The organism is Rothia sp. LK2588 (assembly GCF_040946465.1).
In the GTDB taxonomy this organism is placed as follows: domain Bacteria; phylum Actinomycetota; class Actinomycetes; order Actinomycetales; family Micrococcaceae; genus Rothia.
Genome location: NZ_JAYWLS010000001.1, coordinates 634387 through 747620, shown reverse-complemented (window position 1 = coordinate 747620; position 113234 = coordinate 634387). Strand labels below are relative to the sequence as shown.

The window sequence follows — 113234 nt, the reverse complement described above, 5'->3', positions numbered from 1 at the left end:
GGCCTGGCGGGGCCGCAGGTGGGCGTATCTAAGCGCATTTTTACCTTTGGCAATATCGATGGCCGTGAGGGCCACGTGATCAACCCGGTGCTCGAAGTTGGCGACGAGGATCAAGAGGGCGGCGAGGGGTGCCTGTCGGTACCCGGTCTGTCGTCGGAGACCCCGCGCAAGAAATGGGCGCGGGTGCGCGGCGTGGATTACAATAACCAGCCCATCGTGCTGGAGGGCGAGGGGCTCTTCGCTCGCATGCTTCAGCATGAAACCGACCACCTCTATGGCCACCTGTTCATCGACCGTGTCGTCGGTGAAGACAAAAAGCGCATTATGCGCGCCATCCGCGCCGCCGACTATGAGCGCATCTCCTCGGCGACGCGTACTGAGCGTGCGGGTGCGGTTTCTTCCGCCTTTGGTGCAGGCGCCTCATTCGGTGGGGGCTCGTTAGGTGCCGGTTCGTTCGGTGGCTCGTCCCAGGGACAGGGTGCAGCTTTTGGAGGTCGACGATGACGTTTAAGGTTCTCTATGCCGGCACCCCCGAGATCGCGGTCGCCCCGCTGAACGGGTTGATCGAGGCCGGTTACGAGGTTGTGGGTGTGCTGACCCGCGAGGACGCCCCGGTCGGCCGCAAGCGCCGCCTCACACCGTCCCCGGTGGCGGCTCGGGCTGAGGAGCTGGGAATTCCCGTGGTCAAGGCGAACCGCTGGTCGGAGCACATTGCCGAGGCCGTGGATGCGCTCAACGCAGACGTGGCGGCCGTAGTGGCCTATGGGGCCATCTTGCCGCAATCGGCCCTGGACCTGTTGTCCCATGGGTGGATCAACCTGCACTTTTCGCAACTCCCGAAGTGGCGCGGTGCCGCGCCCGTGCAACGGGCCCTGATGGCCGGAGAGACCGAGATTTTCTCCACCACCTTCCAGATCGAGGCGGGGCTGGATTCCGGTCCGGTCTTCCTCTCGGAGTCAACCCTGGTTGCAGAGGAAGACACCGCCGGTGATATTTTGCAGCGTCTGGCGGATACCGGCGGATTGTTGCTGGCTCGCACTTTCGAGCTCATCGCCGCCGGCAAACCCGGTACCGAACAGGCCGGTGAACCCACCCATGCGCCGAAGCTCACCATCGATGATGCTCGACTGAATTTCGCCGACACGACGGCCGCGATCCTGGCAAAGGTACGCGGGGTCACCCCCGAGCCGGGGGCTTGGTGCACATTCAACGGCAATCGCTTCAAGGTGGGTATGCTGGCCCCCAGTTCGGCTACCGCCGAGGGAGAACCCGGTACGGTGCGCCTGGTGGCGAAGAAACCGGTGGTTACCTGTGCCGACGGTTGTCTCGAACTGACGCTGGTGCAACCTGCCGGCAAAAAAATGATGGACGCCGCCGCCTGGGCGCGCGGCCTAGGTCAAGAGTTGGCCGAGAACAAGGTGGTATTGGCATGAGTCAACAGAATCACGAGGGCCCTGGAGCGAATGGCGCTCGTTCGCAGCGCAGAACGTCGCGCGGCAGGGGAGACCGGACTGAGCGCGAGGGCGGGCAGAAGAATATCCGCCGAGATGCGCGGGGTCGCCAACGCAACCGCCGCACGATGGACGAGCGCCAAAAGTCTCAGCTGGCGCCGGGTCAACGCCGCCGTACTGCCGATCCCGCGCGACTCTGCGCGTTTGAGGTGATCAACGCCGTCAGCACCGACGACGCATACGCCAACCTCGTGTTGCCCAAGGCGATCCGGCAGCATCACCTGAACCATCGGGATGCCGCGTTCGCTACCGAACTGACCTACGGCACCTTGCGCCACCAAGGCACCTACGACGCCATCCTTGCCCGGTGCATGGATCGCCCGCTGGCCAAAACTGACGTGCAGGTGGTCAGCGCCCTGCGATTGGGCACTCACCAACTGTTAGGAATGCGCGTTCCGGCCCACGCGGCGCTCAATTCCACCGTTGCCCTGGCCCGCGCCGAGATCGGGGCGGGACCGGCGTCCTTCATCAACGCTGTCTTGCGCCGGGTATCCGAGCGAAGCGAGGCCCAGTGGCGCACGGAGATCACCGAGGGCGCCAGCGACGAGAACGAACGCTTGGGTCTTGAGTATTCGCATCCGGGGTGGATCGTGCGCGCGATGAAACAGGCCCTTTCCGCCCACGGCCGTGACCCAGAGGAATTGGTCGACCTGTTGCAGGCCGACAACGTGGCGCCCGCGGTGAACTTGGTGGCGCTGCCCGGGCTGGGGGATCTGGGCGAGGCCGTTGCCCAGGGCGCCCGAGAGGGTGACCTGGTCGAAGGTTCCGCCTACTATTCGGCAGGCGACCTCTCCCGCCTGGAGTCGGTGCGTTCCGGTACCGTGCGCGCCCAGGACGCAGGCTCCCAGCTGGTGGCGCGTGCTCTGGCTCAGGCTCCCCTGCAGGGGCCGGATCGTGCGTGGCTCGATCTCTGCGCTGGCCCCGGTGGTAAGGCGGCCCTCTTGGGCGCCCTGGCCGTTCAGCGCGGGGGATCGTTGCTGGCGAACGAGTCGTCAAAACACCGCGCCAAACTGGTGGAATCCTCGCTCAAGCCCCTACCGCAGAACAGCTTCAAAGTAGTCACCGCCGACGGTCGAAAGATCGCCGAGACCACCGCCAAAGCATCACTGTTGCCCGAGGGCATGGAGGCGGGACAGCTCTTCGACCGCGTCATGGTGGACGTCCCGTGTTCGGGACTCGGCGCGTTGCGTCGTCGCCCCGAGGCGAGATGGCGTAAGACTCCGCGCGATATCGCCGAGTTGTTGCCCCTGCAAAAGGAGCTCTTTGAGGCGGCCGTCCAGGTGACCCGTCCCGGTGGCCTGATCGCCTACGTGACCTGTTCGCCGCACATGGCGGAGACGCAAAACATCGTTATGGACATCCTTCGCAGCAACGAGGTGCAACTGCTCGACTCGGGTGCGGCGCTGCGCGCTGCGGGTCGGGTCGTTGACGGGGAGTCGGTACTTTCCGGCCGGCGCGACCCCTCCCGCCCGCTGCCGGACGCCGGTGCCGAGGCGATGACCGCTCAGCTGTGGCCGCACGTCCATGGCACCGACGCCATGTTCTTTGCGCTCTTCCGTAAAAAGTAACAAAAGGGTTTCAAAACAACGGCCCCTATTGTGCTCTGTATCACTAGAAGTAGGATATAAACCATAGTCACCTCGGGCCGCCGATACTGTCCCGGCGGCCCCCGAACCAAGGAGCAACTATGGCTTACGCAACCACCAACCCCTACACCGGCGAAGTCGTCAAAGAATTCGACACCGCCACCGAAGAGCAGATCGAGCAGGCCATCACCACCGCTCACGAAGCCTTCTTGAAGTGGAAAGAGACCACGTTCGAAGAACGCGCCGAAATCCTAGCGGCCGCGGCCTCGATTCTTCGATCCAAGAAGCGTCAGTACGCCGAAATCCTCACCATGGAGATGGGCAAGGTCATCGGCGAGGCGGAGCTCGAAGTCGAGCTCTGTGCCCAGATGCTCGACTACTACGTCAAGTTCGGTGCTGAACACCTCACCCCGCGATACATCCGCGCCCGCGGGTTCAACGACACCGACGTCAAGCTGGTTCCCGAGCCGCTGGGCGTACTCTACGCGGTAGAACCCTGGAACTTTCCCTTCTACCAGGTCATCCGCATCTCGGCACCCCAGCTAACCGCCGGCAACACCATCGTGCTCAAGCACGCCTCCAATGTGCCCCAATCGGCGCTGGCCATGGTCGACCTTCTGCACGAGGCCGGCGCACCGGAGGGTCTGCTCGTCAACGTCTTCGCCTCTCACGACGCCTCCGAACAGATTCTCGGTGATGATCGCGTGCGCGGCGTCGCGCTGACTGGCTCGGAGAAGGCAGGCGCCGCCATCGCCCAGATAGCCGCGAAGAACCTGAAGAAGTCCACCCTCGAACTCGGCGGCGCAGACGCGTTCGTGGTACTCGCCGACGCCGAGGTCGAAAAAGCCGCCAAGTGGGCCGCCTTCGGCCGTCACTGGAACGCCGGCCAGGTCTGCGTCTCCTCCAAGCGCATCATTGTCGAAGACTCCGTCTACGATCGCTTCCTCGAGGTCTACCGCGAAGAAGTCAAGAAGCTGAAGATGGGCGACCCCATGGACTCGACCACAACGCTGGCCCCGCTCTCCTCACAAGCAGCGTTGGAGGTTCTGCAAGAACAGTTGCGTCTGGCTGAGGCAGAGGGCATCTCCATGGAAGAGATTGAACTGGACATGCCCGCGACCGGAGCCTTCCACCGCCCGGTGATCCTCACCGACATCCCCGACGACTCGAAGACCAGCCAGATCGAATTCTTCGGACCGGTTTCTTCGATCTACCGCGCTCGCGACGAAGCCGACGCGATCCGTCTGGCCAACAACACCCCCTTCGGCCTGGGCGGTTCCGTCTTTTCCACTGACATCGATAAGGCCCAGCGTTTGGCGCGTCAGATCGATACCGGAATGGTCTTCATTAACCAGCCCACCGGCGCCAAGGCGGACATCCCCTTCGGTGGCGTGAAGCGCTCGGGTTACGGCCACGAGCTGACCGATCTGGGCATCAAGGAATTCGTTAACGAGAAGGTCATCGTGGTCACCGACATTGACGGTGATTTCTAGGCCATAACCCCACCAAGGCTGGGGGTTGCCTCCGCTCTGGCATACAGTAGATGCTAATACCGTCGCCTACGTCAGAGCAGGAGGCTCCCTATGCCGTGCGAACACCACATTCATCCCTCGATCCTGAGCGCCGATTTCTCCCAGCTCGCCTCCGAGCTGAACGCGATTTCCACGGCAGACGCCGCCCACATCGACGTGATGGATAACCATTTCGTACCCAACCTCACCTGGGGACTGCCCGTGGTTAAGCGCTTGCGTGAGGTTTCCCCCGTGCCGTTCGACGTGCACCTGATGATTGAGGACGCCGACCGTTGGGCCCCGCAGTACGCTGAGGCCGGGTGCGAGTCGGTGACCTTCCACGCCGAGGCCGCGATCGCCCCCATCAAACTGGCCCGCACACTGCGGGAATCGGGCACCAAAGCGGGTATGGCGCTCCGTCCTGCCACCGCCGTGGAACCGTATCTGGACATGCTCAGCGAACTGGACATGCTGTTGATCATGACGGTGGAGCCCGGGTTCGGTGGCCAAAAATTCTTAGAAGTTACTCTGCCGAAGATCCGACGGGCCGCCCAGGCGATCTCCGGTTCGGAGCTTTCATTGCGTCTGCAAGTCGATGGCGGCATCACCGAGCAGACCATTCTCGCCGCGGCAGAAGCCGGAGCGGATACCTTCGTGGCCGGCTCCTCGGTGTACGGGGCCGACGACATCGAGGCGGCAATCGCAGGTTTACGAGGCGCGGCCGAAAAAGGGTCTGCCGCACATCGTTGAGGCCGAGGTAGCGGACGAGTAAGGTAAGAGCATTACAGCGCAGAGATCCAGGCCCTGAAGGAGGTACTATGCCGGCTCACCAACGAGCAGCTCACACACCCTTAGGGCACGCCTGGGAAACCTTCGAGCGGGCCAAGACGATCTTCGAGATGGGCCGCTGGACGGCCAGCATCCCCGTCTTCGAGAAAGCCCAAGAGCTCTTCCGGGAGTCCTTCGAAGAAGAGGGCCAGACCATGTGCCACGCCGCCATTGCGGCGGCGCTGAACAACGCCGGGCAACCGCAGGCCGCCCTCGAGCATGCGCTGGCCGCCTTAGAGTTTTACGAACGCTACGACTTGCACCTGCAGTTGGCGGAGCAGCGACAGAATATCGCGCTGATGTACGCCGCCCTTGGCAATACCCACGAAGCCCGACGCTTCCACGCCTTGGCCGGCGATAGTTACGCCGCCGCAGGCGAATTCGAGCAGGCGGGGCAGAACAAGCACAGCGCGGCGTCCATCTTCGCGCAGGAACGCCTGATCAACGATGCTCGCGAGAATTTCACCGACGCGATCTCGCACTTCACCCAGGCCGTGGCAAACACTGCCGCGCCCTCGGCCCTGCGAGCCAAGGCCACCGCGCTGATGCAACTGGCCTATCTCGAGAAGTTAGATCATGTGAACGACGGCGCCCGGTTGATGTACCAGGAGGCCCTGGAGATTTTCACCGAGCTACAGGCTTTCTGGGAAATCGGAACGTGCCTGGAGGGGCTGGCCGCGATCGAGTTCGACGATCGCAACGTCGAGCGGGCGGTTCCGCTGGCCAAACAGGCCCTCGACACCTTCCAGGCCCACGGTTACCGCCGCGATGCCCTGCGCGCCAAAGCCAACTATCGGGCCACCTTGCTCGCGGCAGCCACCGCCCCAAGCACCGAAGAAGACCGCCCCTGAGCATCCCGCTCTAGGACCCAATCAACCGGCGGCGCGAAGCACCGGCTCACCTCAGCCGATGAGAATGTGTCATAATCGAGAAGTAAACGTGCTCCGGGGTCGGTGAAATTCCGAACCGGCGGTGATAGTCCGCGAACCGTAGGCTTCCTAGCGGAGCCCCGGCCGATCCGGTGAAATTCCGGGACCGACAGTACAGTCTGGATGGTAGGAAGCACGTGCATTCGGCGGTTAACTGCGCCCGCTGTGCCGTAACGGTAGCGTGCGCCCCCGTGTGTCCTCCCCGGAGCCTGAGAGCGAAGGGTAGAGATGAAAACAGCCGAGCAGATCTTGGCTCAGCGGGGCACGGCAGTGACCGATGAAGCCGCCATGGATCTCGCCCTTGCCGCCGCCCGCCTGGGAATCCGCGGGGCTAATCCGCTCGTGGGCGCGGTGATTACCGATCTGCACAACCGGGTTCTGCACATCGGTTGGCATCGTGGAGCCGGCACCGCACACGCTGAAGCTGACGCCATCGCCCAGGCCCGCCACGCGGGATGCGACCTCACCGGCGCCCGTATGTTCGTGACGCTGGAACCCTGCAATCACACCGGTCGTACCGGGCCCTGCTCACACGCTATTGCCGAAGCCGGGATCACCGACGTCCGTTACGCCTACGCAGATCAGACCGATGCGGCAGCCGGGGGAGCCGCATACCTGCGTTCCCGCGGAATCCGCGCAGAACAAGGGTTGCGGGAGACAGAATCGTTTCAACTCAACAACCGCTGGTTCGCCGCGGCCGCCGCCGGCCGCCCCTGGGTGACCCTCAAAATCGCCTCAACCATGGACGGCTACATCGCCGCCTCCGACGGCACCAGCCAGTGGATCACCGGCCCGCAGGCTCGCGCTGACGGCCACAGCATCCGCGCCCGCGCCGACGCGATCCTGGTGGGCACCGGCACCGTCTACGCCGATAACCCCTCGTTGACCGCACGCACCCCCGAAGGGCACCTGCAACCGCGCCAGCCGTTGCCGGTGATCATGGGGCAACGCCCGGTGCCCGAGGGCTCCAAGCTGGCTGCCGACGGACGATACCTGCACCTGCGGACCCGCGACCCCCAGAAGGCGCTGGATGAGTTGCACCGCCGCGGGATTTCTCACCTCATGATCGAGGGCGGGCCGAGCGTCGCCACCGCCTTTCTTCACGCGGGGTTCGTGGATGAGATCTTTCTGTACCAGGCTCCGATGTTCCTAGGATCCGGTCGCCGCGCCGTCGGAGACCTAGAGATTGCAACTCTCACTCAGGCCCTCCACTTCAGCCTCGATGACCTCGGCCTCAGCCCCGCCGTGCGAAGGCTGGGGCAGGACGTCGCGCTCCACCTGGCCGCCGGATACGAATCGGCAGACCCCTCGCCCTAGGCCACGAAATAAATCTTCATCTCCACCGGTTATCACACTGTCAGACCAACAAACGAGGAAACATGTTCACAGGTATCGTCGGCGCAATCGGCACCGTCACCCACGTAGAAATGACTACCAACGCCTCCGGGCACGCCGAATCGGCCGTCATCACTATCGACGCCGGTGAGATCATCTCCGACCTCGAACACGGTGGCTCCCTCTCGGTCAACGGCGTTTGCTTGACCGCCACCGACAGCCAGGAGTCGGCACCGGGGATCTTCGTCGCAGACGTCATGGGCGAGACGCTGCGGCGCACCAACCTCGGCTCGGCGCAGGCCGGTACCCGCGTCAACCTTGAACGGTGTATGCCCGCCGGCGGACGCTTCGACGGGCACGTGGTACAGGGCCACGTGGATGGCCTCGGCACGGTGGAGGCCGTGACCGATCACGAATCCTGGCGGACGCTGCGCATCCGCACCCCGCGCGAACTCACCTCGCACCTGGTGGAGAAGGGCTCGATTACCGTCTCGGGGGCGTCCCTGACCATCACCGCCGTCTCTCATCCCACCGCCGCCCACAGCTGGTTCGAGGTCGGGCTGATCCCGGCCACCTTGGCCGCCACCATCCTGGGTGAACTTACGGTCGGCGACACCGTCAACCTAGAAACCGATGCACTAGCCAAATACGTTCAGCGCATCATGGAGGTCTCCGCCTACGCTCCCACCGCGGCAACCCCCAGCACCTATGCCGAGCAGTCGCAAACCCGCCGCGGTCTCGACAGCATCGAAACGGCCGTCGCAGCCATCGCCGCGGGACGAGCCGTGGTCGTGGTCGACGACGAAGACCGCGAAAACGAAGGCGATATCATCTTCGCCGCCGAACGCTCCACCCCCGAACTCATGGGGTTCACGATCCGTTACAGCTCCGGGGTCATCTGTGCCCCGATGACCAACGAGATCGCCGACTCTCTCGAGTTGCCCCCGATGGTGGCCTCTAACCAAGACCCCAAAAACACCGCCTACACGGTCTCCTGCGATGCTACCGCGGTGGAATCAACCGGTATCTCCGCCCACGACCGTAGCCTGACGCTGAACGTGCTCGGGGATAAAAGCTCCACCCCGGCCGAGCTCACCCGCCCCGGCCACGTCTTCCCGCTGCGCGCCGTCGACGGGGGAGTCATCGAACGGCAGGGCCACACCGAAGCCGGCGTAGAACTGTGCCGCCTGGCCGGGCTCACCCCGGTGGCCGCCATCGCCGAAGTGGTGCACGACGACGGCACCATGATGCGTTTCGACGCACTCAAGGCCTTTGCCACCCAACACAACATGCCCATGATCGCGATCGCGGACCTCGTCGACTACATCCAGGAACGTGCATGAACCCAGTTCCCCTGCACGAGAACGAACCCACCGCGCCCCTGCCGCATCCCAACCCGCAGCTCATCGACTCCTCGGCGCCGGTCATCATACCCACCCCACACGGCAAATTCGAGATGCGGGCGTGGGCATTCGCCGACGGCACCGAACACATGTCCCTACGCGCCGTGAACGATGAAGGTGAGCCGATCGGTGCCCAGGGTGAGGTGCCGGCGGTACGTGTGCACTCCGAATGCGCCACGGGTGACCTCTTCGGCTCGTTCCGTTGCGATTGCGGCCCGCAACTCGCCCAGGGCCTCGACATCATTCAGAGCATCGGCGGTTACCTCATCTACGCACGCAACCACGAAGGACGCGGCATCGGACTCGTGAACAAGCTGCGGGCCTACGCCCTGCAAGACGAGGGGCTCGACACCTTCGATGCGAACCTGCACCTGGGGCTGGAACCAGAAATGCGTGACTACCGTCAGGTGGCCGTGATCCTGCACCAACTCGGTGTGGACCGCATCAGCCTCGTCAGCAACAACCCCGATAAGGCCGAAGGACTACGGCTGGCCGGGATCGAAGTGACCGAACTGGTGCCCGACCAGGTGCCCCCGCGGCCCGAGAACCTCCGCTATCTACAGACCAAACAGAGTCGCATGCACCATCACCTGCACTTCGACATCTAGAATTTTATTCACCATCCCAACCACCTCAGGAGAACCCCATGTCCGGCGCCGGAGCAGCACCTACCCACCTCAACCCCGAGACCATGAGCGACATGAAGCTGGCGATCGTCGCCGCCAGCTGGCACACCCAGGTCATGGACGGCCTGCTGGACGGCGCTCGCCGCGCAGCCGCCGCGGCCGGCATTGCCGAACCCACCGTCCTGCGGGTACCCGGCACCTTCGAACTGCCCGTAGCCGCCGCGAAACTTGCCGAACACTTCGACGCCGTCGTAGCCCTGGGCGTGGTCATTCGAGGCGGCACCCCGCACTTTGAATACGTCTGCGACGCGGCTACCACCGGTTTGACCCAGGTTTCGGTTCAGACCCAAACCCCGGTCGGCTTCGGCGTGCTGACCTGCGACAATGAAGCGCAGGCGATCGATCGTGCGGGGTTGGAGGGCTCCTCTGAAGACAAGGGATTTGAGGCCACTTCGGCCGCCCTGGAGACCGCGCTCACGCTGCGCCAGTTCTCTGCATAGCCCACCATTTTCTCCCCGGGGACTGTGAGGAATCTTCAAATCTGCACAGTCCCCGAGTGCTGAGCGGCCATATCGTGCCACGCGTAATAGTCTTACTTTTATGGCCACTCAACAGGACACCTACGATTTCCTCTTCCTGCTCGGCGACGCCCTCATCAAATCCGGGGCCTCCGCCGCGTCCTCGACCAAAACGCTCTTGGCGGTCGCCGACAAGTGCGGGTTGCAGAACGTCACCATCTCCATCACGATGGGGCAACTCGTCATCTCCGATTCGCGCGGGGATGATCAGATTCCCTACACCGACATTCACGAACTCGAACCCGGTGTGCTCGATATCAGCTGGCGCGCCAGTGCCGAAGAAATCATCGAAGACTTTCTGATGGGCAACATCACCGCCGAGCAGGCCACTGCCCGGTTGCGTCGCGAAAACAAAGAACAGAAGAAACCCAGCTGGATTCTGAACGTTATCGGGTTCGCGATGATCGGCATGGGCTTCAGCCAGATCGTCGGTGCCGGCTGGGTGATCATGGTGGGTGCGACTATCACCTCGCTATTGGTCAGCACCACCCTGATGTTCATGAAGAACGCGCGCACCCCCGGCATCTTCAAGTTCGCGCTCGGCGGTTTTCTCGCCGTTCATATCTCAGCACTGTTCTGCATCCTCACCCACAGCAACGACGTCGTGGTCTGTATCGTCTCCGCGCTGGCGTCCTACCTCGCGGGCGCGGCCGCGTACGGGGCAGTTCAGGATGCTGTGATGGGGTGGTACCTTTCGTCGATCGGCAAATTCCTCGACGCCCTGATCTGCACCGCGGGTCTGATCACCGGTGTCTCGGTGGGCGTCGCCGTGGCGAAGCTCTACGCTCCCGAGGAACTGCGGTTCGTGGAGACGTTGCAGGTCGATTCGAAGACGTGGGTGGATCCCTTGCTCGGCGCCGCCGTGCTGACCGCCGGGTTCGCTCTGGCCTGCGGTGGACGCTCGTGGCGCCTGCTATCGCTCACCCTGGTGGGTGTGGGCGGAGAATTCCTGTACCTGTTCCTCGACGAACTTCATGTTGGCGCTTTCGCTTCCACCGCGGTCACCGCTGCGGTAGTCGGCGGCGTGTGCGTGGTGCTCTCCAAACCACTACACCTCACCTCGAACGCTATCATGGTGGTGTCGTTGTTGGCGCTGTTCCCCGGGATGATGATCTACCAGAGCATGCTGGGGTTGTTAGGCAAACAATCGGGCGCCGCCGAGCTGGCCGTTGAGGCGCTGGTGACCACCTACTGCCTGTCGGTCGGGGGAACCGCCGGGCAGTTCATCGTCTCCGAATTGCTGTGGTTGTTGCGCAAAGCGCAGTTCCGCAAGGAGTTTCCCGACCAGGAATTCTCCAAGAACATGGTGGATGAACATAACGCTCAAGACATCATGTTGCCGGTGTTCAGCCGACCTTTCAGCAAGTCCAGTTCCTCCTGATCGGGCTCCCACTATCTGAAACTTCGGCGTCATCCTTGTCAGAGACAGGTCACAGCTAGGTAGAGTAGGGAGCGTGAAAACATTCGACTCTTTGTACGCTGAACTGTCTGAGAAGGCCGCCACCCGCCCCGCCGGGTCTGGCACCGTCGCTGAGCTGGACACCGGCGTCCACGGCATTGGCAAGAAAATCGTTGAAGAGGCAGCCGAGGTCTGGATGGCCGCCGAGTATCAGTCGAAGGCCGAGTTCGCCGAAGAGGCGTCGCAACTGATCTACCATTTGCAGGTCATGATGATAGCCAAGGGACTGACTCCCGAAGACATCTACTCATACCTCTAGTCTTAGGATCATTCATGTTGCGTGTAGCCGTACCGAATAAGGGCGCCCTGTCAGAGGCCGCCACCGCGATGTTCAAAGAAGCTGGGTATCTGCAACGGCGTGACTCGCGGGAGCTCGTGTTAGTAGACGCCGATAACGAGATCGAATTCTTCTACCTGCGCCCCCGCGATATCGCGGTGTATGTGGGTCAAGGTACGTTGGACGTCGGGATCACCGGCCGCGACCTATTGCAGGATTCGCAGGCCCCGGCGGAGGAGATTTTGGGCTTGGACTTCGCCAAGTCCACCTTCCGCTTCGCTGGCCCGGCCGGCCAGTTCGACGCGGTTGAACAACTCGCAGGAAAGCGCATCGCCACTTCATACTCCAAACTGGTGCGGGCCTACCTGCAGGAGCGCGGTATCGAGGCCACGGTCACGCGGCTGGATGGCGCGATCGAGTCGTCGATCCGGTTAGGAGTGGCGGACGCTATCGCGGACGTCGTCGAGACCGGAAACACCATGCGTGCCGCGGGGTTGGAACCCTTCGGTGAGCCGCTCATGCACAGCGAGGCGTTGCTGATTAAGCGCGCGGATATCGCGCCTGTCGAGAGGGCCGGGATGGAGCGCTTGGTGCGGCGCCTGCAGGGTGTTTTGATCGCCCGCCAATACGTGATGCTCGACTACGATGTCGCTGAATCCCTGTTGCCCCAGGCCACGGCGGTAACACCCGGTTTTGAGGCGCCCACGGTTTCTCCGCTCGACCGCGAAGGTTGGGTGGCGGTGCGTGCCATGGTCAAGCGTCAGAAGGTGAACCGGGTGATGGATGACCTCTACGAAATTGGCGCCCGCGCCATCCTGGTTTCGCCTATCCAGGCCGTTCGACTCTGATCGCGGCGAAGCACGGAGAAGGAGCTGAACATGACGGTGGCAGTGCGCGTGATCGCCTGTTTAGACGTGGACCGCGGTCGGGTGGTCAAAGGGGTCAATTTCGCAAACCTGCACGATGCAGGGGATCCCGTGGAATTGGGTCGGCGCTATAACGATGAAGGCATTGACGAGCTGACGTTTTTGGACGTTACCGCGTCTTCTTCCGATCGCGAGACCACCTACGAGATGGTGGGGCAGACCGCCGAGACGGTGTTCATCCCGTTGACGGTGGGCGGGGGAGTGCGCACCGTCGAGGACGTCGCCCGATTGCTGAAGACCGGGGCAGACAAGGCCTCGATCAACACCGCCGCGATCAAGAACCCCCAGGTCATCAACGAGATCGTGGAGCGCTTCGGCTCTCAGGTACTCGTTCTCTCCGTGGACGCCCGACGATCGCCCCACACCGCCTCGGGGTTCGAGGTCACCACGCACGGCGGACGAGAATTGACCGGCATCGACGCTCTCGAGTGGGTTCGCGAGGCACAAGAACGGGGAGTGGGGGAGATCCTGCTGAACTCGATCGATGCCGACGGCACCAAGTCGGGGTTTGATCTCGAGATGATTTCTGCCGTGCGTGCCGTGACGAACCTTCCGCTGATCGCCTCCGGTGGGGCGGGGGCCGCCGAACATTTTCCGCCGGCCATCGCCGCGGGGGCGGACGCCGTGTTGGCGGCTTCGATTTTCCATTTTGGTGAGGCTTCGGTGCAGCAGGTAAAAGATGCCATCCGTGGCGCTGGATACCCGGTGCGCTAGACAAACCTTCTCAGCGGAGACTCAAAAGGGGCCCGCCCCGTCGCGATTCGTCATCGAATTGCGACGGGGCGGGCCCGTTGCTCTCAGCAAGTGTGGGTTTTAGACCAGCGAGGGAGTCTTGATGAGAGAGAAGAGGTCCTTGGGATCCTCGGGATCAGCGACCAGGTCGATGAATACCTGCAGTTCGGTGTTCGCGGTGGCGTCTTTGGCGTAGCGCAGTGCAGCGAAGTCGGAGATCGCGAATCCCACGGAGTCGAACAGGGTGATCTGGTCGTCGGAGGTGCGGCCTTCTGCTGCACCGGTCAGAACCTGCCAGAACTCGGTAACAGGGAAGTCCGGGTCCATCTGCTGGATTTCGCCCTCGATGCGGGTCTGGGGCGGGAATTCCACGAAGACGGTGGAGCGCTTGAGGATGTCGGCTTCCAGCTCGGTCTTGCCGGGGCAGTCGCCACCGACGGCGTTGATGTGCACACCGGGCTTGACCTGGGCGTCCGAGAGGATCTTGTTCTGTGCCTTGTCTGCGGTGCAGGTGGTGATGATGTCGACGTTGGCCACTGCCTCGTCTACGGAGGAAGTGCGGTGAACCTTGATGCCCAAGGGCTCCATGTTACGGCAGTACTTGTCCATAGCGGCCTCATCCACATCGTAGATGTAGACCTCTTCGATGCCCAGCACGCCACGGAAGCCCAGCGTCTGGAATTCAGCCTGGCAACCGGTGCCGATCAGAGCCATGGTCTTGGAATCCTTGCGGGCCAGCTGCTTGGCGACCATAGCCGAGGTGGCAGCGGTACGCAGAGCGGTCAGCAGGGTCATCTCAGCCAAGAAGGTGGGGTAGCCGTTGTCCACGTCGGCCAGCACGCCGAAAGCGGTCACGGTCTGGAAGCCGCGAGCGGGGTTCGAGGGGTGACCGTTGACGTACTTGAACGAGTAGATCTCGTTGTCGGAGGTCGGCATGAGCTCAATCACCCCGAACGGAGTGTGGCTTGCCACGCGCGGGATCTTGTCGAACTTCTCCCAACGCTTGAAATCACGCTCGAGGTATTCGACCATGCCGGTGATGATGTTCTCAACACCGTCTTTCTGAATCCAACGAGCCATGTTTGCAACATCAACGAACTGGGGCAAAGGAGCCTCCTTGTGTAGATAGTGGTGATGGGCACTACATCCAATAACAGCCCTATCTTAAGGGGCAATATGAACACCGCGTAGGGGTGCATCTGTAGCGATTCGCCCTGAAATTGTGCAATCTGATGCGCTCAATTTATCATTTTGCTATGCCTCGTCTCACAGAACTTGAAAGCTCCCTGCTCGCGCAGCTCCGCGTGGATGGCAGGGCTCCGGTGTCGGTCTTAGCCCAGCGGCTCAAGGTCTCCCGAACGACCGTCACCCGTCTCATGTCGAAGCTCGAGGCCTCGGGGGTCATCCTCGGGTATACGGTCCGCACGCATGAAGATACCGAGCCTGGAATCATTCACGCGTTATCGAACCTTGAAGTGGAACGGAATTCCACCCGGAAAGTCTCGCTACGTCTCGGCGGAATCCCCGAGATTCAGACCATTCACACCACCAACGGGGAGTGGGATTTGATCTTAGAACTGCGTTGTGCGAACCTCGCCGATTTCGATCGGGTGTTAGGCAAAATCCGCTCCGTGCCCGGAGTGGTGAATTCCCAGACCAACCTTCTGCTGACCACCGTCGCACGCTGAGCGGATTATTTGACATAGAACGACCCCCGCGTGGGCCACCTTCTCAGGGGCAACGCGGGGGTCGATGTTTGAGGCAGACGTCCGGTTAGTGTTCGTCGCGGTCTACCCGCACGTGACGGATGACGTTGGGACGGTCGCGGGTTGAGTCCACACCGGGGCGGTGGGCCAACGTCGGGAACTGACCGGTGTAGCCTTCGCGCACACGAGCCAACTCTTCAACGCGGTCACGCACACGCGTCCAACCCCATATCAGTAGCGGGATCACGATGAGCACGGTGAAGCCGAGGGTGTAGGTACCCACAGGGTAGTCCAGAGCCATCAGGACGACGACCACCGCGATGAAGATCAGCACGGCCCAGTCGCTGAACACGCCACCCGGGGCACGGTATCCTGGGCGCGAGTAGAGACCCTGCTTGGCCAGTTTGAGGAACTTCAGGTGCGACAGGGAGATCGCGGCCCAGCTGACCATGGTGCCTATCGAGGCGATGTTGAGCACGATCTCGAAGGCCTGTTCGGGAACCACAGCGTTCAGGGCCACGCCAAAGAGCGCCACCACGGTAGTCATCAAGATACCGGCCACGGGAACGCCAGACTTTGACAGCTTCGACGCGAAGCGCGGTGCGGAACCAGCCACCGACATCGAGTGCAGAATACGGCCGGTGGAGTACATGCCAGCGTTCATCGACGAGGCGGCGGCGGTGATCACGACCAGCTGCATGATCGGTGCAGCGTAGTCCACGCCGATCGAGTTGAAGAAGGTCACGAAGGGCGATTCGGTGTCGGTGTAGGTGGTGTAGGGCAACAACAAGCACAGCAGGATCACGGCACCCACGTAGAATACGGCGATACGCAGGATCACGGTGTTGATGGCCTTGGGGATGATCTTCTCGGCGTTGCGGGTCTCACCCGAGGTGGTACCGACCAGCTCGATACCAGCGTACGCGAAGACAACACCCTGCACCACGAGCATGGCGGGGAAGACACCCATCGGGAAGAACCCGCCGTTTTCGTTGAACATGGTGAAACCGACCGGGCTACCACTGGGGTGGCCGGTGATCAGCAACCAGATGCCGACCACCATGAAGATCAACAGGGCGAGAACCTTAATGAATGCAAACCAGAATTCCAGCTCGCCGAAGACCTTCACGGAGATCAGGTTCATAGAAACCACAATCAGCACGACCACTAGGGCGGTCAGCCACTGCGGAATGTTCGCAATGAACGGTGAGTACTGACCGAACCAGGCAATGTAGATCGCGATGGCGGTCGCGTCGGCCACTGCGGTCATCGCCCAGTTGAGCCAGTACAACCAGCCGGCGAAGTAGGCGGACTTTTCGCCGTAGAACTCACGCGTGTACGAGACGAAGGAACCGGAAGAGGGGCGGTGGACGATGAGCTCACCCAGCGCACGCAGAATCAGGTAACCGAAGAAACCACAGATCGCGTAGATGATCGCCAGTGAGGGACCCGCAATGGCCAGGCGGCCACCGGTGCCCAAGAACAAACCGGTACCGATGGCGGAACCGATTGCGATCATCTGCAGCTGGCGGGCGCCGAGGCCCTTATGAAAACCGTCTTGCTCGTGCGCGAAGGCGTCTTCATTGACACCCTCGGCCGAGGCAACCGATTGCGTTGAAAGGTCAACGTCGCCAGGGCGACGGTGAGAAAGGTCTGACATATAAGAACCTTTGGTTGAGGGGGAAACAGACGTTTCCCGCGATGATGTACAGCACCGGAAAACCGGCGCTTGGTTCAACTAAGGGATGTAGCAATGGTTCAGTATAGACCCGCACCACACTGAGGTGTAATTTGAAACACTCAAATTTTTTTTATCCCCGCTTGAGGGGCTCAAGGCTCAGACCATCGTTATAAACCTAATCACAGGCCACCCCGTCGCGGTCTCCGTCCAAGCCAGGCCGGTATCCGGGTTCACCGGAGTGGATCGGGGCGGCGGAAGCCTGACGGGCCGCAGCACAATTGGGGTAATACACTTCATTCGCGGCGGTATCAGTCGCGGCGGAGGCAGAAGCTTGAGGCTGACTCGATGCACTAGCTGAATCGGAAGGGTTCTCGGCGGCGGGCGTGGAGGTCGTGGGGGACGAGCCGGCAGAGCTCGACGATCCGGCAACGCCCTCCGCATTGGTCGGCCCGGCAGGGCCGGCCGGATCAGAAGCGCAATTCTTCAACGTCGATGCGATGGCGTCCTTCTCCGCCTGAGTCACCCACAAGTGATACTTCGCCTTCACATCCACCTGTTTCGAGACATAGGTGCACCGGAACTCCTTACGCGGCGGCAACCACGTCGCGGCGTCCGAATCGCCCTTACCCTGGTTCGTCGGACCGTCCACCGCCAACAAATTCATCGGATCGTTGGCCAATTTCTCGCGCTGCGAGGCGCTCAAATCCTGCGCGCCCTTCTGCCATGCATCCGACAACGCGACCACGTGGTCAATCTGAATCGCATCGGAACTCTTCGGGCCGCGCACAAAATTAATCGTCGACCCCATATACGGGTCATGCAACACCCCGGTCAACACCGAACACCCGTCCTTGACATGCGTCGACGTCAAATCCCGCCGCAAAATATCATTACGGGTATCGCAGTGGTTGTGGTCGACGTCCGCCCAGGCCTGCCCGAACTGGTCACGGCTGTACCCGGTCTTCGGCGCGCGGCCCTTGACCTGCAGGGTGTTCAGCTTGTCCAGGGCCTCCTGCGCCGAGGCGCTGACGTGCCGGTTACCCCACGCCGAACACCCCGTCAGCACCACCATCAGCATGACAGCGAACAGGCAGATGACGGTGGCGAAACGGTTTCTCATGGGCCTTTAGGGGAAGTAAACGACGGGCAGAACGTAGCGAGCTTACTCCCTCAGGCTGTGAGAAGGCCAAACGCACTACAGAAGATTACTGCACCTTGACCTCGGCGACCTCGGTGCGGCCGAAGAGGTAGAGCACCAGTTCCTCGGGCGCACCCGAAAGCACCGTGGCCACCGCGCCGTCGCGTGCTGCGCGCACGGTGTGGGCCACCGGCGTCATGCCGGCAGACTCCAGGACGAGCCCGTCGGGGTAGTCGCGACCGGCCAGCGGGCGAGCGGCAGCCCGAAGCGCCTTCCAGATCTGCTGCCGCCCCTCAGGCGAGAACTGCGAGCGTTCGTGACCGGGCTGGGCGCGGCGCACGTCTTCGGCGTGCACCACGTACTCCAGCAAATTCATCGCCTGGTCAATCTTCGGGGCGCGGGTGCGCATCTGAGCGTAACCGCGCAGGCCCGCGAAGCGGGCAATCTCCTCGGAGTAGGCCCGCTGATCGCTCAGGCGCTGGGCAAGCTCATCGGTCTTGCGCTCCGTGCGAGCGCCCAACGGGCCGCCCAGCACCCCGGCGGCGGTCAGCGGGGAAGTCTCGCGCAGTACGAGGTGGGCCACCATGTGGCGAGCCTGCCATCCTTCACAGAGGGTGGGATCGGTGGGCTGAGCCTCGAGCAGTGCCTGCACGAGCAATTCGCGCGCCTCGGCGATCGCCTCGGTGCCGGCGACCACCTCGATACCGTGTGCAGTGCCGTTGTCGAGGGCGTCGGATGTATCGGAAGTATGCTGTGTGTTTGTCATGTCTTTATCGTCTCACGTTCACGGTGTGAACACGGGCCAGGGCACGAACCCTCGCGGTGGTTTACAGTAGAAAGAAGCTCGTTTCCCGGTCTACGAAAGGCCCCCACGCCATGACGCTCCCGGCATCTCTGGCCGACCGCCTCAAACGCGACTCCAACGGTCTGATCGCCGCCATCATCCAAGACTCGGCCACCCTGCAGGTGCTCATGCTCGGCTACATGGACGACGAAGCGCTGCACCGCACACTCACCGAAGGCCGCGTGACCTTCTGGTCCCGCTCCCGTCAGGAATACTGGCGCAAGGGCGACACCTCCGGGAACATCCAACTCGTCCAAGAAGTCAGCATCGACTGCGACGGTGACGCCCTGCTCGTTCTCGTCGACCAGGTAGGCCCCGCCTGCCACACCGGAACCAGAACCTGTTTCGAAGCCGGCGGCCACCTGCCCGCCCACGTCCTAGAGTCATAGGAAGGCACCCATGCAGAACCTCGGAATCATCGAACCCACCCGCGCCGAATTCCGCGCACTCGCCCGCGACCGCCGCGTCATCCCCGTGCGCGTGAAGGTGCTCGCCGACGCCCACACCCCGATCGGCATCTACCGCAACCTGGTCACCCGCGGCGGACAACCCGCCCCCGGCACCTTCCTGCTCGAATCCGCAGCCGAAGGCGCCCAATGGTCGCGCTACTCCTTCATCGGTGCCAACTCCCGCGCCACCCTCACCACCCACGACGGGCAGATCCTCTGGCAGGGCGAGACCCCCGCCGGCGCACCCACCACCGGCGACCCCGTCGAAGCGATCCGCGACACCCTGGCCATGCTGCACACCGAGCCCCTGCCCGGCCTGCCCCCGCTGACCTCCGGGCTCGTCGGATACCTCGGCTGGGACGTCGTGCGCCACTGGGAGAAACTGCCGCACCGACCCGCCGACGACGTCAACCTCCCCGAATTCGCGCTGAACCTGGTCACCGACATGGCCATCCACGACAACACCGACTCCACCGTCACCCTCGTGGCCAACGCGGTGAACTTCAACGGCACCGACGAAAACATCGACGAGGCCTACGACGACGCCGTCGCCCGCGTGCACGCCATGCTCGACAAACTCGCCCACCCCATCGCCGACGACACCGTCGCCACCCTCTCCGGCGTCGAGGACATCCCTGAGCGCATCGCCCACGACGTCCATCACACCTGGGACGAACAGGGCTTCCTCAACGCCATCGACCTGGCCAAAAAGAACATCATCGACGGCGACGTCTTCCAGATCGTCATCTCCCGACGCTTCGAAACCGAGGCCCGCGCCAGCGCCTTCGACACCTACCGCGTCCTGCGCCAGGCCAACCCCTCGCCCTACATGTACCTCTACAACTTCGCCACCGCAGACGGCGAACCCTTCCACATCGTCGGCTCCTCGCCCGAGGCGTTGGTGACCCTCACCGATGGCACCGCCACCACCCACCCCATCGCCGGTTCCCGACCGCGCGGGACCACCCGCTCCGAAGATCAGGCGCTGGCCGAAGAGCTGCTGGCCGACGAGAAGGAACGCTCCGAGCACCTCATGCTCGTCGACCTCGCCCGCAACGACATCTCCCGCATCGCGGTGCCCGGCACCGTCGACGTCAGCCAGTTCATGGAGATCGAGCGGTTCAGCCACATCATGCACATCTCCTCCACCGTCACCGCCCAGCTGCGCGAAGGCCACACTGCCTACGATGTGCTGCGCGTGGCGTTCCCCGCCGGTACCCTCTCCGGCGCGCCCAAACCGCGCGCCATGCAGCTGCTGGACGAATACGAACCCTGCGCTCGCGGAGTCTACGGGGGAGTCTGCGGCTACTTCGATTTCGCCGGAAACATGGACATGGCCATCGCCATCCGCACAGCAGTCCTCAAAAACAACACCGCATACGTGCAAGCCGGCGCAGGCATCGTCATGGACTCCGACCCAGCCTCCGAAGCCCAAGAAACCATCAACAAATCAGCCGCACCCCTGAGAGCCGTCATTACCGCCAATGGACTCACACCCCTGGCAACAACTACCGTAGATATCGATGAATAAGTACACCCAACCCGGCCGGGTCATGCTCATGGCCCTCACCCCGGCGGCCCTCGCCTTCGGATCCTCCCTCACCACCTGGATCACCGTGCAGGCACACACCTCCATCAACAACTCCCAGGTCAAGGTCACCGGGGCGGACGCCGCACCCGCCGTGACCTCTCTGGCGCTCGTGGCGCTCGCCGCCACACTGGCACTGCGCATCGCAGGTCCCAAGGTGCGGTGGCTCATCTGCGCAATGATGGCCGTTACCGGTGTAGCGCTGGCCTGGGCTGCGTTGGCGGTCGTGACAGACCCCGCCGCGGCGTCCATGACCGAAGTCGGCAAAGCCACCGGGGTAGTAGGCCCCGGTGCCGATTACCACCTCAGCGCATGGCCCTGGTTCGCAGCCGCTTGCGGTGTGCTGTATCTCTTGGCAGCCCTCTGGGCGGTCTACGCCAGCCGCGGCTGGGCGACGCGCACCAAGTACGAACGCCACGTCGTGACCGATCACGAAGATATGGACGAGATCGACACCTGGGACTCCCTGACCGCCGGTCACGACCCCACCCGCTAAAATTTGGGGTTAAAGTGGGCATCGATGATGTGACATGCCCCTGAAGTGACCTAGAATAAAAGAGAATACGTCACTAGGTTTTGACTGATAGGAAACTCGAGGAGAGTAATGGCTGAAAAGCACGTGGAGCTTCTGTCTCCCACCCCGTACCCCAACCACGGCAACACCGTCGCCGCTTGGGTGCTCGTATCGTTGGTCTGCTTGGGCGTGATCGTCGGGGCCGTTGGCTTTTCGATCTTCAGCCAGACCCTGCTCATTCTGGGTCTAGTGATTGTTGTGCTCGGCATCGTCGCCGGTATTGCGATGCGCGCTGCTGGCTTTGGCCAGGGCGGTGCACGCACCAAGTATAAGCATCACTAATACCGTTCTGTGAGACGGCCTCAAGCGCCCCGCTGGTTTCGCGGGGCGCTTCTTTATACTGGTAACGAGATATTCGACGAGGTAAGAAGGTAACGATGCCCACCGTTTTGGATAGCATCATCGAAGGCGTGGTCGAAGATATGCGGCAGCGCCAGGAACAGGTATCCCTGGCTGAGCTTAAAGAGCGTGCGACCGCGCAGCCGCCCGCCATCGACGCTTTCGCCCGTCTCTCCGGTGCCACGGACGACACGGTTCAGCTCATCTGCGAGGTCAAGCGGTCTTCGCCCTCCAAGGGCGAACTGGCGGCCATCGCCGACCCCGCGGAGCTGGCTGCCCGGTACGAATCCGGAGGTGCTACCGCTATCTCCGTGCTGACCGAACAACGTCGCTTCAAAGGTTCACTGGCCGATCTGACCGCCGTGCGCCAGCGAGTATCTATCCCGGTGCTCCGCAAAGACTTCACGGTCGACGAATATCAAATTTGGGAGGCCCGCGCCTATGGGGCAGACCTCGTGTTGCTCATCGTCGCGGCCCTCGATGACGACACGCTCAAGCGTTTTCTCGAGCTGACCCACGAACTCGGTATGAACGCGCTCGTGGAGACCCACACCGTCGAAGAGGTAGAACGCGCTCGCACCGCCGGTGCACGCATCATCGGTGTCAACGTGCGCAACCTGAAGACCCTCGACGTGGACAACTCCCACTTCGCTCGTCTCGCCGAGCACCTGCCCAGCGGCGTCATTATCGTGGCGGAGTCGGGGGTGGCCGGCCCGCAGGACGTCGCCGATTATGCCAGCCACGGTGCGCAGGCAGTGCTCGTGGGCGAGGCGCTGGTGACGTCCGGCGATCCCACCGCCGCGGTGAACTCATTCGCGCAGGCAGGGGGCGCCGCCCGACAGAAATACCTCAGCCGCTCCCAATCTTAGATTTCCCCAACTCATCCCTATCCACGACAAAGGCAGGCATCATGACTGACAACCTGGCAGATAAATTCCTGGGGCAACAGCCCGAATCGCTGAAGAACGCCCCGGGCCCGTACTTCGGTGAGTACGGCGGGCAATGGATGCCTGAGTCGCTCATGGCGGCAATGGAGGAGCTCGAGGAGACCTTCAACAAGGCCAAAGAAGACGAAGAGTTCATGGATGAGTTCCGTCGACTGTCTTCCGAGTACTCCAATCGTCCCTCTCTGTTGACCGAGATTCCTCGTTTTTCTGAACACGCCGGGGGAGTGCGCTTCTTCTTGAAGCGTGAAGACCTCAACCACACCGGATCCCACAAGATCAACAACGTGATCGGGCAGGCCCTGCTGGCGCGCCGCATGGGCAAGACTCGTCTGATTGCCGAGACCGGCGCAGGTCAGCACGGCGTGGCTACTGCTACGGCTGCCGCGCTGTTCGGCATGGAATGCGTGGTCTACATGGGTGAAGAAGACACCAATCGCCAAGCGCTCAACGTGGCCCGCATGCAGTTGTTGGGGGCCAAGGTGATCGCGGTACAAACCGGATCCCGCACTCTCAAAGACGCGATCAACGAGGCATTGCGCGACTGGGTGGCCAACGTCGATACCACCCACTACCTGTTGGGAACCGCCGCCGGCGCCCATCCTTTCCCCGCCATGGTGCGTTTCTTCCACGACGCCATCGGTACCGAGGCCCGGGAGCAGATCCTCGAAGCAACCGGTCGGTTGCCTGACGGCATCGCCGCCTGCGTGGGCGGTGGCTCCAACGCGATCGGTATGTTCCACGCGTTCCTCGACGATAGCAACGTGAAGATCTACGGATTCGAAGCCGGTGGCGACGGCGTGGAGACCGGCCGTCACGCGGCCACCATCAAGTTGGGCCGCCCTGGAATGTTGCACGGCGCCGTGACGTATCTGATGCAGGACGACGACGGGCAGATCATCGAATCCCATTCGATTTCTGCCGGCCTGGATTACCCCGGCGTCGGCCCCGAACACTCCTACCTCAACGACATCGGCCGCGTCAGCTATCAGCCGGTCACCGATACCGAGGCGATGGAGGCGTTGCGTCTGCTCTGCCGCACCGAAGGAATAATCCCGGCGCTGGAGTCTGCTCACGCTCTGGCCGGCGCGCAGCGGGTGGCCCTCGAATGGGCACAAGAAGACCCTGAAGGGGCACGCGAGAAGATTATGATCGTTTGCCTCTCCGGTCGAGGGGACAAAGACATGACCACCGCCCTGAACTGGTTCGGCCTGGGCAAGGCGATCCCGTCGTCCACCCTGTCTACCGGTAATACCGAAGAAACCAACGAACGCGTGCAGGCCGCCGCCGAAGGAGACCAGAAGTAATGACGTACCAAGACAAGATCTCGGGACTCTCACCCTACTCCGTCATCGACAAGAAGTTCCCGCCGCGCAACCCGGATTCCCCGCTGGCGCAACGCCTGCAGCGGTGCCGCGATGAAGGCCGGAGCGCGCTGATCGGTTATCTGCCGGTTGGATACCCCTCGGTGGACGAATCAATTGCCGCCGCTATCGAGCTGGGAAACAACGGTGCCGACATCATTGAGCTCGGCGTGCCCTACTCCGATCCTGTCATGGACGGACCGGTGATTCAGAAGGCGACCGCCGCGGCCATCGAGAATGGTTTCCGCCTGCGTGATACCTTCCGCGCTGTCCGAGAGATCACCGCGGCTACCGACGCCGTCGTGGTGGTGATGACCTATTGGAATCCCATTCTCCGCTACGGTGTGGAGAACTTCGCGCGGGACCTTGCCGAAGCGGGCGGCGCCGGAATGATCACCCCCGACCTCATCCCCGACGAAGCCTCGGCCTGGTTTACAGCCTCCGCGAAATATGGTCTTGACCGCATCTTCCTGGCGGCCATCTCGAGCTCCACCGAGCGTTTAAATCTTGTCTCCCAGGCCTCCTCGGGATTTGTCTACGCTGTCTCGGTCATGGGAGTGACCGGGGCGCGTTCCTCGGTGAATTCCGCCGCGCAGACGTTGGTCGAGAACCTTCGCACTGCGGGTGCCCCGAACGTGTGCGTTGGCCTGGGTGTTTCTCGCCGCGAACACGTCGAAGAAATCGGCGCGTATGCTGACGGCGTGATCGTGGGCACCGCGCTGGTCAAGGCTCTGCAAGACGGTGGGCCGGAGGCTGTGGGCAAGCTGACCGCCGAACTGGCAGGACGCACCGCGTGAGCGCAGCGCTGAGCGCGGGGGTCTCCCAGGGGTTAGTTGTTGCGTCGATCCCTTCGCCGTCGCTGAGCGGTTTCGATGTGGGGCCACTTCGCATCCACTTCTACGCGCTGTGCATTCTGGCTGGTATCGCGATCTGTCTGTGGTTGACCACCCGTCGCTGGGAACGCATGGGGCAAGACCCTGAGGCTGTGTGGGATATCGCCCTGTGGGCTATTCCCTTCGGCCTGGTTGGTGCCCGCGCGTACCACGTCCTGATCACCGACCCCGCGTCCTATTTCGGCCCGGGCGCTGATCCCTGGGGCTGGGCCAAAATCTGGGAGGGTGGCATCGGCATCATGGGTGCCATCACCGTGGGAGCGCTCGGTGCATTTATCGCCTGTCGCCGTCTGGGCGTCTCGCTGACCAGGTTTGCGGACGCCGCGGCCCCGGGGATTCTCATCGCCCAGGCCTGCGGGCGGTGGGGAAACTGGTTCAACCAGGAGCTCTTTGGAAAACCCACCGACCTGCCCTGGGGTCTGGAGATCAGCCAGAATTCGGTGAATTTTCCCTCCCAGTATCCGCCGGGTACACTCTTTCACCCCACATTCCTTTATGAGTCGCTGTGGAACCTGCTGGGGGCCATGGTGTTGCTCTTTGTGGGCCGTCGCTGGGCGCTGAAACTGGGGCAGACCTTCTGGCTGTATGTGCTCTGGTACGGAGTGGGGCGCTTCATGATCGAGATGTTTCTACGCATCGACGCAGCCCAAACTCTCGGAGGGTTGCGCATCCATATCTGGACATCTGGGGCGCTGATCCTCTTGGGCCTGCTGGGATTCCTGATCGCAGGAGCCAGAAAAAGAAAGAGTGTAGCGGTCCGCGAGGGGGAGTAGTCCCCGTCAACCACAGCTCTGTTGCTCGGCCTCGCCGGGGTGACGTTTTCAGTCACCGCCGGCGGGGCCGGGTTTGTTTTATGTGTGAAAGACGTTCACATACTGAGCAAATTTATGTTTCTCATTGAGATTGTGTGCTCTGGTGTGGCAAAACAGAGAACAATGAAATGTTAACCACCCCAACCCCTCGGAGAGGAATCGGTTCTCGATGACAGAATCCCCACATACCGATCGTCTGGACAACGAGAACTCGCGCGAGGCGCCGTCCCCGTTCGAAACCTTCGCCGATCTCCCCGAGCAGACAGGTCTCTACCACCCAGAGAACGAGAAGGACGCCTGTGGTCTGGCGATGATCGCCACCCTGACCGGCGAGGCGCACCACGACATCGTCGATCACGCGCTGGTGGCCTTGCGACGGTTGGAACACCGAGGAGCTGTGGGTGCGGATGAAGGCACCGGAGACGGCGCGGGCATCCTCGTGCAAATACCCGATGAATTCTTCCGCGCGGTCGTAGATTTTGAGCTTCCCGCCGCCGGTAAGTATGCCGTCGGTACCGCTTTTCTGCCCACGGACACCAAAGACGAACAAGAACTCTTGCAGTCGCTCGAAGCGATCGCCCGCGCCGAGGGACTGACCGTCTTGGGTTGGCGCGAGGTGCCGATCGTCCCGGAACTTGTGGGTGCCTCTGCCCGCCGTGTGATGCCGCACTTCATGCAGATGTTCATCACCGAGGCTTCGGTTGCCGAACACGACGCCGTCGCCGCGCCGTTCACCGGGCACATCCCCGTCATCGATTTGGATGAGGACGCCGAACGCCTGCAGCTAGATCAGAAGGCATTCCGCGTACGCAAACGCGCGCAACACAAGTTGGGGGTTTACTTCCCCTCCTTCTCCTCGCGAACCATCGTGTATAAGGGCATGCTGACCACCGCCCAGTTGGAACCGTTTTATCCGGACCTCTCGGACGAGCGATTCGCCACGAAGCTGGCCATCGTGCACTCCCGATTCTCGACCAACACCTTTCCCTCGTGGCCGCTGGCTCAACCCTTCCGCACGATCGCACACAACGGTGAGATCAATACCGTCAAGGGCAATCGCAACTGGATGCGAGCCCGGCAATCACAGCTAAAGTCGCCCCTTCTGGGGCGTAACCCCGAAGAGCTCTTTCCCATCTGTTCGGTAGGAGCCAGCGATTCTCAGTCATTTGACGAAGTGGCCGAGTTGTTGTTGCTCTCGGGACGCTCAGCCCCGCACGTCATGATGATGATGGTGCCCGAGGCCTGGGAAAATCACGAGACCATGGACGAGGACCGGCGGGCATTCTATGCCTACCACGCTACGTTGATGGAACCCTGGGACGGACCTGCGGCTATTGCTTTCACGGATGGTGACCGCGTGGGATCGATCCTGGACCGTAACGGACTGCGCCCGGCCCGTTACTGGGTGACCGACGACGGTTTGGTGGTGCTGGGTTCAGAGGTCGGCATCATCGATGTCGAGGAGGAGCACATCGTGCAGAAGGGCCGGGTCAGCCCCGGCAAGATGTTCTTCGTCGATACTGCCAAAGGCAAGATCATCTCGGATGAACAAATCAAAGCCGAGGTGGCTGCCGCCCGTCCGTGGCGTCAGTGGCTACGGGAGTCCACGACCCAATTGTCCGAACTGCCCGAACGCGAGCATATCCGCTACCCGCGTTCTTCGATGACGCTCCGTCAACAGACCTTCGGCTATACGAGAGAGGAACTCAAAAAGATCCTCGGACCTATGGCCGAAACCGGTGCTGAGCCCATTTACGCAATGGGAACCGACACCCCCATCGCGGTGCTGGCCAACCGGCCACGCCTGCTCTTTGACTACTTCGTCCAGTCCTTCGCGCAGGTCACGAACCCGCCCTTGGATTCCATCCGAGAAGAACTGGTAACCTCTCTGCGCACCTCCATCGGCCCCGAGGGCAACGTGTTGCGCAACGGTCAGGTGCGTACCTCGCAGATCGTGATCGACTTCCCGGTGATCGACAATGATCAGTTGGATAAGATCGCTCACGTCACCGACGAAGACGGCATGGACGTGGCGCTGAAGGTGCGCGGCCTCTACGACCCCTCCGGCGGCGAGGAGGCCTTACGGGCGCGACTGTCAGAAATTTGTGAGAAGGTCTCCGCGGCGGTCAACCGCGGAGTGCACCACATCATCCTCTCGGACCGTCACTCGAACGGTAAATGGGCACCGATCCCGTCGCTTCTGCTGACCGCCGCCGTGCACCACCATCTGCTGCGCTCGGCAACGCGCACCAAGGCGTCCCTGATCGTTGAGGCCGGAGACGTGCGCGAGGTGCACCATGTCGCTTGCCTCATCGGTTACGGCGCTTCGGCAGTGAACCCGTACCTGGCGATGGAGTCCGTCGAGCAGCTGGTGCGCGAGGGCGAGTTGACCGGAGTGACCGAATCCGAGGCCGTGCACAACCTCATCAAGGCGTTGGGCAAGGGCCTGCAGAAGATCATGTCCAAGATGGGCATTTCGACGGTCTCCTCCTACACCGGTGCGCAAACCTTCGAGGCCCTGGGCCTCTCCCAGCGGGTCTGCAACGAATTCTTCACGGGAACCCAGTCCCAGATGGACGGGGTGGGGCTGGACGTCATCGCCGAAGAGGTGCACCTGCGTCACCAACGGGCCTACCCGGACGACGGTGTCTCGGTGCCGCACCGCGAACTGGAGTCCGGCGGTGAGTACGACTGGCGTCGGGACGGCACCCCGCACCTGTTCAACCCGGCCACCATCTTCCGGCTTCAGCACTCGACGAAGACTCGCCGCTATGACATCTTCAAGTCCTACACCAAGCTGGTGGATGACCAGTCGAAGGACCTCATGACCTTGCGCGGGTTGTTGTCTTTCGACAGCGACCGAACCCCGGTCCCGTTGGATGAAGTCGAGCCGGTCTCCAAGATCGTCAAGCGGTTCTCGACGGGCGCGATGTCTTACGGGTCAATCTCCCGTGAGGCCCACGAAACCCTGGCTATCGCGATGAATCAGCTGGGTGCCAAGTCGAACACGGGTGAGGGTGGCGAAGACGTCGATCGCCTGCTTGACCCGCAGCGTCGCTCGGCCATCAAACAGGTGGCTTCTGGCCGGTTCGGCGTAACCAGCCTGTACCTGGCCAACGCCGACGATATCCAGATCAAGATGGCCCAGGGTGCTAAGCCCGGCGAGGGCGGGCAGCTGATGAGCCAAAAGGTTTACCCCTGGGTGGCTCGAACCCGTCATTCGACCCCCGGCGTGACCCTCATTTCGCCACCGCCGCACCACGATATCTACTCCATCGAGGATCTCGCCCAGCTCATCTACGACCTCAAGCGGGCCAATCCCCAAGCACGTATTCACGTGAAGCTGGTTTCGGAGCTGGGGATCGGTACGGTGGCCTCGGGTGTGACGAAGGCCAAGGCGGACGTCGTACTCATCTCGGGGCACGACGGCGGCACCGGTGCGGCCCCGCTCAATTCGCTCAAGCACGCCGGCGCACCGTGGGAGCTCGGACTGGCGGAGGCGCAACAGACCCTATTGCTCAACGGCTTGCGGGATCGTGTGGTTATCCAGGCCGACGGCCAGTTGAAGACCGGTCGTGACGTGGTCATTGCGGCTCTCTTGGGCGCCGAGGAATATGGTTTCGCCACCGCGCCGCTGGTGGTTGAGGGGTGCATCATGATGCGCAAGTGCCACCTGGACACCTGCCCGGTGGGTGTGGCCACCCAGAACCCCACCCTGCGTGAGCGCTTCACGGGTCAGGCCGAGCACGTGGTGAACTTTTTCGAGTTCATCGCGGAAGAGGTCCGTGAGTACCTGGCACAACTGGGTTTCCGTAGCCTGGACGAGGCCATCGGCCACGTCGAGGTTCTAGACTCCTCGCGCGCGATCTCACACTGGAAAGCGGACGGTCTGGATCTGACGAACATGCTCAAACCCATCGGGGGAGTTGATCAGAACACAAGTTTGCGCAATCGTCAGCGGCAGGATCACCAGCTCGAAGCACACTTCGATAACCGGCTCATTGAGCAGGCCGCGGACGCCCTGAACTTCGGACAACGCGTCAGCATCGATGCCTCGGTGGTCAACACCGACCGCGCTGTGGGCACCATGCTGGGGTACCACGTCACCACGAAATACGGTGTTGAGACGCTACCGGATGACATGATCGAGGTGAACTTGACCGGCCACGCAGGCCAATCGCTGGGTGCTTTCATCCCGGCGGGTGTCACCATCCGGCTTACCGGCGACTCCAATGACTACACGGCCAAGGGCCTCTCGGGCGGCCGAGTCATCGTGCGACCCGACGAGTGCGCCGCCTTTGACGCCGAACATAACGTGGTCGCCGGTAACGTCATCGGTTACGGTGCAACCAGCGGAGAGATCTATCTGCGCGGCACCGTGGGAGAACGTTTCTTGGTACGCAACTCCGGGGCGACCGCCGTGGTCGAAGGCATCGGTGATCACGGGTGTGAGTACATGACGGGCGGACGAGCCCTCATCATCGGTGAAACCGGGCGTAACTTCGGCGCCGCGATGTCTGGGGGATACGCCTTTGTACTCGACCTGGATATGAAGCGGGTCAACAAGCAATCCCGAGAATCGGGGGAGCTGACTTTCGTAGAGCTGGGTGCGGACGACCGCGCAGAGGTGCAAGAACTGCTGGAAACCCATCTGCGTGAGACGGGCTCCCAGCGAGCGAAAGAATTACTCGACGACTTCGAGAACAGCAGTAGGCGTTTGACCAAGGTGCTACCTCGCGATTTCGCGAGGGTTCAGCAGATCCGCGGTGAGGCCCACGACGAGGGGCAAGACCCGGACTCAATGCACGTGTGGAACAAGATTGTGGAGGCAACCCGTGGCTGATCCCCGTGGATTTCTCAAAGTAACTCATCGGCAAGACCGCCCCAAGCGACCTGTTTCGGTGCGCATCCTGGATTTCGACGAAGTTCAGGTGGGTCAAAACGAGGCGGTGTTGAAGAACCAGGCCTCCCGGTGTATGGACTGCGGCGTGCCGTTCTGCCACTCCGGTTGCCCGCTGGGCAATCTCATACCCGAATGGAATGATCTGATCTGGCGTGGTCAAACCGCCGAAGCGGTGGTGCGCATGCACGCGACCAATAATTTTCCCGAGTTTACCGGTCGCGTGTGCCCGGCGCCGTGTGAGTCGTCTTGCGTGTTGGGAATCAACCAAGAGCCGGTCACGATTAAGCAGATCGAGTACGCCATTGGTGAGGCCGCGTTCGACGAGAACCTCATCGAACCCATCATGCCCGAGCGCATGTTAGACAAAACGGTGGCCGTCGTGGGGTCGGGTCCGGCGGGTCTGGCCGCCGCCCAGCAACTCACTCAGGCGGGGTTCACCGTGGTGGTCTATGAACGCGACGATCGCATCGGTGGGTTGCTGCGCTACGGCATTCCGGATTTCAAATTCGAGAAGCGGATTCTCGATCGACGGTTAGCCGTGATGGAAGCAGAGGGCACCCGTTTCCGTCCCGGTGTGAACATCGGTGAAGACATCACCTGGAACGATCTCAAGAAGCGTTTTGATGCGGTGATCGTGGCTACCGGAGCCACCGCGCCGCGACCGCTGGACATCCCAGGGGCCGATCTGCACGGTGTGCACTTCGCCATGTCCTATCTCACGGAGTCGAATCGTGTTCAGGCGGGCCTCAAAGATTCCCCGGCTATCGATGCCTCCGGCAAGAACGTGATTGTGCTCGGCGGCGGCGATACCGGATCGGACTGCATCGGCACCGCCGTGCGCCAGGGGGCGGCGTCCATCACGACCTTGGCGATCGGCCAGCAACCGCCGAAGGACCGCGCCGATCACGAACCCTGGCCGATGTTCCCGAAAATCTTCGAGGTGTCGTCTTCCCACGAAGAGGGCGGCGAGCGGCACTATCTAGCCTCGACCGTGGAATTCGTGGGGGAGAACGGTCAGTTGACCGGTTTGAAAGTCGCGGAGACCGAATATCGGGACGACGGCAGCAGGGCTCCGAAGCAGGGGACCGAACGGGTGATTCCCGCCGATATGGTGTTCATGGCCTTGGGCTTTGTGGGGCAAGATTCCAGCTCGATCACTGAGCAACTTGGAGTCGACCTCGACGCCCGCCGCAATGTGGCACGCGATGAGAGTTATATGACGAACGTGCCCGGTGTGTTTTCCTGCGGCGACGCAGGTCGTGGGCAGTCGCTGGTGGTGTGGGCCATCGCCGAAGGACGCGCCTGCGCGGCGGCCACCGAGCGGTACCTGACGGGGAAGACCAACCTTCCGGAACCGGTGGCACCCACCGATCGCGCTATAGATCTTTCGGTGTAAAAAACCATCGGGCGAGAATCTTGCAGGACTCCCGCCCGATGGCGTATTGAGGCGGTGGCGCGAATTATTTAGCGATCAACCGCTTAACCTCGGTGACCAGGGGTGCGATGGCTTGACGATCGCTATAATCCACGGATTGCTTCTCGAAGCTCTCGAGCATCTGGCGATTGGCCGTGTTCTTCTGCGGAATGGCCTTGATAGCCGTACGGATACCCACCATCGCCGCCTTGTGTTTGAAGCTCAACTGGGTGTGGTCGAGGGCCCCGCGGTAGTGGTAGGCGGGGCACCCTTCCGCAAGTTCGCCGAAGTTCTTGGCGACCACCCCGTCGAGTTTTTCTTGGGTTGCGCCGTCCAGGCCGGAGAACGACACCGTGAAGAAGACGCGAGGGGTGTTTCTGAGCGCCGATGCCAGGTCGGTGAGCCGATCAGCGCCGGTTAGCGACCCGCCGTAGTCGCTGGCGCCGATGATGATCGCGTCCGCTGCGGTGACGGACTCCGGTGAGACGGCATCGATGGCGATGGCCTCAGCTGTGATGTCCACGGCGCCTGCCGAAAGGTCCTGAACGATCCATTCGGCATAGCGACGGGTGGAACCGTACTGGGACCCATAGAGGATCACAACGTGCTTGCTCATCATTGACCCCTTTCGTTCCTAGTCTTCGAGGGCCTTCGCGATGTCTTGCACCAGCGGGGCGATATCGTCGCGGTTGGTGAAGTCACCGCCCCCGTTTTCATAGGACTCGATCATCTGTTTGTCGTATTGGTTGGCGTGGGGCTTGAGTTTGTAGGCGGTTTTCACGCCGGCCAATACTGTCTTATGGGTCTTGGTCATCTGCGAGAGATCAAGGCCACCGCGGAAGTGATAGGTGGGGCAACCGCCAGCCACGTCCTCCTTATAAGACTTCATCACGCGCTGGTCGAGGTATTCGCGCGGGTACACGGCGAGACCGTTGAAGCACACGGTGTAGAACATGCGGTGAGTCACGGAGAGTATGGCTTCGCGCTTTTTGCGGAGCGTGGGCGCCCCGGTGAGGAACCCGCCGAGGTAGCTGGCTCCCACTACGAGGACGTCCGCGGAGGCGATGAGCTCGTCGGTGGCCTCGGCGATGGAACTCAGTTTGACCTCGGGGGAGGAGGGCAGGGCACGGACGTCTTCTGCGATCCAGTTTGCATACCGTTCGGTAAAGCCGTAGTTGGAGCCGTAGAGAATGACTACATTGGGGTTGCTCATGATGAAGGTTGACTCCTTGCAGAAGGATTGCTCAATGTGCTCACCACTGTACGCATTGCTCGGTGAGCATTCCAATTAATTATGCTATGACCGCCGACGACGATGGGGAAGCTGGCACCCCACACGGGGATGTGTGTTTTTGTTGGTTAACATTTGTTCAGGTTTTGGATTGGCCAAAACCCCTACGAAAAACACAGAAATTGGCCTATACTAGGGGTAAAGCTGTTGGAATCTGACTGTTAATCTGGATTCGATTGGGCTTGATACATAACCACCCTTCATCCCTGATGTCAGGGACAGTCGGGATTGAGCAGTCGGTACCCCTTCCAGCAGCACCGCTGAACTGACTAAGGTTTGATGCATGAGACGCGCTAAAATTGTTTGTACTATCGGCCCGGCTATCTCGTCTCCCGAGAAGATCGCGGAGGCCATCGAAGCGGGCATGAACGTTGCTCGTTTGAATATGAGCCACGGAGATCACGACGTCCACTCGCAGTCGTACACCAACATTCGCGAGCAGAGCAAGAACCTCGGCCGCAACGTAGCAATCTTGGCCGACTTGCAGGGCCCTAAGATTCGCCTCGAAACGTTCAAGAACGGCTCCGAGGTGCTAAGCCCCGGTGACACTTTCACCATTACTACCCGCGACGTCGAAGGTACCCAAGAGATCTGTGGCACCACCTTCAAGAACATGCCCGGTGATGTGAAGGAGGGTGACACTCTCCTCATTGATGATGGTAAGATCCGTCTCGAAGCAATCTCCGTGACTGACACCGATATCACCACGCGCGTGGTGGTCGGCGGTCCGGTCTCGGATCACAAGGGCATCAACCTGCCCGGCGTGGCGGTCTCCATCCCGGCTCTCACTGAAAAGGACGAGCGCGACCTGCGCTTCGCCTTGAACCTAGGCGTCGACATCATTGCGCTGTCCTTCGTGCGCTCCGGCGAAGACATCCTGCGCGTTCACGAGATCATGGAAGAAGAGGGCATTCACCTGCCCGTTATCGCCAAGGTCGAGAAGCCGCAGGCCGTGGAAAACCTGCAAGACATCGTCGACAAGTTCGACGGCATCATGGTGGCCCGTGGTGACCTGGGCGTGGAGTTCCCCCTCGAGGAAGTTCCGCTGGTGCAGAAACGAGCCATTGAACTCGCTCGTCGCTGGGCCAAGCCCGTGATCGTGGCGACCCAGGTGCTCGAGACCATGATCAACAACCCCACCCCGACCCGCGCCGAGGCCTCGGACTGCGCTAACGCTATCCTCGATGGTGCTGACGCCGTGATGCTCTCCGGTGAAACCTCGGTGGGTAAGTACCCGATCATCACGATCCAGACCATGGCTCGCATCGTGAAGTCCACCGAGGAGCGCGGCCTGTACCGCGTCGCTCCGCTGGGAACCACTCCGAAGACCCGCGGTGGCGCCATCACCCGTGCTGCTGTGGCCATCTCGGAACAGCTCAACGTCGACTACATCACCGCCTTCACCCAGTCCGGTGACACCGTGCGACGTCTGGCCCGACTGCGTCCTTCCAAGCCCGTTATCGCCTTCACTCCGGACCCGAAGGTGCGCGCGTTCTTGGCACTGCTTTGGGGTGTGCAGACCGTACAGACTGAGTTTGCTGCATCGACCGATGAGATGACCGGTCTGGTCGATAAGTTCTTGCTGACCCGTGGCATCGCCCAGCCCAACGACCTGATCGTGATGGCGGCCGGTTCGCCTCCGGGCGTGGCAGGATCCACCAACCTCCTCAAGGTTCACCGCGTGGGAGACTTGGACGACGCCGGTGCGGTGTTGCCCGAAGAGCGCGAAAAGCTCGGCCCGTGGCGCGACGGCCTGGACGAAGTCTAAGCCCTCTCAAGTCGGCGGGGTATGACCCGCCTTGACCTCGATGAGGCTCCCGACCCTGGCACAGTCCTGGGCCGGGAGCCTCCGGCCTTTAAGGCTGATTTTTATCTGTGGCTCCAGCGGTGTATACTAGACAAAGTGTTTTCACGCTTGAGCGGTTAAATCCGTTGGCGTCAAAACTAGCCCAAGTGGCGGAATTGGCAGACGCGCCGCACTCAAAATGCGGTTCTTAGGAGTGTGGGTTCGAGTCCCACCTTGGGCACAAAAAAGCCCCTGACTAGATGAAACAAAACTAGTCAGGGGCTATACTTTTACCCCCACAAAACCCACCTGCACACCTCCTTGCACACCTCCTGCACCACTTAAACAAAAAAGGCGCCCCTCCCACCCACCAAAAAGCGGATGAAAGGGGCAACCAACTAATCTACACGACCAACGTGCGGGCCTCACTCACTCCGCACGCCAGGATCCAACACATCAGCACCCGACGCGCCCGAAACCGGTGCTATCGGTGAAGGTCGCCAATCAGCCACCCTCTTAGCAACCTTCGACGCCACCTCATCAACAGACGGCACTTGAGCAGTCGGGGCAACCTGCGCGACCTCTTGGGCGACCTCAACAGCCGAAGGTACCTCCACCACCGGGGAAGCCTCCACCACCTTGTCAGCAACTTCAGCAGCCGAAGGGATCCGCGCCTGCACACGAGTAGCGACCTCATTGGCCAACGCACTCGAATGGGTATTCATCGCCGCGATAGGGAACCCCAAAGCGGCACCGGCGAAAGCGACCCACAACGGGGCCTTATCGGCGGTCACGATACCGTAGGCGACTAGCAACGGGATACCGGCGGCGGCCACCACATACCCCCACCGACGCACACCAGCCCAATCCACCTTTTTCATCACTTACCCCCGTCCAACTTGTCCAGGCGGGCCAGGATCTCCGATTGGTTCTTCTCCACCCGGGCCAGGGCCTGGATGATAGCGGTCGCCGAGTTGAACAGGCGCTTGAAGTTATCCGCCAGGTAGGACACCTCAAGGCCGAGGGAGGTGGTCTCACCCTTCGGCTGCGTCACGCCCTGCTTCAAAATCTTCTGGTTGAAAACCTCCAAGCGGATGTTGCTGATGCCCTCCATCAGCCGCTGGAAGTTCTTCGGCAGCCAACCGACCTCAGTACGGGTCGTGGTCCACCCACCGGTCAGCTGGTTCTTGATCTTCTCATCCAACATTGCTGTGTTCTCGCTTTCTGTGCTTGCTACCTGCGCCGGGGTGTTCCCGGTCAGGATGTCGTTGATCTCGTTACGGAAAGTGTCCATGTTCCAGTACGCGGGGTCGATCTTCCCCTCATAGCTGTATTCCTTATGCCCTACCTGGTAGTAGATCCCGCCGCCGGAATACGCCTCATCCAGGGCGGCTCCCAGGTAGGGGGCTACGCGGCGCTGGGCCTCGGTCCAGTCGTCATAGGTCCCGGCGGATTCCATCTCGATACCAATCAGGTAGTAGTTGCCCATGTTCTCGTAGGCACCGTCGATAGAACCGCGACCGGCATGATTGGCCTGCCCTGCTGCCACTACGTACACCTCGCCTCCACGCCCGAAGACGATGTTCGCCAGGGGGCCGGGGAGATCGGAGCGGCCGTTCATGCACATGCTCAGGGTGGGGGCGCCGCTGGTCATGGTTGAGACGGAGGCGGTGGCGGTGTGGTGCCAGAGCACCCCGACGTTGCCGGCCATGCCGTTGCTGTCCCAGGTGCGGTTTTTCCACCCGTCGGTTTCGATGACGGTGAGTTTGGACCCGTCGGGGGCTGTGTAGGCGCGGAGGTTGTCCACAAGGTCGGTGAGGTACAAGGGTTTCTCCTCTGATGGTTAGGGCCCCGGCCAGGTGTGGCCCGGGGTAAAAGAAAAGAGGGCCTCTCAGCCCTCGGTGTTTTCGCGGTGATCTTCGAGATCACACTCGATCTTCATCACGCGTTGCTCCAGCCCCGCCTTCTGCCGGATGTGATCGTTAAGTTCCTGCCGTACCGCCCGGGTTTCCTCACGGTCAGCGATCAGGGTCTTGTTGATGTTCCCTAGCTCCGCGTCCGTTCGCTCCTGGTACCTCACCATCGTGTGAGTGACCTGATCCAATCTCTTCAAGACTTCGGTGTGCTTGGCGTCCAAGTCGTCACGGAGGTTAGGGTTAGGGGCCCCGGCGTGGTTGTTCTCGGTGTGAGCCCGGGCGACAGCTGAGTTTTCTGCTGCGCGGTTGGCGCTGGCGAGGATCACGTCGATCTTTGGTTTGAGGAAGACCCGGTATGCGGTGGTGACTGCGACGATTACGACAACCGCGCAGACGGCCACGTCGATGGTCATGTCTAGCCAGACAACGCCGGTTCTGGAGTAGTCCAGCGGGGATCCGTTGGGGATGAGAACAGGCGTGGGCTTGGGGGTTGGAGGAATACTTTCCATGCTCTCTCGTCCATTGTTTTAGAAGTTTTAGGCTTTAGCGTAGAGGGACGCTACAGTATCCGGTGTCCAATGAGCGGCTGAGGTGTGAGCCTGGATCACCTTGTATACGGTGCCCTGGTAGGAGAGCTGGTCACCGACCTGGTAGGAATGCCCGTTCGGGTCCCACGCGGGGACGGTCTCAGCCTTCGGTGCCTCAGCCAGCTGGAAACCCATGGGGTAGTCTTCAGGCGATACCGACAGGAAAGCACCAGAGACATTCACGTACTCCTTGCCGCCATGGACGATCTTCTCACCGGGGCCAACAACAGACCCAGGTGCGAACTCCTTAGCCGGTTCAGACTTGACCGCCTCAGCGTACTGCTCAGCGATCTTCTCCTGCTGCTCTTTAGCGGTCTCGATGATGCGCCGACGCTGGTACTCGGACTCGATAGCGCGGGAAAGCTCCACCAGCTCGTCAGTGGTATAGGTGGTCAGGTCAATAGCAGTAGCCATTTAGGACTCCTTCTCGGTGGTGTTGGCCAGCTTGATGTCACCGGCCAGGATCCGGGCATCCAAGAGAGCATCACGTAACTGGTTGACTTCTTGGGTGAGGTAGGCGACCTTCGCCTCTAGCTGTTCTTGATTCATGAGGGTTCCTTACTTATTGGTTGTAGGCTTCACCGGTGACACGCGCCCAGACATACCCGGTACCTCGTGTGGATACGTTATTCACCAGGCGGATGGTCGCACCGAAGCGATCCTGGGTCAGCACGACCCAGGACATTTCACATTTATTGGCGTTCGACGGGGAGACCGCGATGAAGGGCACAGTCCCGATGGGGAATGCCTCCGGCCAGGTAATGGTGAAATCGACGTAGCCCCCGCCTGCGATGCCTGGGTTTTCGTATTGGGTGAACTTCTTCGCTTGGCCATTACGCTCCAGGGAACCGCGTATATCCACTGACCCACGCCCGGGGTTGATGTAGAACCCTGGGGTATCATTAGCCACCACGCTCCCGGGCACGCCGAGAATTTTCAGCGACCCGCCCGGTGAATAATCCGTGCCGACTTCTGAGTACCAGATCGCGCCGTGGGTGGTGACGTTACCTTTATAGAGGTCGATCGCTCCGGCACCGTTGAGGCCGACGACAACGCGGCCGACGTTCTCCTCCGTGGTGGATGTCTGCAGCATTCCAGTGATGAGGTTCGACTTCCCGTTGAGGTCCACGGAGAGCCGGTTGTTGCTGTCGTAGGCTTTGTACCCGTTCGAGTCGATCTTCACTCCGGTTGACGCGGCCGATGAGGTTTGGATGACGCTACCGGTCACCAACGCGGAGTTTACACGGGTCGCTACGATCTCGGGGGTGATGATCCCTTCCACGATGGTGGCGCGGTTCATGATCGTCTCATCGGTGACCACCAGCTTTTTAGCCGTGAGATCCATGGCGTTGACGATCGCGGCGGACATCTCCCCGGTGACATTTAGCTGCGTGACGTCGAGGGTGCCTGAGATGATAGCGTCGCGGCCGCGGATCAACTTGCGGACGTTGAGCTGGTCTGCGACTGTGGTTCCCAGGAACGTTGCGTTGTTGAGTAGGGCGTCTTCGGTGACGATGAGCCGCTTCATGTTGGCGTCCATCGTGTTGACGACCTTAGTTGTGACGCTGTTCGCGTTGATCTGGTCGCCCGTGATACTGCCATTGACGATGAGTGAGCCGTCTTTCATCTGCCGGAGGCTGGGATCGCTGAAGAACACCTCGCTATCATGAGTCAACGGTGCATACAGCCCGATGTAAGCCTTGTCGTAGGTCTTGCCATCGTTCGGTGGGGTGAACGTGCCACTCACTAGAGTCCACGATGTACCAACCGGCACAGGAATGTTCGACGGCGTGCCAAACGACCATGTTCCTGTCGTCGAGTCCACAAAGCGCACGTACAGAGCCGCGGTGGCCGTCGTCGCTGATTTCGCGTACACAGCGGCACGGTACTGAGTGAACGGCTCGATACTGAGTAAGTAATCACCGGCGGTGGGTGATGCAAGGTAGTACCCATTTGATGAAGTAGACGCTGGTACCTTCACGGCATAACTAGACCCCATGCCACCGGCCACCACCGTCCCCGCGGGGACACCGGGCATATTAGCTGTGGGCTTCACCGGTGGCATGATGTTATCGCCCAGACCAATGGTGAGCTTGTCCGCGAAAATGGAACCGGCCTGGATACGCTTGGCCACGTCCAGGTACCCGGAGGTAATGTACCCGGCGTCGAGATTAGCCAACTGAGCGGCCTCAATCTTGCGTCTGGTCCAGTTCGACCCGTTCCAGGACCACACCTCGATAATCCGGTAATCACTGCCCACGTAATAGTATGTGTCGCCAGCTTTTACACCTAGGTTAGGTGGTGGAGTCACGGTGCCGTACTGAACCACGTTTTTACCATCAGCTGATTTTTGGGCGTTCCCCGCGGCAACCTGCGCCTGTTGGGCTGTGGAGGCCGCGGCGGCGGCGTCATTGATCGCCTTCGTCGCGTCCGCCTGCGCTTTATCCGCAGCCGCCTGGGCAGTGTTCGCCGCTGTCTGTGCCGCGGCGGCCGCGGTGGCTGCGTCTTTTGCAGTCTGGTCGGTGACCGGGACCCACTTCGCCGCCGTCGCATCGTAGGTAAAGGGGACGTTATCGGTGGACCGGATCCACAGGTTCGCCGCTGCAGCGTTCGACCCAGTCGGGGCTGTCACCTGATAGATGACTTTGCCCTTCGACCCGGCCAGTCCCGCAGCGTCCAGGGCCTTCTGATCGGCGGTAGCTGCAGCTGACTTCGCCGCGTCCGCCGTTGATTGTGCGGTCGTTGCTTTTTGGTCAGCGGTGGCCGCCACAGATGAGGCGTCCTGGGCGGCTTTGCTTGCCGCGTCCGCTGAGGATTGTGCGGTGGTAGCTTTCTGGTCGACAGTTGTGACTGCGGACTCTACGGCTGACACATCGGACTGTACTTGGTTCAGGTCTTGTTGGGCCGTCGATAGATCGGCTTGGGCTTGGGTTACCCGGGTATCCAGAGCGGACAGATCCGAGTTCGTGGTATCGATGCGCCCGGATGCTGCAGTCAGGTCGGCTTCGGCTTTATCCAGGCGAGCCTTCGCCGCGTCCACTGCGTCCCTGGCCGCCTGGATACGGGAATCAAAAGAGGCCACGGTGTCCCCGTCCCACCGCCACGACCCACCCGAAGTGTCCTGGTACACGGTCGCCTCATACGGGCGGGCGACCTTCACACCATGCGGCACCGTCTGCTTATTATCCACACGCTGGGACATACGCTTAATCAAGCTGTCCCTGCGTGTGGGGCGCTGGTCTTTATAACCCACCATGATGTTCTACTTCCATACTGCTTCCTGAAAATCCAACGTGACGGCCATATCTAGGCCCCCGTTTGCTTTGATGATCCGCATGTTCCGTGTACCGTCCGGGACGCTGATCCAGCCCTTGAGCGTCACCGACGCGGTGTCACCCACAAAATAAGAACCCCAGGGCGTCTTAGTGGAGTTGGCGCGGACTGAGAACGTGACCTGATCAACCATGTGAGATGCCGTGGCCAGCGCCCCGCCGGCTTTACTCCTCAGTACCTCTGGGGTGTCTTGGTCAGAGTCGGAGAAGACCTCTTCGAGGAAGGGCATACCCTCTTCTAGGTCGGTGAGGTCTTCGGCGTATTCCCTCACAATCCCTTCCCCTTCTCCGGACCCGGTGTACCAGATACGTGTGCGCAGGCTTTTACCTGTGGAGCGGAGGGAGGGTGACTGCACCCCGGAGGCGGCAGCAGTGGTATCGAAGTCAGGCTGCCAATCCTGGGGGATATACGGGGAGAGCGCGGTACCGTGCACGAGCACCCATTCGATACGCCGGTGAGTGTTATCTACCCACTGTGGGCGGAACATGATGTCTGGGCCAGCAATGACCTCAGACAGCTCGGTCAAGCGCTTGTCGATTGTGTTGTTCTGCAGGTTCCACTTCTCGTAGGTTCGCTGGTAGCGGCCAGACTCAGGCGGGATACCATGCACGACAGGCAGTGACCCGCCGGGCTTATCCATGCCGTGTTGGACAAGTGCCCACGCGATATCACCGTAGGTCATATCCTTGTAGGCCAGGTCAGCCCAGACGGTGCGGTACTCAAAGATTGCTCGGATGCCGGCACCTGACAAAGCCAGCTCGTCCCGCGTTTCGGTACCCCAATCAGTGATTGGTCCCGCCACAATAGGGCGTTCCACACCATCGTCGCTGGTGAAGGTGAGCAGCAGGCCACCGGACCACGGGTGCCACCATTTCTCCTGACGCCGTCTCAGCTCGGACTTCTTGACCGTGGTCTGGATCGTTTCCGTCTTATTGAGCTCAATGGACCACGACCCGGAGGTCGGGTCAAGTTCTGACCCGACCTCCCCAGTGGTTGTCAGTAGGGAATAGAGGTGCCAGCCGGTCTTCATCAGAGCGTTGCCACCCCTCGATGGATCACGCGGAAATCGTCACCGCTGAATTTGTTCGGTCCGCCGTAGCGCACCTTCCACTTACCCGAGTTACCCGACGGGTACCAGCGTGTTTCCGCGGTGTACTTCACCGTGTGTCGCCCCTGATCTAGGGTCACCACGCGGGAGAATTCCTTACTTTCCCAGACACGGTCGAAGCGGCGCTCCCAGGTGTACTGAAGCACATCATCGACATAAATCTTGTAGAACACCGACCCGACCTCGTCGAGCTGTTGCCCTGATACGCTATCCGATGCTGAGATACACGATGAGAGTTTCAGCTCAACATCAGAGTCCGTCCATAGATTGAATGACCCTGAACCGCGAGTGAGGACTTGCCCTGGGGCGTGCTCCGTGCCGTCCGTGTCCACCGCTGAGAAGAGGACACCGAACGAACCACCAACCGGGCGGGTGTTGATACGGTTACCGGTGACGGTGGTTTGGTTCGTTGAGGTCGCCCCAGCGGGAACGGTGCGCCGCCCGATCTCCACCGCATTAGCAGGCAGTGAGGTCCCCACTCCCACGATCACTGCGTTGTTCCCGTCCGAGGCCGGGAAGTTCTGCTTCACATAGATGATGTCAGTGCGTGAGCCTGTCGCAGGCGCCGCAGGCGTGGGGACAGTCTGAGCCAACACCGGGGCCTTGACCTTATGGAACGCATCAATAGCGATCACGACCGCGCCGGCAGTGATCTTGTACGACATGCTCGATGTTGGTTGCACGTCGCAACCGGTCAAGATTCCAGCCCAGATATACTCGGCTGAGGTGATCGCCTGGATGTCCTCCGGCATTGTTGAATTTCCGTTTTGGTCGGGGCTTACGCCGAAGCCAACAGCCATTGGGTCACTCCTAAATGTAAGTATCAGATAGTTGAATATCCAGCCACCCGTTCGAGGGCGCATGGGCGATAATGCGGGGCTGGATAGATTCCCCCGGAGAGACTTCCACCCAGTCGCGGGAGGTCAGCCGATAGGTTTGGTCATACCCCGAAGACATGACCGAACCTTCGCGGTTATCGATCACCACAGGTGACGACGGGTCAACCGGAGCCGGGTACGAGATCGTTCGCCCATTAGTGACAATGTCGAACCCTGCTGGCCACGATCCTTGCACCGTGAATACCGGGTACGCGGTGGCGTTCCCTTGATTCCCGAAAGCGCCACCCACCGGCGCACCCTTGCCCCAATCCAGCACGGGTACACCATCAGCGTTCTTCTTTGTGGCAAAAAGCGGGTATTGAAGGCCCTCACCAAACCCAGCAGGGAACACCTGATACGTGCGCGCTGGTGCGTACAGGAACGGGTCAGGGGCGAAGAGCGGGGCCTCCCACTGGATCCCGTCGTCCCCGATCGGTTTATGCTTGATTTCGCCGTCCAACTTCACACGCGCCGTCAGCGTCTCAACACCACCAACATCCACGGTCAAATCAGCGAACTCACCGTCCCACAGGATCCCGGAGATAAACCTGTCACCCACGGTACGGTCGGCCTCACTGCCAAAGAAGAACAGCCCGCCGAGAGTGATCTGCCGGCCCGTCCGCAAGGACGGTTCCGGGAAAACACCGTGTCCGAGTTTCCGCTGCTCATTTTGGGCGGAAACACCCACGCCCCCGTACCAGCCGTCCAACTCCTGCAGCAGGGGCTGATACGGGGCTGTTTCGGAGGCGTGAGTGTTCATCGTCAACGACCAGTCACCCTGGGTGAGGGTCGCAGACCGCACGAGCCGGGAATCGTCCATAGCCATGGCCTAGAAGGCTCCTTCCATTTCGAATATGAACTGTTCCGCGGCCCGCTTCACCGTCTGCTCAGCGGTGCGCTCCGGGTCGTTATTCATGGTGAAGTGGATGTCACCGAACCCGCCGGAGCGTCCGTCCACCACGGACTGAGCGGCCGTATGGATCGCAGACCAGTCCTCATAGGACAACACCGCATCGGGTTTACGCTTACGGTGCTCCACCAGCTGCGCCTTACCGGTGTTCTTCAACCAGCCTCCACCGTCGTAGACGGTCGGGGAGTCCAAGCCCACAATGCCGCCGCGGGCGAACCCGCCAACGCTCATGAGCTTCTTCTTCGCTAGATCGACGAACCCTTCAACGGTTTTCTTAGCAACACCAATGGGAGCCTCCACGAAGCGGTTATCCTCAAACTTCGATTTAGCCGCTTCAATGGCCTTATCGGTAAACCCGGTCAACTTCTCACCGATCATTCCCATCAGGTCAAAGCCGCCGCCGCTATCAGACACGTCATACTTTTTGACACCAGCGCCGGGAGCGCCCCATGCCCTCACCAGGGAACCGTAATCCAACCCGGAGGGGACACGAACACCAGCAATGGAAGGATGCATGATCGACCCCGAGTTTGTGGTGTGGTGCAAGGACAAAGCGTGACCGAGCTCGTGGCGGAGAATCGCTAGCCGCATATTCGCCGGTGACGACGGGTTAATCTCAATACGGGACCCGTTGTTGAAGCCCCAAGGGCCGGCCGTGCCCGTACCGAACGTGACCGACGGTGAACCTGCTCCCATGCGGATATCCACGGCAGACCGCCCCATCCACGCCTTCGCCACGTCCTCAGTGTTCACACCAAGCACGTTTTGACGGGGGATATAAAGACGACCAGTGGCCGCGATCTGGTGCTGTAACCCGCCCCAGATACCTGATGGACCTGACAGCGGAGCGCCTCCGGTGAACACTTCACCACCGACCCAACCGGCCGCTGCGCCCTTAGTGCGCATCCACTTACGGGCTCCACCGATACCGGCAGAATTCGCGGCGCCGTTGACCCCATGAATGAAGTCAGCGCCGAGCGCTCGCACAGCTTCGGGGACGAGGACACCTTCTCCCTTACGCATCGGGGTAAGGATCTCGTCCTTCTTGGCCGCTTGGTAACCGGGGAGGATACCGCCACGGGCGAAGCCAGTAGAGATCTCTCCAATGTCCCCGCCATGCCAGAAATCGTTGAGCTTGTTGTAGTTCTTGATCAGCCCACCGTTGATGACGGTGTCAACAACGAAACGGATCGGGGCTTTGACGGTCTCTTTCAGGCCGTCCCAGATTTTCCCGATACCGTCCTTGGTGCGTTGGAAGAAATCAACAACATTGTTCTGGAGGAAGTTCCCCAGCGGGGTGAGGACGTGATCTCGGATCCAGTCGGTCGTGTTCCGGATCTTAGAACCGATCCAATCGAACACAGCCCCGACCTTATCCCGCAGCCAATCCCACACCGGACCGAAGGTGTTCTTCAACCACCCGGAGGCAGGGGCGAGGACAACGTCGCGGGCCCAGCTCCAGGCCGAGTTGATCTTGCCTGAGATCCAGTTCCACACGTTGGTGACTTTGTCAGCCAACCACTGGAAGGCCCCACCAACGTTGTCCCGAAGGAAAACACCCATGGGGTAGCCGATATTGTCGCGGACCCAGTACCAGGTAGAACTGATCTTCCCGGAGATCCAGTTCCACACGGCGGTGACCTTATCCGCCAGCCATTGGAATTCCAGCTTGATGTTATTCAAGACCAGTTGGACGAAAGGCAGCGCGACGCTGTTGAACCAGTCTAGGAATCCTTGGATCCGGGTGGATACCCAGGAGAAGACAGCGTTGACCTTGTCCCACATCCACTGGAAGGCAAGCTTCACGCTCTCTAGCGCTGTGGAGACCCAGGGGACAGCGACGGTCTGGAACCAGAGGACGAACCCTTGGATGCGCGCCTGCGCCCAGTCGAAGACGGGGCGGATAGCATTCTCGTACAGCCAGGTGAAAACCGGGGCTACCAGATTCTGCACGACCCAGGAGATTCCCTGCCAGAGAGTCATCAGGGCCGCGGCGAACATGGTCACCACGACAAGGATCGCGGTGAACACCGGCTGAATGATGCCGGTGTAAATCCAGTTAAAGATTGACCCGAGAGTATCCGCGGCGGCTTGGACGCCGGGGACAAACGTCCCGGTCCACCAGCCGATGAACCCGCCGATAGTGGAGGTAATCCAGTCCCAGACCGGGACGATCACAGACTGGTACAACCAGACGAACTTGTCACCGATCCACTGGGCGGCCATAGTGATCGCCGGCCACGCCGTACCAGTCCACCAATCAATAAACGAGCTGATCGCGGACTGAATGAATCCCCACGCCGGGACCGCGACGTTCTGCCAGAGCCAGACGAACTTGTCGCCAATCCACTGCAGACCATTCAGAATCGCAGGCCACGCAACGGTGGTCCACCAGGACACCAGCGAAGCTGTCGTCTGCTGGATCCACGCCCAGGCGGTGTCCACCATGTCCCGGAACCACCCGACCTTGTTATAGGCCAGGATGAGGGCGCCCACGAGCAGACCGATACCTACCACCATGAGCGTGATAGGCCACAGCGCCGCCGTCTGCGCAGCGGTCAATCCCCAGAGGGCGCCTTCTTGGGCGCCGGTGAGAATCAGCCAGGTAGTTTTCACACCCAGCGCTGCAGCCTGAACACTGTTAAAGAGGGTCATCGCACCAACAGCCAACCCGAGCGCTCCGGCGACGGCGCCGATACCGAGAGCGAAAGGCCCCCAGTAGTCCATTGAACCGACGACGGCCTCATAGACCGAGCGGATATTGAACGCGGCGGCCTCCATGAAACCGGGGAACCCGGATGAAGTGATGTCACCGTCGAAAGCGTTCCATGCGGCGCCGAACGCCGTGATACCGCCGCCGAACTCCTCAAACGCGGGGATACCCTTATCAAGGATCCACCCCATCAGGTCAGTCATCACCGGCAAGAACCGCTGACCTGTAGCCGTGGTCAGATCCTCAAGGCGCGCCTTAGCGACCTGCACCTTGTGGGCATACGTGTCTTGCTCACGGTTGAAGTTGCCGGTAGCGTCTGCGGATTGTTTCTGCAGCAGGCTCATCACGATCAGCTGTTTCTGCTGGTTCGTGAAGGCACCATCGGCTTTCTTGATGCCCATCGACAGGCCCTCAGCGGTCAGCGCGGCGTCGTTGAGGCTGATACCGTAACGCTCGATCGGGTCCATCTCACCACGCAGGGCAGCAGACAGGGCGTCCACAGCTTCAGCCGTGGTACCGCCGTACATCGACGACAAGTCCGCGCCCATGGTGATCAGGTCATTGGTTTTACCTGCCAGCTCATCCATGGGGGTGCCGGCGTTCTTCAGCGAGGCACCCAGGCGGGAGGCGAATTCGTTGTAAGCGTTCTGGGAGATACCGACGGTGGTCGCGGCGTCCTGAGCGTACCCGTGCATCACACCACTGGACTGCTTAAAGACGGCGTCTACCGCGCCGATAGACTGCTCCAAGTCGCCGGCCTTCGTCACCGCGTTCATGAACCCGGTGGCGATACCAGCAACACCAGCACCAGCCAAGGTGACCTTGAGCGCGTCCGTAAGGCCTGTTCCGAACCGGGTCCCTGCTTCTTTACCGGCAGGCCCGGAGCCGTCCTGGATTTCTTTCCATGCGGCACCTACCCGGTTCTTGAACCCGGTGATGTGCCCGCTTGCGGTGTCGTAGGTGGTCCGGACGGCACCGCCGAAAGTGCCCATCACGCCGGTGAATGAGGATTGCGCAGCCGAAGCGCTACGGAAGCCCTGCACGAAGTTATTACCGGGGCGGATCATGGTGTCCGCCAAGTCCCGCACACGCCCACCAGTGCTACCCAAAAAGCCGGTGAAGGACGAGTTAGCGGCCTGCGCGTCCCGGAACCCGGACACGAAGTTCTGACCCGGGCGGGACATCGTATCGGCGACCTTACGGGTAGCCCCACCGAGGGTCCCCAAATACCCGGTGAACGATGAGTTCGCGGCTTGGGCGTCCCGGAACCCGGAGACGAAGTTCTGGCCTGGGCGGGCCATGATATCGGCGTAGGTGCGGACAGCGCCGCCGGCGGTACCCAGGTACCCGCTGAACGTGGATTGCGCCGCCTGAGCGTCCCGGAACCCGGAGACAAAGGCGCCGGTCATGATCTTCGCCTGATCGGTGACCTTCTGCGTCTGAACCTTGACGACGCCGCCGAGGTCTAGTTTCTGGGCGAAATTCGAGGTGATCTCAGCGCCGAGATTCTTAAAGGTCACCCCCGTGGAGCGTGTGGCTGGGGCGGTGATACCGGCGCCGATGCCGGTACCCATTTCCCGGCCCATGTCCTGACCGACCTTACGGGCCGCCGGGACGTACACCCCACCTAGCTCACGTTCCACACCACGGGTGATGCCGCGCATAGTAGGGATGAGGGATACATAGGCCTGTGCTAGTTCAACGCGGTCACTGGTCGCCATGATGCTCCCTCACAAAAGATCAGAAAAACTGGGGGTTGGATATAAAGAAGCGGCGGCAGAAAAGGGGGAACGTGGCTCCTTCTTCTGCCGCCGCCGGGCACCCGGTCACTATGGGGTTATGGTTTTGCGCTCGCCGCCGCCGATGTTGGCGTGCCGTGCCGCGCGACGTCGTAGGCGTTCCTGCCGTTGACGTGCCTGCATATGCGTCTCTGGTTCCTTCGGCTCCGCAGGCGCCGAGCCTTTCGCGCCACCGTTCTGGTACAACACCAAATCCAAGCGGTGGTTAATCGCCCGCAGCTGGTGTTCCACGCCGGTCAGTGACGCATTACCGCCCTCAGCTCGCATGGTCGCCGAATCGGGCGGTAAGTGCATGGCGAGCACTGCTGCCTTCCTCGCCCCGAGCGTCCCCCGGTAGAGGTCTGCTAGGTCGATCTGGTAGAAGCGGTGGAAATCAGCTTCCAACGCTGTCCCGTGTTCGTGGAGGAGGTACCAGAGGGCGAGGATTAGACCAAAGGGCCCACGGCTTCCTGCATACGGTTGAAGAAGTCCTGGGCCTTGGAGAAGCGGAATACGCCCTGCTCGTCGGAGGCCTTGAAGTTCTCACGCAGACGGCTGTACTCATCAGCTCCCAGGAGCATGCGCAGGCCGCGCCCCATGGAGACGGAAAGAGTGTCAATGATGTCGAGGTCGTCGAACTTGTCGGTGTCGACCTGGTAGACGTGGCCGTCGTATTCGAACTCGACAACGTCAGCGGTGACGTCGTTGGATGCGGTCTGGTGGTCGGTGGGGATGGTCGCACCTGCTGAGCGTGCGCGTGCTTTTGCGGTGTTCGCCTTGGTGCGGCCGTTGTTGGTCTTGGAAGGGGTTGCCATGTTGGTGCTCCTAAACAATGGTTACGGGTGGGCTGGTAATCCTCAAGAAGGGTGTTTAGGGTGCCCTCCGACGCGTGGATCACCAACCCGTTATGAAATGTGGGGTTACGCGTCGGAGGACACCAGCATGGGTGGCCTAGAAAAGAAGAGGTTTCTAGCCGGAGATGAGGGAATTGCCCGGGTCAGCTGCAGCGAAGTCAGTCTTCTGCTCCGGGGTCATGTCCTCCATGTAGGCCGGGTTGTTGGTGATCATCCAGCCGGCCTTCTTGATTTTCGCGGTCATCTCGTAGATCGACAGGTTCGAGTTCGCGTGGTCGAGGGTGCCGCGGTCGGTGATGTCTACCGAGGGGAAGACGTAAATCTTCCAGTAGTCACCTTCCACGAAGTTCAGGACTGCCCAGCAGTTAATGGTCTTCATGGTCGCGGGCAGGTCCACCAGCGATTCACCTTCGGCCACAGCACGGGGCACACCGTGATCCCAGTACAGGGTGGTGACGCGGGTGTTCTCTTCCAGGGCCTGCACCTTGAACGAGCGATCGACCTTGGTGATCTTCGTCTTGATCACAGCGGATCCCTGCATCGCGGTGAAGTCGGTGGAGTCGATGCTGGTGTCGATGGGCACGCCGTCCTCACCGAGCCAGCCCAAGGGCTTAATGTTCTTCAGGAACGCGGCTGCCTGCGCAGCGTTGCGGGGCAGGACGAGTTCCTGCCCGAGCTTGTTAATACCGAGCCAGACGTCGGTTTCGTCGTCGCCCCACGCGTGGGCGTTGTCAGCGTCGCGGTGGTCAATACCGGTTACGGGGATAGCCATCAGAGATGCTCCTCAAAAGGGTTGGTTGTTAGGACTGGGTTGGTGTCTAATGCGAGACGGTGAACTGGTAGGTCGCGGTGTACCGTGACCAGCCGTCACCAGGCGGATAAGAAACGGGTCGGGGCGCGGCTACGGTGATGATCCGGGCGGTCACCCCATCCGAGGTGAGGGTCTGGCCTCGTTGGAAACCCCAGCCGGCGAGGATTGTTCGGATCCTGTTCGCTAACGCCGCCGCTGCCGATTCGCGGGATTTGTGCCAGGTTTCCACGGTCACGGTGAACCGCTCATGCACGGGGACTGGGGCGTCACCGCCGCCACCGATGTAAAGCCGTACCCATTCAGTGGGGCGGGTAGCCGGTTCGCGGGTAGCGACGAGGACACCAGGTAGTTCCCCGGAGAGTTTGGTGAGGATCGCGTCCTCAGCGTCAGGCAGGTAGTGGAACACGGGGTTAGCCTCCTACTGCGCGGCGGAGGGGCCCTTGCTGGGATTCTCGGGTGATCGCCGCCCGGGTCACGGCCGCTACCTCCACACGGGACCGGTTGGGGGAGTTGCGGGCGTCCACGGCGTACCCGGTGTCCCCGGCGCGTTTCTTAATCCGCTCGGCCCTGGCCAGAAGGTCGGCTTTGACCGCATCGGATTTCAGAATGGAACGCGCCGCCTGCGAGTTAATCTTTACCGCGATGATTTCACCGGTCATGCGGGGTCACCTCCTCGACGTTTGAGCTGAACCATGTGGTGTTTCAGGCCAACCCCGGTGATGTTCCATGCCCGTGCGGGGCCGATGACCTGCAACCCGGTGATGGTCTCGCCGGTGTCGAAGCTGATGTTCACCTCGTCGTCTGCGTGGATGATGGGGGTGGCGTCCCCATAGGCGACCCATTCGGCTTCTACCGCTATGGACCTGTCGTGGTCTTCACCGCCGAGGGCGGGTTGTATTGAGTACCGGCCGGCGGGGACTTCTTCGAAGTTTTCAAAATCGGGGATCCATGTACCGTGGTCGAGGACTTGGGTGGGGCGTCGGATGATGAGCCGACCATTGGTGAAGGGGATCATGCCCGGTCACCTACCCTGATGCGGTAGTTTTCGACGGCTTCCTGCCACTGTTCACGCACCCCGACGACGCCGGTCGCGCCGTAGGATACTGAGACAGCGCCCACGGTCTCAGACTGGACACCCGGGGTGCGTCCCAGAGCCATCACAGCTTCGACCATCACAGCCGCCGACACTTCCTCCGGCACATGCTCCAGCCCGCACCGCTCCAATTCCACCACGACAGCACCCAACGTAGGCGGCAGCGGGGAGGAGAACTCCAGCAGACCATACGGTGAGACCCCCACCGGTTCGGTGAGGGCCCCACATACAGTCACAGACCGGATCACTGGTTCAAGGACCGGTAACCGCAGGTAGCGTGTGCCCGTACCATCGAGAACAAGCCGCAGGCCTGTTTGCTCCGTCAAATGGTGACGGATCGAGGAGCGGAACTTCGCGGTGGCACGAGCGCACGCTTCCTGCACCTGTCCGGAATCGGGGGTGAGGTCACCTCCGTAGTAGCGATTAGCTGTCTCAGCGACCGTCGCCGGTTCGCAAAGGTAAACGTTCTCACTCATGAGATACCCTCACCCCTCCTTCTAGTTCTCGGTCGGTTCGGTAGACTCGTCGGTCTTCTTACCCGACGCGCGCTTCTTCGGCGGTTCCGCCTCAGCCTTACGATCACGCACACGCTGCGCGTCAGCGGGCTTATAACGGACACCGTCGATGATCTCCATCTTGGTTTCAGCCACTATGGGTCAACTCCTCTCAAAAGGTGATCTAGTCCTTAGCCGGCGGCCTTTTCTTCACCGACGACCAGCAGGGACGGGTTGATGATGCCGAACGCGGCTCGCATCTCTGCCAGGACGGCAACGAGGTTACGGATGAAGAAGTCCGCGTGAGAGTCAGTCGCGGTGATCGTCGCCTGCTCACGGTCCCACAGGACACAGGTGGACAGGTCACCGAGAATGAACTTCCCCGTACCCGACAGGGCAGGGACCACCACGCGGGGGCGACCCCAGATCGTGCCCGGACCCTGAGACCACGGGCCGGCACCGAGGTAACGTCCGGTGCTGTCCTTCAAAAGATCCAGCTCCTCATCCAGCTCGGGGGAGACCAGCACGGAATTCACGGTCGCTCCCAGCTTGGTGACCTTGCTAATCGCGCGGCGGATAGTCCGCGGCGCGTCACCATCAAAAGTCTGGTTCTGCAGGCCGGAGGTCTTCAGGATCCCGTCCCACTCTTCCTCACCCTTGGTGGGGGCGTCCTTGTCACCGTTGAGGATCAGACGCTCAACTTCCTCTTCCAGGCCCTGGCGGAGGAAATTGTCGATGATGGTGCGGATCTGCCCAGCATCAGAGAGGGTCTTCTTCGTGACCGGCATCCAGTGAGCGATGGTGATCACGTCGGCAGAAGCCTTACGGAACGCCAGCGCGGACTCGGGCTTCACACCGACCGAGCCGGTGGTCGCGGGGGACTCCTTGACGCCCTTCGCGGCGTTGGTAGTACCGGCGGCGGCCACAGTCGGAACGACCTGCGCGTACTCGACCTTGTCAGAGTTGGTGGTGCCCTGGGTGATGACCTGACGTAGCTTAGGAGCCACATACGGGTACGGTTGCAAGCCCAACTGCTGCGGGGACACCAAGGTGCCGGCGTCACCGGAGGTCTGCCCACCGGAAGTCAACAGAGCCTTCATACCGCCGGGAACCTGCACGGTACCCATCTGCACCGACGACTTCTGGCTAATACCAGCCGGGTGAGCGGCCATCAGAGACTTGTACTCGTTCGACTTGGTGAAGCGCTCGCCGAGGGTCATACCCGCGGACTTACCGCCCAGGGTCGCACCGTCCAGGGCCTTCTTGTTGATCTCACCGGCTTCTTCCTCAGCCAGCATCGCCTCGACCTGTTCGAGGTCAGCGCGGGTCTTACGTTCCGCGCGGGCCTTCGCCTGCAGGTTGTTCGCGTCAGCGACGAGGTTGCTGATGTTCTTACGCTCGTCTTCTGTGAGTTCACGCTGCGCACCTTCTGCGGTGGCGGCGATGTCACGGGCAGCCTTAAGTTTGGCGACCCACGGGGCTTCGTTCTGAGACATGAAGCGCCTATCCTTCCTGTTCTAGGGTTTCGGTTTCTGCTTCTGCGATCGCCAGATCAAGGTCAAGGCGTTGCAGGAGCGCAGTTGCCGGATTGGTTTCTGGGTCGCTAGCGGGCCCCTCGGCGGGGTTGGCTGCTTCGTCCACTCCGGTCATATCCCCGCCTGCGTCTTGCTCGGCGGGGTGGTCTTCTTCGCTCTGTGGGGTGACGTCGAGGATCTGCCCGATCGTCTCCCACGCGGCTTGTAAGGATTTGCGGGCGGCCGGCCCTAGGTTCTCCCGCTCCAGCCGCTGCGCTTTGGCGGCCAGTAGCTCGGATTCCTGGTTCACTCCCAGCAGGCAGGGGCCGACTTCGTATACTTTCAGCTCGCGCAGCTCGTAGTAGGACTTCCCGTCTCGGTCGATGGTGCCGCCCTCAATGACGTCGAACGCGAAGCTGAACTGGGTGACCCTACGGGACTTCATCAGCCGCCAGATCTGTGCGGCCTTGGGGTTCGAGTCGCGTTCTTCGGGGGAAATGTACCCGGTGACGACCAGGCCGTCCCCGGTCTCCTCAGCCTTCTGCACTACACCGATATGGGAGAACGGGTCGTTCCAGTCATGGGCCCAGATCACCGGGATCTGATCCCCGCGCGCCTCCCACGCGGCGATGGTGTTCTTGAACGCTCCAGGGGCGACCACGTCCCCATATGAGTCAGGGTTATAGGTAGAAATGAGCGCCTTGAACTGCCCGTCCTGAAGTTCACCGTCACCGGCACCCTGGATCGCGACGTCAAAGGCTTTCGTCGTGAAGGCCATAGCCCTTCACCCTCCTTGGGTTAGAAAAGTTTCTCGTACCGCAGCCGGCATTTACAGTTCGCTGTCTCAGGGCCGCGCCCTGTCCAATCACCCGGCCACCGGAGACCGTTCGGGAATTCATGCTCAATGGGGATCGTCAGCCCGTTCAGCTCCGCGTGGGTGTCTCGCGGGTGCGCGGACGTCGTCAACCACGTCTTATGGGTGGCTTTGGCCTCTTCGGCTGCGTCTTTCGCGCCGAAACTCACGACCTCCGTGACTGTCCCGGTCACCCATTTCTTCGCCTGATTCCCAGCGTCGTCGAGGACCGCGCGGATCTGCGTATCGGAGTCATCAGCGAAGATGACCTCCTCAATCCGCTTATAGAACCGCTCCTCGACGAGGACACGGGCGTAGGTCTGCCCGGCCTTCGACAACCACGAGTACTGCGACTCGGCCTGCCACGCCCCGACCTCGGCGCCCATCTGCGCGAACGTCTGCAGTGAGGATTCCGCCGCAACATCCGGCAGGTATTCAGCCAGGATCTGGGCGATAAGCTTCTCGTCCTTGACCATGTACGCCTGCCCCAGGGCGGCCTCAAGATCACTGGGAGCTTTCCGACCCACACCAAGACGCTCCGACAAGCCGGCGACGATCTCCTCAACCGCCTTAACCGCGGCCCCCTCAAGAGCAGTTATTGCCTGCTGCAGGGCGTCTGAGTCACCATCAGCGAAAGACTTGGTGTCTTCGGCATCGCCCGCGTCTGTACCGTCAGCTTTCGCTACGGTCGCGGGCCGAGCTTTTCCCCCGATCGCCGGCAAAGGGTCAGCAGGGTCAGGCTCATTCGTTTGCCCCGTATCCGTAGGGGACGCCAAGCCACCCTTGGTGACATTGAGCGGGGTGATGAGCGTGTCGCCGCCTTCCTGGGCAGGCATACCCTCACGGGCGCGAGCCTCATTAACGGTGAGGATCGGGGCGCCAACCGAAGTCTGGTAAATCTTCGCCCGGGTAGCCCAGTCCGTGCGCAGCTTGGAATCAACGTCCGCCCGGATCTCTTCACCTGGCCCGAGCAGGTGCTCCAGGCCGACGTTCATCGCCTCCTGAGTCCACTTGATCAGCGGGCCGAGGACGTCCTGGTAGAGCTGTTCACGAAGCGCCACAATGTTCGAGTACGTTCCTTCCCGGGCACCTACCAGCTCCGGGGGGACATGCAGCGCCTGCGCCGCCTCCTCCAAAGCCAGCTTACGAACATCAATGTACTGCGCCTCCTTGGGGGACACAGTGCTCACAGGTTTGTACGTCATCCCGTCTTCGAGGATCGGGGTGCCGCCCGCGTTACCACCACCAGCGCGGTAGGTACTGAATTCGCGTTTGAAACGATCAAAAGATGCATCTGACCAGCGGCCGGCGTCCTTCGGGCGCTCAATTACCGCAGGGACGCGGGCTGAGTTCTTGAACAGGTCCTCACGGTATTCACCCATTGCGGTCAGCTCACGCGCCAAATCCTCCAGCGTGGTTACCGAGGTGGAACCGGTGCGGTGCTCCCCGAAGAGGGGTTCAGGCCCCAGATCGAACACCACGTGCTCCAAGGGGACAGTGTCAATCCCTGACCCGTCAGCGGCGTGGATAGCGGCCTGCTTGAACCGCCCGAAACCGTCCACGACCATGCTGAACCTGTTCGCCTTCAGCTTCGGGAACTCATACCCGCCCTCACCGTCAGGCATCGCCAAAAACGCCCACCGGCCGTAAATGTACATATCCAGGATCAGGGCCTCAATGAAACGCCCTTGCCCTTGTTTCGGCCAGGGGCGGTGTAAGGCACGGTTCAACGGGTGGGCTGCGTCAATGACCTTCCCGCCCTGGTTATCACCCTGGTAAACGTGGAAGGGGACGGAGGCGACCGTGCGGGCGATGAACCCGATCACGGTTCGCACTGCCGGCTGAGTCGCCCACAGATCATACGGGTCCAGGGTCCCCCGCGGGGAATAATCCCAGAACGGGACCGAGAGAGTCAGCGCCCCAGCTTTTGGGTTAGACAGCGAAATAATGTCACCGTCGCGGATACCATAACCCACTAGACCTCACTCCCTTCGATCTGCACATGGGTCTCATCCACAACCTGAATCCACGCCAACGTAGCCGTAGGGACCGTGACAGAACCCGCCAGCTTCTTCCCCTCCTGACCTGGACCCAGGATGGACGCGTTCATCAGCTCAAGATGATGACGAGAGCTCCAACGCACTCTTCCCATGATCGAATCGTTGGTGGAGGTCACCGCCACCACGGTCTTCAGGCGGAACTGCCCATGATTCGGCAACATCAATAACCCACCCCTTTCCCGGGTAGCAGCAGAAAAACATTCTTGTAGTTACTAAACGGCGCGGACCCCGTACTCCTCATAAACAGAGCTGATATCCCCGGCGAGCATCCCCTCAGACAAGGCATCTAACAGGGCGGAAACACCGTCGATCTTCTCCGAAGAATTCGCCTTCGACGGCTTCACATTCCCCGCCGGGTCCATATCCACCGCCAAATTGTCCACACACCACGCCGCGACAGGGTTACCACCATGACGGATACGGGGAGTGTTCTGGTTATGGCGGCCCTTAGCCCCAAGCTTCACCAGGCGCTGCATCTCCACCAGGGCGGAGTTCATCGTCGCGTACCCCTGACCGACCTTCACCATCGGCGCCCCATCATCAACGAGGTCGTTGACGAGCTGGGACGAGTTCCACCGGTCATACCCGATCGACTGCACATCGAAAGCGGACATGTCCTTATTGATCTGATCGCGGATGAACCCGTAGTCGGTGACATTGCCAGGGGTCAGTGTCAACCACCCCTGCTTCACCCACGCCGAAGCGTTCTTACCCGTACGGTCATCAAGCGCAGGGAGGTTATCCTCAGGCGTCCAAAAACGCCAGATCGCGTCGTAACCATCCTCACCGTCCTCAAACGGGAACAACCAGCACAAGGCCGTCAGGTCAGACACAGAGGCGAGGTCCAGGCCGCCGTAAGCGACCCGGCCAGTCAGATCATCCTCTACAATGTGGGCCCCGGCATTACGCTGCCAATCCCTCATCTCAATCCACGCCGTGGACTCCTTCGTGCGGATACCCAGATGCAACCGCTTAAACCGCGCCAACTGGGCGGGTGAGTTCTTCGCCTTGTTCGCCTCAGCCCGCATGAACGCTTTCGTCGGCGTCACCCCATACCCAGGGTTAGCCTTACGCCACGTCGACTCCTTGAAAGGATCGTCATCATCATCGGCGGCGAAAATCGCCCCATAAGTGGTCGGGTCGGTAATCGTCCCCCGCGCCAACTTCTCCACATAGTCACGATTCAACGCATACGGAGTGTTCGACTTCCCCTCATCAGCAGTGGTGATCTTAAAAATCAGAGGTTGAGAACGGGAGCCCGTGCCGGATTCAAGAACATCAATCAGGTCCTTACGCTTATGCACGTGGATCTCGTCAATGACCGCCCCATGCAGGTTCGCCCCGTGCTGCGCATCGGCCACGTTCGAGATCACCTTGAACGACGAAAAAGACCGGTTATGCACCACCGAAGTTTTCACCGCGGTGAACAACTTCTTCAACGCCGGCGTGGACTCAGCAAGCTGCTTGATCGGCGCGAACACGAAATTCGCCTGCTCCTTCGTGGTCGCCGCAGCCACCACCTGAGCACCAGCCTCATCATCAGCGCCCGTCAAATACAGCGCGATAGCACCGCAAATCGTCGACTTACCAGCCTTACGGGAAACATCAATCGTCACATTGCGGATCACCCGCACCCACCGGCCCGGATGATCCTCAGACTCCATCACCCACCCAAAGACCGGGGCGAAAATGTAAGCGACCTGCCACGGCAGCGGGTCGAGAGGTTTCCCAGCGTAATCGCCCTGCGTATGCCGCAGAACATGCATGGAACGCAGAACCTTATCGACCCTGCCCGGGGAGAACACCGCCCCTTTGACCTTATTCGGCTCCGGAGTCTTCACCTTCGGCGGGGATTCCGGCAGCTCAAAACCCCTCGAAAGTAGGTAATAGGCGACCTCCGGGGAAATCTTCAAGCGTTTGAGAACCCTAGCGGTGGGGATATCGACTTCATCAGGCGACAGTGGGTCGTCTAAATTCACCACTGATCACCGCCCTCTAAGCTCCTTTTACACCGTCAAACGGGTTTTGCGCTCCCGCTCCTGCTTCATCAGCGCCGGAAACGTTCTTCTCTGCAGCCGGAGTGAGACCGAACTCCGAGCACCACGCCCGGAATTCCTTACCGGCTCGCTCCTCGATACCGATCCAGGGCGCTGTGACGCGGCCCTGCGAATTCTCCGACAGCATGCCGTCACCGCGGCGCATACGCACCGCCTCACGCCACCGCGCGAACGTTTCACACACGACCTCCAACGAGGACGCGTCCACCGGCTTCAACAAACCCACGCCCTGCATCTGCTGCATGATCTCGTCCCATAGCCAGGACGCGTCGGGGGAGAGCTCAGCGGGTTTGGTGGGGATGCCGCGGTTGAAGTTGACTTCTTCTTCGATGGGGCGGCGGCCGGGGTTACCCTCAACGATCTTCAGGGCGCGAGGTTTCGCCTTGCGGCCGGTGTTGGCTGCCATGGATTTCACCTGCGCTTCCTGTGTCTAAGTTAAGGGGTGGTTACGGTTTCGCGCTCGCGTGTGCTTTTTGACCTCGGCCGCAAGGGTGTGTCGAGGAGTTCTGATTTTGACTCCCCTCCCCGGGGTGAGGATTCGTTGTGAGTGGTTTTTCTACAGGTGCCGTATGCCTGGGTTGGTGTTGATTTTCTCAGGCGCTCTCTGGGGCTTCTGTAGGTTCTGGTTTTTGTTGATTGGTGTGAAGAATGGGTTGCCTCGTCCTTGTTTGCGTTTGCGCATCTCGGTCAGTTCCTGGGTGGTTTTCTCGCGGTGGCATGGTTCCGAGTGGATGGGGGCGAGGTTGTCGGGGTCGGTGCGTGCGCCTCCGAGTCCGATGGCTTGGATGTGGTCGATTTGGTCTGCACCGTCGTGGCCGCACCAGTGGCATCGTCCTTGATGCCTGGTCATGGTGTCGGTTTTGAGGCCTTCCCAGGTGGTGTCGGTGATGCCGATGCGTTTGCGGGTTTCGTTGGTGCCGTGGAGTCTGCGGTGTTCGTGCCAGCCGGTGCGTTGGTGGTGGTCGCATCGGTTGTTGTGGGTGGCGAAGCGTCCGCAGCCGGGTTTGGCGCAGCGTGCGGGTGGTTCGGTAGGCATGGGTTAGTCGCAGTCTTTGAGGTGTTCGGGTTGGGTGTTGATGTTTGGGGTGAGGTCGTTGGGGTGGGTGATGAAGCCGTCGTCTTCGATCTCGTTGCCGTGTTCGTCGTGTTGGATCATGGTGTGGGGTCCTGGGGTGGTGGGGGTATGGGTGAACCCCCTGGCGATGTGGTTCGTCAGGGGGTTCTTTGAAGAGGTTGTGCCTACACTTGTGGCCCTGTTTTCTATTGTGCCTGTGGATAACTTAGGCGGCAAACGGTGTTTCGTTGCTGGTGGTTGCTGGTGGTTGAGTGCGGGAAATTGGTTGATTTTTTTCTCCGTTTTCGGCTGCGAGGAGGCCCCCGAACCATTCCCATTCGTGAATTGGCCAGGCCGGGTTGCCCCAGATCCATGAGGTGCAGTGGGTTGATGGTGGGTTGCAGTGCCCGGATTCGCAGACGATGTAGGGTTCGGGGGCGGCGTGGGAGGTGATGGCGCGGATGCGGAGGGTGTCTGGGGTTTTGCACATGGGGCAGCGGCCGGTGATGGTTTGCCCGTCGAGGTCGCCGTTGAGGTGGGCGCGGATTTGTTCTGCCCGCAGCTCTGCCCATTCGGTGGTGGTGTTGGCCCAGGCGGTGTCGGTGGTGTGGGCGAGGGCGGTGTCGAGTTCGGTGATGGTTTGGGGCATGAGGGGTATGTGTGTTTGGCCGGTGAGGGTGAGGAGTTCTCGGGCGTCCCTGGCTGTGGCTTGGAGGAGGTCGAGGGTGTCGAGGTGTAGGGGTGCTTTGGGTGCGTTGGGGGTGGGGTGGAGTTTGATCCAGGGTTCGATGGCTCGGCGTGGGCGTGGTGTGCCGGGGATGCGGTAGGCGTGGAGGTTGGCCCAGTTGTCTCGGATGTAGGTGAGGTGGGGGTTATGCATGGGGGTTCCCTTCTGGGTAGGTGGTGATGGTGAGTTCGATGCGGGGGTTGTTTTTGTCGAATCCGCCGTGGTGCATGTGGGGGCCGTCGAGGTGGGTGTAGTCGTCGTCTTCGGTGAGGCCGTAGTCGGTGAAGCCGTCGATGATGGCTTTGGCGGTTGGGTAGAGGTTGGCGGGGTCGTATCGGCCGGCGCGGGCTTTGTAGATGTGGGCGTGGATCTCGGCGTAGGGGGTGAGGACGGGCAGTGCTGCGGCTTGGGCGGCTTTGAGGCCGGCGGGTCGCCAGTGGTTGGTTTTGGTTTTGCGGTCGGTCCAGTGTTTGCGGGTGTTGGCGGAGAGTAGGTTGGCTTCTTGGCGGCCGGTTTTGGGGTTGGTGGTGTATGGGATGGGGATGGTGAGTTTGTAGGTGGTCATGGGTTCTCCTGGGTTGGTTTAGAAGGGTGGGGGTGATCCGGGTGGGTAGGTGGCGGGTTTTGGGGTGAGGATGTTTGTGTCTGGGGGTGGGTAGTGGCATTTGTGGTTGGTGAGGACGGTGAGGGCGTCGTTGGGGCCGGTGGCGAGGTGGAGGCGGTAGGCGGTGCCGGTGGTGTTGGTGGTGAGTTGGTAGAGGGGGCGGCCGGCGGCGTGGATGATGGTTTGGGTGTGGTGGGTGAGGTTGATGGGGTCGGTTTGGGTGGGCCAGCCGTCGGCGTAGCCGTAGAGGATGATGGCTGCGCAGTGGGTGCAGGTGGTGAGTTGGGTGTCGTGGTGGTAATTGGTGCGGGGTTGGGTGAGTTGTTGGAGTGCCCAGTTGGGGGTGCCGGGGCGGGGATTGTTGTGGGGGAGTTGAAGGGTGGTTTGGCCGGTGGTTTGTTGTTTTTTGGGCATGGTGTTTTTTTGGGGTGTTGGGGCGACGTCAGTGACACATGTTTTGGTTTCATCCCTTTGCGCGTGCGCGCTATAGCTTGTTATGAATTTGTGTCACTAGTGTCACTGTGTCACTGACTTTTTTCGTTGCTGGTGGTTGCAGGTTACGCATGGTCGGAGAGGTTCGTTATTTGAAAGTTGTGTCACTGATGGGCGAAGTTGTGTCACTGACCAGCTGCTGCAGAACTGGCCAGTGACACATCAGTGACACAACTTTCCGGGCCGTTTTAGCCGTTCCCGAAGAAGGAATTTGAGTTGTCAAGGCGGTCCTGATCGGACTTCAATCGAAGCCCGCCGTAGACCCTGCGCCCGCCGTTTACAGCGCGGGGTGCCATGCGTCCGGTCAGTACCCCGTGATGTGACAGCTGCTTCGCGAACGAGCGGCCCATCACCGGTTCCTCACCCTCAGCCCGGCACCACGCCTCATACTCCTGACTGACCTTGGAGACCTCGGCGGTGTAGTTCGCGTTACCGGGGTAGAGGTCGACCATGTCTTCGATGAAGCGGGCGACGGTGTCCTGGGATTCCTCGTATTCCTCCGTGGCGGCTTTGACCCGGTCGGGTTCTTGTAGGCCGTCTTGGAAGTACATGCGGGCGCCTTCGATGAGCCAGGCGAGGATCGCCGGGCCGTGTTCCCGCTGCAGGGTTCCTTGCAGGTCAGGGATGCGCTGGTCTTTGGGGACGGTGTGGACGAAGGGGATTATGCGTAGGCGGCGCCAGAATCCTTCGCCGCCGGATTCGACCGAGGGTAGGAAGTTCCCGGCGAGCCAGAGGTGGTGGGTTGGTGTGAATTCGAAGTTGTCCTGCCGCATGAATCGGGCGGTGAGTTTGTCGCCGCCGGTGAGCAGCTTGGTTTTGGCTTCGTCGAACCGGTCGTGTTCGTTGACCTCGGAGCAGTTGACCCAGCGCATACCGGAGAGGCGGGCGATCTCGGTGGTGTGTTGCTGGTATTTGTTGGCCATGAGGAAGTCGTTGGGGCTGGTGCCGGCGTAGTCGCCGAGGATCCCTGCGATGGTGTCCATGAACACGGATTTGCCGTTTGCGCCGGAGCCGTAGGCGAAGGGGAGGATGTGTTCGCGGGTTTTGCCGACGAGGGAGTAGCCGGAGAGGCGTTGTATGTATCCGATCATTTCTTGGTCGTTGGGGAATGTTTGGTTGAGGAAGTTGGTCCAGGGGGTTTGGTCGGCTTCGGGGTCGGGGCTGGTGGTGGTGATGCGTGTGTGCATGTTCTCGGGGTTGGGTTCGGTGATGTGGCCGGTGCGTAGGTTGACGATTCCGGCGGGGGTGTTGAGTTCGTAGGGGTTGTTGTCGAAGGCTTCGTTGGTGGTGGCGATGCGTGGGTTGGTTTGGGCGGATTTGAGGGTGTTGGTGATGTTCATGGCGGAGAGGGATTTCTTCTTCCAGTTACGTTCGGTTTGGTCGTTGGTGGGTAGGGTGAGGGCGGCTTGTTTGGCGAGTTCGCGGGCTAGGCCGCCGCCGGTGGGTTGTTCTTCCCATTTGTTGCCGGTCCAGACGTACCAGCGGCCTGCGGTGTGGTTGTAGCGCAGCCGGTTGCCGTGTTGGTGGATGAGGAGTTGGGCGTTACCTTCGTCGGATTGCAGCGGTAGGTCACCGGGGGAGGTGGGTGAGGTGGTATCGGGCGCCGTTGGTGTAGGTGATGATGTATCGGGTTCTGTGGGGTTCTCGGTGGCGTTGGATGCTGGTGATGGGGCCGTGGTGTGTTGTGGCTGGTTCGATTTCTCGGTACCAGATGAGGTCGGGGATGTCTCGCCCGTAGGTTCTGCCTGTGAACGGCTGTCGTTGTTGTTCCATTGGTTGGTGTCCTTTCGGGTGGCGGGGAGGATGTCGGCGAGGGTCGGGGCGGGCATGGCGGGTTCTTTGCCGTAGCCGTCTTTGGCCAGTGCGCGGGCGGCCGCCGAGTAGTCCCCGCCGTGGTTGAGTAGGGCGTAGGCGCCGAATTTTGTGTAGGGGGTTTCGGGCTCGAACTCGGTGGAGGTCGTGAAGACGTAGAGGCGGTCGCGCTGGGGGTCGCGGCCGGTGGTCGCCGAGAAACCCTGGCCGGGTTTCTTGCCGGGGCGGACCCAGTATGTGGTGTGGCCGGCGGTGTGGGATCGGGTCCATCCGTGGGCACCGATGATCTCGTCCCAGGTGGTGCGCAGCTCGAAATCCTCACCGGGCTTAGCGCCGTCGGTCCAGTCGTGGCCGCCGGTGGTGGGGATGTTGAGGGTGGGGTGTTGTTCGGGTTCGGGTTCCTCGTCGCCGATCGAGGCCAGGAGGGCGTGGAAGGCTTCGCGTTCCTCGTTGGTGAGGGTGGTGATGGTGTCGGGGCCGCCGGTGAGGCGGGTCCAGGGGCGGCCGGTTTCGTGGTGGTCGCCGGTGGTGGGGGCGGTGACGAAGTAGCCGCCTTCGGCGCGGGTTTCGGTGAGGACCTCCCATTTGGGGGTGGCGTTGGGGTTGTGTTTGCGGGCTAGTTTGGTGTTGCCGGGGAGTTTGATGGTGGGGTCTACTTTGTAGATCCAGTGGATGCCGCCGGAAGGGGATTGTTCGGTCCAGGCGGTGGTGAGGCGTGCCCAGAGGGCGCCGAGTCCGGTGTCTTCGGCGAGGGCGGCGATTTCGGGGAGACGGTGGATGGCTTTCCCTTCGATTTCGGCCATTTCGAGGTTGCCGGAGACGCGGCCGGTGATGATGGCGAGGCCGTAGTTGTGGGGGTTGCCGTTGCCGAACCAGGTGTTGATTTCTTGGGTGGTGTTGGGGTTGGTTTGGTAGTGCTTCCAGGTGAGGGCGGGGCGTTTGGTGTGGTCGTTGAGGGTGGGGATGATGTTGATGTGGTGTTTGTGGAGGTTTTGGGCGGTGGCCTGGATGTTTGCATGGGTGGGGCTCATCTCGTGTCTGCTTTCCTCTTCTAGGGGTTGGTTTATGGGGTATGGTTCGGCGGGCCAGGACTTTGGTGGAGTCCTGGCCCGCCGGTGGTCGGTTCTATGGGTTTATGGGTTTATGGGTTGATGATGGTGTCTGTCGCTTCTAGCGCGATGGTGGTGGCGGCTAGGAGGGTAGTGAGGGTGAGGGTTGGGATAGTGGTGGCGAGGACGAGGAGGATCATTTTTGTTGTTCTTTCTTGTGGAGGTAGGTGCCGAAGGTGAGGGTTTCGGCGCTGAGGGTGAGGAATGACGTCAGTGCCCCGATGATGATGGGTCTGATGTCGGTTCGGGGGAGCGCGAAGAAGTCAGCTGCGATAGCGGTGCCGATGAAGAACGCCGCCCCGATGCTGAGGAAAGCGGCGGCGGTGAAGAAGGCTGTTTTCATTGTTCATCCATGCATGCGATGTATTTGTGGCCGGTGATCTCGGGGTGGGTGTGCAGCACGTGGGCGCGTGCTGCATCTGCGATGAGGTGGAGTGGGTTGTATCGGGTGGGGTTTGCGTGGGTGAGGTAGCGGCCGCACGGGTGGCAGTAGGTGGCGTAGTTGTAGATGTTCCATCGGTCGCCGGCGAGGGCAACGACCGCTGTTTTTTGGATGGTGATCTTGATCGGTTTCAATTCTTGCCCCTGTGGGATAGATGGTTTAGGCGGCTGTAGCGTACGTGCTCTGGGGCCCGTGGGTTTCGGTGAGGTGCCTCCCGGCTATGTGGATGAAACGGGGTAGGTGCCGGATGTTGGAGAAGAACAGGATGAGGTGTTTGCGCTCGCCATTTGGAGTGGTGATGTATTTCTTGCAGATTTTGCAGTAGAGGGTGGCGTAGCGTGCGCTGGCTAGGAGTACGAGGTGGTGCGCGGGGTGTTTTCTGCCGTGGTGGAATCGGATGCGGACAGGTGCTAGTGGGTAGTTGCTAGTAGGCATGGGCTTTTTATGTTCCTTTGTCATGGGGGTGTGCCCGCCCCTTGGGTTGGTGGGCGGGCACATGGTGGGTTGGGTGGCGGGGTTTTAGCCGCGGTATGAGTCGACGACGTCGGCGGTGACGGCGGGGTGCGCCATGGAGTTCACGATCGCGGCGGTGTCGATGTTCATCCCGATCAGGGCTTTGATGCGGGATTCGATCTCGGGGTCCAGGCCCTGCTGCGGGGTCTGGGCGGGCGCCTGCTGTTGGAACGACTGCTGAGGCTGGGACTGGGGGTGCTGCTGGAAACCAGCCTGCCCCTGGGGCTGGTTCTGCTGGCCCTGGGGTGCCTGCTGCGCCTGCTGGGCGCCCTGCGCCGGTGCAGAGACACCAAACATGCCACCACCAGCCGCCGGGCCCTCATAACGGGCCGCGTACAACTTCCGCGGATTCGCGGGGTTCTTCGACTCCGGATCGTGGCCAGTGAACTGGACCTGCAGGAACCCACCGACCTTGATCGTCTGCTCCCCAGCCTCACGGACCGCGTCCCGGATCGCCGCCAACTGGCCCCCGGCCTTACCGGACTGCGTCACCCACAGCCCACGCTTGCCGTCATCCTCCGGGTTCGACGGGTCACGATCCTGGGTCTGCAGGGTGATCTTGGCTTGCATAATCGGGTCACCGGAGGGCCAGAAGTCCGGCTCCTGGGTGCCGTACTTGCGGGCCTGGACAGGCTCCCCAATTTCGAGGATTTCACCGGCCACGGTATCGCCGGGATTGGGGAACTTCGCGGAGGTCGATGCCTGGGGTGCGAACATATCCATCATGATGTTTTACCTATTTCTTTCTCTATTGGTTGGTGCTGGTTAGGGGTGGTCAACCCGCCCGCTAGGCGGCGAACATGTCGTTTGCGCGGGTTGCCTGGACCTTGTTTGCTGGTGCGCACCACGGGCACCAGCGGTCCTCACACGGGGCGTACTGTGCCAGTGCGAAATCTTTGCCGTGGGATTGGATCTCCTGGTGGAGCTGGTTGGCTTTAGCCAGCGCCACGATCCCGACCATGGGGTCGAAGTCCTCCCACCAGAAGTACGAGTCGGAGAGTTCCCCGTCGCGGGGGAGGAACGCGATCATCACCCGTTTCACGTCGTACCCGGCTGCGACCCAGCCCTTGCCGTACAGGTGAGCCTGGACCTTGTACTGGTTCGAGGGGCCCTTGACCCGGTACTGTTTGAGGCGGGTGGGGCCGACGAACTTCCAGTCCACGACGGTGCCCATGGTGGGGATGAACAGGTCGGTAGAACCGGTGATCTCGGTGTCTCCGATCCGGCCTACCTTGACGCGTTGTTCGATCATGTAGGCACCGGGCATGTACTCGTTTTCCTTGCCGAACCACTCCTCCATCTGGGAGTGGCAGGCGGTCCCGACCGTGGGTTTCCACGCGGGTCCCCGGTCGGGTTCAGTGTCGCCGGCGAGCTTGTGTATCAGGCGGCGGGTGCAGTCCATACCGATTTCAGACGGCCCAATCCGAACCTGCTGGGATCTCGGGTGGTGGGTGATATGGTCTTCGATGGTGTCCATGAGCAGTTCGGCGGTTTCGGTGGCTTTGTCGAAACCGGTCCCGCCGCCGGGGCGGACACGGACGGTGCTAACTGGCATGGGGCACCCCCGCCCGGCGTTCCAGCTCCTGGGAGTAGTAGAACTCGAAGTGCCCTCCGACGTGATCCGCCGCCGGGGTCAGGGCCTGGTGGGCGCCGGCGAGCATCAACACGATCTCCGCTGCCGAGAACGCGTGGGGTACCGCCGAGAGCTTGTCCAGGACGGCGGTGAGTTGTTCTTGGGCGGCGACGAGGGCGAGCTGATGCATGGCCGCGGAAACCCCGGCGATCTGATCATCGGTCAGGTCGGTGGGGCTGATGTTGAGCAGGGAGAGGATTTCCTGCTGCCCGGTGTCGGTGGCGGATTCCAGGTAGATAGCGTGTTCTTCATCGGTGGGTTCGATGATGCTGTTGGTTTGTGGGCACATGGGCCAAAACGGCCTTTCTCTTCAAACAAGGGGGCGTGGGGTTAGCTGATTTTGATGCGGTTGTCGTAGTAATCGGTGAACTGCTCTTTCACCGCAGGCGCGATCGTCTTCACATCCGGCTCCACGGTGGTCTTGTAGAACTGCGGGTGGGTCTCCGGCGGGAACGCCTCAGCGAAGCGTTTCTTGGAGAACCGGCCGGAGCGGGACACCGTCAGGTCCAGGGCGCCGGTGGTGTACTTGCCTGGGTCGAGGGCCTTGAGGAATTTCTCCAGCTCGGCGATGCGGGCGAGGTCAGGAGCGACGCGGTTCTGGAGTTCGACGAGCTCGTTAAGGGCGTCTTCGGTGGTCTGAGAGGCGGGGGTGATGTTCATTGTTTAGGCTGCTTCCTTGGGTTGGGGGTTGATGGTGAATTCGCCGTCTGGGCTGATCCGCCCGTATTCACCGGCGGGGGCGAAATTGTTCAAGGTGGCGGGCGCCCAGTCGGAGGCCGGGTAGATGAACGCCCAGGCTTGGCCGAATGTGCGCAGCATTAGTTGGTGCGCTTGGATGAGGGAGTCCGCTTGGACGGTGACGTAATGATCGCCGGATAGCCCTGGGCATTCGGGATGGGGGCCTCTGTTGTACTGGGTGCCAAAGGTGCCAATGTATGTATGTGTTTGCGCCATGCTTGGCGTTTCCTCTCGTTCTCAGCCTGGGTTCTTGCTCGTTGTTCGCGGATTCTGCGTTGGGCGAGGAACTTCTCGACCTGTGTCTTGAGCTTGCGGGTGTGTTCCTCGCTGTCTTTGGGTTTGGGTCTCATCGCCTTGCGGTCTTCCTGGTCAGTGGGTTGTTGAGGGTGACGGCGGCGACGGCGAGCATGTAGAGCAGGGTTGCGCCGTTGCCGTCGGTGATGGGGGCTGTGTATCCGAAGATGAGGGTTGCGGTGGCGGCGGCGTACCAGGTGGTGGGTTTCATGGGGTGGCTCCTGGGTTGTGGGTGAGGGATTGGGCGAGGCGGTTGAGGGCGGTTGCGCTGACGCGGAGTTTTTCGCGTTGCCCGTTGGGGTTGAGGTCGATGTATTCCAGGCGGCCTGCTTTGATTTGGTCTCGGATCCATTTGGCGGTGGACAGCCCGAACCTGTGGGCGGCTTCGTCGAGGGTGTAGAGCCGGTCGGCTTCGTAGGGTTGGGGGAGGGGCGGTGGGTTGAGTTCGGCGACGTTGCTCATCGTCCGGATGCTCCTTATCTGGGGTTGATGGTGGTCTGGGGTTGGTAGGATGTGCTCTGGATCAAATAACCGGGTTTCGGGTATAGAAAAGGCCCACGGCAGGACACCGCAGGCCACGAACCCGGAACTAACAATGTGACTAAACAAGGGGGAACCAATGAATCCAGCTGCTGAACTTCAACGAATCTTTCAAGAGTGGACTCGACGAGGGGGCTCGGCCTACTCACAGATCTCTATGAACAACGACGGGCCTCGTTTAGAAGCAATTCGTGCAGTGAAACTAACCATTGAGCTGTCCGAGCTGGTTAATATCCTTGAAAGCAAGTCAGGTCTTGATTTTTCCTTTTACCATGAACCGATAGCTAATTGGCAACGAGCTATTTTTCACTACGGCAAGGATTGGGGTAACACCCAGTTCTCGGCCAAGAACACAGACATGCTCCGCGCCCTCAGCACTCAGCTGGACGCCTATATCCCCGGCTTTAGGACTAATTTCGAGGCGCTGGAGAGCCGGAAGCCTGATCTTCTCAGCCAGCTCGATGCCTTGTTGCAGTATTTTGAGGAAGAAAGAGAGGACCTTGATAATGACTTTGTTAGCCATGCGACTTGGTTGATTGAACACATCAAAAATGCATTGGAGTCAGATGACGAATTGAATATCGCGGATTTCAATGAATCAGTTCGTCTACTCAAAATTTATGTTCAAGCTGCAGCTGAAAGTAGTAACTCGGATAGTGGAAAAGAGAAGTTCCGTCAGTTTCTCCGAGACTTTTTTCATCACCCGGTGACTAACACGGTTATAGGAGAGTTGGTCGGTTACGGGTTAGGTCAGCTGCCCCCTGGCCAATAAGCACTTTCCCGATCTCCCCGCGGATCACTGCGTCCACCTCGTGCCACTCTAGGGGGCGAGGATTCTTCTCCTGTTCGTTGAGGGTTGCCAGGCCGAAGAGCTTTGATTGGACGTTGATGAGGACGTCCAGGCGGGGGTCAAGTTTACCGCCCTTCACCTGCAGGATCTTCTGATCAATCTCCCATTGTTTGTTGTCCTCTAGGAGTTTGAGGACGCGGTTCATGGTGCGGCGCCTGTCGAACGCCTGGATGAGGTTGGTTAGCTTGCGCATTGTTTTTCCTTCTTTGGATAGTAGTAAGCCCCTTGGCCCGGTGCAGGGTCAGGGGGCTTGTTTATGGGCGGGAGGGGGGCGCTCGCGGTGATCCGTGCGGGTGCCACCTCTAGGGGGATGGTTGTTTGTCCCCTATTGTGTGAAGGGTAACGTCCCGATACCAGTGGGCCGTTACCTTTTATCAATTTCAGATACAGGAAGGGGTGCAGCCATGTCCGCTACACCATCTCTCAACGAGGCTCGGAAGAACCTCGAAACCCTTAAGCAGGATCACTCTGAGCAGGTCCCTGCTCCTCTGTTGGAGCTGTTGGAACAACTGATTGACGCAACGGAGCAAGCAGGGTCTCAAGAGAATCACGATGCTCATTTAGCTCAGGCATTGAACGGTCTAGTGTAGTGAGCAAGTTCAGCGCCGCTAGCGTCTTTTGATGTTTGGTAGCGTCGGGGGCGTACGTGTTGACGAAGTAGGTGACGCGTGCGTCCCCGAGCTCTTTGAGGACAGCGGAGATGGCCTTCTCAACGGGGCGGACTTCGGCGAGGATTTCTTCGGTGGTTTTCACGGGTTAGTGACCCTTCTTAGGTTCGGGTTGAGGGATGTGCGGGGACTGTGCGTTCTCTAGGCGCGCGAGGATGAACGCTTGGGTTTCTACAATGCTGTCCAACCTCTGGTTGAGTTTTTTCTGCTGTTGTTCTTCCCAGTAGGTGTCACCTTCGATGAAGGTGATGAGGTCTTTTTCGACAAGGTGTGCTCCTAGTGGGGATAGGATGAGCGCCCAGTAGCGGGCGCGTTGCAGGAGTTTTTTCATGCGGGGTGTCTCTTCTTTAGGTGTGGTGGGGATGGGTGAGGCCGGTGGGCCGGTCTGTGCTGGTGGCTGACTGTATGGTTAATCTCCGGAGAGGAGGTAACTGTGTCTGCTTATTTCAAGTTCGATAAAGAATCGCCGCTTGTGGAAGTCGAGGACGTGAAGGACGCTGCTGAATTGGTCAGCATCTTTCAGGAACTCATGACGAGGAATCAGGCGGTCCCGTTCAACATGGGTGATGGCGTCATCATGGTGAAAAACATGGGACGGATTGACGGTGTTGTCGTGTATGAGACCCCTGATCATGAGCCTGAGCTCATCATGCAATTCAACAACTGGAAGTTTGGAGCCTAAAGGCTAGATCGCTCGGCGTGGTTGCGCCGATGACGCGGGCATGCACCGGCTTCTTCTTACGCTGTGAGAGGTAGTCGGTGCATGTTTTCGTGATGTAGATGATCCCGGCGAGGGCGAGGATCATGTTGGTGGTTTTCATGGGTGATGGCCTTTCTTTAGGCGTGGTGGGTTCCGGTGTGGATGTTGATACCGAGTGAGCGCAGGATGTTGTTGACTGCTTGCTCGCCTGTAGGGTCACCATGCGAAATGACTTTCACAAACTCAGGAGTCACAAACCGTTGGCGCTTGATCTTGTCGGCCAGCTTGTTCGCAGCGGAGCGTGACATCACTTCCCCGCGCCCGTCGTAGAAGCCGAGCAGGGCGTCGCGGATCTCGTGTTTCGTGGGCATAGCTATGTCCTTTCTTGTTTAGAACCTTGTTGGTTCATGGCAAAGGTGCGAACACCAGTTACCAGTGTGGGGTCCCCGAACCGCGAACGGTAAGGGGGGGGGGGGTAATTAAGCCGCGTTCTGAGCGGGAATTTCAGGTTCTCCAGCGATCTCAGCAAGAGTTAACCCGCCGCGCATGAGGCGGATAACTGTGCTGTACTTAGGCTTTACGCGGCCAGCGCGCCAGTCTGAGATCGTCCCCTGGTCTACTTCCAAGTACTGTGCAAGTTCGTAGTCCCAGCGGAACCCCTTGATTGATTTCAAGCGGTCAAGAGAAGTTGAGTTGAATGGGATTTCCATCGCTTCACCTCCTCGGTGTGATACCAGCATAGAACACTATGAATCTCAGATGCAACACAAAATGGGCACTTTCAGGAAAAATTTTTCTGAGGAGCCTTATTTTGTTGCCGATATGCCCCAAAATGTGTTGCATATGTGCAATACTAGAGACATGGAATTAAGCGAATACATCACCGCAAAAAGCGGCAAGACACTGCGACAGATCGCGCTTGCATGCGGCTACCAGCCATCCAAGCTCACACGGCAGCTCAACGGAGTAAACCCGCTAACGATGGAGACCGTGCGAGACATAGCACGCGCCACCGGACTCAACATGCTTGAGCTGTTTCGCCGATCAGGTCACCTCACCAACGAGGAAGTTCAACGTTTACAAGCATCTGGAGTTCTACATAATGCCTCTGAGCAAGAACTAGCAGACGAGATACTGCGGAGAATGCAACGGGGGGCAACCTACTTCGACGAACACTCCCCGTTTGAAGCGCCAGAAGGATACGCCCTCGCCGCAGACACAGATGATCAAGACGACTACGACGAAGGCGACATGGAGGCTTAATGTACGACCCCGACAGGCACGCAATCCAACTCGGGTTGCGTGTCATCGAGGGGGACCCAGGGCGCGGCAGAAGAGGCCTCTGGGTAGGCAACAAGACAATCATCATTAGGGGTGACCTGACCGCCATCCAACGCAGATGCACCATTGCTCACGAGATAGTCCACGCTGAGTACGATCCCCCCTTCGTCCCCCAATATCTATCCGCAAAGGCTGAGGCGCGTGCCGATAGAATCGCCGCAAGCCGGCTTATCGACCCCGAAGACTACCACCGCGCCTGCAACGCTTACGAATACCAAAATCAGGTAGCCTACGAGCTAGGAGTAACAACGAAGATACTCCGCGCCTACCAAAGGAACACACCATGAAAAAAGTAGTCACCATCACCGCTATCACCCTTGCCGCTCTCACAGGGTGCTCAGCTAATCCACCCACATCAGATACAGCATCCTCCAGCTCCACCCCCACTCCTCAAACATACAAACAGGTAAAAAACTGGGAAGGTAGCACGGAGGACGGAGCTAAATTCACCGCCACAATAGATGTCAACGCCCCTGCAGGCGTCGCCGAGGCACGAGAACTCATGGGCAAAAAAGACAAGCCCCTTAGTTTCCTCGCAGTTACCGTGGACAACATCAACGGGAGTAACAGCACCAGCGCGTACAAAGCATCATTCACTACACCTGAAGGCGAACTGGTCGAGTATTCAATGCTCTCTGATTTCCTGAACTATCAAGAACCAACCCCTGAACCTACCGGTGATGCCGCCAATCGAATCATCGAGGTTCATAACGCCTTCAGCGGGGATCAATACCAAGTCGCAGCAGGACAGAAAAAAACAATTATTCTCGCCACCGAAAATAAATACCCCGCTGAAATCACCCACGCGACTATCAATGAATCATACGCGCTAACTCCTAGCGAAAAATCGGCTGAAACCGACAAAGCTACAGGAGCACCAGAACCAACTGAGCCAGTCGGTAGCAACGACATCCTTGCCGATCTCAACGGGACCACGCTTAAGGGCAACGACATCAATTTCCGCATATTTAGCCCCAATGCGCAGAAAGAAGTCAACGCCGCAATGCCGGAACAGCTTCATGGGTCGTGGGGTGCACTCTGCTCAAATAGCGCAACCGAAGAGCAGCTAAAAGAAACAGGGGCCAGCTCGAATGAGCATGGGTGGAGGCCTATAGATTATGCAGTATCAGAAAGCGGAATAGCTTCTTTGAGCGGCGCAGCTCAAAGCGAGGCGTATGACGCGGCATCACTAGCTGAATTGTCACATGGTGGTACCTGTGCGTTAATCCAGTCTCCGGACCCTGCAGCTGCTACAAAGACAACCGAAGCAACCGTTGGTCATTACTTAGGTAATTTTTCCCTTGAGTCAACTGTCGAGGTGAAATAAAGAAATTTGCCCAGTGGTGACACCGGGGCATCCCTATACCTCACCCCCCGGATCAGGGCATAAAAAGAAGAGCCCCCGCGTCTGGCGGCCACCAGACACGAGGGCAAGGATGTAACCCAAATAGCAATCAGGTACGAAAGACGAATCTACCAGTGAAACACCGGCAATCTAAAATAGAACAGCGCGAACAGTTAGCTTTGAAGCCCGAAGAAACGCTTCACGAAACCCTCGGGCTTCTTCTGCACAACGGGCCGGCCCTCTTTGGCGGCTTCCTTCAAATTCTTCAAGTGCATCTGCTTCCGCGCTTCCAACTTCTGACGGTTGTACACGCGATCCTGGGACCGCATGCGCTGACGTGGGGCAGCCTGATAAGCGGTAGACATTGTGTTTCCCTTTCAAGAGTCACGCCTCCTTAAAGGCGTTGCCGGTAGCAACCGGGTAACTTCATTATTGCCTAGCGGAAACATATCTTCAATGACTGTCATGCTGAGGTCGACCGAAGATCTCATCCTTAAGAGCATGATCATCAGCGTCGCCTTGCTCGCTAAATTGCTGCTCTTTTTCAATGGGGGACATCGCACTCACAGGGTCAGAACCTTCCAAGATTTCAGCTCGGATGTTTCGCGCAATCGCTAGATCCATCTCGGAAAGCGAGGCGGGGGGTTCTTTTATGTACTTGTACAGGATGTTCAATCCGAAGTTCGACTTCATGATTACTTCAGGCTGAGTCCCGTCCAGGTCGATGTTCTCTGCAATCCACTTCATATAGTCCCGAAACTCTGCGGCTTCTGCCTCTTCGCGGCGGTGCTGGCTCACCTGAACGGCTTTGCTTCCCGCATAGAGAGCAGCCAGGAACGTAAACAACCCGTTCCAGTGACTCAACGATTCCATGAACTTGCCACCTGTCTCGATGAGTCGGGTGAGTGGCTCTATCGGAGCGCCGACCCACACCAAAAAAAGGGTGAAGTACATGACGCCTATAACCACAAAAGCTCTGATGACCCATATGAATAGGAACCTGATGACCCGGTCGATCAACACACCGCACCTTCCCCTTTTGCATCACAGCAAGTAACAACCCGTAAAGGATAGCACCATGCCGAAAACCCACCGCGCTCCCGGCGAAGGATCCAAACCCTACAAACGCGGGGACGGCCGCTGGCAAATCAACGCCCGCACCACCCAAACCACAACCGGCAAACCCACCCGCAAAGCCTTCACCGGCCGTACCCGCGCCGAAGTCACCGAAAAATACCGCGCATGGCGCCGCAACCTCGATGCCGGCAACCTCGAAGACCCCACCAAAACCACCCTCGCCACCTGGATCACCTACTGGCTGGAAAACGTCGCCGCCACCGAAGTGTCCCCACGCACCCACCGCGACTACACCCAACAACTCACCAAATGGGTCCTCAACCACCCTGCAGCTGAAACAACCTTGACCAAGCTCAATACCCTCCACGTCGAGCGGATACTCAACAGCATGAGGCAGGCTGGGAAATCCGAATCAACCGTCCTGAAGCTCTACCGCGTCCTCTCCAAGGCGCTCAAGGACGCCGTGCACCGGGACATGATCACCCGCAACCCCGCCGAACGATTGAAGGCTCCGAAGCCGGCGCAGTTTGAGGCGGGGGTGATCACCCCGGCTCAGGCTAAGACCCTGATTAGTACGCTGCGGTTCGATGATGAGTTCGGGCCGTCGTTCACTGTCGCGCTCGCTTTGGGGTTGCGGCAGGGGGAACGGCTGGGGTTGTGCTGGGATGACGTGGATCTGGATGCTGGGGTGTTGAAGGTTCGTCGGGCGTTGGCTGTAGCCCCGGGTGGTGGGTTCGTGATGAAGTCCCCGAAGTCTGCTGCCGGTACGCGCACGATCGCGTTGCCGCCGCAGATGGTGGAGGTGTTTCGTCGTCAGAGGGTGATCCAGGCGAAGTGGCGTCTGGAGGAGGGGCCTGCGTGGACCGGGGCGGTTGATGTTGAGGGGCGGGAATGGGATCTAGTGTTCACGTCCAGGCGTGGGGATAGGATTCTGCCGGCGTATGATCGGCGGAATTGGAAGCGTGTGACGGGTGGGTTGGGTTTGGATTTGCGGGTGCATGATGCTCGGCATACGGCGGCGACGGTGTTGTTGTCGCTGGGTGTGTCCTCGCGGGTGGTGATGCAGATGATGGGGTGGTCGTCGGCGTCGATGTTGCAGCGGTATCAGCATGTGTTGGAGGAGATGGAGCGTGAGGCGGCGGATCGTGTGGGGGCTGCGTTGTTTGGGTAGTGGTTTCTGCACACCTCTTTGCACACCTCCTGGGTTCGTGAACGTAGATGTACGGTGATTTATGCAGCAGGTGGAACCCGCATAAAACCAACTAAGTAGGCCACCGGCAACCACCATGTGTATTAGGTTTTAGCTCTCAAAATGCGGTTCTTAGGAGTGTGGGTTCGAGTCCCACCTTGGGCACAATATCACCCCCCCGACGAGGAGAGTCATCCCTTGTCGGGGGTATTTTTTTGCATTTTATCTCCCAAATGTGTGCGCTGAGTTACGTATTCAACCGACCAGACTCTAAACTACAAACTACGACAGCACACCCCGGCTGCCGAGCCCCAGGAGCGGATGTCGCTCTTCCACACGCGTACCGACGTGTTACAAGCTCAAAGGAGAGTTTCATGCACCCCGAACTAGAAAAGATCGTCAACGATGCCACTTTCATCAAGCGTTTCTCGCTCAAAGACCAGGCTCGACGCATCGATGAAAAGCTAGAGGCCGACGAAAAAGTCGAACGCGTGATGGTCACCGTCGAAGGCATCGTAGTAGCCACCGATAAGAACCTCATCGTGAACCACGGCCAAGAAAAAACCACCGTGACCCCGTACGAATCCATCAACAGCTACAGCGAGCAAAACGGCACCCACGCGTTTGTGGGCGCTGCCGGAAAGGTCGAGGTTCTCGACGGGCTGGGCCCGTCCAGCACCGTTGACCCCGCTCAGGCCGCCGAGTTCGTCCGTCACGTACGGTCGCATCTGTCCATCTAACTCCTTCGCTAACGCCGCAAAGTGTGAGCGAGTCGAAGTCCACGGTGCAAAAGCACCGTGGGCGTGAAAGAATAAGAGACAACGATAATCCCTATTTCTAGTGTTGAGGTGCGAAAGTGTCAGAGCAGACCAGACAGGATTCCAACGTTGAGAATGCAGCTGAGGCTCGCACTGTCATAGTCGCCGAGGATGAGGCACTCATTCGCATGGACATCGTGGAAATCCTCCGCGATGAGGGATTTACCGTGGTCGCCGAAGCCGACAACGGCAAGACCGCCTTGGAGCTGGCAGAACAGCACCGACCCGACCTGGTTCTGATGGACGTCAAAATGCCGATCATGGACGGCATTACCGCCGCTGAGGAGATCGGCAAGCAACAGCTCGCCCCGGTCGTGCTGCTCACCGCTTTCAGCCAAAAAGAGCTCGTGGACCGCGCCACCGAAGCCGGTGCCATGGCCTATGTCGTCAAACCTTTCACCCCGCACGAATTGATCCCCGCCATTGAGGTGGCGATCAGCCGTTACCAGCAGATCAAGGCGCTCCAAAACGAGGTATCCGACCTCAAAGAACAGTTCGAGACCCGCAAGATGGTGGAGCGAGCGAAGTCCCTGCTGATCTCGAAGATGGGACTTTCGGAGCCGGAGGCATTCCGCTGGATCCAAAAGACCTCGATGGATCGCCGTTTGTCGATGCGCGAGGTCGCAGAGACCGTGGTCAGCCAAGTCTCCTAAGCATGTAAAAAGGCCCGGGGTGCTCTTCGTACTGAGCACCCCGGGCCTTTCTCTGTGCCTAGTTTTTCTCGCGCGGTCCGCTCGTGCCCCAGAGGGCGAGCGCGCAGCTGATCATGACCGCCAGCCACCAGAACCCGCCCTGGTTGAGAGCGGTCATGACGAGCGCGATGGTCAGCAAGAGAAAAACGATGCCAAGCTTAGACCGCATTATGCCTGCACCGACCCGTGCTGTTGATTCTCAAGTTCCGCAGTGGGTTGCTCATTGTTGGACGACTTGAAGCGGCGGGAGATCTTGTCGACGATCATGGCGATAGTGGCATCACCGGTGACGTTTGTAGCCGTTCCGAAGGAGTCCTGCGCCATGTAGAGGGCGATCATCAGGGCGACCATGGATTGATCGAAGCCCAGCATCGATTGCAGCAGGCCGATGGCTGCCATGACTCCGCCACCGGGGACGCCGGGTGCTGCGACCATCATGACCGCCAGCAGGAGGACCAACGGGATGAGCTCAATGAAGGAGATATGACCGCTGGTCATGAACACGACAGCCACCGAGCAGGAGGTGATGGTGATCATCGAACCAGAGAGGTGGATGGTTGCGCACAGAGGCACCACGAAGTTGGCAATGCGTTCGGAGACCGACGTCTTGCGGACTGCTCCCATGGTCACGGGGATCGTAGCCGCCGAGGACTGGGTACCCAGCGCGGTGAAGTACGCCGGAAGCATGGTTTTGAGCGCTTTGAACGGATTGCGACCGGTGAGGGAACCTGCCACCGTGTACTGGATGATCAGCATGATCCAATGCAAGAGGAGCACCATGATGAAGACTTTGCCGAAGACCGAGATAATGGTGGCCACCTCTCCGGCGAGGGTCATGTTCGCGAAGATGCCGACGATGTGAATGGGCAACAACGGGATGATGACGTAGCTCAGCAACTTCTCGATGATGGTCTGAAAGTCTTCGAAGAAGTGCAACATGTTTTTCGTTTTGAGCGTGGTGATGCCCAAGCCGATGATGAAGGCCAAGACGAGGGCCGCGGTCACGTCCATCAACGGGGTGAGCTCGAACTTCACGTACCCGGCAGAGAGCGCCTCTTCGGGGTTAGCCACCGAGCTGAGTTGCTGCCCCTTGAGCAGCACCGGGTAGAGGAAGTACGCCGTGGTCAGGGCCAGGAAACCCGCGGTGATGCTGGAAATGTAAGACAGCCCCACGGTGATACCTAAGAGACGGCCTGCGCCCTGTGCCAGCGAACCGATGCCGGGAATGATGAACCCCAAGATGATGAGCGGGATGGCGAAGCTGAGCACCGCGCTGAAGATCGTCGAGAATGAGACGAAGAGCTGCACGATGAGGTCGGTCGGGACCGACCATCCCAGGGCTTCATTGAGACCCGAGATGATCCCGGGTGTCAGTGATCCGATGAGGATGCCGGCGATGATGGCCAGCACGATCCATGCCAGCAGGGGTACCTTCTTCATAGATGTCCTTTGTGGTGGAGAAAGCGGCGATGTCTAGACAGGATATCCATTGCAGCGACCGCACACGAACAGAAGACCGCAGGATAGTGCTGTTGGGCCGGCCGGCTGTGGTGGAAAACATAAATTGTAGGGCTTAGACCGGGACGTAGGCGTTGGTGACGCGCCCGATGCTGATGAGCTTGCCGCGGGCGTCCATGACCTCGACCTGATGGACTGCCTGGGTGCGGCCGGCTCTGACCTCGGTGGCCACCGCACGCACCGGCGAGTGGATCCCAGGACGCACGTGGGAGACGTTGAGCTCCGTACCGACGGCGCGGTGCCCCTGGGGCGCACCGACATTGGCGGCGAAGGAGGCCACGGTCTCGATGAGGGCGGCGGTTGCACCGCCGTGGAGTAGCCCCGCGGGCTGGGTATTGGGAGTGACGGGCATGTGGGCGACGGTTCGTTGGGCCGAGAGTTCATCGAAGATGATGCCGAGGCGGGGGACCAGGGTGCCCACCCCATGATCTTCAAACAGGGGCCACAGGTGGGTCGGGATGCCCGCGGCGGTGAGTTCCTCTGCCCAGCGGTGGGGTTCGTCTGCTGTCATCGGGTGGTCCTTTCGGTCATGGTGAGGGTATTGCCCGCCGCCGGGGACGGGGAGGCTTGGCAAAATCCTAACCTGTCTAGTTACCGCGTTACCGTTAGACTGGTGAGCGTGAGTACTACAGAGACACCTAATTCACCCTCGAAACTGCTGCTGATCGATGGCCATTCTCTGGCATTTCGCTCTTTCTACGGAACACCCGTCGATGTTTTCGTGACCCAGGCGGGGCAGCACACCAACGCCGTTCACGGTTTTCTCTCCACGTTGCTCAGCCTGATCAAGTCTGAGCAGCCCACCCACATTGTGGCCGCCTTTGACCTAGACGGTGGCACGTTCCGTACCGCCGAATACGGAGAGTACAAGGCCGGCCGTTCGGAGACCCCCGAGGAATTTTTCGGTCAGCTCGAGTTGATTCACAAGGTGCTCGACGCGCTCAATATTCCCATCGTCACCCTAGAGAATTACGAGGCTGACGACATCGTGGCGACGCTGGCCAAGACAGGGCAGCGCCACGGAATGACGGTGCAGATCGTCTCGGGCGACCGCGACGCTTTTCAGCTAGTCAATGAGAACGTGACGGTGCTCTACCCGGTGACTACCGGGCCGTCCAAGGGTATCCGTCCGATGGATCCGGCCGCGATCGAAGAGAAGTACAAGGTACCCCCGCATCTTTACCCCGATCTCGCCGCACTCACCGGTGAGCAGGCAGATAACCTTCCCGGTGTGCCGGGAGTGGGGCCCGGTTTCGCCGCCAAGTGGATCAATACCTATGGCGATCTCGAGGGAGTCATTGCTCACCAGGAAGAGATCAAGGGCAAAAAGGGCGAGGCGTTGCGGGAGCATATCGACGACGTTCGCCGCAACCGTCGGTTGAACCGACTGGTCGATGATTTGGACCTCCCGCTGGCTCTTGAAGACCTCACCGGTTTCGGCCCCACCGATCCCGAACTCCTGGACGCGCTCTTTGACGAGCTCGAATTCCGCACCATCCGGAAGCGCACCGCCGAGGTGTTCTCCGATCTCGCACAGGCCGCCGCGGCACAGGTGGAGATCTCCATCGATGAGGTCCGCTCGATTGCCTCGGCCGAGGATTTTAACTCGTTCGTGGCCGACGCCCGCGCCTCAATAACCGCCGCCGAACGTCCTGTGGCGGTACCCGAGCGGTTGAGCGCCGCTCTGACCGTCGTGCCCGTCGTCGACGCAGACGCACCCGAAGCCGGCAACGCGCACGAGAAGAACTTGCTGGGACTGGTGCTCGTTGGGGGCGGTCTCGCGGGATGGTTGGATTTCGCTGGCCTTGACGCCGCTGCCGAACAGGCGCTTTCGTCGTGGCTGGCTGACGACCAGCAACCGAAGATCGTCTACGACGTCAAGCAACAATTCAAGTCGCTGGCGGCCCGCGGGTTTTCCTTGGCCGGGGTCGTCGAAGACCCGATGCTCAGCTCGTACGTGTGCGGTCATGTGCCCACGGCACGCCGCCGTGCCTTCGAGCAGATGATGCAGGACCTGACGGAGAAGTATCTGCGCACCGATTTCCCGGCTCCGGAACCGGACGCCGGTGGGCAGGGCGAACTGTTCGCCCTCGAGCAGCCTGCGGATCTGCAGTACCAGGCGCTGGTGGCACGCTACATCCAGGAAGTCGCCTATGCGTTGCATACCGACTTGACCGAGCAAAGCCAGCTGGATCTGTATACCGATATTGAGCTTCCCTTGGCCACCGTTCTGGCGAAGATGGAACGCACCGGCATCGCGCTGGACGCCGAGGTGCTTCGCGAGCTGAAGGACCACTACGATGCCTTCATCAAGCAGGCCACCGACGAGGCGTACCGCCTGATCGATCACGAGGTGAACCTGGGTTCACCCAAGCAGCTGCAGACCGTTTTGTTCGACGAACTGCAACTACCCACCACGCGTAAACTGAAATCCGGTTTCTCGACCGACGCCGAATCGATGGCAGATCTGCTGACGAAGGTCAGCCCCGATTCGAAGGGCGCCCAATTTTTGCTGGCCCTGCAGATGTATCGCGATTACACCAAGCTGAAGCAGACCGTAGAGGGTTTGCAAAAGACCACCGCCGACGATGCTCGCGTACATACCACCTTCCAACAGAACGTGGCCGCTACCGGGCGTCTCTCCTCGACGGATCCCAATCTCCAAAATATCCCGATACGTACCGAAGAAGGCCGCAAAATCCGCCAGGCCTTTGTAGTCGCTCCCGAGCCGGTCGACGGCGTGGAATACACCCACCTCTTGACCGCCGACTACTCGCAGATCGAGATGCGCATCATGGTGCACTTGGCCGAGGACGAAAAACTTATCGAGGCGTATCAATCGGGTGAGGACCTCCACCGCTACGTGGGTTCCGAGGTCTTTGGTGTCGCTCCCGAAGACGTCACCGCCGAGATGCGCGCCAAGGTCAAGGCGATGTCTTACGGTTTGGCCTACGGGTTGTCTCGTTTTGGGTTGTCCAAACAGTTGGGCATTCCCGTGGAGGAAGCCGCGGAGCTCACGGTGAACTACTTCAAACGCTTCGGCGACGTGGGTCGTTTCTTGCGCGGCACGATGAAACAGGCGCACCGCGACGGCTATACCCAGACGATGTACGGCCGTCGGCGCGTCTTGCCAGATTTGAACAGCTCCAACCGTCAGCGGCGCGAAGCGGCTGAACGCGCCGCGCTGAATGCCCCCATCCAGGGAAGCGCGGCAGACATCATGAAGATCGCGATGATCAATGTGCAGTCTCGCCTGGAGCGAGAGGGGCTGCGCACCCGCATGCTGTTGCAGATCCACGACGAATTGATCCTCGAAGTCGCGGCTGGAGAGGACGATACCGCCGCGAAGTTGCTGGCCGAAGAGATGAGCAACGCGGTGCACTTGAAGGTTCCCATGGACGTGCAAGTGGGCACGGGTACCTCGTGGCACGAGGCGGGTCACTAAGCGGAGCACTACCTCGATGAGTAAGAGATTGAATATTCAACCCTCGGTGGGTTCACCCACCGAGTTCGATTCGGACGTCGCCCCGCGCGAGGTGACCATCACGCACCTGGAGATGCTACAGCCCCCGCAGGCCCCGTCGAGCCCGCCGCACTCCACCTGGCGGTTCGAGCGGGCAGAGCACGCCGGTCCCGAGCTAGCCCGGTGGCTGTATACCGTGGTGGGAGGCCCATACCGCTGGTATGAGCGGTTGAGCTGGGAACGTGAGACGTGGGAAGCGGAACTGGCCGAGCAGGGGAGCGAGATCTGGTTGGTGAGCATCGACGGTACGCCCGCCGGGTACTGTCAGCTCCACTGCGAGGTCAAGGGTCAGCCCAGGGCGCTACGCACCGAGACCGAGATCCTCTACTTTGGTCTGATGCAGTGGGCCCACGGGCAAGGCGCAGGCCGTGCCTTCCTGGAGTTCATGGTGCGCCAGGCCTGGACGGTGCACGAGAGGCACGAGCTGCCGCCGGTTTCGCGGGTGTGGGTGCATACCTGCGACCTGGACGGTGCCTACGCGTTGCCTAACTACCTGGCCCGGGGCTTCCAGATCTGTGAGCGGGAGACTCATCAGGAGGTCGTGCTCAAACAACCGCTGGGTTCCTGGGAGGCAATGTTCAGTTATTGACGCCGGCGATAGGTTGCGCTCGACACACCCGGGTGATCGAGGGTTCCATTAATCTGTGATTTGCCCAATTTATCCGCGGAATTAAGCGCGGCGTCCATTGACCGCGCCCGGTATCGCTCCTAGACTTAGTCAGGTGCGTGTATTATGCGCGCATGAAACTGTCCGAATAAACCTCGGTGCAGAGCGAACCACGGCACGTGAGAACGCATCGCGGCCCAGCATGTCAATGTCTGGCGGGTGCGGGGGAGCGGGCACTGTACCGACTAACCAAATCTATCCATATTGGAGCCCTTTACTACATGAGCACCAACACTCCTCAGGTTGCAATCAACGACATCGGAACTGAAGAAGAGTTCCTGGCAGCGGTTGACGCAACCATCAAGTACTTCAACGATGGTGATCTCGTCTCAGGTGAAGTTGTCAAGGTTGACCGCGACGAGGTTCTCCTCGATATCGGTTACAAGACCGAAGGCGTCATCCCCTCTCGCGAACTCTCCATCAAGCACGACGTTGATCCCGGCGAAGTTGTCTCCGTTGGTGACGAAGTTGAGGCCCTGGTCCTGACCAAGGAAGACAAAGAAGGTCGCCTGATCCTGTCCAAGAAGCGCGCACAGTACGAGCGCGCCTGGGGCGACATCGAGCAGGTCAAGGAGAACGACGGCGTCGTTACCGGTACCGTCATCGAGGTCGTCAAGGGTGGCCTCATCCTCGACATCGGCCTGCGCGGCTTCCTGCCCGCATCGCTGGTCGAAATGCGCCGCGTTCGCGACCTGGCACCCTACATTGGTCAGGAAATCGAAGCTAAGATCATCGAGCTTGACAAGAACCGCAACAACGTGGTGCTGTCTCGCCGTGCATGGCTCGAGCAGACCCAGTCCGAGGTTCGCTCCTCCTTCCTCAACCAGCTCGAAAAGGGTCAGGTACGCAACGGCGTTGTGTCCTCGATCGTCAACTTCGGTGCATTCGTTGATCTGGGCGGCGTAGACGGCCTGGTGCACGTCTCCGAGCTGTCCTGGAAGCACATCGACCACCCGTCTGAGGTCGTCGAGGTTGGCCAGGAAGTCACCGTTGAGGTTCTGGAAGTTGACCTGGACCGCGAGCGCGTTTCGCTCTCGCTGAAGGCTACCCAGGAAGATCCGTGGCAGGCATTCGCCCGAACCCACGCCCTGGGTCAGGTCGTTCCCGGTAAGGTCACCAAGCTCGTTCCCTTCGGCGCATTCGTTCGCGTTGAAGACGGCATCGAGGGCCTGGTTCACATCTCCGAGCTGGCAGTGCGCCACGTTGACCTGGCCGAGCAGGTTGTCTCTGTGGGCGACGAGCTGTTTGTCAAGGTCATCGACATCGACCTGGACCGCCGCCGCATCTCGCTCTCGCTCAAGCAGGCTAACGAGGGTGTAGACCCCGAGGGCACCGAGTTCGACCCGGCTCTGTACGGCATGGCCGCAGAGTACGACGAAGAGGGCAACTACAAGTACCCCGAGGGCTTCGACCCCGAGACCAACGAATGGCTCGAGGGCTTCGAGACCCAGCGTGCGGCTTGGGAGCAGCAGTACGCAGATGCTCAGGCTCGCTGGGAAGCTCACAAGGTTCAGGTTGCCAAGGCAATCGAGGCAGACGCAGAGGCAGCCGCATCGTCGGCAACTTCCGCTCCTGCCGCCGAGGCCGCACCGACCTCGTACTCCTCCGATAACAAGGCTTCCGAGTCCGGAACCCTCGCATCGGATGAGGCATTGGCTGAGCTGCGCAAGAAGCTGACCGGCAACTAAGCTGTAGCTTGAGTCGCTAGCGGTGGCTAGTCGTTAAAAATCCCGCTCCACAGATTTTGTGGGGCGGGATTTTTCGTGAGATGAGGTGTTAGCCGACCCAGCGGGTCTCGCCCCATTCGACGGTTGCCATTCCAGCGGTGAGGGCTGCCAGCTTATCTTCAACTTCGGCCTGGGAGGCGGGGGAGTCGAAGGTGCCGATGACGATATTCGCCTGGGCCGCGCCATATTCTGTGGTGTCTACGTGAATGCCGTGGGCACGGAGTTCGTTCTCGAGCTTGCCGGCTTCGGCGAAGTCGGTGGCGATGCGGCCCATGCGGAGCCTGTGCCGCGGCACCAGGGTGGCCTGATCGAGAACTTGCACCACGGCGTCCGTATAGGCGCGGACTAATCCTCCTGCCCCCAGTTTGATGCCCCCGAAGTAGCGTACGACTACTACGCAAATGTCGGAGAGGTCAGTGCCTGGGGAGTTTTCGTCTTCGGTAGTGCGGCGTGAAAGGATTGCCTGGAGCATGGGGATTCCAGCGGTGCCGGCGGGTTCACCGTCGTCGGAGGAGCGCTGGACGTCGCGGTCGGCGCCCACCACGAAGGCGCTGCAGACGTGGCGTGCGTCGTGGTATTTCTTGCGTAAAGACTCAATGTAAGCTCGAGCTTCATCCTCACTCTCGACGCGCACGGCATGACCAATGAACTCGCTTCTTTTAATCTCAAGTAGAGATTCAATGGGTTCGAAGGTCTCGAGAACGGTATAATGATTAGCTCTGGTGTCTTCTGTCGTCACGTGTAGCATTCTATCGACAACCCGCTGAGGTATCTGGGCGGGGGACCGCTACCAGCGCCGTTTCAAGTGTCATCGGAATATCTATCGGCACCACCATCGGGAGTGAGTATGCAACGTATTGGACTGACCGGCGGTATCGGATCCGGCAAATCCACCGTGGCCGAGATGCTCGCTGCCCAGGGTGCGGTGATTATCGACGCCGACCGCATTTCACGTCAGCTCATGGAACCAGGTGAGGAAGTACTGGCTCGAGTCGTCGAAACGTTCGGTCCCGACATCCTCGATGAGCAAGGCCGCCTAGACCGATCCCGTTTGGCCCAGCTCATCTTCGCGGACTCCGTAGCGCGAGACGCCCTCAATGCGATTGTGCACCCCGCGGTGAGGCAACGCTCTTTCGAGATCGCAGACGCCGCACAACAGGCCGAGGATTTCAGCGGCGTCATTGTCGAAGATATTCCACTGCTGGTCGAAACCGGTCAGGTATCGCGCTTTGATGCGGTGATCGTGGTGTACGCAGATCTTGAAACCCGGCTGGATCGTCTCGTTGCTCAGCGAGGCATGAGTGAGCAGGACGCGCGTGCCCGCATTGCCTCTCAGGCAACCGATGAGCAACGAGCCGCGGTGGCTACCTGGATTGTAGACAACTCGGGTACCCGAGAACAGACCGAAGAGAACGTAAAAAAGATCTGGGCGGAAATTCAGGCGCACAGCTTCATAAACTAGAAATGCTTCAAACGTAAAACTATCATCGTGAGTTAGTCACCAATGGCTCACTTACGACGAGGTGGTTCTATCAAGCGTCGTAAGTCATCAAGTAACCACCAGGTTTGTTGTGCTCACTAAGATTCACGATGGCCTCAGGCTACGAACCAGCCCGAGCATCTTCTTCTCTTCTGCAATATTCATCCTAGTTTTCACGCTTCTCTTTGTGGCCTTCCCTCAGGGGATGCAGGGAGTATTCGGCGCAGCCGCGGACTTCCTGATTACCTACATGGGGTGGTTCTACGTTCTCGGCAATGCGCTCTTCTTTATCTTTTTGATGTACATGGCATTCGGTCGCTTTGGGCGCATCAAGCTCGGCGATGATGATTCCACGCCCGAACACTCGGGGTTCGCCTGGTTCGGTATGCTCTTTGCAGCCGGCGTGGGTGCGGTCTTGCTTTTCTGGGGCGCTGCCGAGCCGATCTCTCACTTCGCCAAGCCTCCCTATGACGGCGTCGAACCGCTTTCCGATCAGGCTGCCCACGATGCGCTGTCCATCGCGAATTTCCACATCGGTTTGTTCATGTGGGTCATTCTCGTGGTACCGGGCCTGTGTTTTGGTTACTTCACGTACAAGCGCAAGTTGCCCCCGCGCGTCTCGTCGATGTTTCAGCCCTGGCTGGGAGAGGGTATCCACGGGCCGGTCGGTAAGTTCATCGATATTTTGTCCATTATCTCCACCATCTTTGGTCTGGGTATTTCCGTGGGCATGGGTGCCCTGCAGATCAACTCTGGTGTCAACATCGTCTACGGTGTGCCGGTTGCCGGCTGGGTGCAGGCCATGATCGTTGCACTGATTACCGCCGCGGGCGTCACCAGCGTCATCGCCGGAATGGAAAAGGGCGTCAAGCGCATCTCCTACGCCAACATCTTGATGGCGATCGCGGTGCTTTTATTCGTGCTGATGACCGGCGCAACCCGCACCGTGCTCATGGGTACCATCGAATCGGCCGGTTACTTCCTACAGAAGCTACCGGTGATGATGTTCTTCAACGATTCCCTGGCAGATACCGGGTGGATCGGTTCATGGACCGTGTTCTATTGGGCATGGACCGTCACCTGGGCGCCCTTCACCGGCTTGTTCATCGCCAAAATCTCGGTGGGGCGAACCATCCGTGAGTTCGTGATCGGCGTGCTGGCGGTGCCCTCGCTGTTCGTCATGGTGTGGGTAGGTATCTTCGGTATGAGCGCCTTCCACATCGAGCGCGAAGAAAACGGGCAACTGGTGCAGAAGGTGGTGCACGAGAATAACATTCCCGCCGCGCTGTTCGAGTTCCTGGGTCACTTCCCGCTGTTCTGGCTGGTTGCCCCGGTGACACTGGTGGTCATCACCCTGTTCTTCGTGACCTCCATCGACTCCGCGGCGCTGGTGTTGGATTCCATCGCCAACGGCCACGAGGATCCGGCGCCGAAGAAGCAGGCGGTTTTCTGGGCGGTCTGTATCGGCCTGATATCCGCGGTCATCTTGGTCATGACCGGTGATAACGGTCTGAAGATTCTGCAGTCGGTGATTATCGTGGTCGGCTTCCCGGTCTTCTTGCTGGGGTATCTGCAGATGTGGATGCTCATTCGTGCCCTGCGTGAAGACGCCGGTGAACTGCCTCCGATGCGCACTCGACGCTGGAAGCAGGTCATTCCCGTCGAGGAGTACCGCCGTCGTGCCCAGGAAGATCACGCCTCTGTGCAGGACGTCGTAATGCGTCCGGAGTACGAGGTGGGTACAGAACCCGAGTTCGAATCCCTGGTGCCCAACACAGGTCAGATCCCCGTGGTGAGCCCCAGCGCGAAAGGGGAGAAGCCCTCGGGTGTCTCTTCGCAACGAGCAGATAGCTCGCAGACCGAATAACGCCCGCCCGGTTCTCCGCCACTGACGCCGCCCCGGGGCGTCCTGATCATCAGGACGCCCCGGGGCGAGCGAGCGCTGGGCGGGTTCTTGCCCTGATGGTGAAATGCGTTCTGCTCAGCGGGTTCAATCGCTAAGCTGGAGCTATGAGCCTTGCCCAGAAGATCCAACGTGTCGTCGCCCCCTTCGAGGTCGTCTCGGAGTATCAACCCGCCGGTGACCAGCCGAAAGCGATCAAGGAACTCACCGAACGCGTCAATAACGGTGAAAAAGATATCGTGCTGTTGGGCGCCACCGGTACGGGTAAGTCGGCCACGGCTGCCTGGCTGATCGAGTCGGTGCAGCGTCCCACCCTGGTCATGGTGCAAAACAAGACCCTGGCGGCTCAGTTGGCTAACGAGTTGCGCGAGTTGTTGCCGAACAACGCTGTAGAGTATTTCGTTTCCTACTACGACTACTACCAGCCCGAGGCCTACGTTCCGCAGACCGATACCTTCATCGAGAAGGATTCATCCATCAACGAAGAGGTCGAGCGTCTGCGCCACTCGGCTACCAATGCGCTGCTGACCCGCCGCGACGTCGTGGTGGTCTCGACCGTTTCGTGTATCTATGGTCTGGGAACGCCCGAGGAATACATCGAGCAGATGGTGACGCTGCGGCAGGGCGAAGAATTAGATCGCGACGCGATGCTGCGGCAGTTCGTGAACATGCAATACGTGCGCAACGACACCGATTTTCACCGCGGAACGTTCCGGGTGCGCGGTGACACCGTCGAGATCATCCCGATGTACGAGGAGAACGCGATCCGCATCGAGTTCTTCGGCGATGAAATTGAAGCCATCTATACCCTGCACCCGCTCACCGGAGACATCATTCGGGAAGAGACCGAGATGTACGTCTTCCCGGCCTCACACTATGTGGCCGGTGCCGAACGTATGGCCCGCGCCATCCGCTCGATTGAAGACGAGCTGGCCGACCGGCTACAGGTGCTGGAATCGCAGAACAAACTCCTTGAGGCTCAGCGGTTGCGCATGCGCACCCAGTACGACCTGGAAATGATGGAGCAGATGGGTTTCTGTAACGGCATCGAGAACTACTCACGCCACATCGACGGACGCCCGGCGGGCTCGGCCCCGCACTGCCTGTTGGATTACTTCCCCGATGATTTCTTGCTGATCGTCGACGAGTCCCACGTGACCATCCCGCAGATCGGCGGCATGTACGAAGGCGATATGTCGCGTAAGCGCACGCTGGTGGACTTCGGCTTCCGCCTGCCCTCGGCGATGGACAACCGCCCGCTGAAGTGGGACGAATTCCTCGAACGCATCGGCCAGACCGTGTATCTATCGGCCACGCCGGGCAAATACGAGCTCTCTCAGGCCGACGGTTACGTGGAGCAGATCATTCGCCCCACCGGCTTGGTGGATCCCGAAGTCATCGTCAAACCCACCAAGGGTCAAATCGACGACCTGCTGGACGAGATCCGCGTGCGGGTGGAGAAGGACGAACGCGTGCTGGTGACCACGCTGACCAAGCGTATGGCCGAAGACCTCACCGAATACCTGGCCCAGCATGGGGTTAAGGTGCAATATCTGCACTCGGACGTCGACACCCTCAAACGCATCGAATTGCTCCGCGAGTTGCGCCTGGGCACTTTCGACGTGCTGGTGGGCATCAACCTGTTGCGTGAGGGCCTGGACTTGCCCGAGGTCTCCCTGGTGGCGATTCTGGACGCCGATAAAGAGGGCTTCTTGCGCTCGACCACATCCCTCATCCAGACCATTGGCCGCGCCGCCCGCAACGTATCCGGGCAGGTGCACATGTACGCCGACAAGATGACGCACTCGATGGAGGTGGCCATCGAAGAGACGAATCGCCGCCGCGAGATCCAGCAGGCATACAACAGGGAACACGGCATCGACCCGAAACCACTGCGCAAGAAGATCGCCGATATCACCGACCAGATCGCCCGCGAAGAAGAGGACACCAAGGAGATCCTGCAACTGCGCAAGAACGCCAGCGGTAAAACCGCACCGGTTGCGCAGAAGAAGGGTAAGAAGGTTGCGACCACCACCCCGGAGGCCGAAGAAGTGCTCGCCCGCGCGCAACAACGTGTACGCGAAGACGGCCTGGCCGCGGCGCCGGCGGAAGACCTGCTCGGTCTGATCGAAGACATGTCTGCGCAGATGTCCAAGGCGGCCGAAGAGCTGCAGTTCGAGCTGGCGGCGCGCCTGCGCGATGAGGTCGCCGAACTGAAGAAAGAATTGCGCCAGATGCAACAGGCAGGCCACGCCTAAAAGACAGGGGGGGGGGAGTCTCATGCGCCCATGTGCACTGATCACGGGTGTGGGGAGAAAGAACAGCATCGGATATGCAACCGCCCTGCAGCTGGCCGCCGAGGGGTGGGATCTGACCGTCAACTACCTACATAGCTACGACGACCGGCTGGGATTGCCCCGCGGCATAGACGACCTCGAGGAACTCAAGCGCTCCTGCCAGTAGCACGGCGCCACGGTCACCCTGGTCGAGGCCGATCTGCAAGATCCCGCAACGCCGGAGCATCTCATCAGCTCGGCCTGGGACGCCGGAGACCTCCGGGCCCTGGTGCTGGCCCACTGCGAATCGGTGGATTCCAGCGTCCTGACCACCACGGTGGAGTCATGGGACCGCCACTATGCGGTGAACGTGCGAGCCAACTGGTTGCTCATACAGCACTTTGCCCGCATCGCCGACGAGAACCCAGACAACATCAAGTCGGTGGTCGCCCTCACCAGCGACCACACGGCTCATAACCTGCCCTATGGTTCGTCGAAGGGCGCGTTAGACCGGCTGGTCATCGCCGCCGGAGTTGAGCTAGGCGAGCGCGGATTCCGCTGCAATCTCATCAACCCCGGGCCCATCGACACCGGGTGGATGCCGGCTGGGTTGCCGGAGCAACTGCGGGAGGAAACACCTGCCGGTCGTTTGGGGACTCCCCAGGACACAGCGAATCTCATCAGCTTCCTCCTGTCACCTCGTGGGCAGTGGATCAACGCTCAGTTGCTGAAAAGCGACGGTGGATTCGGCGCCTGAGCACCTACACTATTGCTTGATGTATAAAGTATTTTGATCTGCGTGGAGCACGAGCGTACGCTGAAGAAGTAAAGCACGACCAGACCAAGGAGGATCACTCATGAAGATCGCAATTATCGGCGCCAACGGCATGGTCGGATCCCGCGTAGTGGGGGAGGCAGCGTCCCGCCAGCACACCATCGACGGATACTCCCGCAGCGGCGCAACCACCGACCCCGCCACCGGCAACAAACTAGATTTCACCAACACCCAGGCAGTCGCGGAAGTCATCAACAGCCACGACTACACCGTGATCGCCACCGCCAACCGCGACGACTACGACGCCACGGTGCAGGCACACCAGAACCTCATCATGGCAGCCCCCGAGGGGCGGTTCTTGATCGTCGGCGGCGCCGGCGCGCTGGAACTGGACGGAAAGCGCCTCTACGAAACCGAACACGTGCCCGACATGTACCGCACCGAGGCCATCAAAATGGGCGAAGTCTACGACGCCTACATGACCCTGGGCGGGGACGTCCAATGGTCGATGATCGCACCCGCACCGGTCATCGCCCCCGGCGCCCGCACCGGCGAATACGCCTCCGACCTGGACGCACCCGCCGGCGAGTTCGTCTCCGCGGAAGACTTCGCGATCGCCATCGTCGACGAACTCGAGAACCCGCAACACCTCGGCCGCCGCTTCACCGTGGCCTCCAAAGACGCTGAGACCGCGCGCGGCACCAACTAACGCCCAGGTCACCGACAAAATCTCTTCCGCCGACTGGCTCACAATCCCCTCCCGATGTGGAGGGGATTGCTGTAAGATGGCACTTCGAGCAAGGGAGTATCCCACAAATCGTTTTTTCGTCAGCACGAGCGCCAACGAAGTCGGTCCGGAAAAACGTGCCTCTGACAAGGGGCGGGAGAGACTTGTGGACATTGTCGTATCAATCCCACAAGAAAGGCTCTCATGCATATTTCTGGGCTGCAGTGGGGCGTCACCATCGCGGTGATTCTCGCCCTGCTCGCATATGATTTCTTCTTCCACGTGCGCAAACCGCACGAACCCACCATCAAAGAGGCCGCCATCTGGTCGGCCGTCTACATCGCCATTGCGCTCGCGTTCGGCGTGCTTATCTTCTTCTGGGACGGTCCGCAGTTCGGTGCCGAGTACTTCGGTGGCTACATCACCGAGAAGGCATTGAGCGTTGACAACCTCTTCGTCTTCTTGATTATTATGGCCTCTTTCAAGGTCCCCCGTGAGGATCAGCAGAAGGTTCTGCTCTTCGGCATCGTCTTCGCGTTGATCGCCCGCACCGCCTTCATCCTCTTGGGCGCGGCCCTGATCAACCAGTTCGCCTGGATCTTCTACCTCTTCGGCATCATCCTCTTGCTCACCGCAGGCAACCTGCTCAAGGATGAAATCACCGATTCCGACGAAGAAGACGAGGCCAATAACTTCGTCATTCGCCTGGCGAAAAAGTTCCTGCACACCACCGATTACTACGATGGCGACAAGCTGTTCACCATGGAGAACGGCAAAAAGGTCATGACCCCGATGCTATTGGTCATGGTGGCTATCGGTGGTACCGACATCCTCTTCGCGCTCGACTCGATCCCCGCGATCTTCGGCCTGACGCAAGAGGCCTACATCGTCTTCACCGCGACCGCGTTCTCCCTGATGGGTCTTCGCCAGCTTTACTTCCTCATTGACGGTCTGCTGGATCGCCTGATCTACCTCTCGTGGGGTCTGGCAGCGATCCTGGCGTTCATCGGTGTGAAGCTGATCCTGCACGCCCTGCACGAGAACACCCTGCCGTTCATCAACAACGGTGAACACGTGCACGTCGTCGAGGTCACCATCGGCTTCTCGCTGGCGGTCATCATCGGCGTTCTCACTATCACGGTCCTTGCGTCTCTGCTGTCGCCCAAGGGCAAGGCCATGGCAACCATCCACAAGGTACGCACGCTGTCGGAGAAGTACCTGGATCTGCCCGAGGACGCCTCTACCTCCGAGCGCCAGGAGCTGAAGTCCAAGCTGGACGCGGCGGTGGAGAAGTCGAAGAAGATCAAGCCGAAGTTCCGCGACGAACTGATCGACTCGGAGACCGAGTACCAGGACCTCGTCCGCCGGGCCCACGGTGAGCACGAGGCCTACATGGCGCAGTCCTAACGGATCCGGCACGCCATCACGGTTAACTGCCGCACCTATCACAACAGGACGCCGCCGCGAGAGTATTACTCTCGCGGCGGCGTCCTCGTTTATCTCCCTAGAGAAACGCGGGTTATGCGTTCTCCGATTCTTTCTCCTCATCGGAGGAGATGAGCACCTTCTGCGACGAGGACAGCGAATCGGTGGAGTCGGCGGATTCGGTGTTGGCGGCCGTCGACCCGATGAGGGTTACTTCGCTGTTGTTCTCGTGGACCCAGAAGCCGATCTTCTGGCCGGGGTCTTTGCGTACCCGATTCAGCGCCTGGCATCCCAGAAGCTGGGTGCCCTGAGCGTGTTCGTTGATGTGGAAGCCGTGGGCCTCACCCTTGCCGGCGGCCCCGGAGACGTTATCGGCGTACCCGTTGGAATCGGCGATGCAGTTGGTGAACGAATTATTGGGGAAGTCCACCACGAAACCGTGCCCGCCGTTATCCTGCGCGTCGCACTGGGTAAAGCTGTTGCGGGTGCCGCGCACATAGATGCCGGCCCCGGCCTTATCGGAGGCGTCGAATGATAGCGGACGCTTGGAATACCAGGTTTTGACCTGTGAGAAGGTGCAGTTAGAGGTGTAAATCTCGAGGGTGGCCGCATCGAGCTGGGCGCGGTTAGCCGAGGAGAGGTCGATCATCGAGAACGAGTTATCGGCGGCCGTGGCCTGCTTGATATCACCGACGGTCAACGCGCTCCGCAAGAACCGGCGCCCGCGCACTTCGGTCACGGTGCACCCCTGATCGTCGATGCCCTTGAGCTTAATCCCCATATCCAAATCCCACAGGGTGATCCCCGAGATGCGGTGGGCGGCGTCGGGCTCATCGATCTTCTGACCCAGGTACGTGTTGTAGAGGATGCCCACCGTATTGGGAATCGGTTCGGAGTGGCGGAAAAGATCCACGCCCGGTTTGATGGTGAGGTTGAACAGCCCGGTACGCGCCACGGGTTTCTCGCTGCGGGAGGTGTCGGTGCCAATGCGGAACACCCCGCCCAAGGACTCCCAGGTTCCCACCGGCCGGAAAATGGTCGCCGAACCCATCCCCATGATCGTCACCTGATGCCCCATGCGGATCCCCTCGGAGTCCACCGGGTAGACACCTGCGGGGAAAATGAGGGTGCCGCCACCGGCGGCAGCGACGTCCTCGATCAGCTTGTTCACCCGAGCGTTGACCGGTTGGTCACCATCGGGTTGAACGCCGTGCTCGGTGACGATGAGCATGCGTTCGGTCGGCACCCCAGACGCCGGGGTCGAGCTGGCCAGCACGACCCCCAGCGTCGAGGCAGCCAAAAATTGTGCGCGTGATACCACGGTTTCCCCTTCGCGGTGTTGTTGAAGACTCGCCCGCCCGGACGCTACCGAGCGTTACTGCGCGGGCCGGCACCTGCTGAGTCTCGGAGCCCTTTTACCTCATATCAGCCAGCAGGTTTTTCAGATGATCGAGAATCAGGGTACCATCTTGGCCCAGCCCGTCGTGATGGTGCGTCGCAGAGGTCCACACGGCGGTGTTCTTGACCCACCGGGCGGTGGCCATCGAATTCTCATAATCCACGTACACATCGGGGACGTACGCGGCTGCGGCCACCGGCACCTGGTTCTCGGCCAACTGCCGGTGATCGTACAGCCGCCCCCAATCGTCCTTCTCCGCCAGCGCCTCGGCGAGATCCCGCAACGGCACCAACGCCGGATCCTGCTCGAAGTACCAGGGGAAGACGTGCTCACCGGTGAAGTACAGGCACGAGGCCTCTGGCGAGAATTCCGGACGCTGCGCCCCCACGCGGGCGGCCGACCAGCCGGTAGGCGCTGGCGAGGGAGACAGCTCAAAACCGGTGACCCCCGGCATCGACCCATCGGCGGGACCATCAGCATAGATACTCTCGTGCAACACCGCATACAACGGGCGGGCCAGATGCGTTACATCGGCAGAGACCGCCGCCAGGAACTGCTCCGACAACCTCCCCGGGCCTTCGGCGAAAGCCGACTGCAACACATAGTGCAAACCGTGCGCGCGCGTGTTACCACCTAGATAGTGCCCGAGCATCTGGAACCGTTGCACGCTCAGGCGCTCGCCGGTGGGCATGCGCACCTCTTCGTTGCCGATGAAGTCTGCGATGGTGCGGGCTAGTTCGCGGTCTTCGGGGTACCACGAGTAGTACTGCTCGTTGCGTTCGGCCATCCGCGAGTAGGTCGCCTGGTACACCTGGTCGATGTGGGCGCGGATGGGGGCCAGGCCTGCGGTGATGCGGCAGTCCTTCAGGCCGTAGGGCGCGAAGGAGAGATAGGAAAGCGTGAGGAATCCGCCGTAAGACTGGCCCATGGTGGACCAGCGTTGATCCTTGCGGTCGGCGAGCAGGAAGGAGCGGACGACTTCGGCGTCGGCGATGATGGAGTCGGCGCGGAATAACTCGAGGTAGCGGATCTGGGCCTCGATATCTCCTCGGGTAGCGATGGTTGCGGAGCTGAGCGGGGTGGAGTTGCCCGTTCCTCGCTGATCCAACAACACCAGGCGGTGGGTTTTGGCCAGGTGGGCAACCCAGCCGGAGTCGAGGGTGGGCCGCGGTGAGGGCGCACCGGGGCCGCCTTGCAAGTAGACCATAAACGGTCGGTCGTCCACCGGGCGGGTCAGCTGGTCGGAGGTGTCAACGATCTCGCGGGCGAACACGGTGATCGTTTCGTGTGCGGCGGGGTGCCCCTCGGCGGCGTCCTTGCCGGCACCGAAGTACAACCCGTGGGTGGCCGGTACGGTGAACCAGTGCTCTGTCAGGCGCAACGAACCGATCGTGTGTCGCTGACCTTCCCGGTGGTCTGCGGAGGGCAGGTTGAGTTCGTTGAGGTGGGGTGCAGTCACGGTTTTGACCTTTCTAGGGGAGAAGATTAATGACGATCAGTGCGCTAACAGTATTTTGTTATATTTCCAGTGGTCTCGACGGGGCGCCGGCTACTTACCCACATTCACCATCCGCACCACAGCGGAACCAGCGGCATCCGAGGCAGCCAAATCAACCTCCGCCGTCATCGCCCAATCATGGTTATCCTCCGGGTCAGACAACACCTGACGCACCCGCCACACACCAGGATGCGCGGCAGTATCATCATCGATCGTCACCAGCTGCGGCGAACGCGCAGCCGCATCCGTGAAAATGTCATCATAATCGGCGAAATAATCATCCAGCGCATCAGCCCAGCGATCCTCACCCCAGCCCGACTCACCATCCAACTCGCCCAAGGCCCGCTCCTTCTCCCGAGCAAACAACTCCACCCGGTAGAACATCGCATTACGCACCATCACCTTAAAAGCACGCGGATTATCGGTCACCGCCGGAGCCTGATCAGCAACCACATCCTCCAACGACTCCCGCTGCGGCACATCAGAAGCATCACCGGCGAGCATCTTCTCCCACTCATCCACCAAAGACGAATCAGTCTGACGAATCACCTCACCCAACCACTCAATAATGTCCACCAACTCATCAGTAGACGCCGAAACCGGCACCGTCTGACGCAACGCCTTATAAGCATCCGAAAGGTAACGCAAAAGAATACCCTCCGAACGATCCAACGAATAGAACTGAACATACGAACCGAAATCCATCGCGCGCTCATACATATCCCGCACCACCGACTTCGGCGCCAACTCAAACTCACGCATCCACGCCGCCGACGAAGAATACGTCTCAAACGCCGACTCCAACATCTCAGCCAACGGCTTCGGATAAGAAATCTGATCGAGCTCATTCATCCGCTCGTTATACTCCAACCCCTCAGCCTTCATCTCAGCCAGGGCCTCAGACTTCACCTTCTTCTCCTGCATATTCAGCACCTGACGCGGATCCTCCAACGTCGCCTCCATTACCGAGACAACATCCAAGGCATACGACTCCGACTCCGCATCCAACAGAGACAGAGCAGCCAAAGCAAAAGGAGACAACGGCTGATTCAACGCAAAATTCTCCTGCAACTCAACCGTCAACCGCACACGACGCCCAAACTCATCCGGCTCATCCAAGCGCTCCACCACACCGGCAGCCAACAACTCCCGATAAATCCCCAACGCCTTACGCATCAACGCACGCTGCCGCACCGGAGGCTCATAATTAGCCACCAACAAATGCTTCACCACAGCAAACGGATCCTGCTCCCGCTGCACAATATTCAACAACATCGAATGCGTCACATCGAACGAAGACACCAACGGCTCCGGAAACGCCGCCACCAACTGCTCAAAAGTCTTCTCCGACCACGCCACAAAACCCTGCGGAGGCTTCTTCTTCTTGCCCCGCAGCGACTGGGCCATCTTCTTCTCATCACCGGCGAACTTCTCCCGAGCCTTCGCCTCCAAACGAGCATTCTCAATATCATGCTCCGGCGCCTGCACCACCACAGTCCCCGCCGTATCAAAACCAGCCCGACCCGCACGTCCAGCAATCTGATGAAACTCACGCGCCTTCAACCGCCGCGTACGCTGCCCATCAAACTTCGACAACGCAGTAATCACCACAGTACGAATCGGCACATTAATACCCACGCCCAACGTATCCGTACCACAAATCACCTTCAACAACCCCGCCTGAGCCAACTGCTCCACCAAACGGCGATACTTCGGCAACATCCCCGCATGATGCACACCCACACCGTTCTTCACCAAACGCTGCAACGTCTTACCAAACCCAGCCGAAAACCGAAAATCAGCCAACAACTCGGCAATCCGCTGCTTCTCATCCTTCGACGCAATATTCACGCTCATCAACGCGCTCGCCGAATCAATAGCCTGCAACTGCGAAAAATGCACCAAATACACCGGAGTCTGGCGAGTATCCACCAACTCTTGCACCGTCTCCTGCAAAGGCTCCTGGCTGTAATAAAAATGAAGCGGAATCGGGCGCTCGCTACTGGTCACCAAAGTCGTGGCCCGCCCCGTCAGCTCCGTCAACTCACGCTCAAAACGGCTCGTATCGCCTAAGGTTGCAGACATCAACAAGAACTGAGCCTGGGGGAGATCCAACAACGGAACCTGCCACGCCCATCCGCGTTGCGGGTCCGAATAGAAATGGAACTCATCCATGATGACCTGGCACAGGTCGGCGCCGGGCCCTTCCCGCAACACCACATTGGCCAGAATCTCCGCCGTGCAACACACAATGGGGGCCCCGGCGTTGATCGAGGAATCACCGGTCACCATCCCCACATTCTCGGCACCGAAAATCCCCACTAAATCAAAGAACTTCTCACTCACCAACGCCTTGATCGGCGCCGTGTAATAACTACGCTGCCCAGTAGCCAACGCCGTAAAGTGAGCCGCCACCGCCACCGTCGACTTACCCGACCCCGTCGGAGTCGCCAAGATGACGTTGGAACCGGTTGCGATCTCCAGCACCGCCTCATCCTGAGCCGGGTACAGCTCCATATCTCGGGAAGCAATCCACTGCACGAAGGCCTCATAGACCTCCTCACCCGTCAGTGGGTTCGACGCGAAATCACCCCTAAAATACTGCCGGTCGGAATCTGCAAGCCTAGGATCGAGGTACTCGAGAATGTTCTTCATAATGCACCCAGTCTACTCAACGGTAAAACCACATAATCCGTTGCTGGGTTATCTCACCACCGACTGACTATGTAACCCGCACCACGTGGGCATAGACTAGTAAAGGCATCAAACCACTGACAAAGGAGTCAACAACATGGCCAAGCCATTCCCCTCAGATCTCGAAATCGCCCAGAACGCGAAACTCGAGCCCATCGCCGACATCGCGAAGGCTAGTGGGATCAACGAGGACCGCCTCGAACCCTACGGTAAATACGTTTCCAAGGTACTCCTCGACGAAACCACCAACGCCGAAACCGCTTTGAAAAAGGGCGCCAAGTACATCGTCGTGACCGCAGTGACCCCCACCCCTCTGGGTGAGGGAAAGACCGCAACGTCCGTTTCGCTGGCTCAGGGCATGGCGCAGACCGGCCGCAAAGCGATGCTCACCCTTCGCCAGCCCTCCATGGGCCCCACCTTCGGCATTAAGGGCGGCGCGGCCGGTGGCGGGTACTCCCAGATCGTGCCCATGGAGAAACTCAATCTCCACCTCACCGGCGACTTCCACGCCGTCACCGCAGCCCACAACCTGCTCGCTGCGATGATCGATAACCACCTGCATCACGGCAACGAACTCGACATCGACGTCCGCAATATCTCGTGGCGCCGCGTCCTCGACGTCAACGACCGCTCGCTACGCAACATCGTGGTAGGCCTGGGCGAACGCATGGATGGAGTCACCCGAGAAACCGGATTCGACATCACCTCCGCCAGCGAAATCATGGTCATCCTCTCCCTCTCCACGAGCTTCGATGACCTCCGTGAGCGCCTCGGCAAGGTCGTCATCGGGTACAACACCTCCGGCGACCCGGTCACCGCCAAGGACCTCAAGGCAGACGGATCCCTCGCCGTGATCCTCGCCGACGCGATCAACCCCAACCTGCTGCAGACCCTCGAGCACACCCCGGCCCTCATCCACGCCGGCCCCTTCGGCAACATTGCCACCGGCAACTCCTCCATCGTGGCCGATTACGTGGGCCTGGAACACGCCGACTACGTCATCACCGAAGCGGGATTCGGCGCCGATATGGGTGCAGAGCGCTTCTTCAACGTCAAGTGCCGCGTCTCGGGCCTGAAGCCGGACGCCGCTGTGCTGGTGGTAACCGTGCGTTCGCTGAAGTCACACTCGGGCCTCTACAAGATCACCCCCGGTAAGCCCCTGCCCGAGGACATGCTCAAGGAATCGCCCGCGGACGTCGAGGCCGGCGCAGCGAACCTGAAGAAGCACATCGAGATCGTTCGCAACTTCGGTGTTCAGCCGGTCGTTGCGATCAACGCGTTCCCCACCGACTTCGACTCCGAGCACGAGAAGATCCGCGAGATCGCCGAGGCCGCCGGTGCCCGTGTTGCTATCCACCGTGGTGTGGCCGAGGGGGGTAAGGGCGTCACCGAGCTTGCCGACGCCGTCGCTGAGGCCTGCGACGATCACAGCGAGCTCAACTACACCTACGCCGACGACGACTCCATCGAGACCAAGCTAGAGAAGGTTGCCACCCAGGTTTACGGTGCCGACGGCATCGAGATCGCACCCGTGGCCAAGAAGCAACTCAAGCGCTTCGAAGAGCTCGGATACGGTCACCTTCCCGTCGTGATCGCTAAGACCCACCTGTCCATTTCGTCGGACCCCAGCCTCAAGGGTGCCCCCACCGGATGGACGTTGCCCGTCCGCGAGGTGCGTCTGGCCGCAGGTGCCGGTTACGTGTACGCGATCTGCGGCACCATGCGCACCATGCCCGGCCTGGCGAAGTCCCCGGCGGCAGAGCGCATCGGTTTTGATGAGAACGGTACGATGATCGGTCTCTCCTAAACCCGACTCCGCCAAGTCCTAGAAACGCTTCGAGGTCCTACCAACTTTGGTAGGACCTCGAACCGTTAACAGGACTTCGCGACCGGCAGGACGCCGGGTTCAGCTACCAGCCGCGGGCCTCCCACTCGTCCAGCGAGCCACGTTCCGCACCGAGCGTCGTAGAGTCACCGTGGCCGGGCAAAACGAGTGCGTCGTCGTCAAACTCTCCAAAGAGCTTCGACTTCACGTCGTGGAAGAGGGAGCGGAAGTCTGCATCGGAATTTGTCTTACCCACTCCGCCGGGGAAGAGCGAATCTCCGGTAAAGAGGATCGTCTTATCCTGAGTGCGGAGAACGAATGCAATCGATCCGGGGGTGTGGCCCACGAGGGAGATGGTATCGAGCCGGTACCCGTCGAACGAGAGGGTCTCTCCGCCGAGCAGAGCTTCCTGCACCGTGAAATTTTCTTGCGATTGAATGGCTGGGATATCTGCCTGGCCCGCATAGGTCTTCGCATCGAATTCCTCGGCAGCCTGGGGCAGTGCGCGAATATGATCCCAGTGCCCGTGGGTGGTGAGCACATACATCACGCCCAGTGCCTCACCGGCTCCTGCGTAGTCTTGGCGCGCGGCCTCTTTCGCGAAGCGCTCGATCGTGGGGAAGTCGTCCGCGGCGTCGATCACTACCTGCTGACCCGTCACCTTCGACGTCAGCACATACACGTTATTGGCCATATCCGATACGGAGATGGAACGCACCGTCAGAGCTTCGTTGTTCAGCCAGACTGTATTCTGAATCTCACTCATGCCCAAATTCTACAAACTCCCGTCGGCCACGAAAAGAGCAGGCCAGTATTGCGCTCACAGCCAACCCACCTGCACAAAACCGCCAACTCGACTTAGAATATGTATTCGAAGCGCCCCGGTATAGTACGGGGCCACGCCAGCGGCAACCCAACGAAGGATCATGATGGCCCAGAGCAAAACCGCCACAGGCACCCGCGACCTCACCCATATCCATGTCCAGGGCGCCCGCGAGAATAACCTCAAAAATATCGATTTGACGATCCCGCGCGATGCCATGGTCGTCTTCACCGGTCTTTCTGGTTCCGGTAAGTCTTCGCTGGCCTTCGACACCATCTTTGCCGAGGGGCAGCGTCGCTATGTCGAATCTCTCTCGTCCTATGCCCGCATGTTCTTGGGGCAGGTAGATAAGCCCGACGTCGACTTCATCGAGGGGCTCTCACCGGCGGTCTCCATCGACCAGAAATCTACATCGAAGAATCCTCGCTCCACCGTTGGCACCATCACCGAAATCTACGATTACATGCGCTTGCTGTGGGCGCGTGTGGGCCGGCCACACTGCCCGGTCTGCGGTGAAGAAATTTCCAAGCAGACGCCTCAGCAGATCGTCGATCAGCTGATGGATTTGCCCGAACGGACCCGGTTGCAGATTCTTGCGCCGGTAGTTCAGGCCCGCAAGGGTGAGTTCGTCGATCTTTTCAAGGACCTCACCACGCAGGGATTCTCGCGTGCACGGGTCGATGGTGAACAGATTCAACTAGCCGATGCCCCGAAGTTGGCGAAGCAGTATAAGCACACGATCGAGGTGGTCGTCGACCGCATTGTGATCAAAGATTCCGTGCAACAGCGTCTGACCGATTCCATTGAGACCGCGTTAAATCTCGCCGGTGGGGTAGTGATGGTCGACTTCGTGGATGAGCCCGAGGATTCCCCCGAGCGCACGCGTAGCTTTAGTGAGAACCTCGCCTGCCCCAACAATCATCCCCTGCAAACCGATGAGATCGAACCGCGAGCTTTCTCTTTCAATTCTCCCTTTGGCGCGTGCCCGGAGTGTGACGGTATCGGTTCAAAGCTGCAGGTCGATGAAGAACTGGTGATTCCCAACGACGACCTCTCCCTCGGTGAGGGCGCGATTGCACCCTGGTCTCAGGGCAAGGCCACCACCGAATACTGGCTTCGGTTGCTCGACGGTCTCGCTAAAGAGGTCGGCTTCGACCTGAATACTCCGTGGAAGAAACTGCCCGCCAAGGCGAAGAAGGCGGTTTTGCACGGCAAAGACTTCAAGGTCACTGTTTCTTATCGCAACCGATTCGGCCGAGAACGTCGCTACACCTCGGGGTTCGAGGGCGTCTTCGCCTATATCAAACGCAAGCACGAAGAAACCGAGTCGGAGTGGTCGAGAGATCGTTACGAGCAGTACATGCGTAACGTGGCGTGCTCGGCCTGTGGCGGCGCGCGCCTGAACCCCACCATTCTCGCTGTCAAGGTGGGTGGCGCGTCCATTGCCGAAGTGACCGACATGCCCATACGCGAATCGCTGAAGTTCATGCAGAGTCTTGAGCTGGATCCCCGTGAGATGCAGATCGCCGAGGCCGTGTTGCGGGAAATCGACGCGCGACTGCAGTTCCTGTTGGACGTCGGTCTCGACTACCTCACGCTCTCTCGCCCCGCGGCCACCCTCTCCGGTGGTGAGGCGCAGCGTATCCGCCTGGCGACCCAGATCGGTTCTGGCCTGGTGGGTGTGTTGTACGTGCTCGACGAGCCCTCCATCGGTCTGCACCAGCGCGATAACCGCCGTCTGATCGAGACCCTCACGAAGCTCCGCGACATGGGCAATACGCTCATCGTCGTCGAGCACGATGAAGACACCATGAAGGAGGCCGATTGGATCGTGGACGTCGGCCCCGGCGCGGGAGAGCACGGCGGCGAGGTCGTCCATTCGGGTACCTATAAAGAGCTGCTGAAGAACAAGAAATCTATCACCGGCGACTACATGGCCGGCCGACGGACCATTGAGGTTCCCCAGTCCCGCCGCCCGATCGATAAGAAGCGCATGGTTAAGGTAGTCGGCGCCAAAGAGAACAACCTGAAGAACATCAGCGTTTCGTTCCCCCTGGGTGTGCTGACCGCCGTCACCGGTGTCTCGGGCTCGGGTAAGTCGACCCTGGTGAACGAGATCCTCTATACGGCGCTGGCCAATAAACTCAACGGCGCTAAACAGGTGCCCGGCCGACATAAGACCATCGAGGGTCTCGATCAACTCGACAAGATCATTCACGTTGATCAGTCACCGATCGGTCGCACCCCGAGGTCGAACCCCGCGACCTACACCGGGGTCTTCGACAACATTCGTAAGTTGTTCGCCGAGACCAACGAAGCAAAAATGCGCGGATACCAACCGGGCCGCTTCAGCTTCAACGTCAAGGGCGGCCGCTGCGAGGATTGCTCCGGAGACGGCACCCTGAAGATCGAGATGAACTTCCTACCCGATGTCTACGTGCCCTGCGAAACCTGCCACGGCAAGCGGTACAACCGCGAGACTCTCGAGGTGAAGTACAAAGGCAAGTCCATCGCCGAGGTACTCGAGATGCCCGTGGAGGAGGCAGCCGAGTTCTTCGCCGCTTTCACCCCCATTGCTCGCCACCTCAATACCCTGGTGGACGTCGGACTCGGGTACATCCGTTTAGGCCAGCCGGCGACCACCCTCTCCGGTGGTGAGGCGCAACGCGTTAAGCTCGCCTCGGAGTTGCAGAAGCGTTCCAACGGTCGTTCGATTTATGTTCTGGATGAACCGACCACCGGTTTGCACTTCGAAGATATCCGCAAGCTGTTGAAGGTTTTGCAGGGTCTGGTAGATAAGGGCAATACCGTGGTTACCATCGAGCACAACCTGGACGTCATCAAGTCGGCCGACTGGATTATCGACATGGGCCCGGAGGGTGGCGACGGCGGCGGAACACTCTTGGCAGAGGGTACCCCCGAGCAGGTGGCCACCGTGGCAGAATCGCATACCGGTACATTCCTCCAAGAAATACTGGGTTAAACCCATACCTCTGACGAAAGGTTGATCGACGTGGCTGATCCGGCGAGCTACCGTCCGGCCTCCGGGCAGATCCCTACCGTGCCCGGGGTCTACCGATTCCGCGACGAGTACGGTCGGGTCATCTATGTGGGTAAAGCGAAAAACCTGCGCAACCGTCTGAATTCCTATTTCCAGAATGTGCACGCGCTGGCACCGAAGACATACGCTATGGTGCACACTGCCGCCTCGGTGGAGTGGACCGTGGTCGCCAGCGAGCTGGAATCGCTCCAGCTGGAGTACACCTGGATCAAGGAGTACAAGCCGCGGTTCAACATCATGTTCCGCGACGATAAGTCGTACCCCTATCTAGCGGTCTCTCTCAAAGACAGGTTCCCGCGCGCCCAAGTGATGCGCGGCGAGAAGAAGAAAGGCGTACGTTACTTCGGGCCGTATTCTCAGGCCTGGGCTATCCGCGAGACGTTGGACGCCCTGTTGCGGGTATTCCCTGTTCGCACGTGTTCAGCGGGTATCTTCAACCGCGCCGAGCGGTCGGGTCGACCGTGCTTATTGGGTTACATCGACAAGTGTTCGGCGCCGTGCGTGGGCAACATCTCGCGGGAAGACCACATGCAACTGGCCGAAGACCTTTGCCGGTTCATGGGTGGGGGCGCCGAGAAGTTCATCGCCGAGCTCACGCAGCAGATGAAGGACGCCGCGGCGAACTTCGACTTCGAGAAGGCCGCGGTCCTCCGCGACGATATTGGGGCGTTGCAGAAGGCCTTTGAGCGCAACGCGGTGGTGCTCTCCGAGTCGGTGGACGCCGATCTTTTCGCTTTTGAGGCGGACGAACTCGAGACCGCTGTCCAGGTATTCTTCGTGCGCGGTGGCCGAATCCGTGGTCAGCGCGGTTGGATCGTCGAAAAAGTCGAAGACACCGCCGACGAAGGCCTGGTGGAACAGCTGTTGCTTCAGGTCTACGGTGAAGTCGCTGCCACCGCCGGTGCCGGGTCTGCCGCGGAACAGCGCGAACAGAGCCAGCATGACATCCCACGTAGCATCATCGTGCCTACCTTGCCCGAAAACCACCGAGAAATTGAAGAGTGGCTCTCAGGCATACGCGGTTCCAAAGTTTCGATTGCGGTAGCCCAACGCGGTGAGAAGGCCGCCCTTATGCAGACGGTCCACGAAAACGCCAAACAATCACTCACGCTCCATAAGTCTCGACGCGCCGGCGATCTGACGACTCGTTCGGCCTCCCTGGTGGAGCTCCAGGAGGCCCTGGACATCGAGGATCCGCTCCTGCGGATCGAGTGCTACGACATCTCGCATGTGCAGGGCACTAACGTGGTGGCTTCGATGGTCGTCTTCGAGGATGGCTTACCCAAAAAGAGCGATTACCGAAAGTTCTCCATCACCGGAGACGCCGCGCGCGACGATACCTCCAGCATGTACGACGTCATCTATCGCCGCTTCCGCCGACACCTCGCAGACCAGCAACAACGTTCTGAGCATCAGCCGCGCAGCGGTGAAGTCGATGCCACCTCGGCGACCGAGAAAGAACCGACAAAGTTCGCCTACCCGCCTAACCTCGTCTTAGTTGACGGTGGGCAGCCCCAGGTCAACGCGGCCTCAACCGCGCTGGCAGACCTCGGTATCACCGACGTCCACGTGGCCGGTATCGCCAAGCGTTTAGAAGAAATCTGGTTACCCGAAGATGACTTCCCGATTATCCTCCCGAGAACCTCTGACGCGTTGTTTCTCGTACAACGTATCCGCGATGAGGCGCACCGCTTTGCCATTACCTTCCACCGCACCAAGCGCGGTAAGGCAATGGTCAAGTCTGCCCTCGACGGTATTGCTGGGTTGGGCCCCTCCAAACGCGAAGCCCTCATCAAACACTTCGGTTCTTTGAAGGTGCTGGCTCAGGCGAGCCCGGAGGAACTGAAAGAAGTCAACGGCATCGGCCCTGCAATGGCGGAGAAGATCGCCGAACACTTCGTTCACCAGCAAGATCCTAGTGCCGGGCATCTCGAATTAGACGGGACGGGGGAGACCAGCGAGATTCCCGAAGGCGGGTTCAACCCGGTCACGGGCGAACTCCTGGAAGAAGCCTCGACTACGTAACCCAGTGTGACGAATAGCGCAGACCGCTCACGGCGCGCTACCCTAGATTTGCAGGTTTACTAACGGCAAAGAAGGGGCAGACCGTGAGCGATGCACAGCACTTGGAACCGGTAAAGCAGAAAAAACCCGAGATCTTGGTCGTCACGGGTATCTCTGGCGCGGGCAGAAGCACCGCGGCCAATACCTTGGAAGACGAGGGCTGGTACGTCGTTGATAACATTCCCCCGCAGATGCTGGAGGCTTTGGCTGATCTCGTGACCCGCGCGCCGGAATCCATGCCCAAACTTGCCGTGGGTATCGACATCCGTTCGCAGGCGCTTTTCAACGATCTTCCCGCAGCGATCGACACCTTGCGCAAGTCTGATGTCGAGTTCTCCATGCTCTTCCTCGACGCCAAAGATAAAGACATCATCGCCCGCTATGAAGCCCAGCGGCGTCCGCATCCGTTGCAGGGGAGCGGCCGGGTCGTCGATGGCATTGAACGTGAGCGGGAACTCTTTGCAGGCCTCAAGCATGCGGCTGACTCCGTGATCGATACCTCGGGGATGAACGTGCATCAGCTGACCCGCACCGTCCGTGAGATGTACTCCTCCAGCGGGCCAAAGCTGCTCAACATCACGGTGATGAGTTTCGGATTCAAGTACGGTGCCCCCACCGACGCTAACTACATGGCCGATATGCGTTTCATTCCCAACCCCCACTGGATTCCTGAGCTACGACCCTTTACAGGCAAGGACAAACCGGTACGGGATTACGTTTTCAACAATCCCGGTACGGGTGAATTCGTCGACAACTTCGTCAAAGCCCTGACCCCGGTCATTCACGGTTACCGTAACGAGGGTAAGCATTACGCCACCATCGCGATTGGATGCACCGGTGGAAAGCACCGTTCTGTGGCGATGACCGAAGAAATTGCTCGCCGGTTGGGAGAATTTCCCGACGTGCACATCAATGTTCAGCACCGCGACATGGGGCGTGAATAATGGCTGCACAATCTCCCAGTACGGCGCTCAATATCATTGAAGCCCTCCGATCAAGCACGCATCTGCGCGCACAAGAGGCCCCTCCCAAGGTCGTGGCTCTCGGTGGTGGCCACGGCCTCTACGGATCGTTGTCCGCTCTACGCCATGTCACCACAGATCTCACCGCCGTGGTCACGGTGGCCGACGATGGCGGTTCCTCAGGTCGTTTACGCAATGATTTCGGAGTGGTGCCTCCCGGTGACCTGCGTATGGCGCTCTCAGCGTTGTGCGACGATACCGACTGGGGGCGCACCTGGCGAGACGTCATGCAGCATCGTTTCGAGTCAACGCGCCCTGAGTCATCGATGGCCTTAGACAACCATGCGCTGGGAAACCTGCTAATCGTTTCACTGTGGCAATTACTGGGAGATACGGTAGCTGGCTTGGATTGGGCGGGTGCTCTGCTTAACGCTCGGGGTCGGGTGTTACCAATGTCCTGCGTTCCCCTGGTCATCGAAGGTGATGCCCAGACATCAGCGGATCCCGAAGATCACAACGTGGAGCATGTGGTGGGCCAGGCTAATCTGGCCAAAGCCTATCGTGTAGACAATGTTCGGATCACCCCTGAAGACGCCCCTGCGACCCCCGAAGCAGTGGAGTCTATCCTGGAGGCTGATTGGGTGATCCTCGGTCCGGGGTCGTGGTACACCTCAGTTCTGCCACACCTGCTTTTGCCGGGGATCCGAGACGCGTTGCTTACCACCACGGCGAAAATATGCGTGGTGATGAATCTGGAACTGGAAGATCGGGAAACGCGCGGGCTCAGCGCCTCAGACCATCTCGAGATTTTGCGCAAGTACGCACCTGATTTTAGGCTTAACGCAGTCATCGCCGACCCCGCAGGTATGGGACGTTGCGAGGCTCTTGAGGAAACGGCCCGTCGCATGGGCGCCCAGGTGACCTGGGTTCAGGTGCGCAATAGTGAGAACGAAAACGTCCACGATCCACTGAAATTGGGTGCGGCGTACGAAACGGTATTTCGCTTTGGCTAGCGGATACACCACACTAGAGATAGTCGCTACGCATCTTTACCATCAAACTTTTGGAGGAACTCCGGTATGGCCCTGACGGCTTCTGTCAAGGAAGAGCTTGCTCGCTACGAGTCGACATTGTCGTCGGTCCGTAAGGCTGAGGTTGCTACGATTCTGCGCTTTACCAGTGGATTGCACTTGGTGTCGGGGCGCATTGTTATCGAATCAGAGGTTGACCTCGAATCGACCGCTCGTCGTTTGCAGTACAACATCGCCGAGATGTACGGGCACGACTCGAACATTACGTCTGTCACCGGTGGCGGACTGCGGCGCGGCGGGCGTTACATCGTGCGCGTCGAGCGCGGTGGCGAGGCCCTGGCTCGGCAGACCGGTCTGTTAGACGGCCGCGGACGTCCGGTGCGAGGATTGCCGCCGGCCGTGGTCAACGGTTCGCGCGCGGATGCTGAAGCGGTGATGCGTGGTGCCTTTCTCGCTCACGGTTCGTTGACGGAACCGGGCCGTTCCTCTGCACTGGAATTTACCTGCCCTGGGCCCGAGGCAGCCCTCGCCTTGGTGGGCGCCGCACGACGTCTGGACGTCATCGCCAAAGCCCGTGAGGTACGTGGGGTCGACCGCGTGGTGGTTCGCGACGGAGAGACGATCGCGATGTTGCTGGAACGCATGGGGGCGTCCGATACGTTGGGAAGCTGGCGTGAGCGGCGTGCGCGGAAGGAAGTGCGCGCCACCGCGAACAGACTGGCTAACTTCGATGATGCCAATTTGCGTCGATCCGCTCAGGCGGCGGTAGCCGCCGGTGCACGAGTTGAGCGTGCTTTGCAGATTCTCGGTGATAATGTGCCGGATCATCTGCGTTATGCAGGGGAGTTGCGTGTGGCCCACCGGCAGGCGTCCCTCGATGAGTTGGGACGCTTGGCCGACCCGCCGATGACCAAAGACGCGATTGCCGGTCGAATTCGCCGTCTGTTGGCCATGGCAGACAAGCGCGCCAATGAGATGGGTATTCCCGGTACCGAGGCTGGTGCCGGAGGCGATTTCTAAGCGGTCACGACTATAACGTTCATAACCCCACATGTTCGGAGCTCAGCATGTGGGGTTTTGTGGGCTTAACGAGGAATTATTACCCAGACCACTCGACTGAGTCGATTTGAGGTGATGTGCGACTCAGAAAAATTCTTGAATCGAGCCTGGTTCGTTCGTCAACCTCAGAAATAACCAAGAAAAAACACAAAATCACACCCAAACTCACATATTTGTCGTAAGATAGAGGCAACAGAGTTACTCCAAGCCAGGAGGTTTCGACCTCCTGCGTAGCTCGAACGCCAAGTCTTTCACTACAAGGAGAATGAATACAGTGACTGTACGTGTAGCAATCAATGGTTTTGGCCGCATCGGACGCACCTTCTTCCGCGCCGCTCAGGAGCACGGCGAGGGCTTCGAGATCGTTGCTATCAACGACCTGACCGATGTGAACACCCTGGCTCATCTGCTCAAGTACGACTCGATCATGGGTCGTTTCAACAGCGAAGTTACTGTCTCCGACAACGGCTTCACCGTAGACGGCAAGGAAATCAAGGTGCTGGGTGAGCGCAACCCCGCAGATCTTCCCTGGAAGGAGCTCGGCGTCGACGTCGTGCTCGAGTCCACCGGTCTGTTCACCGATGGCACCAAGGCAAAGGCACATCTCGAAGCTGGCGCCAAGAAGGTTATCCTTTCGGCTCCGGGCAAGAACATCGACGGCACCTTCGTCATGGGCGTCAACGACGACCAGTACGATTCCGCTTCGATGAATATCGTTTCGAACGCATCCTGCACCACCAACTGCCTGGCTCCGATGGCCAAGGTGCTCAACGACAAGTTCGGCATCGAAAAGGGTCTCATGACCACCATCCACGCCTACACTGCAGACCAGCGCCTGCAGGACGCACCCCACAAGGATCTGCGCCGCGCCCGCGCCGCTGCCCTGAACATGGTTCCCACCTCCACCGGTGCAGCAGCTGCCGTGGGTCTGGTTCTGCCCGAGCTCAAGGGCAAGCTGGATGGTTTCGCCGTTCGCGTTCCCACCCCCACCGGCTCCATCACCGACCTCACCTTCGAGGCTTCCAAGGAGGTCACCGTAGAGGACGTCAACGCGGCCATGAAGGAAGCAGCTGAGGGCGCACTCAAGGGCATCATCAAGTACAACGAAGACCCGATCGTCTCCAAGGACATTGAGGGCGAGCCGGTCTCGACCGTGTTCGACGCTCCGCTGACCAAGGTCATCGGCAACCAGGTGAAGGTCATCGCGTGGTACGACAACGAGTACGGTTACGTATCCCGCCTGGTCATGTTCACCAACAAGGTTGTTGCCGCTCTCTAGGTCTGGATAAACTCTAGGTATCTCTAGAATTTCTTTCCATCTATCAATTGGAGATGAGGCATTATGGCACAATCTCTCGACGAGCTCATTGCTGCCGGCATTGAGGGTCGCCACGTTCTGGTTCGCTCGGATCTGAACGTACCCCTCGACGGCTCGACCGTGACCGATGACGGCCGCGTCAAGGCGTCCCTGCCGGTACTGCAAAAACTTGCAAACGCCGGTGCGAAGGTCATCGTCACGGCCCACCTGGGCCGCCCCAAGGGTCAGGTCGATCCGAAGTACTCAATCGCTCCTGCAGCCCAGCGTCTGGCGGACTTGGCAGATTTCAATGTCGTCGTCGCCGAAGACGTTGTCGGTGAAGACGCCCAGCGCAAGGCTGCCGCTTTGCAGAACGGTGAAGTTCTGGTGGTTGAGAACGTGCGTTTCGATGCGCGCGAGACCTCTAAGGACGACGCAGAACGCGGTTCCTTCGCCGATGAACTGAAAGCGCTCACCGGTGAGAACGGTGCCTATGTGGACGACGCCTTCGGTGCTGTACACCGCAAGCACGCTTCGGTATACGACATCGCTGAGCGTTTGCCCGCCTACCTGGGTGATCTGGTCAAGACCGAGGTCGACGTCCTCAAGAAGACCCTCAACGATCCTCAGCGTCCGTTCGTAGTGATCATGGGCGGCGCGAAGGTCTCCGATAAGTTGGCCGTGATCGAGAACCTCATCGGTAAGGCAGATACCATCATCATCGGTGGCGGAATGGGTTACACCTTCGCCGCGGCCAATGGTTACAAGGTGGGTAAGTCGCTACTCGAGAAGGATCAGATCGATAACGTCAAGCGCTATCTGGAGGAAGCACCCCAGCAGGGCACCGAGATCGTGACCGCGGTGGACGTCGTGGTCGCAGACGATTTCTCGAACGATGCCAACTTCGAAGTGCGCCCTGTCGAAGATATCGAAGGTGGAACCTTCGGTGCAGACGCTAACGGTCTGGACATTGGACCCAAGTCGCAGGAACTGTTCGCCGAGAAAATCAAGTCGGCTAAGACCATTTTCTGGAACGGCCCCGTGGGTGTCTTCGAGTTCGAAAACGCCGCGGCGGGAACCAAGGCGATCGCCGATGCGGTCGTAGCCTCGGACGCGTTCTCCATCATTGGCGGTGGAGACTCCGCGGCCGCCGTGCGCAAGCTCGGTTACTCGGACGACCAGTTCGGTCACATCTCTACCGGCGGTGGAGCTTCCCTGGAGTACATCGAAGGGAAGACTCTGCCCGGTCTTGAAGTTCTAGGAGCATAATCGACTGCCCACGTTGGCGGGTCGCCTCTCGGGTGGCCCGCCTTCTTGTATCCCAACCGCCTCAGCAGAAACACCGTGACCACAGCTGTCACGCATGAGAGAAGGAAATTTCATGGCTCGCAAGCCCTTTATCGCTGGCAACTGGAAGATGAACATGGATCACACTCAGGCTGTGACCCTCTTGCAGAAGCTTGCATGGACTCTGGATGACACCAACTTCGACTACGAGCAAGCTGAGGTTGTTATCTTCCCGCCGTTTACCGACATCCGTTCGGTTCAGACCCTTGTAGAAGGCGACAAGCTCAAGATCAGCTACGGTGCCCAGGATCTTTCGGATCAGGATTCGGGTGCTTACACCGGCGACATCTCCGGTGAGTTCCTGGCCAAGTTGGGCGCCTCCTATGCGTTGGTGGGTCACTCAGAGCGCCGCACCATTCACCAGGAGACCGATGAAATCTGCGCTGCAAAAATTCAGGCTGCCTACCGTCACAACCTGACTCCTGTGCTGTGCGTGGGCGAGGGCCTGGAGACCCGCGAAGAGGGCAAGCACGTGGAGTTCACCCTGCAGCAGGTTCGTGAGTCGCTGGCTGGCGTCACCGCAGAGCAGGCCGAAACCATCGTCATTGCCTACGAACCCGTCTGGGCTATCGGCACCGGCAAGGTAGCCACCGCTCAGGACGCTCAAGAGATGTCCTCGGCGATTCGTCAGGAGCTCGGCAAGCTGTACTCAGATGAGATCGCGGAGAAGGTGCGTGTGCTTTACGGCGGCTCGGTCAAGGCGGCTTCGGCTCCCGAGATCATGGCCGAAGAGGACGTCGATGGCGTGCTCGTTGGCGGTGCCTCCCTGGACGCCACCGAGTTTGCCAATATCGCTCGGTTCGACTCCAAGTAAAGTCAACTGGTCTGTGGCCAGGGCCTGACGCAATCCGGTGGGCACTTGCACACACACGTCTCATGAGATGGCGTATAGTGTTTGAGTGCCCACACGGGCTTTAATACCCTATCCGAAAGGCTCTCGTGGAGATTCTTAAAATCGCCCTCATGGTTATCATCGCAATCACGAGCATCCTCACGATCTTGTTGGTTCTGCTGAACCGCGGAAAGGGCGGCGGTCTTTCCGATATGTTTGGCGGTGGTATGACGACCTCACTGAATTCGTCAGGTTCAGCTTCCAAGAACCTGATCCGCCTGACTGTGACCCTCATCC

At 60.2% G+C, this 113234-nt stretch carries 114 protein-coding genes, 1 tRNA gene and 1 riboswitch (2 of these 116 only partly in view); of the genes, 55 read left to right on the top strand and 60 right to left on the bottom strand.

Translation table 11 applies throughout. The features are described 5' to 3' along the window. From def to hisF, 14 genes are all read left to right on the top strand, one after another. On the top strand, window positions 1-504 hold the 3' portion of the coding sequence (gene def / locus VVR12_RS03565) for a peptide deformylase (RefSeq protein ID WP_368549756.1). Its footprint begins 135 nt before the window's first position; the window shows 504 of its 639 coding nt (coding positions 136-639); the start codon falls outside the window, past its left edge; it ends in the stop codon at window positions 502-504. Continuing rightward, window positions 501-1433 carry a methionyl-tRNA formyltransferase gene (gene fmt / locus VVR12_RS03560; protein WP_368549754.1) on the top strand — a complete coding sequence of 311 codons (933 nt, stop codon included), beginning with the start codon at window positions 501-503 and terminating at the stop codon, window positions 1431-1433. The genes def and fmt overlap by 4 nt, the downstream gene beginning before the upstream one ends. Further along, window positions 1430-3079: an RsmB/NOP family class I SAM-dependent RNA methyltransferase gene (locus tag VVR12_RS03555; RefSeq protein ID WP_368549753.1), complete on the top strand. Its 1650-nt coding sequence runs from the start codon at window positions 1430-1432 to the stop codon at window positions 3077-3079. The genes fmt and VVR12_RS03555 overlap by 4 nt, the downstream gene beginning before the upstream one ends. 119 nt (window positions 3080-3198) lie before the next feature. Beyond that, complete coding sequence (locus VVR12_RS03550; RefSeq protein WP_368549752.1) at window positions 3199-4590, top strand: NAD-dependent succinate-semialdehyde dehydrogenase; 1392 nt, start codon at window positions 3199-3201, stop codon at window positions 4588-4590. A gap of 90 nt (window positions 4591-4680) precedes the next feature. After that, window positions 4681-5358: a ribulose-phosphate 3-epimerase gene (gene rpe / locus VVR12_RS03545; RefSeq protein WP_368549751.1), complete on the top strand. Its 678-nt coding sequence runs from the start codon at window positions 4681-4683 to the stop codon at window positions 5356-5358. Window positions 5359-5426: 68 nt separating this feature from the next. Further along, a complete protein-coding gene (locus VVR12_RS03540) occupies window positions 5427-6287 on the top strand; it encodes a hypothetical protein (protein WP_368549749.1) in 861 nt (286 codons plus the stop codon). A gap of 84 nt (window positions 6288-6371) precedes the next feature. Further along, window positions 6372-6506, top strand: a riboswitch (FMN riboswitch). An 87-nt stretch (window positions 6507-6593) separates the two neighbouring features. Further along, window positions 6594-7682 (top strand): bifunctional diaminohydroxyphosphoribosylaminopyrimidine deaminase/5-amino-6-(5-phosphoribosylamino)uracil reductase RibD, encoded by a 1089-nt coding sequence (ribD, locus tag VVR12_RS03535; RefSeq protein WP_368549748.1) that lies wholly within the window; start codon window positions 6594-6596, stop codon window positions 7680-7682. A gap of 62 nt (window positions 7683-7744) precedes the next feature. After that, window positions 7745-9043, top strand: coding sequence for a 3,4-dihydroxy-2-butanone-4-phosphate synthase (gene ribB, locus VVR12_RS03530; RefSeq protein WP_368549746.1), 1299 nt, complete (start codon window positions 7745-7747; stop codon window positions 9041-9043). Further along, entirely contained in the window at window positions 9040-9711 is a 672-nt protein-coding gene (locus tag VVR12_RS03525; protein ID WP_368549745.1) for a GTP cyclohydrolase II, read from the top strand. The genes ribB and VVR12_RS03525 overlap by 4 nt, the downstream gene beginning before the upstream one ends. Before the next feature lie 38 nt (window positions 9712-9749). After that, entirely contained in the window at window positions 9750-10229 is a 480-nt protein-coding gene (ribH, locus tag VVR12_RS03520) for a 6,7-dimethyl-8-ribityllumazine synthase (protein WP_368549744.1), read from the top strand. A gap of 100 nt (window positions 10230-10329) precedes the next feature. Then, the gene (locus VVR12_RS03515) at window positions 10330-11688 is read left to right on the top strand and encodes a threonine/serine exporter family protein (protein ID WP_368549743.1); all 1359 of its coding nucleotides are present in this window, start codon (window positions 10330-10332) and stop codon (window positions 11686-11688) included. Between the two features lie 73 nt (window positions 11689-11761). Then, entirely contained in the window at window positions 11762-12025 is a 264-nt protein-coding gene (locus VVR12_RS03510) for a phosphoribosyl-ATP diphosphatase (protein ID WP_368549741.1), read from the top strand. Window positions 12026-12039: 14 nt separating this feature from the next. Next, the gene (gene hisG, locus VVR12_RS03505; RefSeq protein WP_368549739.1) at window positions 12040-12891 is read left to right on the top strand and encodes an ATP phosphoribosyltransferase; all 852 of its coding nucleotides are present in this window, start codon (window positions 12040-12042) and stop codon (window positions 12889-12891) included. A gap of 30 nt (window positions 12892-12921) precedes the next feature. Then, entirely contained in the window at window positions 12922-13683 is a 762-nt protein-coding gene (hisF, locus tag VVR12_RS03500; RefSeq protein WP_368549738.1) for an imidazole glycerol phosphate synthase subunit HisF, read from the top strand. A gap of 99 nt (window positions 13684-13782) precedes the next feature. Here hisF and VVR12_RS03495 read toward each other — a convergent pair whose 3' ends face one another. Next, window positions 13783-14808 (bottom strand): ornithine cyclodeaminase, encoded by a 1026-nt coding sequence (locus VVR12_RS03495; RefSeq protein WP_368549736.1) that lies wholly within the window; start codon window positions 14806-14808, stop codon window positions 13783-13785. 149 nt (window positions 14809-14957) lie between these two features. Between VVR12_RS03495 and VVR12_RS03490 the strand changes: the two genes are divergently transcribed. Next, on the top strand, window positions 14958-15389 hold the full coding sequence (locus VVR12_RS03490) for an Lrp/AsnC family transcriptional regulator (protein WP_368549735.1): 432 nt from the start codon (window positions 14958-14960) through the stop codon (window positions 15387-15389). A gap of 85 nt (window positions 15390-15474) precedes the next feature. On the opposite strand, the gene VVR12_RS03485 is transcribed toward VVR12_RS03490, so the two are convergent. From VVR12_RS03485 to VVR12_RS03475, 3 genes are all read right to left on the bottom strand, one after another. Continuing rightward, the gene (locus VVR12_RS03485) at window positions 15475-17067 is read right to left on the bottom strand and encodes an amino acid permease (protein ID WP_368549734.1); all 1593 of its coding nucleotides are present in this window, start codon (window positions 17065-17067) and stop codon (window positions 15475-15477) included. Between the two features lie 196 nt (window positions 17068-17263). After that, window positions 17264-18208 carry a DUF1524 domain-containing protein gene (locus VVR12_RS03480; protein WP_368549733.1) on the bottom strand — a complete coding sequence of 315 codons (945 nt, stop codon included), beginning with the start codon at window positions 18206-18208 and terminating at the stop codon, window positions 17264-17266. A gap of 85 nt (window positions 18209-18293) precedes the next feature. Continuing rightward, entirely contained in the window at window positions 18294-18992 is a 699-nt protein-coding gene (locus VVR12_RS03475; RefSeq protein ID WP_368549731.1) for a maleylpyruvate isomerase family mycothiol-dependent enzyme, read from the bottom strand. A gap of 110 nt (window positions 18993-19102) precedes the next feature. Here VVR12_RS03475 and hisI point away from each other — a divergent pair, with 110 nt between their 5' ends. The 10 genes from hisI to VVR12_RS03425 all read left to right on the top strand — a co-directional run bounded on the left by hisI (window position 19103) and on the right by VVR12_RS03425 (window position 32332). Further along, window positions 19103-19459: a phosphoribosyl-AMP cyclohydrolase gene (gene hisI / locus VVR12_RS03470; RefSeq protein ID WP_368549729.1), complete on the top strand. Its 357-nt coding sequence runs from the start codon at window positions 19103-19105 to the stop codon at window positions 19457-19459. A 10-nt stretch (window positions 19460-19469) separates the two neighbouring features. Further along, window positions 19470-21050 (top strand): anthranilate synthase component I, encoded by a 1581-nt coding sequence (locus VVR12_RS03465; protein WP_368549728.1) that lies wholly within the window; start codon window positions 19470-19472, stop codon window positions 21048-21050. Beyond that, on the top strand, window positions 21043-21603 hold the full coding sequence (locus tag VVR12_RS03460; RefSeq protein WP_368549727.1) for a Trp biosynthesis-associated membrane protein: 561 nt from the start codon (window positions 21043-21045) through the stop codon (window positions 21601-21603). The genes VVR12_RS03465 and VVR12_RS03460 overlap by 8 nt, the downstream gene beginning before the upstream one ends. Window positions 21604-21711: 108 nt before the next feature. Next, window positions 21712-21963, top strand: coding sequence for an HGxxPAAW family protein (locus tag VVR12_RS03455; RefSeq protein WP_368549726.1), 252 nt, complete (start codon window positions 21712-21714; stop codon window positions 21961-21963). 95 nt (window positions 21964-22058) lie between these two features. Then, window positions 22059-22889: an indole-3-glycerol phosphate synthase TrpC gene (gene trpC, locus VVR12_RS03450; protein ID WP_368549725.1), complete on the top strand. Its 831-nt coding sequence runs from the start codon at window positions 22059-22061 to the stop codon at window positions 22887-22889. 41 nt (window positions 22890-22930) lie between these two features. Next, window positions 22931-24271, top strand: coding sequence for a tryptophan synthase subunit beta (gene trpB, locus VVR12_RS03445; RefSeq protein WP_368549724.1), 1341 nt, complete (start codon window positions 22931-22933; stop codon window positions 24269-24271). Further along, entirely contained in the window at window positions 24271-25125 is an 855-nt protein-coding gene (trpA, locus tag VVR12_RS03440; RefSeq protein ID WP_368549723.1) for a tryptophan synthase subunit alpha, read from the top strand. Before trpB ends, trpA begins: the two co-directional genes overlap by 1 nt. Continuing rightward, a complete protein-coding gene (gene lgt, locus VVR12_RS03435) occupies window positions 25122-25994 on the top strand; it encodes a prolipoprotein diacylglyceryl transferase (protein WP_368549722.1) in 873 nt (290 codons plus the stop codon). The genes trpA and lgt overlap by 4 nt, the downstream gene beginning before the upstream one ends. A gap of 208 nt (window positions 25995-26202) precedes the next feature. Further along, a complete protein-coding gene (gltB, locus tag VVR12_RS03430) occupies window positions 26203-30876 on the top strand; it encodes a glutamate synthase large subunit (protein WP_368549720.1) in 4674 nt (1557 codons plus the stop codon). After that, window positions 30869-32332 (top strand): glutamate synthase subunit beta, encoded by a 1464-nt coding sequence (locus VVR12_RS03425; RefSeq protein ID WP_368549719.1) that lies wholly within the window; start codon window positions 30869-30871, stop codon window positions 32330-32332. Before gltB ends, VVR12_RS03425 begins: the two co-directional genes overlap by 8 nt. Window positions 32333-32396: 64 nt before the next feature. Here VVR12_RS03425 and VVR12_RS03420 read toward each other — a convergent pair whose 3' ends face one another. Together VVR12_RS03420 and VVR12_RS03415 are read right to left on the bottom strand one after the other, a co-directional pair. Next, the gene (locus tag VVR12_RS03420; RefSeq protein WP_368549717.1) at window positions 32397-32966 is read right to left on the bottom strand and encodes a flavodoxin domain-containing protein; all 570 of its coding nucleotides are present in this window, start codon (window positions 32964-32966) and stop codon (window positions 32397-32399) included. Window positions 32967-32984: 18 nt separating this feature from the next. Next, complete coding sequence (locus VVR12_RS03415; RefSeq protein ID WP_368549716.1) at window positions 32985-33563, bottom strand: flavodoxin domain-containing protein; 579 nt, start codon at window positions 33561-33563, stop codon at window positions 32985-32987. A gap of 361 nt (window positions 33564-33924) precedes the next feature. Here VVR12_RS03415 and pyk point away from each other — a divergent pair, with 361 nt between their 5' ends. Both pyk and VVR12_RS03405 read left to right on the top strand, forming a co-directional pair. After that, a complete protein-coding gene (gene pyk, locus VVR12_RS03410) occupies window positions 33925-35409 on the top strand; it encodes a pyruvate kinase (RefSeq protein ID WP_368549715.1) in 1485 nt (494 codons plus the stop codon). Between the two features lie 179 nt (window positions 35410-35588). Further along, window positions 35589-35668 (top strand) — tRNA-Leu (locus tag VVR12_RS03405). Between the two features lie 184 nt (window positions 35669-35852). Here VVR12_RS03405 and VVR12_RS03400 read toward each other — a convergent pair. The 38 genes from VVR12_RS03400 to VVR12_RS03215 form a co-directional block, all read right to left on the bottom strand. Continuing rightward, complete coding sequence (locus VVR12_RS03400) at window positions 35853-36308, bottom strand: hypothetical protein (RefSeq protein ID WP_368549714.1); 456 nt, start codon at window positions 36306-36308, stop codon at window positions 35853-35855. Then, entirely contained in the window at window positions 36308-37252 is a 945-nt protein-coding gene (locus VVR12_RS03395; RefSeq protein ID WP_368549712.1) for an N-acetylmuramoyl-L-alanine amidase, read from the bottom strand. The genes VVR12_RS03400 and VVR12_RS03395 overlap by 1 nt, the downstream gene beginning before the upstream one ends. A 66-nt stretch (window positions 37253-37318) precedes the next feature. Beyond that, window positions 37319-37852 carry a hypothetical protein gene (locus VVR12_RS03390; protein ID WP_368549711.1) on the bottom strand — a complete coding sequence of 178 codons (534 nt, stop codon included), beginning with the start codon at window positions 37850-37852 and terminating at the stop codon, window positions 37319-37321. Window positions 37853-37879: 27 nt separating this feature from the next. After that, window positions 37880-38344, bottom strand: coding sequence for a carbohydrate-binding protein (locus VVR12_RS03385; RefSeq protein ID WP_368549710.1), 465 nt, complete (start codon window positions 38342-38344; stop codon window positions 37880-37882). Then, window positions 38345-38479 carry a hypothetical protein gene (locus tag VVR12_RS03380; RefSeq protein ID WP_368549709.1) on the bottom strand — a complete coding sequence of 45 codons (135 nt, stop codon included), beginning with the start codon at window positions 38477-38479 and terminating at the stop codon, window positions 38345-38347. It abuts the gene before it with no gap. A 13-nt stretch (window positions 38480-38492) separates the two neighbouring features. Next, a complete protein-coding gene (locus VVR12_RS03375) occupies window positions 38493-41186 on the bottom strand; it encodes a hypothetical protein (RefSeq protein ID WP_368549707.1) in 2694 nt (897 codons plus the stop codon). Window positions 41187-41192: 6 nt separating this feature from the next. Beyond that, window positions 41193-42293 (bottom strand): hypothetical protein, encoded by a 1101-nt coding sequence (locus tag VVR12_RS03370; protein WP_368549706.1) that lies wholly within the window; start codon window positions 42291-42293, stop codon window positions 41193-41195. Continuing rightward, window positions 42293-43171, bottom strand: coding sequence for a hypothetical protein (locus VVR12_RS03365; RefSeq protein ID WP_368549705.1), 879 nt, complete (start codon window positions 43169-43171; stop codon window positions 42293-42295). The genes VVR12_RS03370 and VVR12_RS03365 overlap by 1 nt, the downstream gene beginning before the upstream one ends. 10 nt (window positions 43172-43181) lie before the next feature. After that, window positions 43182-44075 (bottom strand): hypothetical protein, encoded by an 894-nt coding sequence (locus VVR12_RS03360; protein ID WP_368549704.1) that lies wholly within the window; start codon window positions 44073-44075, stop codon window positions 43182-43184. Between the two features lie 3 nt (window positions 44076-44078). Further along, complete coding sequence (locus VVR12_RS03355; RefSeq protein ID WP_368549703.1) at window positions 44079-48593, bottom strand: hypothetical protein; 4515 nt, start codon at window positions 48591-48593, stop codon at window positions 44079-44081. A gap of 108 nt (window positions 48594-48701) precedes the next feature. Beyond that, the gene (locus tag VVR12_RS03350) at window positions 48702-48965 is read right to left on the bottom strand and encodes a hypothetical protein (RefSeq protein WP_368549702.1); all 264 of its coding nucleotides are present in this window, start codon (window positions 48963-48965) and stop codon (window positions 48702-48704) included. 131 nt (window positions 48966-49096) lie between these two features. Further along, on the bottom strand, window positions 49097-49465 hold the full coding sequence (locus tag VVR12_RS03345; protein ID WP_368549701.1) for a hypothetical protein: 369 nt from the start codon (window positions 49463-49465) through the stop codon (window positions 49097-49099). A 154-nt stretch (window positions 49466-49619) separates the two neighbouring features. Then, on the bottom strand, window positions 49620-50276 hold the full coding sequence (locus VVR12_RS03340; RefSeq protein ID WP_368549700.1) for a hypothetical protein: 657 nt from the start codon (window positions 50274-50276) through the stop codon (window positions 49620-49622). A 46-nt stretch (window positions 50277-50322) separates the two neighbouring features. Next, entirely contained in the window at window positions 50323-50721 is a 399-nt protein-coding gene (locus tag VVR12_RS03335; RefSeq protein ID WP_368549698.1) for a hypothetical protein, read from the bottom strand. Between the two features lie 4 nt (window positions 50722-50725). Beyond that, the gene (locus tag VVR12_RS03330; protein WP_368549697.1) at window positions 50726-50974 is read right to left on the bottom strand and encodes a hypothetical protein; all 249 of its coding nucleotides are present in this window, start codon (window positions 50972-50974) and stop codon (window positions 50726-50728) included. Continuing rightward, window positions 50971-51330: a hypothetical protein gene (locus VVR12_RS03325; protein WP_368549696.1), complete on the bottom strand. Its 360-nt coding sequence runs from the start codon at window positions 51328-51330 to the stop codon at window positions 50971-50973. Before VVR12_RS03325 ends, VVR12_RS03330 begins: the two co-directional genes overlap by 4 nt. Beyond that, entirely contained in the window at window positions 51327-51884 is a 558-nt protein-coding gene (locus tag VVR12_RS03320; protein ID WP_368549695.1) for a hypothetical protein, read from the bottom strand. The genes VVR12_RS03325 and VVR12_RS03320 overlap by 4 nt, the downstream gene beginning before the upstream one ends. Window positions 51885-51905: 21 nt before the next feature. Continuing rightward, entirely contained in the window at window positions 51906-52058 is a 153-nt protein-coding gene (locus VVR12_RS03315; protein ID WP_368549694.1) for a hypothetical protein, read from the bottom strand. A 35-nt stretch (window positions 52059-52093) separates the two neighbouring features. After that, the gene (locus tag VVR12_RS03310; protein ID WP_368549693.1) at window positions 52094-53398 is read right to left on the bottom strand and encodes a phage major capsid protein; all 1305 of its coding nucleotides are present in this window, start codon (window positions 53396-53398) and stop codon (window positions 52094-52096) included. Between the two features lie 7 nt (window positions 53399-53405). Further along, a complete protein-coding gene (locus VVR12_RS03305) occupies window positions 53406-54194 on the bottom strand; it encodes an HK97 family phage prohead protease (RefSeq protein ID WP_368549692.1) in 789 nt (262 codons plus the stop codon). Between the two features lie 20 nt (window positions 54195-54214). Next, window positions 54215-56245: a phage portal protein gene (locus tag VVR12_RS03300; RefSeq protein WP_368549691.1), complete on the bottom strand. Its 2031-nt coding sequence runs from the start codon at window positions 56243-56245 to the stop codon at window positions 54215-54217. Then, window positions 56245-56490, bottom strand: a complete 246-nt coding sequence (locus tag VVR12_RS03295; RefSeq protein WP_368549690.1) for a hypothetical protein — start codon at window positions 56488-56490, stop codon at window positions 56245-56247. Before VVR12_RS03295 ends, VVR12_RS03300 begins: the two co-directional genes overlap by 1 nt. A gap of 51 nt (window positions 56491-56541) precedes the next feature. Next, a complete protein-coding gene (locus VVR12_RS03290; protein ID WP_368549689.1) occupies window positions 56542-58308 on the bottom strand; it encodes a terminase large subunit in 1767 nt (588 codons plus the stop codon). 16 nt (window positions 58309-58324) lie between these two features. Continuing rightward, window positions 58325-58792, bottom strand: coding sequence for a phage terminase small subunit P27 family (locus tag VVR12_RS03285; protein ID WP_368549688.1), 468 nt, complete (start codon window positions 58790-58792; stop codon window positions 58325-58327). 150 nt (window positions 58793-58942) lie between these two features. Then, the gene (locus VVR12_RS03280; RefSeq protein ID WP_368549687.1) at window positions 58943-59422 is read right to left on the bottom strand and encodes an HNH endonuclease; all 480 of its coding nucleotides are present in this window, start codon (window positions 59420-59422) and stop codon (window positions 58943-58945) included. Window positions 59423-59666: 244 nt separating this feature from the next. Then, window positions 59667-60320: a hypothetical protein gene (locus tag VVR12_RS03275; protein WP_368549686.1), complete on the bottom strand. Its 654-nt coding sequence runs from the start codon at window positions 60318-60320 to the stop codon at window positions 59667-59669. Then, window positions 60313-60732, bottom strand: coding sequence for a hypothetical protein (locus VVR12_RS03270; protein WP_368549685.1), 420 nt, complete (start codon window positions 60730-60732; stop codon window positions 60313-60315). The genes VVR12_RS03275 and VVR12_RS03270 overlap by 8 nt, the downstream gene beginning before the upstream one ends. Before the next feature lie 18 nt (window positions 60733-60750). Continuing rightward, window positions 60751-61185, bottom strand: coding sequence for a hypothetical protein (locus VVR12_RS03265; protein WP_368549684.1), 435 nt, complete (start codon window positions 61183-61185; stop codon window positions 60751-60753). A 266-nt stretch (window positions 61186-61451) separates the two neighbouring features. Further along, on the bottom strand, window positions 61452-64106 hold the full coding sequence (locus tag VVR12_RS03260) for a phage/plasmid primase, P4 family (RefSeq protein WP_368549683.1): 2655 nt from the start codon (window positions 64104-64106) through the stop codon (window positions 61452-61454). A gap of 214 nt (window positions 64107-64320) precedes the next feature. Then, on the bottom strand, window positions 64321-64527 hold the full coding sequence (locus tag VVR12_RS03255) for a hypothetical protein (RefSeq protein ID WP_368549682.1): 207 nt from the start codon (window positions 64525-64527) through the stop codon (window positions 64321-64323). Continuing rightward, window positions 64524-64760: a hypothetical protein gene (locus tag VVR12_RS03250; RefSeq protein ID WP_368549681.1), complete on the bottom strand. Its 237-nt coding sequence runs from the start codon at window positions 64758-64760 to the stop codon at window positions 64524-64526. Before VVR12_RS03250 ends, VVR12_RS03255 begins: the two co-directional genes overlap by 4 nt. A 385-nt stretch (window positions 64761-65145) precedes the next feature. Beyond that, window positions 65146-65865 carry a hypothetical protein gene (locus VVR12_RS03245; protein ID WP_368549680.1) on the bottom strand — a complete coding sequence of 240 codons (720 nt, stop codon included), beginning with the start codon at window positions 65863-65865 and terminating at the stop codon, window positions 65146-65148. Between the two features lie 61 nt (window positions 65866-65926). Further along, window positions 65927-66694, bottom strand: coding sequence for a hypothetical protein (locus VVR12_RS03240; RefSeq protein ID WP_368549679.1), 768 nt, complete (start codon window positions 66692-66694; stop codon window positions 65927-65929). Continuing rightward, window positions 66684-67061: a hypothetical protein gene (locus VVR12_RS03235; RefSeq protein WP_368549678.1), complete on the bottom strand. Its 378-nt coding sequence runs from the start codon at window positions 67059-67061 to the stop codon at window positions 66684-66686. Before VVR12_RS03235 ends, VVR12_RS03240 begins: the two co-directional genes overlap by 11 nt. Before the next feature lie 41 nt (window positions 67062-67102). Beyond that, window positions 67103-67432, bottom strand: a complete 330-nt coding sequence (locus VVR12_RS03230; protein WP_368549677.1) for a hypothetical protein — start codon at window positions 67430-67432, stop codon at window positions 67103-67105. 3 nt (window positions 67433-67435) lie between these two features. Beyond that, window positions 67436-67591 (bottom strand): hypothetical protein, encoded by a 156-nt coding sequence (locus VVR12_RS03225; RefSeq protein ID WP_368549676.1) that lies wholly within the window; start codon window positions 67589-67591, stop codon window positions 67436-67438. A 265-nt stretch (window positions 67592-67856) separates the two neighbouring features. Then, the gene (locus VVR12_RS03220; protein WP_368549674.1) at window positions 67857-68015 is read right to left on the bottom strand and encodes a hypothetical protein; all 159 of its coding nucleotides are present in this window, start codon (window positions 68013-68015) and stop codon (window positions 67857-67859) included. Then, on the bottom strand, window positions 68012-68266 hold the full coding sequence (locus VVR12_RS03215) for a hypothetical protein (RefSeq protein WP_368549673.1): 255 nt from the start codon (window positions 68264-68266) through the stop codon (window positions 68012-68014). Before VVR12_RS03215 ends, VVR12_RS03220 begins: the two co-directional genes overlap by 4 nt. 157 nt (window positions 68267-68423) lie before the next feature. On the opposite strand from VVR12_RS03215, the gene VVR12_RS03210 reads away from it, so the two are divergent. Next, a complete protein-coding gene (locus VVR12_RS03210; RefSeq protein ID WP_368549672.1) occupies window positions 68424-69116 on the top strand; it encodes a hypothetical protein in 693 nt (230 codons plus the stop codon). On the opposite strand, the gene VVR12_RS03205 is transcribed toward VVR12_RS03210, so the two are convergent. The 3 genes from VVR12_RS03205 to VVR12_RS03195 form a co-directional block, all read right to left on the bottom strand. Beyond that, window positions 69064-69387 carry a hypothetical protein gene (locus VVR12_RS03205; protein ID WP_368549671.1) on the bottom strand — a complete coding sequence of 108 codons (324 nt, stop codon included), beginning with the start codon at window positions 69385-69387 and terminating at the stop codon, window positions 69064-69066. The two genes, VVR12_RS03210 and VVR12_RS03205, sit on opposite strands and share 53 nt — an antisense overlap. A 260-nt stretch (window positions 69388-69647) precedes the next feature. Continuing rightward, window positions 69648-69947 carry a hypothetical protein gene (locus VVR12_RS03200; RefSeq protein ID WP_368549670.1) on the bottom strand — a complete coding sequence of 100 codons (300 nt, stop codon included), beginning with the start codon at window positions 69945-69947 and terminating at the stop codon, window positions 69648-69650. Between the two features lie 3 nt (window positions 69948-69950). Continuing rightward, entirely contained in the window at window positions 69951-70193 is a 243-nt protein-coding gene (locus VVR12_RS03195; protein ID WP_368549669.1) for a hypothetical protein, read from the bottom strand. 102 nt (window positions 70194-70295) lie between these two features. Here VVR12_RS03195 and VVR12_RS03190 point away from each other — a divergent pair, with 102 nt between their 5' ends. Beyond that, the gene (locus tag VVR12_RS03190) at window positions 70296-70544 is read left to right on the top strand and encodes a hypothetical protein (protein ID WP_368549668.1); all 249 of its coding nucleotides are present in this window, start codon (window positions 70296-70298) and stop codon (window positions 70542-70544) included. Here VVR12_RS03190 and VVR12_RS03185 read toward each other — a convergent pair. From VVR12_RS03185 to VVR12_RS03175, 3 genes are all read right to left on the bottom strand, one after another. Then, entirely contained in the window at window positions 70519-70683 is a 165-nt protein-coding gene (locus tag VVR12_RS03185) for a hypothetical protein (protein ID WP_368549667.1), read from the bottom strand. The genes VVR12_RS03190 and VVR12_RS03185 overlap by 26 nt on opposite strands. A gap of 16 nt (window positions 70684-70699) precedes the next feature. Next, window positions 70700-70933, bottom strand: a complete 234-nt coding sequence (locus VVR12_RS03180; RefSeq protein ID WP_368549666.1) for a hypothetical protein — start codon at window positions 70931-70933, stop codon at window positions 70700-70702. A gap of 108 nt (window positions 70934-71041) precedes the next feature. Then, entirely contained in the window at window positions 71042-71272 is a 231-nt protein-coding gene (locus tag VVR12_RS03175) for a helix-turn-helix domain-containing protein (protein WP_368549665.1), read from the bottom strand. A 49-nt stretch (window positions 71273-71321) separates the two neighbouring features. Here VVR12_RS03175 and VVR12_RS03170 point away from each other — a divergent pair, with 49 nt between their 5' ends. From VVR12_RS03170 to VVR12_RS03160, 3 genes are read left to right on the top strand one after another with little or no spacing between them, the layout of a single operon-like run. Next, entirely contained in the window at window positions 71322-71825 is a 504-nt protein-coding gene (locus VVR12_RS03170) for a hypothetical protein (protein WP_368549664.1), read from the top strand. After that, window positions 71825-72190: an ImmA/IrrE family metallo-endopeptidase gene (locus VVR12_RS03165; protein ID WP_368549663.1), complete on the top strand. Its 366-nt coding sequence runs from the start codon at window positions 71825-71827 to the stop codon at window positions 72188-72190. Before VVR12_RS03170 ends, VVR12_RS03165 begins: the two co-directional genes overlap by 1 nt. Continuing rightward, window positions 72187-73230, top strand: coding sequence for a hypothetical protein (locus VVR12_RS03160; protein ID WP_368549662.1), 1044 nt, complete (start codon window positions 72187-72189; stop codon window positions 73228-73230). The genes VVR12_RS03165 and VVR12_RS03160 overlap by 4 nt, the downstream gene beginning before the upstream one ends. A 191-nt stretch (window positions 73231-73421) precedes the next feature. On the opposite strand, the gene VVR12_RS03155 is transcribed toward VVR12_RS03160, so the two are convergent. Then, on the bottom strand, window positions 73422-73613 hold the full coding sequence (locus tag VVR12_RS03155) for a hypothetical protein (RefSeq protein WP_368549661.1): 192 nt from the start codon (window positions 73611-73613) through the stop codon (window positions 73422-73424). An 88-nt stretch (window positions 73614-73701) separates the two neighbouring features. Continuing rightward, window positions 73702-74202 carry a hypothetical protein gene (locus VVR12_RS03150; protein WP_368549660.1) on the bottom strand — a complete coding sequence of 167 codons (501 nt, stop codon included), beginning with the start codon at window positions 74200-74202 and terminating at the stop codon, window positions 73702-73704. Window positions 74203-74326: 124 nt separating this feature from the next. On the opposite strand from VVR12_RS03150, the gene VVR12_RS03145 reads away from it, so the two are divergent. The 3 genes from VVR12_RS03145 (at window position 74327) to VVR12_RS03135 (ending at window position 76985) form a co-directional block, all read left to right on the top strand. Then, a complete protein-coding gene (locus tag VVR12_RS03145; protein ID WP_368549659.1) occupies window positions 74327-75496 on the top strand; it encodes a tyrosine-type recombinase/integrase in 1170 nt (389 codons plus the stop codon). A 392-nt stretch (window positions 75497-75888) separates the two neighbouring features. Beyond that, entirely contained in the window at window positions 75889-76254 is a 366-nt protein-coding gene (locus VVR12_RS03140) for a hypothetical protein (protein ID WP_368549658.1), read from the top strand. Between the two features lie 116 nt (window positions 76255-76370). Continuing rightward, the gene (locus VVR12_RS03135) at window positions 76371-76985 is read left to right on the top strand and encodes an ANTAR domain-containing response regulator (RefSeq protein WP_368549656.1); all 615 of its coding nucleotides are present in this window, start codon (window positions 76371-76373) and stop codon (window positions 76983-76985) included. A gap of 58 nt (window positions 76986-77043) precedes the next feature. Here the strand turns inward: VVR12_RS03135 and VVR12_RS03130 are convergent, their stop codons facing one another. The 3 genes from VVR12_RS03130 to VVR12_RS03120 form a co-directional block, all read right to left on the bottom strand. Then, on the bottom strand, window positions 77044-77193 hold the full coding sequence (locus VVR12_RS03130; RefSeq protein ID WP_368549655.1) for a hypothetical protein: 150 nt from the start codon (window positions 77191-77193) through the stop codon (window positions 77044-77046). After that, the gene (locus VVR12_RS03125; RefSeq protein WP_368549654.1) at window positions 77193-78464 is read right to left on the bottom strand and encodes a dicarboxylate/amino acid:cation symporter; all 1272 of its coding nucleotides are present in this window, start codon (window positions 78462-78464) and stop codon (window positions 77193-77195) included. Before VVR12_RS03125 ends, VVR12_RS03130 begins: the two co-directional genes overlap by 1 nt. A gap of 133 nt (window positions 78465-78597) precedes the next feature. Next, window positions 78598-79053: a PaaI family thioesterase gene (locus VVR12_RS03120; protein ID WP_368549653.1), complete on the bottom strand. Its 456-nt coding sequence runs from the start codon at window positions 79051-79053 to the stop codon at window positions 78598-78600. Window positions 79054-79161: 108 nt separating this feature from the next. Between VVR12_RS03120 and polA the strand changes: the two genes are divergently transcribed. From polA to rpsA, 3 genes are all read left to right on the top strand, one after another. Further along, window positions 79162-81987, top strand: coding sequence for a DNA polymerase I (gene polA / locus VVR12_RS03115; protein ID WP_368549652.1), 2826 nt, complete (start codon window positions 79162-79164; stop codon window positions 81985-81987). A 16-nt stretch (window positions 81988-82003) separates the two neighbouring features. Further along, window positions 82004-82654: a GNAT family acetyltransferase gene (locus VVR12_RS03110; protein WP_368549651.1), complete on the top strand. Its 651-nt coding sequence runs from the start codon at window positions 82004-82006 to the stop codon at window positions 82652-82654. Between the two features lie 299 nt (window positions 82655-82953). After that, window positions 82954-84420, top strand: coding sequence for a 30S ribosomal protein S1 (rpsA, locus tag VVR12_RS03105; RefSeq protein WP_368549650.1), 1467 nt, complete (start codon window positions 82954-82956; stop codon window positions 84418-84420). An 88-nt stretch (window positions 84421-84508) separates the two neighbouring features. Here rpsA and VVR12_RS03100 read toward each other — a convergent pair whose 3' ends face one another. Continuing rightward, entirely contained in the window at window positions 84509-85198 is a 690-nt protein-coding gene (locus VVR12_RS03100) for a YigZ family protein (protein WP_368549648.1), read from the bottom strand. 108 nt (window positions 85199-85306) lie between these two features. Between VVR12_RS03100 and coaE the strand changes: the two genes are divergently transcribed. The 7 genes from coaE to VVR12_RS03065 all read left to right on the top strand — a co-directional run bounded on the left by coaE (window position 85307) and on the right by VVR12_RS03065 (window position 93027). Beyond that, window positions 85307-85921, top strand: coding sequence for a dephospho-CoA kinase (coaE, locus tag VVR12_RS03095; protein WP_368549647.1), 615 nt, complete (start codon window positions 85307-85309; stop codon window positions 85919-85921). A gap of 61 nt (window positions 85922-85982) precedes the next feature. Then, window positions 85983-87806, top strand: coding sequence for a BCCT family transporter (locus VVR12_RS03090; protein ID WP_368549646.1), 1824 nt, complete (start codon window positions 85983-85985; stop codon window positions 87804-87806). A 143-nt stretch (window positions 87807-87949) separates the two neighbouring features. Then, on the top strand, window positions 87950-90100 hold the full coding sequence (gene uvrB, locus VVR12_RS03085) for an excinuclease ABC subunit UvrB (RefSeq protein ID WP_368549645.1): 2151 nt from the start codon (window positions 87950-87952) through the stop codon (window positions 90098-90100). A gap of 22 nt (window positions 90101-90122) precedes the next feature. Next, window positions 90123-90305 (top strand): hypothetical protein, encoded by a 183-nt coding sequence (locus VVR12_RS03080; protein ID WP_368549644.1) that lies wholly within the window; start codon window positions 90123-90125, stop codon window positions 90303-90305. Between the two features lie 18 nt (window positions 90306-90323). Next, window positions 90324-90875, top strand: a complete 552-nt coding sequence (locus VVR12_RS03075; protein ID WP_368549942.1) for an SDR family oxidoreductase — start codon at window positions 90324-90326, stop codon at window positions 90873-90875. 100 nt (window positions 90876-90975) lie between these two features. After that, window positions 90976-91602 (top strand): NAD(P)-dependent oxidoreductase, encoded by a 627-nt coding sequence (locus VVR12_RS03070; RefSeq protein WP_368549642.1) that lies wholly within the window; start codon window positions 90976-90978, stop codon window positions 91600-91602. Window positions 91603-91824: 222 nt separating this feature from the next. Then, window positions 91825-93027 carry a TerC family protein gene (locus VVR12_RS03065; protein WP_368549641.1) on the top strand — a complete coding sequence of 401 codons (1203 nt, stop codon included), beginning with the start codon at window positions 91825-91827 and terminating at the stop codon, window positions 93025-93027. Window positions 93028-93139: 112 nt separating this feature from the next. On the opposite strand, the gene VVR12_RS03060 is transcribed toward VVR12_RS03065, so the two are convergent. The 3 genes from VVR12_RS03060 to VVR12_RS03050 all read right to left on the bottom strand — a co-directional run bounded on the left by VVR12_RS03060 (window position 93140) and on the right by VVR12_RS03050 (window position 98597). Then, the gene (locus tag VVR12_RS03060; RefSeq protein WP_368549640.1) at window positions 93140-94366 is read right to left on the bottom strand and encodes a right-handed parallel beta-helix repeat-containing protein; all 1227 of its coding nucleotides are present in this window, start codon (window positions 94364-94366) and stop codon (window positions 93140-93142) included. A 94-nt stretch (window positions 94367-94460) separates the two neighbouring features. After that, window positions 94461-95903, bottom strand: coding sequence for an alpha/beta fold hydrolase (locus VVR12_RS03055; protein WP_368549639.1), 1443 nt, complete (start codon window positions 95901-95903; stop codon window positions 94461-94463). 90 nt (window positions 95904-95993) lie between these two features. Then, a complete protein-coding gene (locus tag VVR12_RS03050; RefSeq protein ID WP_368549638.1) occupies window positions 95994-98597 on the bottom strand; it encodes a DEAD/DEAH box helicase in 2604 nt (867 codons plus the stop codon). Between the two features lie 136 nt (window positions 98598-98733). Here VVR12_RS03050 and VVR12_RS03045 point away from each other — a divergent pair, with 136 nt between their 5' ends. Further along, on the top strand, window positions 98734-100443 hold the full coding sequence (locus VVR12_RS03045) for a formate--tetrahydrofolate ligase (RefSeq protein WP_368549637.1): 1710 nt from the start codon (window positions 98734-98736) through the stop codon (window positions 100441-100443). A 103-nt stretch (window positions 100444-100546) separates the two neighbouring features. Here the strand turns inward: VVR12_RS03045 and VVR12_RS03040 are convergent, their stop codons facing one another. Then, window positions 100547-101227: an MBL fold metallo-hydrolase gene (locus VVR12_RS03040; RefSeq protein WP_368549636.1), complete on the bottom strand. Its 681-nt coding sequence runs from the start codon at window positions 101225-101227 to the stop codon at window positions 100547-100549. A gap of 160 nt (window positions 101228-101387) precedes the next feature. Between VVR12_RS03040 and uvrA the strand changes: the two genes are divergently transcribed. The 9 genes from uvrA to secG form a co-directional block, all read left to right on the top strand. Continuing rightward, window positions 101388-104267, top strand: coding sequence for an excinuclease ABC subunit UvrA (gene uvrA / locus VVR12_RS03035; protein WP_368549635.1), 2880 nt, complete (start codon window positions 101388-101390; stop codon window positions 104265-104267). Between the two features lie 30 nt (window positions 104268-104297). Further along, window positions 104298-106370, top strand: a complete 2073-nt coding sequence (uvrC, locus tag VVR12_RS03030) for an excinuclease ABC subunit UvrC (protein WP_368549634.1) — start codon at window positions 104298-104300, stop codon at window positions 106368-106370. A gap of 83 nt (window positions 106371-106453) precedes the next feature. Then, window positions 106454-107353 (top strand): RNase adapter RapZ, encoded by a 900-nt coding sequence (rapZ, locus tag VVR12_RS03025; RefSeq protein ID WP_368549633.1) that lies wholly within the window; start codon window positions 106454-106456, stop codon window positions 107351-107353. After that, entirely contained in the window at window positions 107353-108384 is a 1032-nt protein-coding gene (gene yvcK / locus VVR12_RS03020; protein ID WP_368549632.1) for a uridine diphosphate-N-acetylglucosamine-binding protein YvcK, read from the top strand. Before rapZ ends, yvcK begins: the two co-directional genes overlap by 1 nt. A gap of 66 nt (window positions 108385-108450) precedes the next feature. Continuing rightward, on the top strand, window positions 108451-109422 hold the full coding sequence (gene whiA / locus VVR12_RS03015) for a DNA-binding protein WhiA (protein WP_368549631.1): 972 nt from the start codon (window positions 108451-108453) through the stop codon (window positions 109420-109422). A gap of 313 nt (window positions 109423-109735) precedes the next feature. Then, window positions 109736-110740, top strand: coding sequence for a type I glyceraldehyde-3-phosphate dehydrogenase (gap, locus tag VVR12_RS03010; RefSeq protein ID WP_368549941.1), 1005 nt, complete (start codon window positions 109736-109738; stop codon window positions 110738-110740). Window positions 110741-110803: 63 nt separating this feature from the next. Continuing rightward, a complete protein-coding gene (locus tag VVR12_RS03005; RefSeq protein ID WP_409349873.1) occupies window positions 110804-112027 on the top strand; it encodes a phosphoglycerate kinase in 1224 nt (407 codons plus the stop codon). 112 nt (window positions 112028-112139) lie between these two features. Then, window positions 112140-112919, top strand: coding sequence for a triose-phosphate isomerase (tpiA, locus tag VVR12_RS03000; RefSeq protein WP_368549630.1), 780 nt, complete (start codon window positions 112140-112142; stop codon window positions 112917-112919). 149 nt (window positions 112920-113068) lie between these two features. Continuing rightward, a protein-coding gene (secG, locus tag VVR12_RS02995; RefSeq protein ID WP_409349872.1) for a preprotein translocase subunit SecG crosses the window boundary here: on the top strand, window positions 113069-113234 show its 5' portion. The gene runs 65 nt beyond the window's last position; only the first 166 of its 231 coding nucleotides appear in the window; its start codon is at window positions 113069-113071; the stop codon falls past the right edge of the window.

What these genes read in the sequence shown, in the direction of transcription:
- VVR12_RS03490 (WP_368549735.1), top strand. Translation starts at nt 14,958, where the DNA reads ATGCCTCGTCTCACAGAACTTGAAAGCTCCCTGCTCGCGCAGCTCCGC.
- VVR12_RS03270 (WP_368549685.1), bottom strand. Translation starts at nt 60,732, where the DNA reads ATGACCACCTACAAACTCACCATCCCCATCCCATACACCACCAACCCC.
- VVR12_RS03540 (WP_368549749.1), top strand. Translation starts at nt 5,427, where the DNA reads ATGCCGGCTCACCAACGAGCAGCTCACACACCCTTAGGGCACGCCTGG.
- VVR12_RS03345 (WP_368549701.1), bottom strand. Translation starts at nt 49,465, where the DNA reads ATGGCAACCCCTTCCAAGACCAACAACGGCCGCACCAAGGCGAACACC.
- VVR12_RS03065 (WP_368549641.1), top strand. Translation starts at nt 91,825, where the DNA reads ATGCATATTTCTGGGCTGCAGTGGGGCGTCACCATCGCGGTGATTCTC.
- VVR12_RS03215 (WP_368549673.1), bottom strand. Translation starts at nt 68,266, where the DNA reads ATGAGCAACGTCGCCGAACTCAACCCACCGCCCCTCCCCCAACCCTAC.
- fmt (WP_368549754.1), top strand. Translation starts at nt 501, where the DNA reads ATGACGTTTAAGGTTCTCTATGCCGGCACCCCCGAGATCGCGGTCGCC.
- trpB (WP_368549724.1), top strand. Translation starts at nt 22,931, where the DNA reads ATGACTGACAACCTGGCAGATAAATTCCTGGGGCAACAGCCCGAATCG.
- VVR12_RS03240 (WP_368549679.1), bottom strand. Translation starts at nt 66,694, where the DNA reads ATGCCAGTTAGCACCGTCCGTGTCCGCCCCGGCGGCGGGACCGGTTTC.
- VVR12_RS03255 (WP_368549682.1), bottom strand. Translation starts at nt 64,527, where the DNA reads ATGAAAACAGCCTTCTTCACCGCCGCCGCTTTCCTCAGCATCGGGGCG.
- ribB (WP_368549746.1), top strand. Translation starts at nt 7,745, where the DNA reads ATGTTCACAGGTATCGTCGGCGCAATCGGCACCGTCACCCACGTAGAA.
- VVR12_RS03320 (WP_368549695.1), bottom strand. Translation starts at nt 51,884, where the DNA reads ATGAGTGAGAACGTTTACCTTTGCGAACCGGCGACGGTCGCTGAGACA.
- VVR12_RS03050 (WP_368549638.1), bottom strand. Translation starts at nt 98,597, where the DNA reads ATGAAGAACATTCTCGAGTACCTCGATCCTAGGCTTGCAGATTCCGAC.
- VVR12_RS03355 (WP_368549703.1), bottom strand. Translation starts at nt 48,593, where the DNA reads ATGGCGACCAGTGACCGCGTTGAACTAGCACAGGCCTATGTATCCCTC.
- VVR12_RS03260 (WP_368549683.1), bottom strand. Translation starts at nt 64,106, where the DNA reads ATGAGCCCCACCCATGCAAACATCCAGGCCACCGCCCAAAACCTCCAC.
- VVR12_RS03130 (WP_368549655.1), bottom strand. Translation starts at nt 77,193, where the DNA reads ATGCGGTCTAAGCTTGGCATCGTTTTTCTCTTGCTGACCATCGCGCTC.
- VVR12_RS03460 (WP_368549727.1), top strand. Translation starts at nt 21,043, where the DNA reads ATGAATAAGTACACCCAACCCGGCCGGGTCATGCTCATGGCCCTCACC.
- whiA (WP_368549631.1), top strand. Translation starts at nt 108,451, where the DNA reads ATGGCCCTGACGGCTTCTGTCAAGGAAGAGCTTGCTCGCTACGAGTCG.
- VVR12_RS03230 (WP_368549677.1), bottom strand. Translation starts at nt 67,432, where the DNA reads ATGAACATCACCCCCGCCTCTCAGACCACCGAAGACGCCCTTAACGAG.
- VVR12_RS03415 (WP_368549716.1), bottom strand. Translation starts at nt 33,563, where the DNA reads ATGAGCAACCCCAATGTAGTCATTCTCTACGGCTCCAACTACGGCTTT.
- VVR12_RS03525 (WP_368549745.1), top strand. Translation starts at nt 9,040, where the DNA reads ATGAACCCAGTTCCCCTGCACGAGAACGAACCCACCGCGCCCCTGCCG.
- VVR12_RS03305 (WP_368549692.1), bottom strand. Translation starts at nt 54,194, where the DNA reads ATGGCCTTCACGACGAAAGCCTTTGACGTCGCGATCCAGGGTGCCGGT.
- gltB (WP_368549720.1), top strand. Translation starts at nt 26,203, where the DNA reads ATGACAGAATCCCCACATACCGATCGTCTGGACAACGAGAACTCGCGC.
- VVR12_RS03040 (WP_368549636.1), bottom strand. Translation starts at nt 101,227, where the DNA reads ATGAGTGAGATTCAGAATACAGTCTGGCTGAACAACGAAGCTCTGACG.
- VVR12_RS03365 (WP_368549705.1), bottom strand. Translation starts at nt 43,171, where the DNA reads ATGGCTGTTGGCTTCGGCGTAAGCCCCGACCAAAACGGAAATTCAACA.
- hisI (WP_368549729.1), top strand. Translation starts at nt 19,103, where the DNA reads ATGACGCTCCCGGCATCTCTGGCCGACCGCCTCAAACGCGACTCCAAC.
- VVR12_RS03480 (WP_368549733.1), bottom strand. Translation starts at nt 18,208, where the DNA reads ATGAGAAACCGTTTCGCCACCGTCATCTGCCTGTTCGCTGTCATGCTG.
- VVR12_RS03350 (WP_368549702.1), bottom strand. Translation starts at nt 48,965, where the DNA reads ATGCACTTACCGCCCGATTCGGCGACCATGCGAGCTGAGGGCGGTAAT.
- pyk (WP_368549715.1), top strand. Translation starts at nt 33,925, where the DNA reads ATGAGACGCGCTAAAATTGTTTGTACTATCGGCCCGGCTATCTCGTCT.
- VVR12_RS03210 (WP_368549672.1), top strand. Translation starts at nt 68,424, where the DNA reads ATGAATCCAGCTGCTGAACTTCAACGAATCTTTCAAGAGTGGACTCGA.
- uvrB (WP_368549645.1), top strand. Translation starts at nt 87,950, where the DNA reads ATGAGCCTTGCCCAGAAGATCCAACGTGTCGTCGCCCCCTTCGAGGTC.
- VVR12_RS03515 (WP_368549743.1), top strand. Translation starts at nt 10,330, where the DNA reads ATGGCCACTCAACAGGACACCTACGATTTCCTCTTCCTGCTCGGCGAC.
- VVR12_RS03225 (WP_368549676.1), bottom strand. Translation starts at nt 67,591, where the DNA reads ATGCTGCGCACATTCGGCCAAGCCTGGGCGTTCATCTACCCGGCCTCC.
- yvcK (WP_368549632.1), top strand. Translation starts at nt 107,353, where the DNA reads ATGGCTGCACAATCTCCCAGTACGGCGCTCAATATCATTGAAGCCCTC.
- VVR12_RS03145 (WP_368549659.1), top strand. Translation starts at nt 74,327, where the DNA reads ATGCCGAAAACCCACCGCGCTCCCGGCGAAGGATCCAAACCCTACAAA.
- VVR12_RS03220 (WP_368549674.1), bottom strand. Translation starts at nt 68,015, where the DNA reads ATGAAACCCACCACCTGGTACGCCGCCGCCACCGCAACCCTCATCTTC.
- VVR12_RS03245 (WP_368549680.1), bottom strand. Translation starts at nt 65,865, where the DNA reads ATGATGGATATGTTCGCACCCCAGGCATCGACCTCCGCGAAGTTCCCC.
- VVR12_RS03390 (WP_368549711.1), bottom strand. Translation starts at nt 37,852, where the DNA reads ATGGAAAGTATTCCTCCAACCCCCAAGCCCACGCCTGTTCTCATCCCC.
- tpiA (WP_368549630.1), top strand. Translation starts at nt 112,140, where the DNA reads ATGGCTCGCAAGCCCTTTATCGCTGGCAACTGGAAGATGAACATGGAT.
- VVR12_RS03045 (WP_368549637.1), top strand. Translation starts at nt 98,734, where the DNA reads ATGGCCAAGCCATTCCCCTCAGATCTCGAAATCGCCCAGAACGCGAAA.
- VVR12_RS03160 (WP_368549662.1), top strand. Translation starts at nt 72,187, where the DNA reads ATGAAAAAAGTAGTCACCATCACCGCTATCACCCTTGCCGCTCTCACA.
- VVR12_RS03150 (WP_368549660.1), bottom strand. Translation starts at nt 74,202, where the DNA reads ATGTACTTCACCCTTTTTTTGGTGTGGGTCGGCGCTCCGATAGAGCCA.
- VVR12_RS03420 (WP_368549717.1), bottom strand. Translation starts at nt 32,966, where the DNA reads ATGAGCAAGCACGTTGTGATCCTCTATGGGTCCCAGTACGGTTCCACC.
- VVR12_RS03205 (WP_368549671.1), bottom strand. Translation starts at nt 69,387, where the DNA reads ATGCGCAAGCTAACCAACCTCATCCAGGCGTTCGACAGGCGCCGCACC.
- ribD (WP_368549748.1), top strand. Translation starts at nt 6,594, where the DNA reads ATGAAAACAGCCGAGCAGATCTTGGCTCAGCGGGGCACGGCAGTGACC.
- VVR12_RS03140 (WP_368549658.1), top strand. Translation starts at nt 75,889, where the DNA reads ATGCACCCCGAACTAGAAAAGATCGTCAACGATGCCACTTTCATCAAG.
- VVR12_RS03475 (WP_368549731.1), bottom strand. Translation starts at nt 18,992, where the DNA reads ATGACAAACACACAGCATACTTCCGATACATCCGACGCCCTCGACAAC.
- VVR12_RS03465 (WP_368549728.1), top strand. Translation starts at nt 19,470, where the DNA reads ATGCAGAACCTCGGAATCATCGAACCCACCCGCGCCGAATTCCGCGCA.
- VVR12_RS03155 (WP_368549661.1), bottom strand. Translation starts at nt 73,613, where the DNA reads ATGTCTACCGCTTATCAGGCTGCCCCACGTCAGCGCATGCGGTCCCAG.
- VVR12_RS03110 (WP_368549651.1), top strand. Translation starts at nt 82,004, where the DNA reads ATGAGTAAGAGATTGAATATTCAACCCTCGGTGGGTTCACCCACCGAG.
- VVR12_RS03125 (WP_368549654.1), bottom strand. Translation starts at nt 78,464, where the DNA reads ATGAAGAAGGTACCCCTGCTGGCATGGATCGTGCTGGCCATCATCGCC.
- VVR12_RS03340 (WP_368549700.1), bottom strand. Translation starts at nt 50,276, where the DNA reads ATGGCTATCCCCGTAACCGGTATTGACCACCGCGACGCTGACAACGCC.
- hisG (WP_368549739.1), top strand. Translation starts at nt 12,040, where the DNA reads ATGTTGCGTGTAGCCGTACCGAATAAGGGCGCCCTGTCAGAGGCCGCC.
- VVR12_RS03170 (WP_368549664.1), top strand. Translation starts at nt 71,322, where the DNA reads ATGCAACACAAAATGGGCACTTTCAGGAAAAATTTTTCTGAGGAGCCT.
- uvrA (WP_368549635.1), top strand. Translation starts at nt 101,388, where the DNA reads ATGATGGCCCAGAGCAAAACCGCCACAGGCACCCGCGACCTCACCCAT.
- VVR12_RS03455 (WP_368549726.1), top strand. Translation starts at nt 21,712, where the DNA reads ATGGCTGAAAAGCACGTGGAGCTTCTGTCTCCCACCCCGTACCCCAAC.
- VVR12_RS03235 (WP_368549678.1), bottom strand. Translation starts at nt 67,061, where the DNA reads ATGTGCCCACAAACCAACAGCATCATCGAACCCACCGATGAAGAACAC.
- VVR12_RS03550 (WP_368549752.1), top strand. Translation starts at nt 3,199, where the DNA reads ATGGCTTACGCAACCACCAACCCCTACACCGGCGAAGTCGTCAAAGAA.
- VVR12_RS03165 (WP_368549663.1), top strand. Translation starts at nt 71,825, where the DNA reads ATGTACGACCCCGACAGGCACGCAATCCAACTCGGGTTGCGTGTCATC.
- VVR12_RS03280 (WP_368549687.1), bottom strand. Translation starts at nt 59,422, where the DNA reads ATGCCTACCGAACCACCCGCACGCTGCGCCAAACCCGGCTGCGGACGC.
- VVR12_RS03285 (WP_368549688.1), bottom strand. Translation starts at nt 58,792, where the DNA reads ATGGCAGCCAACACCGGCCGCAAGGCGAAACCTCGCGCCCTGAAGATC.
- VVR12_RS03375 (WP_368549707.1), bottom strand. Translation starts at nt 41,186, where the DNA reads ATGGTGGGTTATAAAGACCAGCGCCCCACACGCAGGGACAGCTTGATT.
- VVR12_RS03370 (WP_368549706.1), bottom strand. Translation starts at nt 42,293, where the DNA reads ATGAAGACCGGCTGGCACCTCTATTCCCTACTGACAACCACTGGGGAG.
- rpe (WP_368549751.1), top strand. Translation starts at nt 4,681, where the DNA reads ATGCCGTGCGAACACCACATTCATCCCTCGATCCTGAGCGCCGATTTC.
- VVR12_RS03275 (WP_368549686.1), bottom strand. Translation starts at nt 60,320, where the DNA reads ATGCATAACCCCCACCTCACCTACATCCGAGACAACTGGGCCAACCTC.
- VVR12_RS03330 (WP_368549697.1), bottom strand. Translation starts at nt 50,974, where the DNA reads ATGACCGGTGAAATCATCGCGGTAAAGATTAACTCGCAGGCGGCGCGT.
- VVR12_RS03185 (WP_368549667.1), bottom strand. Translation starts at nt 70,683, where the DNA reads ATGAAAACCACCAACATGATCCTCGCCCTCGCCGGGATCATCTACATC.
- VVR12_RS03310 (WP_368549693.1), bottom strand. Translation starts at nt 53,398, where the DNA reads ATGTCTCAGAACGAAGCCCCGTGGGTCGCCAAACTTAAGGCTGCCCGT.
- VVR12_RS03380 (WP_368549709.1), bottom strand. Translation starts at nt 38,479, where the DNA reads ATGAATCAAGAACAGCTAGAGGCGAAGGTCGCCTACCTCACCCAAGAA.
- ribH (WP_368549744.1), top strand. Translation starts at nt 9,750, where the DNA reads ATGTCCGGCGCCGGAGCAGCACCTACCCACCTCAACCCCGAGACCATG.
- VVR12_RS03295 (WP_368549690.1), bottom strand. Translation starts at nt 56,490, where the DNA reads ATGTTGCCGAATCATGGGCAGTTCCGCCTGAAGACCGTGGTGGCGGTG.
- VVR12_RS03360 (WP_368549704.1), bottom strand. Translation starts at nt 44,075, where the DNA reads ATGGCTATGGACGATTCCCGGCTCGTGCGGTCTGCGACCCTCACCCAG.
- VVR12_RS03175 (WP_368549665.1), bottom strand. Translation starts at nt 71,272, where the DNA reads ATGGAAATCCCATTCAACTCAACTTCTCTTGACCGCTTGAAATCAATC.
- VVR12_RS03325 (WP_368549696.1), bottom strand. Translation starts at nt 51,330, where the DNA reads ATGATCCCCTTCACCAATGGTCGGCTCATCATCCGACGCCCCACCCAA.
- VVR12_RS03070 (WP_368549642.1), top strand. Translation starts at nt 90,976, where the DNA reads ATGAAGATCGCAATTATCGGCGCCAACGGCATGGTCGGATCCCGCGTA.
- VVR12_RS03005 (WP_409349873.1), top strand. Translation starts at nt 110,804, where the DNA reads ATGGCACAATCTCTCGACGAGCTCATTGCTGCCGGCATTGAGGGTCGC.
- hisF (WP_368549738.1), top strand. Translation starts at nt 12,922, where the DNA reads ATGACGGTGGCAGTGCGCGTGATCGCCTGTTTAGACGTGGACCGCGGT.
- VVR12_RS03385 (WP_368549710.1), bottom strand. Translation starts at nt 38,344, where the DNA reads ATGGCTACTGCTATTGACCTGACCACCTATACCACTGACGAGCTGGTG.
- VVR12_RS03180 (WP_368549666.1), bottom strand. Translation starts at nt 70,933, where the DNA reads ATGCCCACGAAACACGAGATCCGCGACGCCCTGCTCGGCTTCTACGAC.
- VVR12_RS03120 (WP_368549653.1), bottom strand. Translation starts at nt 79,053, where the DNA reads ATGACAGCAGACGAACCCCACCGCTGGGCAGAGGAACTCACCGCCGCG.
- rpsA (WP_368549650.1), top strand. Translation starts at nt 82,954, where the DNA reads ATGAGCACCAACACTCCTCAGGTTGCAATCAACGACATCGGAACTGAA.
- coaE (WP_368549647.1), top strand. Translation starts at nt 85,307, where the DNA reads ATGCAACGTATTGGACTGACCGGCGGTATCGGATCCGGCAAATCCACC.
- VVR12_RS03400 (WP_368549714.1), bottom strand. Translation starts at nt 36,308, where the DNA reads ATGAAAAAGGTGGATTGGGCTGGTGTGCGTCGGTGGGGGTATGTGGTG.
- VVR12_RS03195 (WP_368549669.1), bottom strand. Translation starts at nt 70,193, where the DNA reads ATGAAAAAACTCCTGCAACGCGCCCGCTACTGGGCGCTCATCCTATCC.
- VVR12_RS03555 (WP_368549753.1), top strand. Translation starts at nt 1,430, where the DNA reads ATGAGTCAACAGAATCACGAGGGCCCTGGAGCGAATGGCGCTCGTTCG.
- VVR12_RS03265 (WP_368549684.1), bottom strand. Translation starts at nt 61,185, where the DNA reads ATGCCCAAAAAACAACAAACCACCGGCCAAACCACCCTTCAACTCCCC.
- trpC (WP_368549725.1), top strand. Translation starts at nt 22,059, where the DNA reads ATGCCCACCGTTTTGGATAGCATCATCGAAGGCGTGGTCGAAGATATG.
- VVR12_RS03080 (WP_368549644.1), top strand. Translation starts at nt 90,123, where the DNA reads ATGCGCCCATGTGCACTGATCACGGGTGTGGGGAGAAAGAACAGCATC.
- trpA (WP_368549723.1), top strand. Translation starts at nt 24,271, where the DNA reads ATGACGTACCAAGACAAGATCTCGGGACTCTCACCCTACTCCGTCATC.
- VVR12_RS03485 (WP_368549734.1), bottom strand. Translation starts at nt 17,067, where the DNA reads ATGTCAGACCTTTCTCACCGTCGCCCTGGCGACGTTGACCTTTCAACG.